This is a genomic window from Aeoliella sp., from assembly GCF_965227375.1.
Classification (GTDB): Bacteria; Planctomycetota; Planctomycetia; order Pirellulales; family Lacipirellulaceae; genus Aeoliella.
The window spans coordinates 1,264,189-1,379,531 of record NZ_CBDDFX010000002.1; the positions used below are offsets into that span (position 1 = coordinate 1,264,189).

Sequence of the window (115,343 nt, forward strand, 5' to 3'; positions counted from 1 at the left end):
TATTCCGTTGGTGTTGGTTAAGTCTTCTCGTCTCGCAGCGGAATTGCTTCCGCTTTACGGCAGGCTATTCTGGCAGGTCGATGCCACCGAAGGCCATGAAGGCCAGTGCCATCAGCCCAACGGTAATGAACGTGATGCCAAGGCCCCGCAGGCCGTGCGGTACATCACTGTATTTTAGCTTCTCGCGAATGCCGGCCAATGCAACAATGGCCAAAGCCCAGCCAAGGCCGGCTCCGAAGCCATACGCAAGACTCTCGGTGAAGTTGTAACTTCGTTCGACCATGAACAGCGAACCGCCCAAGATGGCGCAGTTCACGGTAATCAGCGGCAGGAAAATTCCCAGCGTGTTGTAAAGCGCCGGGAAGAAGCGGTCGAGCGTCATTTCCAGGATCTGAACCATCGCGGCAATCGTGCCGATGTAGCAGATGAGCCCTAGAAACTCGAGATTGATGTCGGACAGGTTCTCTCCGAACCACCTGCCGAGCGCACCCTTCTTCAAGAGTTGCGTGTAGATCAGGTTGTTCATCGGCACGGTGATCCCGAGGATCACAACTACTGCGATGCCTAATCCAAAAGCGTTCTTTACGCTCTTCGACACCGCCAAAAACGTGCACATGCCGAGGAAGAACGCCAAGGCCAAGTTCTCAATGAACATGGCGTTCAGGATGATGTTGACGTAATGCATCGAATTGTCCTGGTTCGAATTAACCCTGTGTGGGGAATGCAGTCTATAGCGTCGGATCGCTGTTGGTCTGTCCCGGTTTGAATGCCCTGAGCACCCAGATGAAGATGCCAATTAGGAAGAACGCACTGGGCGAGAGCAGCATCAGGCCGTTGGGGGTGTACCAACCTTCCGCTTGGCCCGATTCGGTCAACTCGAAGATGGGCAACACCTCGACGCCCCACAATTTGCCCGAGCCGAACAGTTCGCGGATGAATCCGATGACAATCAGGATGATGCTATAGCCCAGCCCGTTGCCGATACCGTCGAGGAACGACATCCAGGGATTTTCCTTCATGGCGTAGCCTTCGGCGCGGCCCATCACGATGCAGTTGGTGATGATCAGACCGACGAACACGCTCATCGTCTTACTGATCTCGAAGGCAAACGCCTTGAGCACCTGGTCGACGATGATCACCAGCGAGGCGATGATCGTCATCTGCACGATGATGCGAATGCTGCCGGGGATGAACTTGCGAATCGCGCTAACCGAAGCGCTCGCCAAGCCTGTCACCAACGTGACCGCAATGGACATGGTGACGGCCGTTTCCAACTTGGTGGTCACCGCCAGGGCACTACAGATGCCGAGCACCTGCAGCGCAATGGGGTTGTTGTTGAAAACCGGATTGAACAAAACGTCTTTGGGAGTTGGCTTCGCCATCGATTGGTTCCAAAGTCGGTTCGGTATGCGTAAGACGATACAGGTATGGATTTAGCTCTTGGACTGCTTCTCAAGGAACGGCATGAATCCGTCCGGGCCCAGCCAATACTGGACAAAGTCACTCACACCTTTGGTGGTGATCGTCGCGCCGGACAGGCCGTCGACGGTGTAAGCCTTGTCGTCGGGCGCGGCGGTGCCTTTGACCACGTTGATGATCACCTCGCCATCTTCGTCGTAGGCGAGTTTGCCATCCCATTTGGCTTGCCACTTGGCGTTTTCCACTTCACCGCCCAGGCCGGGCGTTTCACCGTGCTCGTAGAAGGTGATGCCGCGGATGGTCTCGCCATCGGCGTCGACGGCCAAAAAGCCATACAGAGTCGACCACAGACCTTTGCCGTAGACGGGCAGCACGTACTTCTCGATCTTATTGCTATCGCCCTTGGCCATGACCTCGTAGACGAATTGCATTTTGGGGCGGCGATCGAGTCCCGGCGTGGGGCCCTCGTCCTCGGGAATCGGCTCGCTATCGTCCGGGTTGTCGGCTGCTTCCTTGGGGTCGTAATTGTCGTAGTCGACCTTGTCCTCCGGCACGATGGAGCCATCATCCAGGTTCACCAGGACACGCTTGATCCGCTCGGAGTAGATCTCTTCGATCTGCTTGGCCGATGGAGCGATCACGGCGGTATCGGCTTCGGCTGCGCCTTCGTCCTCGAGTTCTTTGTCGCGGATCAGGCCGGCTGCTTTCAGGATGTTCTTCTTCTCGTAAAGCCGCTTGTTAGTTTCCTGATAGCCATGCAGGAACACTGCGGCGCCCGAGACGAGCACGGAGCACACCACACAGAGAACTAGCGCGACGATAACGGTTCCTAGAAACGAATCACGTCCCATAGCGGGCGAGCCTCCGTTTGATATTCGCTTGAATCACAAGGTAGTCGATGGTGGGGGCCATGACGTTGCCGAACAGAATGGCGAGCATGATGCCTTCGGGGAATGCCGGGTTGATCACGCGGATCAGCACGGTCATTGCACCGATCATGCCGCCGTACCACCATTTGCCGGTCTCTGTCATCGCGGCCGACACAGGGTCGGTGGCCATGAACACGGTGCCGAAGGCGAAGCCGCCGATCAAGAGTTGCCAACCCGGCGAGATGTAAGCTACCGGGTTGTCGCCGGCAAAGCCGTAGGTCAGGCTGCCCACGGCCAGCGCGCCGAGCACGCAGCCGAGCATAATTCGCCAGGAACCGATGCCGGTCGCGATCAGGATCGCCGCGCCGATCAGACAGGCCAGCGTCGAAGTCTCGCCCATCGAGCCCTGGATGAAACCGATAAACGGATCCCACCAGGTAAACGCGTGGCCCGTAATGCCCTCGGTGACGGCTGTCATTGCCTGTGCGGGGGAAGTCTCCGGATCGACGTTTACCATCTCGCCAAGCGTCGTGGCGCCGGTGAAGCCATCGACACCGGGTAGCTTCTGCACTGCCACCCACACGCCTTGGCCCAGTGGATTGGTCTCGCCCGACAGGTAGTTGGCGAACGCAAAGTACACGAACGCCCGGGCGGTGAGCGCGGGGTTCAGAAAGTTCTTTCCGGTGCCGCCGAACACTTCCTTGCCGATGAACACGCCGAACGCAATGCCGGCGGCCACCACCAACAGCGGTGTCGTGGGTGGAAGTGTAAGTGGGTAGAGCATGCCGGTGACGAGAAAGCCCTCGTTGATCTCGTGACCCCGCACCAGAGCGAAAATCAACTCGATCGTGCCGCCCACCGCCATGGTGACCGCATAGACGGGCAGGAACCACAATGCTCCGTACACGAAGCAGCCCAGCACGCTGGTGGGATCGTGGGCGAGGCCGAGCCATTCGGTGTAAACGACTTCGCGCCAGTCCTCGATGGCGCCGGCGGTGCCCTGGTCGATTTGCAGATTGGCCTGGTAGCCGGTGTTGTAGAGGGCCATCAGGATACAGGGCAGCAGAGCGACGATCACCGTGGACATCATCCGCTTCATGTCCAGGCTGTCGCGTACGTGCGGCCCGTTCTTGGTGACTTCACCCGGCGTGAACAAAAACGTATCGCCCGCTTCGTACAGCGGATACAGCCGCTCGAACTTGCCACCCTTGGTGAACAGCGGTTCTACTTTGTCCAGCAGGTTGCGTAGGAATTTCATAACTGCCAGTGGTCAAATAAAGATTGGGGGCAGGGAGTGGATGAGAGAACTTGCCATTCTCTCACGGGAGGCCCTGTTATCCTTCTCGTTCGATGGTCGTGAGGTTACGTCGCAAGTAGGGGCCAAAGTCGTGCTTGCCGGTGTCGACGAATGTGCAGAGCGCGAGGTCCTCTTCGTCGAGTTCCAAACAGCCCAACGCCTGGGCCGACTCGGTGTCTTCGACCACCAGCGATTTCAACAGCGGTGTGGCGATGATGTCCAGCGGCATGACCTTCTCGAAGGAGCCCAGCGGCACGATCGCGCGGTGGCTGCCTTCGGTGGAGGTGGTCATGGCAAACTTTTTGCCGGCCGAGAGTGCTGAGGCGAAGATTGGCTTGATCGAGAACTTGTTGAACCCAGGTCCCGACCAACCCATCAATTCCCGCTGCTTGCCCTCGGGCACCACCGAGACGCAGTTGTGATAGCGGCTCAGGTAGTTGACTGGCTCGGCCGACTTGCGGCCCGACAGTACCGATCCCGAAATGACGCGAACGCCGAACTCCATGTCGGCACATTCGCCAGCGGTGAGTTCGGTAAGGTTCGCGCCCAACTGAGTGCGAATCAGTCGAGGATTCTTCGCCGCGGGCCCGGCCAGCGACACGATTCGTTCGCTGTTGAGTTGGCCCGTGTTAAACAAGTGCCCGACCGCCAGGACGTCCTGGTAGTTGATGTACCACGCGTGGCGTTCGAGGCTCACCGGCGACAGGAAATGAATGTGCGTGCCTGGCAGTCCCGCGGGGTGCGGGCCGGAGAACGAAGCAACCTCCACGCAGTCGAGGTTCTCACCCGGCAAGCTCACGTCCGCTGCTTTGCACAGGTAGGTCTTGCCGTCGGTTAGCGTGCTGAGTGCTTGCAGGCCAGAAACGAAGTCGGCCTCGCGACGGTCGATGATCACCTTGGGATCGGCGGCCAAGGGATCGGTGTCGATGGCGGTAACGAACAACGCGTGTGGCACCGTTTCCGGATCGGGCACTTTGCTGAACGGTCGCACACGCAGCGCGGTCCACAGACCCGAGGCGAGTAATTGCTCGCGAACCTTGGCCGAAGGGAGTTGAGCAGGATTGCTGTCGGCAAACGACTCAAATTCCACCGAGTCGTCGCCCTCGAGTTCGATAATAAGCGAAAGGAACTTTCGCTTAGCGCCGCGGGCAACCGACTTCACCCGCCCGGGAGCCGGTGCGACGTAGTTCACCGTAGGCAGCTTCTTGTCGGTGAACAGCACCTGCCCGCGTTTCACCACGTCGCCTTCGGCGACCATCATGGTGGGCTTCATGCCAATGTAATCGTCTCCGACCAGGGCGACCGAGGTGATCGGCGGTGCCTCGCCAATCTCCTGGTAAGGTTCGCCGGCGATCGGCACATCGAGACCCCGTTTTATTTGGTGTTGCTGTGTCATGTTTGGCCAGTGCGCCCTGGGTGGGCGGCAAACAGGAAGGCGATGTGAGGGTGGGGAATTAGGGGGATCGGCATTCGGCCGCGGAGATTGTGAATTTTTTCACAAAATCGACGCTACGTCAATGCTGGTAAAGGTTTAGGGTCGTCTGATCCGCCATTAATCGGGGCTGAGGCTAGGCTGGCGTGGGTGATCAGGGCGTCGCGAAGGCCTCAGCGCTAAGGTGGTCGCTAACGCACACCGTGAGATATTGTTACTAGCTCGGCCCGGAATGGGAATGGGGCACCCACCGCAACTGGGGTTCACCGCCTCTGGTGGGCCGGCTCGATAGGCGGTGAGCCTGCTCCTAGCCGGCACGGCCGCGCCCGTTTTCTGGCACACTCGGTACAAACCGAGCGAACCTCTACCCCAATTCCGGCTGTCTTTTCCCACACCCCTAGGCCATGGGGCAGCCACTGTTTAAGATGCAAAGTCTCCCAAGGACAGGTAGCTCAGTTGGTAGAGCACGGCCCTGAAAAGGCCGGTGTCGCTGGTTCGATCCCAGTCCTGTCCACTTTCTTCTTCACCCCCCGCGAGCCGGCTGCTCAGGCTCGCGATAACTTGCTCCACTCGATAGCAAGTTCTTGCGCGATCTCGTCACCCCAGTCATCCTCCGTCGCGTCCTCGCGCGCCAAAGATGGCGGCAGGTCGCGCGCCGATCGCGAGTTCAATGGCAGTTCGGGGGTTGGCGTTGGTGCGATCACATCGGCATCAGACTGTGGGGTGGAATCATCTTGCTGCGCGGTATTCTCCGGCGACTGGTACATCGCGAACGCCGCATCGCTGATGGCAGCAGCCACCGGAATGGTCTCTTCATCACTGCTTCGAATGGTGCCGGCGTCCACCAGTAGGGCGACGCTGGCGCCCAGATTGTTTCGCCAAACGGTGAAGTCGGCGAGGTTAACCTGTCCATCGCCATTGCCATCGGCACCAGCGCCGGCAGTGAACAGCGATTGGCCGAATTGGCTACGCCAAACACCGTAGTCGTCGTGGTCGACCGTACCGCTGCCATCGTAGTCGCCTGCGATTAGTGGTGTTGCCAAACCAGCCGAACCTGGCGAACCGCCCACCGACGCACTCGCTCGCCAATTGCTCGCGTCCGATGGGCTGCCCAGTGGATCGATGATCTCCAGCGAAGGACCATCGCCATCGGTCTCGGCGGGCCAAGGAGCCGAGTCGTCGTAGGTGAAGCTTAGGAAGGGCGCTCCGGCGGCAGTAACCAGGCTGATGGTCTCGCCCCCGTTGCTCAACTTGGCGTCGCCGAAGCCGTCTGGCGCCAGGTTCATGCCGGTGCCATAAACCGACTGGAACACCTCGGGCGAGCGGGCGACGACAATGTACTCGCCGGGCGCCAACACTAAGCCGTCTGCGAATGTGTATCCCTCGGAAGCGAATTCGGCGATTTGGATGCCCGAAAGGTCAATCGATGCGTCACCAGTGTTCAGCAGTTCGATGAACTCCAGGTCGCTCTCGTCGATGGGCTCTGTGGCGGCGGGATGGTAGTGCAGCTCGGTGATCACCAGGCTGGGGGCCAGCGTCGGCGGCGTGGCGAGGAACTCGATCGGGTCCGACCAGTGACTCCAATTGCCCGAGGTGTCCTGCATTCGTACGCGGGCGCGGTACGTCTTGCCGGCCTCGGTGGCATTGGCTGGAATGCTTATTTGGCTGTCGAATGTCGACAACTGGCCCGATTCCCAAGTGCCTTCGATTTCGTAAATGTAGGGTGCGCCCTGCTCGAAATTGGCTACCGACGCGTTGTGAACTTCCGCGATTCGCCACTGGATATTGGCAAACGTTCCCGCTCCCTGCGGGTCGCTGAACGACGACGTTTGGAAGACGAGTTGATCGACGCTATATTCGGCGGCGCCAACGTAACTGATGCTAGGCGTGCCCGGTATGTTGGCGTCGGATCCCTGCGACTGCAGCAGGTTGTAGCCGTAGCCTCCTGAACTGACAAAGTCCTGCATGTAGTCGACTACTCCGTCGAACGTTTCGCTCTCAAGCAGACTCGAGTTGAAATTCTCGTACCAGATGCCCTTCTTTATCTTGCGAGGATGATAGTCCCACATCGCTTGGTTCGCCTCGACATTCGTCAAGTCGTCTCCACCCAATGTGAGCGCGTCGGCAAGTTCCTTGATCACCAGTGCAGCATCGCCACTGTTAAGCAGCAGGTCGGTGACCTCACGCAGCCGGTTGTTGTACGCCAGCTTGGCGGCTGGGTGATGTGCGAGCAACGTGCGGATGTTCTCACGCGTGGTAACCGAGGTGCCATGGTGCGGGGCGTCTTCGAACGTCAGGTCAAGATCCCAGGGGATGACGTACCACTGCCCCGTGACTTGGTTGCGATAGTAATTGACGTTCTCGTTGGGGCGAATGTCGGAGTTGTTCACCAGGTGGTTGATGATGTTCCAAGCGAAGTAGACGTCCCAATTAAGATTCTCCTCCCACCACTCAAGCGTTTCGTACCCGCCATCGATACCAGACAGGAACGCGGACAAATCGGACCGATTGGTCACCGACTCGGAGCCTTGGTGACGCTGCGTGGTCGATCCGAACACCGAACCATGCATGTTGTACATGTTGCCATCTTCGAGCCCTCGCTCGTCGAGGAAGCTACCATCGGGCTGCTCGATCGCAATGTACAGCCCCCAGTAGTCGCCCGCGTATTGATTGCCTCCGGTCTCCGAGGCGGCATCGATGACACGGAAGTTGAAATAATTCGTCTTCGGCGAGGGAGCACCCGCGAGTTCGTAGAGTTTGAACGCGGCCGATTCGAACAAGACGGTCCCTTCCGTGGAGACGTCGTCGCGCCACCAGGGGTTGGTGCCCGGCAGGATGTTGATTTCGTCCCAAAGTTCCTTGTAGGGGTTTCCGTAGTTGTCGTAAGCCTGGAAGTGGTGCCCTTGCAGGAACTCGATCTTCCATTTGTTCTTGCCCACGACATAGGTCGAGGCGACGCCGCGGTTTCGGAACTCGATGTGGTCGTACACCACCCCGTTGTAAACCAAGGTGCCGTTGAACAGCACCTCGTTGTACTGCTGGTTATATTGACTGTTCGTCACATCGTTTGCATTGGCTAGCAGGTGATACGTGGCGATATTGTCCAGCGTATTGCCGCTATATACTTCGGTCGGTTCGACGCCAGGGCGGAGCGACGCGGTGTAGTCGGGCACGCCGTCGTAAACAAAGTAGGCGAAGTTTGGCTGCGGGTCGTCGGCGTACGGTCCGCTAGCGGAAGCACCCAGAGTGTCGGTCACCGTAACGCGATATCGCACCAACCGGCGATGCGTTTGCAGCGAGCCCGGCAGTGTGGCGGAGTAGACATCGTCGCCTGCCACCTGATCGCCACCAAGTCCATCATCGGTCATGACGACGCTCGTCCAATTCGCGTCGTACGCAGCGTCGGAGAGGCGAATGTAGCTGCCAGGATCCACCAGCTGGTACTCGAGCACCACGTTCTGGACGCCATCGGGATCGGTTGCTTTGATTGAGATGACCACGTCCTCTCCCGACTGCGGCTGCTGCACCGACTGCTTCAGTTGGCGCATCTGCGGGGCTGCATTGGTCGCCCACACCAGGTTCTGGCCGCCGGGAGTTGGCTGGGAGATGGTGTCGTCGGGCACGGTCAGTTGCAAGTTGAACGACAAGTCGCTGCTCGACAGGGTTCCGTTGAGCACGTGCACCGCGATCGTATTTTCTCCTGTCACCAGGTGTTGCGACACATTGGTCAGCAGCACCGTTTCCCACTCCGCCTCGTGGTCTGAGCCCGAGAGGCTGTTGTAGTGTTTGGGGCCGGCAGAAACATGCAGCCTCGATACTTCCATGCCGTTCAGGTAGACGATGGCGCCGTCGTCGACGTAGACCCGCAATTCCAAGGAGTCGGGGATGTCGCCGTCTAACTCGAAGGTATGTCGTGCGTAGATCGACGAGTAGTTGTCCCGCATGTCGCTTAAGAAAGTAGCATCGTCCCCGTCGCCGTAACCGATAGTCGTGACCCCACTTTGCCATGCGACGGAGTCGTTCGACTCGACGAAGTCCGTCAGCCGCCAGTCATGCCCCGTAGTGCCGGAATCGATGGGTGGGTTCTCTACGAGTCCCTTGCGATAGCGCCAAGTGCTGCCTGTCGCAATGAGATCCCCACCGGCATTGGGGTTGGAAGAGAGACCAGACGAGCGCCAGCTGCCAGCCAGATCGTTGTCCAGATCAGGATGGATCAACTCCAGCGAGCTGCCGTACTCGCCGGTCGTCGGCCAAGGGAATCCCGGTTGGTAGCTCACCACGTCTATCAAGTTGTTAGGTGCATCCCGGAGCTCGATCGTCTCCCCGTCGTTATTTAGTCGGTCGCCGGTCTCCCACTCGCCAAACGGGGCGAAACCAAACTTAGATTGAAAGTCACCCGCGTTCTGGGTGACTACCAAATATTCACCAGCGGCGATGGAAGCTCCCTGGGGAAACGTATAGTCCACCGCCTCGTCGATGCGCCAATCCGAAAGGTCGACGGACGAATCGCCCGAGTTGAAGAACTCCAGGAACTCGACCTGCTCGGTGTTCAAGTCGGGATCGTAATGAATCTCGTTGATGACCACCGCCAGCAAGTGCCGCGGCTCGAGCGTTTCGATTCCGTTTCCAAGTCGGCGACGCGCTGCCACACGTTGCCTCGGGCGAGGTTTGCGATGCATCTTCTTCTGAACCGCCAGACAATATGAGTGAGATTGCTCGGAGAGCGGTCGATGCAACTCGCGGAGGGCTTGAAGAGGCCATCCAGCAGAAGTTGGTATCGAGCGCGCGCACCCGAGTTGTTGCTACTGCCGGTTACGCAACTGCGCAGCAAACCACTGGACTACTGGCAAGTTGGTGCAGGTGTCTCCAGATGGCAGTGGAGACCAGAGACCAACCCAAGTCGCAGTTGAGCGCTGCTACGGCAGGTGCTTTCGATTATGAAGAGCGGCCCAATTCAATGCAAGTAAACGGTGAAGATCGGCGCCCAAAACCAACGGCAAACCGAATGCAGGCGTCGTGCGAATCTATGGGGGGGTTGCAGGCCGCGGATGCTTCCTGCCTACCCCTCGGCGCGCAGGACAAATCCTGTCGTGTGGCTCTCTCCTGGCGGCAAGACTCTCAATCCTGTCGAGATGCCTTGCTCCTCCAGGCGGAAGGGATCGGGCACGCAGCTATAAGGCTCGATGCAGACCGCTTCGCGATGACCTGGCGTATAGACCACCGCATGTGGGAAATCCTTGGCCGCATAGGTCTGCACCACACGCCGACCGCTGGACGGATCCGCCACCACGGTGATCGCTTCGCCCTTGGTGGTCGACAACCGATATGGAGTATCGAACTCCAAGTCGCCCAACTTTTGCCCAGCGCCCAAGGTCAACTCAGTTGGCAGCTTCGCCAACTCTCCTGTTGGCAGCATGTCGTCCAGCTTCCACTCTCCGTCTACCGGAGCAGTCAGGATCGTGTCGCCAACGTTCGAGCTAGCGGTCAGCGGCACGCGGAAGTAGGCGTGCGTGCCGAAACCCCACGGCAGCGGCGCATCGCCCGTATTGCGGAACGTCGCGCTGAATCGCAGTTCGGGCCCCACCACCTCGTAAGTTGCCTCTACCGCAAAATCGCTCGGCCAACTTTCAAGGACCGATGAGTCGTCTACCGACGCCTGAAATGCAGCCGTCACTTTCGAGTCGCTTTGCTCGACCAGCCTCCATGGGCGATCGAAAATGAACCCATGCAGAGCGTGCGGCCGCGACGCATCGTGCGGGATGCGATAGGTTTTGCCATCGTACTGGAACTCCGCGTGCCCAATGCGTCCTGGAAACGGAAACAGCAGCGGGATGCCGCTACCGCTCGGCCGACGCTCTCCAGTCTCGAAGCCGTCTTCGGCCCACAACAGGTCGCGCGATCCATCGGCGAACTGGACAGACCATTCGTAGCAGTTGAACCCCAGTCCGAGCAGTACTTTGGCCGAGTTGCCGGAATCTGTGTCGTGAAGCGAGATCGTTTGCATGGCGGATGAAGTACTAGGAGGTGAAAGTTACAGCCGGGCGGCCAGAGACATCAGCAGCATAACACCAACCACCATGCCTGACACGAGGCCCGGCTTGGCGGGCGATGCTGGATTGAGTGCGAGCTTGGCAAAGGACATCAGGAGGTGAATGCCCATCAACACACCTAGTACAAGAAGTGCAGTCGCCAGAATCGAGCCGCCGGTGATCCTCTGCGTCTGGTCGGCCGGCAAACAACCGAGCACGGCCGCGCCGCTAACGAATTGCACCACGAGAGCCACAAGTCCAACCACGCCTGCAACTCGGTGCAAGCGAACGACTGGTGCGGCCATCAGTAGCCCACATGACGATACGAGCATGCACATTGCCCAAATATGCGAAGCTTTGGCCATGACCAATGGCGTGTGAAAAAGTTGGACCACGAGCGGCCGTGCGACCACTGATCCGGCAACCAAGTTCGGTTGCTCGACCAGCAAATTCTGTGAGATCATCAACAGTGGAAAGTGGTACAGCAGGTTGGTGGCCCCCAACAGTGCAAGCAGCCCATGACGCCACGGCTTCTGGCTCCAGCGATTCCATAACGCCAGCCAGCCGCCATAGCACGCGATACTGAACACCCACTCGATGGCCACCATCGCGTACGCCCGCGCGGGAAACCGCGCGAGCATTTCGAGGTAACCGCCCTGCCCTACCCCGGCCCGCCATGCCCCCGCCACCAATCCAGTCATAGCCGCCAGCACCACCGCCCCAACCGACCACACGGCCAACTGCCGCAGCCCCGCATCGCTGGCAGGCTCGGTTTCCATTCTCCTCCACCACAGCCTCAACCCAGCCACCAACAGCGGCCCCCCACCCGCCAGTCCCGCCACGAACAGATGGAAAGTCGCCAAAACTGCTTCAATAACCACGATCACCGCAACTCCAACACCACCAGACCACTGAGACTACGAGCGATTTAGAGCCACCCACGTTGACACACACCCCATAGAATGTCTAGCATCGACCGCTTGAGCGAACCCTCGGCACCGCCCAGCGGTCCTTCAGTTCGCACAAGGGCGATTAGCTCAGTTGGCTAGAGCGCCACGTTTACACCGTGGATGTCGGGGGTTCGAGTCCCTCATCGCCCACTATACGAGTGTTCAGTATCTGCAAGAGCTGCACTGTCTCTGCATTTCCTGAGCCGACCAGATTCTCGGCAAGTGCTTGCAACTGGTTAGCAGCACTTTGCGCAGCGCCTGGCGCAGCGCGCTCGGGGCTTCGGGCAGCTTCTTCGAAATGATCGTCGGTGACTTGCCGGTAGTGTTTGTTGGCCACCTGCTGCGTGTGCCCGAGCCAGGCTGCTGCGACGTGACCTGGATACTTGTCCGCCAGCTCGGTCGCCCTGCTAGCCCTGAGGGCATGGAACAGCTTAGGCCACGGTTTGAGACCTGATCGGGTGATGATCTTGGTCATCGTGGTTCGGAAGTTCGCAGTCGCGTCTAGTTGCTTCGTCACAACATACTCGGCCCCCTCCTCCGCTTCGTCCCACGCTTGATTGAGAACCGGAACTAGTTCGGGGAACAGCGGTACGACACGCATCTCGTGACCGACGTGATGCTCGGTTTTCGGGCTGCGAACGATCATTCGATTCTGATCCCAGAGGATGTCACCCCACCGTAGCGCCAGGACCTCGCTAGGGCACCGTAGGCCGCCCCAGCGACAAAGGGCGAAGATGACGCGCCAATCCGTATCAGGGCACGCCTTGAGCACCTTGGCGGCTCCCTGGGCCGTCACGAAGTACTCGCGACTTCGGTTCTCGATGATGGTGGAGGGCAATCCGGCAAACGGGTTCACCTCGATCAACTCATGATCAATTGCCGCGTTGAACATGGACTTGGCGACAGTCGTTCGTTTGCGGACCGTATTTTCGGCAAGCGGTTTGCCCGCAATAGTGCGATTCCCCACTTTCCGTTCCGGTGATCCGTTGGCACACCCGAAGCGCCATCGGCATTAACAGGTACGGAACCGTTGTGGGGAATCTCCAGAAGCATGGCGATGCTGCGGGAAGTGAAATACTTCCCATCGTCATTCCCGATCTTTTTGACGAACCGCGAGAAATGATCATTCCTCCCCTCCTTGACCCTTCTCACCATCGTATTGGCAATGCTCCGCTTTCGTTTACGGTAGATTCAGTTTCTTCCGCAGCCGGAGGAGAACTCTGGCCTCTTGAGCCCTCCGGCGGGAGAAACAGACACATTGAGCGACTCCATACCAGCGCAGCGGTTACCAACTCAAGAAGCTTGTCGAACGGAAGCGCTCACTGGTGGCCTTGGTGGCTGTCGCACTACCAGGGCTTCTCTTTACCTTCGGCGGATTGGCATGGGGATTGCGTCACACCAGCGTCGAACGGGACGAGCTGAAGCCGAGACTCAAAAAGCGATTCTCGCGGCTGAGAGGGCCAAAAAAGCAGAGGCTCGAGAGGCGAATGCACTTAGAGAAGATAAGGAGCAGCGGGAAAACGCTGAAGAGTATCTCGCGGAGTCAAACGAGCTGATTAACTTCTTGATCTATGCTGTGTTGGGCCAAGCCGACGTGCGCACACAAGCTCAACAGGGAATTCACCCGAAACCACAGCTTACGCTCCACGAGGCTCTGAATCGAGCAGTAGAGAGAGCTGATACCCAATTCGAAGAAAAACCACGACTTCGCTGGATGCTATTACACGGATTTGGATTGATCTACGGCGAAATGGGTGAATATGACTAGGCTCTGCCGTCGTTGAAACAAGCTGCACTGGCCAAGGAACGCTGGTGGGACCGCCTTCAGTGAACTTGTTTTGGGGTGCATCGACTTCGCTCAATCGACTGGCACGCTCCGGCGCGTCGGTCTTTGTCACCTCTGTCGATAGCCGGCGACTCAAACCCCACCAAAGCGGAGTGGAGCAGGCAGCACTACGACTTTGTTCAAGTGCGGTCGGTGCAGCTCACCTCAGCGGTTTAGAGAAGCCCACAAACTGCACAGATCAAATCGTTGAACGAGCACACCGCTCCTACCGCCACTCCAGCCCCACCACTTCGGTCGGCTCTCGATCCACCAGTACCCAATTGCCCTTGCGCAGATCGCGAATCCGCCGTGCGGTCATCCGCTCGATGCGGACAGTCTTACAGCTTTGTGGTCCCTTCCAGATGATGTAGTAGCTCAGCGAGGTATGGCCTCTGGTGGCTTCAGGAATAGACGGACACTGGTATCACCGCGCGCAGTATCACTCTATCAGTCTTGCCAGACTCTATTGCGTTTGGTTGCAACGTGCATCACGTAGGCGTATACTCCTTGGTGATTCCGCCTGTCTAACTCCAACGCGAGGGGTTTGAGATGTTGGGTGCATGCATGCTTCGCGTCCGCCTGCTCTTGGCGGGTTTCTTGGTCGCGGCCGTTGGGTTCGTCCCTCTCCCCGCGGGGGCGGTGACCATCAATGTATCACTTTCGCAGTTCACCGATCCTCCCGACGACGACATGACCGGCGCCAAGATGCTGGCCATCGTCAACGCAGCGGCCGACTATTGGGAAGACATCATCGAAGACCCTTTCGTGCTGGATGTAGAAATCGGCTATCAAGACAATTCCGGCGACTTGGCATTCTCCTGCTACGCAACGGGTTCCCTCGATTGCATCGACGGGGACGTGCAGTCCGCCACGCCGAGTTTCGGCCTGATTCGTTTCGATAACTCCAGACCTACAGGACAGGAAGGTACGAATCCTGATGGATCGGTGCGATGGTTCTTCGACAGTACTCCGCTGAACAATTCAGAATTCGACATGCAGCAAACGTTGGTCCGGTCGCTGAGTCCATTCAACGTCGATTTCTTCTACTCCGACACTCAGCCGCCTGGATTGATGGAGGCCGGAATGTTGGGCCATGCCAACGTTCCCGATGATCGTTTCGATGCATTCACCGTTGCACTTCACGAATTGGGGCACCTGCTGGGGACACTGAACGAAATTTCTATTCCGGAAACCATGAACGACAACGCGTATGACGTGAACCCGCTCTTCGTCTACGGGGAGTCGGTGGAGATCGCCATCGAGCCGACCGACGGTGAGCACCTAGCCAACAGCATGGCGCTGCTTCGGACGACGGTGTCGGTGGATCAACGGCTGTTGCCCAGTGCAACCGACGTGTTCGCAATCGCGGCAGGTGCGGAAGTCGACTGGGCGTTTCTGGATTTGCGTCGGCAGGATTTCTTCGGCGGTACGGTATGGGAAGTGCTTGGCAATTGGGAAGGGAATAGCTTACCGGATGAAGACGACGACGCGTTTGTTCGCAGCGGTAGCGACGTGCAAGTGTTCTCCAATCATGAGGTGGCCAACCTGCTGGTGGCGGAGGGGAGCAGCATTGAATTGAACAACGACAATACGCTAACAGTAGGAAACAAGATGACCATCGGTGGCCAGGGCGGCGGCACCGCAGTAGTTTCGGTGCTTGGCGATTCGGCGATCGTGGCCGGGGAAGTTCGTGTGGCGGACGACGGCCGGCTCTTACCTTCAGGCAGCATTTTCGATGTGGATGTCGATGCCAACGAAGTGGTCATCGAGGCGGGCGGTATCGTGATCGGAACAGGCCGAATTCGGGCTGACAGCATCTCGCTGTCGGGGACTTTGACGGCCCTCGCTCCGGTCGGCAGTTTGACGAACGTGCTCGCGCTGGATGCCAAACCGGGCGGCGCGATCGACCTGGATGGCAGCGGTGGCGGGCAAATCTTCGCCGTGCTCGCGAGTGTCAGCGTTTCGGGACCGACCACCGACAGCTTCGGGGGCGAAATCACCGTTGGCGCGGGACGCTCGATTTTCTTCGATGAACCTTGGGTGTTTGGGCAGTTTCAGATTGGAGGCCCCGGTTCGGGAGTACTTAACCTCAATGGCGGCGCCAGCGACACCCAGGAAGCCACACTCAACACGCAAGGCTGGACCGCCCAAGACGGTGAGATCAACGTGACCGGCCGGGGCGTGGTTTTGGGTGCGACAACGTTTGGTCCTGGCGTTGAAGTGAATGTTGAAACGGGTGGATTTCTCCGCCTGGAAGGCGAAACGGAGTACGCCGGCGGCAATTTTCTGGGTGGTGGTACCATCGTTCTCAACAACGACACGACGGTCACCGCACCGACCACGGTCAACGTCAGCCGATTCGACCTCGACGGCGATGACTTCGGCCAAACGATCACGCTCACCGCACCGCTAACATTGAACGTCGACTACATTGATACCGGCAACAACAACGTTAATTTCGACACGATCGACATCAACTTTGGCGGTCAACTGGCGGTGAACCTCAACAGTTCAAACGCCTGGACGATGGGCAGCACGCTGAACATCAATCTTGGTCTGTTTCCGCAGACCGTGCTGGATGGCGATGAAATCAACGTGACGGGCACCCTCAATGCCGATGGGTCGAGTGTCGTCGCCGCCCCGCTCGACGTGTCCGGCACGCTGCACTTCGTCGATACGCAGTCGCAATTAACACTGTCGGCGCCGCAGTTTGTGAGGCTCAATCAACACGTGATCCGTTCCGGTGCAACGATCAGCGGCGGCGGCACCTTGGTAATTGGCAACAATGCGCTACTCGTGTTGGAAGACGGAGTAACGATCAGCGGCAATCTAGAAAACGATGGTGAACTGCGACTCGGCAACTCACCCGGTGAAGCGAAGGTTGGTTTCTATGCACAATCCACCGATGCCGCTTGGAACGTCGAAATCGCTGGTACTCCCGTGTCGGGGGACTTCGATCAACTCGAAGTGGTTGGCCAGGCCCATCTGGCTGGTCTGCTGGACGTGTCATTGATCGACAACTTCGTACCAGACATTGGCGATGAGTTTACGATACTCACGGCTGGCAGGGTACTAGATACCTTCGACGACCTAATTGTTTCCGACGATGCAGGCATCTTCAGAGTCGATATGGTCGCCGTTTACACAGCCACGACCGTTGTGCTCCGAGTGGACGACGTAGGCGTGCTAGGCGATTTTAACGACGACGGCATCGTCAATATTGGCGACTATGTCGTGTGGCGGAATAACCTGGGCTCCCCCGACGAATCGGGCATCGCCGACAACGGGGACGGGGGTGGTGTAAACGCATCGGACTATCAATTGTGGCGAGACAATTTCGGCATGAGCCTCAGCGCGCTAGAGGTAGGAGGCATTTCGTCCGCGGTCCCGGAACCAAAAACTTGCATTCTTCTGACCTTGTCGCTCGCCATGGTGATTGGTCTCGGCAGGAATTGTTTTCCGCAATGAATGGTGAACATTCTCGGAACGTGCTTTCTCATTGCCCAGATTGTATTCGGGCGCAATATCAGAACCTGAGTCAAAAGCTGTTTAACTGGAATCGGGGCGAAGCGACCAATGGTCGTTTTGACGCAAGCACTTGGCTTGGCGTCGCGCCCCCTAGTGCCAATTGTGGGACACCGCTGCAATTCAGCGAAAGGGCTATCTCGCATGGACTGGTCCAACCGCCGCGCCAAGGTTGATGAGCCAAGTCGCTTCGGTGTACCCACCGATGCAGATTCACGAGATAACGCTGCCACACCCTTAGCATCTTACTGGGATAGCGAAGCTAGTCACCCTGCCGTGCACAGGATGATGCGTCCTTCAGTCACGCAGCGTCTCGGAATTAATCTCGAGCGCCAACGGTCCTACAGAATGGTTTTCGGTTCTGCAGGGCGCCGACTCGGCGCATCCCGCGATTGAGCGACTCGGGTCGATTCCGTCGCGCAAGTTGGTCATTAATACAGGGGAATCAGCCAAGATCAACGCCTCCTACGTTTCAAATGAGTCGTTGTTAGGAATATTTCTCGCTGGTGGGCGGTTGTCTTCCAATCCAAAGAGTGCGTTATGATTCTCAATTCGCTATAATAAGTGTCCCGCCAAGGCCTCCCCACCTCGCGTCTCGCGGCCGTCCCGACAGGCAGTTTCACACGCACCTTGGGCATGGATTAGTATGGACAATCTACCTAAGCATGTCTCATTTCTCTTCGCCCGTAACCAACCAGGCACAGCCAAGCTATTGGTTCTGCTCGTGGTTGGACTATTTACTACCTCGACAGCCATCGCGGACGAAACGGAGTCTCCAAGCTACGCCGGAGACGTTCTTCCGATATTCCAGGCCCATTGTGTGGGTTGCCATCAGCCCGCAAAAGCCAGCGGCGCTTACAATATGACGTCGTTCGCGAACCTGCTCGCAGGAGGCGATCGCGGACAGGCGGCAGTCGTGCCTGGCAAGCCCGATGAGAGTCTGTTGGTAACACTTATTACACCGGCAAACGGATCGGCCGAGATGCCCATGGATGGCGATCCGCTGAGCGCCGAAGAGATAGAGCGGATTCGGCAGTGGATTGCCTCCGGCGCGAAGGACGACTCGCCCACTTCGTCCGGGCCCGTGATCGATGCCGAGCACCCGCCCGTCTACACTCAGCCGCCGGTGGTCACCTCGATCGACTACTCGCCCGATGGTTCCTTGATCGCGATTGCCGGCGCGCACGAGGTGCTGTTGCACAACGCGGGCGGTTCCGGCCTGGTCGGACGGTTGATTGGTCTTTCCGAGCGCATCGAGCAGGTGCGATTCTCACCTGATGGGAAGTATCTGGCCGTGGCAGGAGGCGACCCAGGCCGAAGTGGTGAGGTACAGGTCTGGAACGTCGAAGATCGCGAACTCGGGCTTTCTGTACCGCTTGGTTTCGATACCCTCCGCGGCATCAGTTGGTCACCCGACGGCCGGCAAGTCGCTTTTGGTTGCACCGATAACACGGTGCGGGTCATCGACGCCGAGACGGGCGAGCAGTTGCTCTATCAGGGTTCTTCCAACGACTGGCCGCTCGATACCGTTTACTCGGTCGACGGCAGTCACCTGGTGTCGGTCGGTCGCGACATGACCGCTAAGCTGATTGAAGTGGAAACCGAACGTTTCGTCGATAACATCACCTCGATCACTCCCGGTGCACTGAAAGGCGGCATCAATAGTGTGGCCCGTCATCCGTTGCGAGACGAAATCGTGTTCGGCGGCGCTGACGGAGTACCACGCATTTATCGTATGCACCGGCAAACCAAGCGTGTGATTGGCGATGACGCCAACTTGCTGTTCGAGTTGCCGCCGCTCGAGGGACGCATCTTTAGCGTCGACTTCAGTACCGATGGCACCTTGATTGCCGCCGGTAGCAGCCTCGATGGTCATGGGGCGGTACACGTGTATCGCATGGCAGCCGAGCCGAAGTTGCCCAAGAACGTCGAGAAGTTGCTATTCAAGCCAACCCACACTCGGACGGCGAAGGAAACGGATTTGCTGAAGAAGCACTTCGCCGACGCTGTCGAGGTTGTCGCCCAGATTCCCGTTACCGACGCGGCCATCTATGCCGTTTCCGTCAGCCCCGACGGCAAGTCCGTGGCTGCCAGCGGAAGTGGGGGGCGGGTGTGGTTAATCGATACCACAAAAGGTGAAATGACCACCGTTTTCGACGTTGTGGATGACATCGCCTTACCAAGCGTCGTAAGCAGCGAATCGGTCGCGGAACAACAAGTCGTAGCGGCTAAGCTCGAGGAAGCACCAATTCCCGGCGATGTGAACATCAAGCGACTGTTGGTCGAGCCGGCTGAGTTGATGCTGGAAAGCCAGGCCGCGTACGCACAAATCGTGGTGACAGCAGAGATGGAGGACGGGCAGCGCTTCGACGTGACGCGTCTGGCCGAATTGAAGGTCGACTCGTCGATTGCGAACATCGATTCCTACGGCATGCTGGTTGCCAAGGCGCCCGGCTCGGCCTCTGTGTCGATTCGCCTGGATGAAGCTAAGGCGGAAGTGCCGCTATTGGTTTCGGGCGGAGGAACAGGGCATGCCGACTACATCCAGGACGTGAACCCGGTGCTCGCCCGCGCAGGTTGCAATGCCGGCACCTGTCATGGCGCCAAGGATGGCAAGAATGGCTTCAAGTTGTCGCTTCGCGGCTACGACCCGATTTACGACATTCGAGCGTTGACGGACGACCATTCGTCGCGTCGCGTCAACCTCGCTGCGCCCGATCGCAGTTTGATGCTGCTGAAGGCCGTCGCGCAGGTGCCACACGAAGGTGGCCAGGTGATCAAACCCGACAGCCGCTACTATCGCATCCTGAAGACATGGATCGAAGAAGGCGCGCGGCTGCACTCCGAATCGCCGCGGGTCACCTCGATCAGCGTGACACCCACCAATCCTGTCATCGAGCAGATCAATAGTTTGCAGCAACTGCGTGTTGTGGCCTACTATGCCGATGGCAATTCCCGAGATGTCACCGGTGAAGCGTTCATCGAAAGCGGTAATACCGATGTACTAGTCGTCGAGGACGAACATCCGGGCTTGATGCGGGCACTTCGCCGTGGCGAATCGGCCGCGTTGGTGCGGTACGAAGGGGCCTACGCGGCCACCACGCTGACAGTGATGGGCGACCGCGAAGGATTTCAGTGGGAATCACCGCCTGCGAACAATCGCATCGACGAATTGGTAGCCGCCAAGCTCGAGCGGACCAAGACGCTGACCTCGCCGTTGGCAGACGATTATGAATTCGTGCGACGCGTGCATCTCGATTTGACTGGCTTGCCGCCAACCCCCGAAGCTATTCAGAGATTTGTTTCCGACCCGCGCGAATCGCGCGTCAAACGCGATGAACTCGTTGAGCACTTGATCGGTTGCGAAGATTACGTTGAGTATTGGACCAACAAGTGGGCCGACTTGTTGCAAGTTAACGGCAAGTTTCTCGGCAGCGAGGGCGCCGCTGCGCTTCGTGCCTGGATTCGCGGCGAAGTGGAAGCCAACACGCCCTACGACGAGTTTGTCACCAAGCTACTTACCGCGACTGGTTCGAATCGTAAAAACCCACCGGCGTCCTATTTCAAGACGCTGCGAACGCCCGAAGACACGATGGAGAACACCACGCACCTGTTCCTCGCTACGCGATTCAACTGCAACAAGTGCCACGACCATCCCTTCGAAAAGTGGACCCAGGATCAATACTACGAGCTAGCCGCCTTCTTCGCCAAGGTACAATTAAAGGGCGATCCCGAGAGTGGCGACAAGACGATCGGCGCCACGGCCGTCGAGGCGGGCAAGCCCCTCTACGAAATAGTATCCGATGGGGGCGACAGCGAGATGCATCACGACAGGACGGGTGCAGTCACCCAGCCCGCGTTTCCCTTCGAATGTGAGCACAGCGAACCGCAGGATGCTACTCGGCGTGAACGACTCGCTAGCTGGGTGACATCGCCAGAGAATCCCTATTTCGCCCGCAGCTATGTCAACCGACTGTGGGGATATCTACTAGGCACGGGTATCATCGAACCTATCGATGATATTCGCGCCGGCAATCCACCCTCGAATCCAGAGCTATTGGATTACCTTACCGAGGAGTTCATAGCCCACGATTTCGACGCCAGACACGTTATGAGGTTGATTTGCCAGTCGCGAACCTACCAACTGTCTGTCGCCAGCAATCGGTGGAATGCGGACGACCGGATGAATTTCTCCCACGCGGCTGCGCGGCGGCTGCCAGCCGAGGTGCTGTACGACGCGGTGTACCAGGTCACCGGGTCGACTTCATCCTTCCCCGGCATACCGGCCGGCACCCGGGCAGCTGCCTTGCCTGATGCGGGCATCAAGCTTCCGGATGGATTCCTGGATACGCTGGGCCGCCCGGCACGAGAAAGCGCCTGCGAATGCGAGCGCGTGAATGAACTCCAGCTCGGGCCTGTCATGGCCTTGGTAAGCGGTCCAACTGTCGGCCAAGCGATCAGTGACTCGAAGAACGAAATCGCCAAGCTGGCAACATCGGACCTTACTGATACAGAAGTCGTCGAGCAGGTGTACCTGCGCGTAATCAATCGCCCGCCAACGCCTGACGAACTAGACATCGTAGCGGCAATAATTGATCAAGTGCAAGTCGACCATGACCTATTGGTTCGCAAGCGTGACCAGTACATCGAGGAACTGTCGCCAAGGTTGGCCGTCCGCGAAGTCGCACGTCAGCAGCAGGTCGTGCGACTGGAACGCGAGGTCGAAACCCGCCAGATGGCCATCGCACCCAATCGCAAGCGGCTCGAACGCGAGAGAGGCAAACGTATCGCTGCTGCCGAGGCAGAACTCAAAACTTACGAAGACAGGTTGGTGGCAAGTCTACCCGCATGGCGAGAAGAACTTCGAGCCAAATCCAACCTGTGGAGACCGATCGAGTTCACCAAGCTCGAAACAACTATCCCAGGCAAACTCGTGATGGAGAGCGATGGCGCCGTGTTCGCCGAGGTTGGCAACTCTAAAGGTGAGTACCGCATCGTTGGCTCATCCAGCTTGAATCGCATGACCGCCGTGCGTCTGGAAGCATTGCCGGATAAGCGACTCCCTGCCAATGGACCGGGCCGCAGTCCAAAGAACGGAAATTTCGTCTTAACCGAGTTCTCGGTGGCAAAGCTCTCGTCGGCCGAGGAGGCGAAGACGGAAGTCAAGCTGGCCACCGCCCGCGCCGACTACAGCCAGCCCTCGTACGACGTGGCCACGGCGATTGATGGGCAGATTGCTGAGAGCGGGAACGGCTGGGCAATCTCGCCCGAGGGCGGCAAGCGACACGTTGCCGTGTTCGAGTTCGATAAGCCCCTGGCGCTGGAGGAAGGAAGCCAGTTGGAATTCCTCTTTCAGCACATGTTCAAAGACGGCAATCATTCACTGGGTCGATTCCGAATATCCGTAACCGACAGCGTGCTCCCCGCCAGCTTTGGTCTACCGACCGATGTGGAGGCGATCCTGTTGACCGATCCCGCGAAACACACCGAAGAGCAAGCCGCCAGACTACTTGCCTATCGCAAGGAGCAAGATGAAAAGCTCGAGACTCTACAGCAAGCACTTGCCGAGGCGCAGCAGCCCGTGCCTGAGGATGCCACTCTGGCCGATCTGCAGAGTCAACTAGCGGCGGCAAAGCAGCCGATTCCAGTGGATGCCAAATTGCGACAGCTCGAGCACGATATATCGCTTAGCAGCGAGCAGCTTGAAAACCGCCGCCTGACCGCTGTGCAGGACCTGGTCTGGGCACTCATCAACAGCCCCGCCTTTTTGTACAACCACTAACCCGACAAGCGGACGCACAAAACCACGTCGTCGATCGAAAGGGAATACTATGTGGCGAATCGCTAGCAACTGCGCAGCCAAGGACCTGTGCGATAAACACCTTCAACCGACTCGCAGAGACGTCTTGCGGGTGGGTGCGTCTGGTTTGTTCGGCATGTCGCTTTCCTCATTGCTTGCCCTGAAATCTCATGCCTCGGAAAGCGGTAATCACGGCGGTCCCGGATGGGGCAAGGCCAAGAGTATCATCTTGTGCTATTTGCAGGGTGGGCCCAGCCATTTGGACCTCTGGGATCCGAAGGAAGATGTCCCCGACAATGTGAAAAGTGTCTTCAAGCCAATTTCGACCAAAATCCCAGGCGTGAAATTCACCGAAAATCTGCCCCGACTGGCGACGATCAACGATCGTTTCACGATGATCCGTTCGATGAGCTACTCGCCCAACGGACTGTTCAACCACACGGCTGCCATCTACCAGATGATGACCGGCTATACGACCGACAAGGTTAGTCCCTCCGGCCAACTCGAACCGCCGAGTCCCAAGGACTTTCCCAACTTCGGATCGAACATTGTACGCCTGCAGCCATCGTCCGAGGCGATGCTGCCGTTCGTCATGTTGCCCAGGCCACTGCAGGAAAGCAACGTCGTGGGCAAAGGAGGTACTGCCGGTTTTCTGGGCAAGGCGTACGATCCGTACACGCTGTACCCGCCTGGCGACGACCTGTTGATGAGCAAAATGGACAGCGTGCGAGTCGACGATCTACAACTTCAGCCCGACGTCTTCAGCTTGCGTCTCGAGCGTCGTGCGCGGCTCCGCGATCTAGTCGACAGCCATATGCCGGCCATTGAGAAAGCGGTGGCCGGTGACAAACTCGACGAGTACTACCAGCAAGCGATCGACTTGGTGGCCTCGGGACGAGCTCGCGAGGCGTTCGATCTTTCACAGGAAGACGATGCCGAGCGCGACCGCTACGGCCGTACCACCTTCGGGCAAAGCTGTCTCATGGCGCGACGTCTGGTCCAAGCAGGTACGCGGGTGGTGGAGGTCGTGTGGCCCAAGGTGGCCAACTCCGATAACCACTCGTGGGATCAACACAAAGACCTGTCGAAACGAATGAGAGACCAGTCTGCGCCGATGTTCGACGCGGGCTTGACGGCTTTGATTGAAGACTTGGACGAGCGCGGGATGCTCGAAGAGACTCTGGTGGTCGCGGTCGGCGAATTTGGGCGCAGCCCGCAACGCGGCGTCAGCACCTCGGGCAACAACAACAGCGACGATGGGCGCGACCACTGGCCCTATTGCTATACGGCGGTGATGGCGGGTGCAGGTAGCAAACGTGGCTACGTCCATGGCAAATCAGACGCCACCGGCTCCGCGCCGGTGGAGGACCCCGTGCACCCTACCGAACTGTTGGCCTCCATCTATCACTCCTTTGGCATCGATCCGGAAACTACCGTTCTAAACCACCTGAAACAGCCGCGCGAGTTAGTCAAAGCCAAAGCCGTAACAAGCCTCTTTTCTTAAGACAATCTCAGCTTACGATTGTACTTCTGTCAGTGCAGGTCGATGGTCCTTTCGTGTCCGAAGAGACTTTGCTGACTGATTGGAACGCAAATGTTCAGCGCCAGTCATGCCGTGGGGAAGTCGCCGCGGAGACAGAGTATGGATATGTCTCGTTGTTACCATTTTCGGCTTTTCTGAGATTGCCATGAGCTCTGGATTATTTCGCACTTTGTATGACGGGGATTGGCGGCAGAAATAGCCGAAGGCAGCCGTCAAGAATCGCTCACCAACTGGGACCTGCAGCAGAGGATGTAGAAGTATCTCGGTGAACGTTCAGGGTAGATAGTGGCCCTTCGGCGTTTGCGAAATAATGCCCATCGGCCTCACTGCCCTGCAAAATCATGTCGTCTCGAACTGATGGCGGTTGCATCGTGCGCGTTGAGTTGAGATTCGGTGTTCGGCGCAGCTGTCGTTTTCACCTACAGCAGTTGCTGCCGACTAAAAAGTGCAGTCAAGCTGATGACGACAATTGGCCCGGGACTGCCACACCCCACAGCATTGTCACATAGACTCTCAATGGCCAGCTGACAGCTCGTTGCAGGCGGGTTCTGTCTCACGAGTGCTCCGGAGGTTGTGGAACAACTTGGGCCAGGGATCGACGCCAGCCAGGGCTATAATCCTCAGCAACTGTGTTCGTAGGTTGATATTCGACTCGCGGTAACGCGTGATGACATTCACCCGGTCGGGCGAGTCCTCATCTACCAATTCCCAAACCGAATCCAGCTCCTGCTTCAACTCAGGGAACATTGGGAGCGAGCGAGATTCCTTGCCCTCGTGGTGGGCCGTCTTCGGACTTGTAACGCGAATGGTGCCCTTTTCCCAATTTACGTCGTCCCAAGTAGCGGGCACCGTTAGGCAGGTGCAGCTTGCCTACTCGTCGCTGGCAAGGGATGTCGCCCACGATCAGCGGGCAGGTGAGCCACTACCGCTGGCCGCGGCCAATGGCTACGGAGTAGCCGATGGACGACTCCCAGACACCATATCGGGTCCAGGTAAACGCGCCGGCCGCGCCAGGGAACATCCGCTCGCGAGAGTCGCCATTCGACTACGTGAGCGACTGTTCCACGGTCTGCTGCTTCTCGAACCGATACCAGCTACCGCTTCCCACGCCACCCATACGGCCTCCAAACTTCACGACGGGATATTGCCAACATCAATAGGACCCTCTCACCATTCTACCGCAGGTTGCCTGTATCCGGTTTCGCAGCGGTTCGCAGCCATTCGCAAATGCCACCGACGGTCTAGCTTCCCCACCCCAACAGTGAAATCTCGCTCGCCCGGCGCGTCACTTGATCAGTCGCATGTCGCAGAGCGCGACATAGATGCTCGGTATCACGATCAACACCAAAACAGTCGAGCTGAGCATGCCGAATACAATTGAAATGGCGACAGGTATCAAGACCTGGGCCTGGGTACTTTGTTCTAACGTCAACGGCAGCAGGCCAGCCATCGTCGTAGCGCTGGTGAGCACGATGGCGCGAAAGCGTAGTCGGCTCGCCTGACCAGCGGCTTCCAAACTCGACATGCCGTCGCTGCGAGACTGCTTGAGAAACAGGACAAGAAGAATCGAGTCGTTCACCACAATTCCCGCCAGGGACACAAATCCGATCAAACTGGGCATGCTAAGAGACATCCCCATCAACATGTGGCCGAAGATTACTCCGATCAGCGCCATCGGAATGGCGAACATCACGATCAATGGTTCCAGCCAGCTCTCGAACTGGAAACTGAGGATGGAATAAATACCGAACAGGCCCATCAGGAACAGATACATCATCGACGTTCCTGTTTCACTGGAAGCCTCCGACTGGCCGCCCAGCGAGACCTGCAGGTCCGGAAATGCGGCTTTGAGCTCGGGGATACACTCTCGCCGAAATACTCCCATCAACTGGGCCGTGTTGACAACTTGGTTGTCGGTGTTTCCTACCAAAGTAACAGTTCGCCAACCGTCGACTCGCGCGATTCGTGCCCAGCCGTACTGAAAACTTGCATCGGCGACTGCATCCAGCGGCAACTGCTGACCATCGGAGAGCATGAACTGGAAGTCGGTAAACTCCTGCAAGCTGTCGCGGTGCTGCTTTTCGTACTGAACGTTGATCTCGAACTGGTCGTTGCCAACTTGAATGTCGTTGATCCGCACGCCTTGAAATGCTGCGCCGAGCTGATTGGCCATCGCCTGGACATTGAGCCCCATGGCCACCGCATCGGGCTTTAGCCGCAAACGGATCTCCTGCTTGCCCCTACGCATGTCGTCGCTCAGGTCATACACACCTTCGTATTGGGCGAACCAGTCGCGGCCCATTTCAGCGGCCGCCTTGGCGACATCCAGATCATCCGACTTGAAAAGCACTTCTATGGCACGGCCGGCCGGCCCTCGCTGCGACTCGGCGATGGATACGGACAATGCGTTGGGGACAACTCCGACTTCCTCCCGCAGCGCAGCGACAAACTCGGCGATGCTGGTCGAGCGCGACTCGGGAGGCAGAATTTGGGCCGTGACAGTCGCGACGTGCGGCCCGGATTCAGAAGCATCGGTGTTTTCGTTGAACTTCGACAACACGCTGCGCACCAGAGGCTGCCCGCCTGGCTGGTCGGAAAACTGCGCATTGACTCGTTCGATCGCATCGTTGATCTGGCGGACAATGCCCTCGGTCTCGCTGAGCGGTGTGCCTTGGGGCAGCAGTATCTTTGCATCGATCGTATCGCCATCGAGATCGGGGAAGGCGGTGAATGATACGAACCCGCCAGCGATCGTCGCGATGGCCAATACAAAGGCGGCCACCGTTGCGCCGATCGTCAGATACCTCCATCTAATGGCCCAGTCGACGAGCGAGCCGAATACACTTTCGCGAGTCCACTCCACGCCCCGGTCGATGGCGCGTCGAAGGCGACTGCCCTGCTCCGGGTTGTAATGATGCAGCGAGTGGCCAAGGTGGTTGGGTAGGATCAGAAACGCTTCGACCAGGCTGATGGCTAGTGTGACGATAAGAATGGTGGGGATCACCTGCAGTACTTTTCCGAGTGTGCCTTCCAGGAAGAGCAGCGGCCCCAACACACAAGCGGTTGTAAGAAAAGAAGAAATCACACCACCGCCGACCTCGACTACGCCATCGTAAGCCGCTTGCATGGAGTTCTTTCCCATCGCAACGTGACGTGCGATGTTCTCGCCGATCACGATGCCGTCGTCCATGAGCACGCCGATCGCCATCAGCAAAGCGACCGACGACATCATGTTGATGGTCTGGCCGAACATGGGCATCAAGAAAAAGGCAGCCATGATCGACACGGGGAGACTCATGACCACCCAGAACGACAGCCGTAGATTGAAGAAGATCCACAGCGTGAAGAACACCAACACCATTCCCTGCAACGCATTCTTGACAAGCAGGCTGAGTCGATCCTCGATTAGTTGGGCGGTATCCGATGTGACGACCAGTTGCACATTCGGTTGGCGTTGACGTTCAGCCTCGATGAACTCCGTCAATTCCGCGGCTAACTTCAAGGTGTCTTGAGACTTTGTCTTACTGATTTGCAAGATTCCGGCGCGCTGGCCGTCGAGCCAAGCCATTTGTTCGGCATCGGCAAAGGTGTCGACCACCCGTCCGATGTCACGAATTCGAATCTCCGCGCGCCCTGCCACGCCCGAGATGACAATGTCTTCGATCTCCTGTGGGTGTCGCCGCTGTTCGACGAATCGCAGCAGTATGTCTTCATCCCGTGTTTCGATAGTGCCAACGGGAATGTCGAGGTTCTGGTTGCCGATGGTGGTGGCGATATCGGAGGCCGACAGCCCGAGCCGCCGCAGCGCGTCGCTATCGAGTTCGATTCGCAACTGACGGTCCGAGAATCCTTGAACTTCGACCAGCGGGCTCAGTGGCAGGTGGCGCAGACGTCGCTTGAGATCCTCGCAGTAGTCCTTAAGATCGGGTGTGCTCATTGGGCCGCTGACCGCCAAGGTCATCACGGCCACGCTCATATTGAGCTGCGAGATGATCGCGTCTTCGGCTCCAGCGGGGAAGTCGATGATCGCATCCACTTCGGTTTCGATGTCGTTGAGCGCCGTGGTAACGTCGGCCCCATCTTCGATTTCGATCGTCACCGACGCACTGCCTTCCTGTGCGACCGACGTGACCTTCTTGATATTCTGGACTCCGTCGATGGCGTCTTCAATCCGCAGGCAGATGCCTTGCTCGACGTCTTCGGCCGAAGCACCGCGGTAGATCATGCTGATCTGAACCTGGGAAGCGTCAAAGTCGGGAAAAGTCTCCTTCTTCAATCTTGGCAGCGCATAGAACCCAACGCCGATGAAGGCGAGCATCAGCAGGTTAGCCAGTGTTCGATGATTGATAAACCGCTTCAGCACTGAGACCGTCTCTCCCTACCGCGATGGGGAAGTGTTGCCGTCATTGGCATTCGCCACCGCGTTTCGAAGTTCGTCTGCTGTCTCTGCATCTTCAATGGGCTCGACCAGCATCCCGACGATGGCCGGAGAAGGGTCGGACACGATCACTCGCTCGCCAGCGGACAGGCCGGACGCCACGACGGTGTAGTTGTCCTGCGTAAACTCTGCAGCAATCTCCCGCTTCACCAGCCGATTGTTCTGATCCAATGCATAGACGGTCAAACCGTGCACCGCGCTTCGCGGCACCACGACATGCTCGCCGATCGAACGCCCCAGCAATTCGACTTTGCAGAAAGCTCCCTCCAGCACTGGCGGCTTTAATTCGCCGTTGTTGGATGAGATGGAGTTCGTCACCCCGATCACCAGACCGAGCATCCTCGTCTTCGAGTCGATGACCTCGCGCACCCGCAGGAACCGACCATCGTACACAGCATCCGTTCCCGCGCCAGAAACACTCACCTTGGCATCGACCTGGAAAACGGATCTCATATTTTCCATCGTCAGCTCTCCGGGGACCGGCAGTTGGTGCACTGGCTTTTTTAGCAACCGATGAAGATCAAGCATCGACAGTTGGACCTCGATTTCCAACTCCGAAAAGCTGTAGCCTTCGAAGAGCGTCTCGTTCGCGGTAATGAATTGGCCCGGTTCAAGGTCAACGTCGCCAATACGCATGGTGAACGGAGCGCGAATCTCCGCGCGGTCGATGTCGCGCTGTGCCTGCTCGCGTTGTGCTACGGACTGCCGAATCCCCGCCTCGAGCGCTTGGATCTGCGGCTCAATCAGTGACTTACTATTGCCGATGTCCTGGATAACCTGCTCCTGGGCCAGGACCGCGCGTTGCTTGGAGTCGATCGACGATTGCGAACCGGCTCGCTGCGCGAGTAGTGCCTCGGCTCGTTTCAGCTCCTGCGTAAGAACCTCCAGGACGTTCCGCTCCACCGCTAACGTCTTGTCGTAGTTTGCCTCGGTGCGTTTCAGTTGCTCGATCTCCGCCTGCTTCTGCTCGATCGACGCGGTGAGTTCTTCAACGGCGGAACGGTAGTCTGCGTCGTCGATCTTGACCATCACTTCGCCTTCGGTGATGACCGCACCGGGATGCAGTTCCTTGTGGATGTGCTGCAGGCGACCGGCCACTTGAGACACGGCTCTCCACTTCCTGGTGTACTCTGCGGTTCCATAGCCAATGACTCTCGGGCGCACTTCCAATAGGGGCGCTGCAATGACATGCAGGGCGCGCGCCGACTCGGTTTCGGGTCGCACTTCGAGCGGCGGCCGGTTCTTGGCAACGAATACAAACACGACGATCGCCAGCGCAATCGGAGGGATTACCAGCAACCGCTTGCCCCACCGCCCGAGCCAGACCATGTATTGCCTCATCCGTCGTACCTACCGCGTAACTCTGGAACAAATCTGGGGGGGGTGGATCACAACTGTACTACCGCTGCAGATGGCCTGAATCACGCGAACGCTAGCTGTCGTCCTCGACGTTCGCCAGCACGCGTTTCAAAACGCCCGCAGCCAACTTCTGGTCGTGTAGAGAAACGTCGCTGACTGCCGCGTTGGCGGACTGTATGTGTTCGACCAATGCCTCTCCGACTACTTCAACCCCACGCGCGGCCAGGTGGACGCGAACCGAGCGGCGATCGTTGGGATTCGGTACGCGCTCGACAAAGCCTGTCTTTTCGAGTTGGTCGATTCGGTGGGTAAGCGTACCGGAGGAGATCTTCAGCGCTTCCATCAATTCGGTGGGCGTCATCCCTTCCTCGCCGCCGCGCCAGCGAAGCGTTGCTAGCACCTCAAACTCCCACACTTCCAATCCGTGGGGTCGCAGCAGATCCCGCAAGCGCTGCTTCATCAATTCAGCAATTCGAATTGCACGCCCCACGACCGCGATGGGCCTCACGTCGAGATCCGGGCACTCGGCTTGCCACTTTTTAATCAGATTGTCGATGAAGTCCTGCTTCACAGCGGAGTCCCCTGGCATTTATCTCGAATTCAAGATACTCGAAATGGGGGTAAATGGCAAGCTGCGTCGACCTTGGCGGTGCTGAGGGTCGGAGCGGTTCTAACGTGCCGATTGCATCGGTTGCATGAATCTCGCCGAAGATAGGCGTGGTGTGGTTTATCGCGTCTGTGCCCAGTTGATGCGCACGCACCCTATGGTTTCGGACATCCGTAAGTAGACACATGGCACGGCAGAACAACTCACAACCGAAAGACTCACTTCCGTTGGGGTTCCGTGCTGCGGTGTTGGGCCTGGCTCTTTGCCTGCTGCCAGGGTGTGGAGTCCATAACTGGTGTCGAAACGGCTTCAAGGTCGGCCCCAACTACGTCAGGCCGACCAGCCTAGTAAGCAATGACTGGGCTACCGATACGGCGGACCTAGACAAGAGTGCCGACGACGTGGCGTTCAGCCGCGATCGCAATCGACAGTGTTGGTGGTGGAAGCAGTTCAACGATCCCGTCTTGGATGCCTTGGTTGGACAAGCCTTCGAAACCAACCTGGATGTAAAGTTGGCCGCGTATCGGGTGATGCAAGCTCGATGGAATCGAGCTGCCACCGCTGGCACGATCTTCCCGCAGACGCAAACACTCTCTGGCTCGTACACGCGCAGCCTGCGAAGCGTCAACGCCTCCGGAATCAATGGCATCCCTGGCATACCGCGCTACAACACGTCATGGGATACGGGCTTCGACCTGAATTGGGAGATCGACTTCTGGGGGCGCATTCGCCGCTCCATCATCCAGGCCGACGCGGATTGGGACGCCTCGGTGGAAGATCTCGACGACGTGCTCGTGACGCTCGTGGCCGACGTCGCATCGACGTACATGGAGATTCGGAGCATCGATCGCCGTCTCGCGTTCGCCCGTCAGAACGTGGAGATTCAACAGGGGACACTCGAGATCAATGAGACAAAGCTCGAACTCCAAGAGATCTCCGCAATCGACGTGGAGCAAGCTAAAACAAACCTCTACCAGACGGAATCGACCATTCCGCAACTTCTCGAATCACGACGTCAACTGCAGAATCGCCTTTCAGTGTTGCTGGGCATTCCGCCGGTTGACCTGAGTGAGATCCTCGGCGATGGCGACATTCCTGTTGTGCCAGAAACCGTTGTACTCGGTATTCCCGCCGACCTATTGCGGCGACGCCCTGACATTCGCGCTGCCGAACGGCGTGTTGCGGCCCAGTCGGAACAAATTGGCATCACCGCGGCCGATCTCTACCCAACATTCTCGCTGACTGGATCGCTCGGACTGAGCGCGGGGGCACTCGACGATCTGTTTGACCCAAGAAGCGCAACGGGCTCTGTAGTCCCCGGCTTTCGTTGGAACATCCTCAACTATGGCCAATTAACCAACCTCGTCCGTTTGCAGGAAGAGTTCTTGATGGAAGAGGTGGTGAACTACCAAAGTACCGTACTCACGGCGCAGCAAGAGGTCGAAGATGCGATGGCCCAGTTCCTCTACGCTAGAAGACAGTATGAAACTCTCCGCAAGGCAGTAGCCGCGGCCGAAGAAGCAGTGCGGCTCGGCGAGGTGCAATGGCGCGAGGGCGAAGTGGAGTACAACCAGATCTTCAACCTGCAAGCGACTCTCGTATCATTGCAGGACGAACTGGTTCAATCAGAACTTCGATTCGCCCAAGGGCTAGTCGAAGTCTATCGAGCCCTCGGCGGCGGCTGGGAGATCCGCAACTGCAAGTGCATTCCGCCCGCCGTCTACGGCTGCGATCCAACGGGCTACCGCTGCAAGGCACTACCCGTGTTCTGTCCGCCTGGCTGCACATGCCCAAGGTGCCGCGGCCTGTAGTGATGTGCTAAGTTCTGACGCCATCACGAACTATACGAGTGTTCGTTAGGTGTAGGGGCTGCAATTCCGTTGGCCGATGCTGCCTTCGTTGACAGGGTGCTGCTCTTCGGCGATGGAGATCTCCCAGAACTTGTTCGACTTGTCATCGGCTAGTTCGAACGCCGGGTGGAGCTGGTGGGCCTGCTCTTGTCTGAGGCGGCGCTTGGTTGGCTCTAATCTTCGAGCTCGAGTTTGGGCTCGCGGGGAGGTGCCTGTTCAGCTACGGTTGACTTGTCCAGTTGCTCTTCATTGTCAGCAGTGTCGAGACCTACTTCATCGGGCAAAACGTCACCGGACATTAAGGCGAGCAGTTGACTCACCTCCCTATCGGGATCCGCGTACCAATCCTTGGCAAACACCTGGGCAATTCTCCAGCCAAATGCCCTAAGCAGGCGGGGGCGCATCATGTCGCGTTCCAGCAGGTCGTTCTGCTCGTAGTATTTTTGGCCATCGATCAACACGCCGAGCCGATAGATGCTATCCCCCGGCCTGTAGACGGCCAGATCGCAGCGGAAGTGCGATTGGCCGACCGAGCAATCGACAGTGAAGCCGGCCTTCTGCAGGGCTTCAGCCAATTGCTCGGCCACGACTTCTCTCTTTTGCAGATTCGGTGTTTCGTCGTCCTGGTTCCATCGCGAAAGCCCGTGCGTGATTCGCTCGGCGACGGAGCTATCGCCCACGGATATCGCTTCAGCGTATCGCAGGTAGTTCTTCAGGCAGTTGGCGCCGTCGTTGTAGTCGTTGGTGATGTCCGTCGAGTCGATGGAGCTGACGATGGCCATGTGCCGCTTGGCACGCGAGAAGGCGACATTCAGCCGCTTCTCACCGCCGCTCTTGTTGATGGGGCCGAAGTTCATTCGCATCTTCCCGGTAGGCGGATGGCCATAACAGATGCTGAGGATGATGATATCGCGTTCGTCGCCCTGAATGTTCTCGAGATTTTTTACCAACAAGCCTACGAACTGACCATCGTCTTCACGCTCGAATTCCGCCTCGAGAGCTTCGCGGAACACTTTGTCATCCTGGCCCAATCGAGTAAGTGCTTGTTCGATTTCGTCTTGCTGTGCTTCGGAGAACGCAACGATACCCATAGTATTGCGGGCTTCATCAAGCAGCAGTTCACGAACCATCTCGGCGATGTACTCTGCCTCGGCTCGGTTGCGACGTTTGTCGTACACTCCGTGGCTGAGTCGATGGTAGCTGATGGGGCGTTCGAGCGTGGCGGCAGCTCCTGCAGGGCCGTCCTCTGCCCCGGCTGCGACGATCGCCTGACGCTCGATGCCGGCAAGTGCCTCCTCCGGCACCGTAAGTAGCCGGCCATCGTAGAAGGCCCAGTTGGAGAAGCTGATGAGCGACTCGCTGCGGCTGCGATAGTGCCAGCCGAGCATCGTGGACGGCAAGTTCTTCGCAGCGTGGCTAAGAAAGCTACCTGAGTCGAGGTCGTATTGCACCAACTCACCATCGGACTCGATCAATAGCTCTTCCTCTTCCTCTGACGCCTGTTTGGAGGAGAAGAAGTCGGTGGGCGGCAGCTGCATCTCATCGCCCACGATGATCGACTGAGACGCACGGAACAGCGCCGGCACTGCCTCTTCGAGTGTAATCTGGCTTGCCTCGTCGAAGATCACCACGTCGAACCGATCGGGCGACAACGGCAGAGTATCGGAAACACTTAGCGGGCTCATCAGCCAGATCGGCTTGAGATCGTTGATCACATCGCCCGACTCGTCGGAAACCAAGTCGCGGATAGCCTTGTACCGCATCTGCTTGCCAAACTCGTGTTCCAGTTCACGGCGTCCTCGGTTGTAGCGTTGTTTAAACTCCTTCTCGACATTTGACAGCTTGGTGGCTGACTGTTCGCTGATGCGGATGCTGGCTTGAAACCGATCGCGTACTCGCTTGCGCAGGTCCAGTGCATTGAGACCGAGCCAGCGATCGTACTGTTGTTCAAGCCGGCGAGCCAAGGTTCGATGGGTGCGTCCAGTGAACCGCTCGAGCTCTCTGTCTTGGCGATAGAGCTGGGCAAGCCCGTGATCGGCAACTGCCGCTTCGATAGCACTCAGAGAGTGAGGTAAGCTGCGCAGCGTGCTTGCGACGTCCTCAGGTGTTGTTCCGATTTCGCGGAGGCAGTCGAGAAACTCGGAAACCGAATCGAGATGCCCACTGATGTGCTCGAGCGACTGTTGGACCTCGTCCCAAGTCATGCCAGCAGCGCTGTCCGAGAGTATAGCGAGTTGCGCGGTCGCAGCATCGAGTGCCTCACGAGCTTCTGAGACACGCCCCACGATCTCCGCAGACTGTGGCGACTTGATCAGCGCGGCGTGAATATCACTGAGCCACTTGGGCTGTTCGGGCATCGACGTTTTGATCTCCACCAATGTATCGATCAGATGCTCGACGTCATCGGGTTCGACCTTCAAGTGTTCAGCGGTGTCCTGGAGTGTAGATTCACGGAGTTTTCGCTGGTTGTGTTCTTCTGCGAGTTGCTCAAGCACGCGGGACCAACTGGGGCGAATCTTGTGGGCACCGAAGTAGTAGCAGCGATTCAGCACGCCACGCAGCCGCCACCAAGACGGCTTGAGCCACGACAGCATAGATTTCTCGAAACCAACTGCTTGATCGAGTGCCGTGATAGTTTCGTCAGGCGAGAGTCTCTCGACCCAATGCTGGTTAGTCTGCACGGCATCGGCGATAGCTTTTTTGTTTCTGCCAAGCTCACCAAGCTGCGTGTCTAGCCACTTTGCGGGGTCGCTGTTGGTGTCGAACAAATTCATCAATTTGCTGTCGGAGAGTGGCTTCACGCGACAGGCATACTCGACCAGCGTCGTCGCCCTGGCAAGCGTTTCCCAGCGATCGCCGGGGATTCCACAGCGCTCGAGCGCCTGCCGCGCGCTCCCGAGTTGTGCAGTAGCTTCGCGACACGCTGTGGCTATTTGCTCAAGCGGATGGTCAACCGAAGCCAAGCGAGGCGAGAGCAACCGCATCGGATGCTTCGCAAGAATGCTACCGCCGCCGACATCGGCCAACGCCCGCTCGAAGCGGCGGATGGATGCCTTGCTTCGGAGCCAATCAGCGTAGTCGGGTAGCGACTCCTTGGCCAGAACGTCAAGGTTGGGTAGGGCCTCCCGGAGTTGGATACAACTGTCGAGCAGCTGGCGCGGCGTTACACCCAAGGAGTTGTGGGAAGTCTGCATCGACTCATCGAAGTGCTGCAAAGAGCGCAGAGCCTTGCTCAATTGCTGCACGGCTTTCTCACGGCTGGCGCCGTTTTTGCTCTTGGCAGGCTTGCCCAGCAGACCCTCATAGGTCTGCTTCAAGTCCATCACGAACTCTTTCTTGTCGGTTTGCGAGTCGTGAATCAAGCAGCATAAGTCCGCCAGACCGCATTGCCGCAGGCGCGCGTAGACCACATCGATAGCGGCTCGCTTCTCACACACGAACAGCACTCGCTTGCCGCGGGCAACGTAGTCAGCGATCAGGTTGGTGATGGTTTGCGACTTGCCAGTACCAGGCGGGCCTTGGATGATGAAGCTTTTGCCGACGCCCGCCTCGGCGATGGCTGCCGCTTGCGTTGGGTCGCACGGTACGACGTCGAACCTCTCTTCGAGAGGACGTGGGTTGGCTGGCTCGTCGTCCAACGGACGTGGCACAAGCGAGAAAGCCGCTTCGAAAGCCGGGTTGGTCATGCCGTCGTCCAGCAGCGCCTCATAGTCACGCACCAAAGACATGCGACGATACTTGAAGTTTGCCAGCGTTACACTACACAGGTCGAAGGTCCACTCGTAAGGGTTCGTTTCGCCGCCGGACTGTAGTGAGTAGAACTGTCGCTCCTGTTCAACGACCGGCTCTGATACAGGAGTATCCGGCTCAACGGCAAAGTTCCTGGGGCGCGGCTTGTCTTCGATGACGTCACGCAGGTGCGTCTCGGTAGGTCGCACTTTGGAACTGAATAGCTTAATGCCCAGTGGATGGAAGTTGGCAGGGTCGTAGCTGTAGTCGAAATCGAGGAACTTGCGAATGCCTCGCCCGGCGAGCCGCGCGCGTTTACGGTACTGGTCGAGTCTGCGGCGAGCCTTTTCATGTATCAGTGCGATGCGTGGGCGGTCGACCTTCGTGAGCGTGATGGCAGTCTCGGACGCGTTGATTTTCTCCCTGAGCAGCTCGAACAAGGCGTCGAGCGAGCCCTTCGATAGATCAATCGTTTCTGGTAGGTCGATGTCGTACAGTTGCTTGAACTGATGCCGCACGACCGGGTTGATTTCCGCATCGGTCGAGAGTGTGTCGAGATAGAACGTGTCGCGGATGCCCTTCTTCTTGCGCAGTTGAACCGGCAACAACACGAGGGGCGAATCGTACTGCTCGGCGGGCTTTTCCTTGAGGTTTGCCCAGTGCAAAAAACAAACCACCAGCCGCAGTTGCGCGAACCCATACTCCGCCTGGTCGCGCTTGGCCTCGGCGATGAGCTTTTCAAGCTGGCTCGGCAAGTACAGCACTTCGGTGAAGTTCAGATACTTGTTGAGTGAAATTGGTTTGCTGCTGGCCACTTCGCGCTGGAGATCATCGGTCCAGGTGAGGATTTGGTCAGGGCGTATGCTCTTGATGTCGAACGACAGCGGTACGCTGGACTGCGTAAGGTTCACGCTCTGCAGCGTCGGTTTGAAGTGCAACAGCTTGTTGCGCCGCGAAAGCTCGAACAGCCGTTCGCGAAGCTTCGTGAGAATCACGGTCTGCTTGTCGCGTGTCGAACTCGACTCGAATTCTGCTGAGTTAGTCAGATCGAAGAGCAAATCTACTTCCTGATCGCGATAAGTCTCGAGTGTCCGAACCAGCGAACTCAAGTCCTGAGCCCGACTGCGGCGCTCGACTTGCGTCATTCGGACGACTACGCGCGCCACGACCGGATGCAGGTCAGGCGCCAGCGTGAACAGGTTCTTGCGATGGGCCACGAACCGGTCCAGGTCGTCCGTATCGCGAAAGTCGAGACCGCAGGCGAGACTCGCCAGGATCATTCCCAGGCTGAAGATATCGGTGACCGGATCGTGGCAGTCCATGCGGTGTTCCCAGGACTGATAGCCCGGAAGGTACGCGGGGCGAGTGATGGGTTGATCGGTATCGATAATGGCCAGATCAACGCGGCGCTCTGAGCCGTCGTCTACCTCGGTAGTGACACGCAATTCGGAAACCACTTCAACGGCCGAACGCTGCTCGGCCTGGAGTTTGCGCACTTCGGCGTTCGCCCGACGTACCTCGCGCCGCTTCGCTTCTTCGAACCAGATCTGCACTCCTTCGACCTGCAGGTCGTCGATCCCCTCCAGCGGCGCCACCAAGCCCGCAGCATGGGCCTCGTTAACCTCTCGGGCGAGCGGCAGGAACGACGCCAACGCGTCCTCGGTCGATAAACCAGCGCCGTCGAACCTCGACTGCATGAAATCTGCCAGCTTGGTCATGCGTCGACCCCCAGCTTCTCGGCGGCCGTGATGAGCTTTTCGCGATCGTGGTCGAGTTTCTCCACCTGCTTCTTGCGGAGGCGCAATTCCTTGGCAGCCAACTCGAGAAGCCGATCCTTCAGGCCGATCGACTCAGACACGCCAATCGCGTGGGCGAGTGGGGCTTCCTCCAACTCGCGATCGGCGGTCGCAAAATCAATCATCACATAACAAAAGTAGTCGCGCAGCGCGTTGTCGCCACGGTCGATCTGGTCGCGAAGTTCCGAGGTCGCAGTTGCTTCGTCCGGTGGTTGGTATTCGTCGAAGAAGAGTCTTGCGTGCGCTAGCATCAGGTCGCTTCGCATCCAATTTGGCGCAAGGAGCCGATTGATTAGCTGGCGTGTCCAACCCATGACGCGCACTTGAGCAGTTAGATCGAGTTCGTCGAGAGACGGCGGTCCTTCGATCAACTCGGTGATCTCGGGATTCGCATTGTCTCGCCTATCGTGCCATAGCTTCAATACGTGAGCTCGGATGTACGCTTCGGGATGCGAGTAGCCTTCTGTCTTGGTGGGGCCTTTGGCGAGAATCTCTTCAGCCTGATTCAAGTAGCTTTCGGGATTCACTTCCTCCAGGTCCGTGGCGATCTTGACCAGCATTGAGATTACCTCAAGTGGCGACTCGCTCACCTCCAGGGCGACGCGATCACAGAACACTTCGGTGTAGAGGTAGAACAAACGAGCACTGGCGAAGTGGGACACATCGGCCTGGCGGTCGTGCGTCAATGCAGACAAGACTTGAGAGGCGATCAGCAACTCGCCATCCCACTGGTTGTACAGCAGCATATGCCCCAATTCGTGAGCCAACAAGGCTCGCATTTCCGCCTCCGACAATCTGCTTTTCAGCGGACCGTGAAGCACAATGTGGGCTTCTTCTGGCAAGTAGGCCAGCGAGGCGTTGAGCCCTTCTGGGTTCTGGGCTTGATAAATCGTAACAGGCACGTCGATTCCCAGCTGCTCTACTACACCCGACGCCAGGTTGTAGATCGCTGGATCAGCTTCGCGATCTATGCGATAGGTCGACTTCAGCAGATCGACTCGCAGAGCGTCGACATGCTCGCTGCGCACCCGATTCGAAGCGTACCACTCCCAAATCTGAGGTTCTTCTTGCTTCAGATAGTCTCGGATTGCAAGGTGGTACGGAAGCGGCTCCCTCGCAGCAGTATTTTCCCCCTCGGGCATGAATCAATACTCCAATCCGTGTGGCGAATGCACCTATCATCATACCGAGATTGTCAGCCGGAGTGCGACTCCTTTTGTGCGGCTGGACGCCCAAATCAATAAAGTAGCCCGTCCGCAGCGGCGTCGACCTCTGCTTGATATGTATCACATCTTTCGTGTGTAACACCAGGAAGCAAGTCGCCAAATGCGTTGGATTCGAGAACGTAGTGATCACGAAATCCAGGGGTGAAGAGCACATCCAAGCCGAAGTAGAGCGATTCGGAAAAGACATCCGCGCATGTTCTGCAACTATTGAGCATGCTTGCTAGTTGAACTTCCGATATCTGAGAGAGGAAATTCTCCAGGTCTCCGCGCTTATTGCCGAGGTGCAGATTGGTGAGTGGCGTGCGGCTAGTTCGAACAACCATGTGCCTGGGTTGATTGCCTACTACTAGCACGCGAAGATCGAATACTCGCCTTTCGAGGCTTGCCTTCGGCAGCCATCGTTCGACATGCAGGCGATGCCGCGCGAGTTCGTTGATGAGGTCGCACACCTGAGATCGCTCTGTATAGCATCGGGTCTTCAGCGAGTTGTATAAACGAAGTTTGCGTCCGTTGCGAACCATTTCCACCGACGTTATCGCTTGCACTCGTCCGCCGATCTTCTCAATCGCCACGACACCGCTAGCCGAGGAACTGTTGGCGAGTTTGGCGAATACGCGTTGAGTACTCGCTTGTTCCATTCGCTGTAGGAGATCGTCCCAGTCATCAACGATTCCAATGGACTCCGGTGCCGGCACACCTGCTGCGGCGAGCGAGCGACTGCAAAGGGTCTTGTCGAACTGAGTTCTCAAGTCATCGTAGCTGGTCGTGCATTGCACGCCGGGTTGGGCGGCAATGGCTTCAAACCATCTTCGGCACGATGCCATGTAGCCCAAGTGGTATTGTCGCGGGTGCAGTATCCGTCCGGTGTCTTCATCGAGCCGAGAAGCCGTCTCGGCAGACAGTACTGGCGAGCCTTCCTGTTCGGCTGCGTCGGCGCCGGCAGCCAGCAACTGACGCTCGACAGAAAAGTTCTCACCCGGTGAGTCGAACCTAACGATGGATCTCGCCGGCAAATCGTCCAGGCTCTCGCGCCCCGATAGCAGCCCTTCGTAGCTTCGCACTTCGGCGGGCGGTAAACGCCGGCTCGCGAGGGCGCTTTGGAACATCGAAACGCGACGGTTCTCCGGATTGCAAACAATCACCCAAGGGCGCGGAGACTTCATTCGCCGACCGCGACATATCGATGCGGTTCTCCATCCCAATCATCCGCCTCTTGAGGATCGTCTGCATTCAATTCCGGTACTGCCGCTCGGAGCTTTGAGACGACGTCCTCGGAGATATAGTGAAAGTGTACATCGAGCGTTTTGAGTTGGGCCAGCACACCGCTGGCCAACAGCGTCTCGGCGCCTTCGTCTCCCAATGCTCCGAGGGACAGGTCCAGGCACTCTACAGTGGATGGCAAACCGTTGCTGGCGAGCACCTTTGCTGTCTCGTCGGCACTGCAGTCGTCCCGCAGGCCGAGATAAGTCAATTTGTTGCAAGGTCCATTCTTGAGCAGTGCCTCCACGTCGTCAGTTGTGACCGTGTTGCCGTACCCGTCATCTCCCAGCCACAACTCGAGGTGGGTAAGCGCTGGAAGTTCCGCTGCGGTGACTTCGCGCACGATCTCGGCCGACATTCCGCCCGTCTCGATAACGAGCTTCCGCAGCTTCAGGTGGTTTGGTTTGCCAAGTTGTAGCCCCCCACCTCCTCTAATGTACAGTTCTTCGAGATTGGGAAACGCCTGGAACAGTGGAGACACGTCACTTTGAGTGATCCACGAAATCTCGGACTCTTCCATGACCATTTCGCCCAGGAACAATGCACGAAGCTTTGGCAACTTGTCGCGAGCGCTGACCAGGGCTTCGACGACCGGACCCGAGTCGTTTCCTTCGCCAGTTCCACCCCAGTCGCCCACCAGCAAAGCTTGCACTTCCGATGCATTTGGATCGCCAAGGAAGGCGGCAAACAGTTCCAGAATCGTCTTACCACTATCGTAAGAGTCCCAATCGAGCCCCAATCGAAAGGCTTTTGATTCGGGTTGACTTAGGGGGCTATCCTCGGAATACGAAACTACTGGTAATCCTGCAAACTCTGTGAGATGAGAGTTTATCGTCATCTTTCTGATCCTTTTGAATTAGAAGGTTGGCCGGCCGCCTGAAGCCAGTGTACAATCCGCAGTGTGTTTGGGCGACTACCGCTGCCGAAAACGTTAACCAATGGAGAGGCGAAATGTGGCGTCATGGGGATGTGTTTGTCGATCAGTGTTCGAAGATTCCGGATGCGGCCACCAAGCTTCCCCACTGCATTCTGGCCAAGGGAGAGATTACCGGGCACGCCCATCGAGTCAAGGAACGAGGGGTAGCGGAACTTTTCCGGTCCGGCGACGCGATGTTCTTGCGAGTGACTGGCGACACCGCCACTCTGATTCACGAGGAGCACGCTCCCATCGTCTTTGGGCGTGGATCCTACCGAGTCTGGATTCAACGAGAATATTCTCCACAAGAGATTCGTCGCGTCATTGATTAGGTTGGTCGATGTTTGAGATGTTTCGCAGTGTACTGCGTCGGTTTGGGGCCGTTTCGACGCAGCACACTCATTCGCCAGGTAATGCCATGAAAGCCGCTCCCCCTCTGGAGCCTAACAGCGAGCACGTTACGCTCGACCTCGCAGGCACAGACATCGAAGAATTGCCTGAGGGCATTACTGTGCAGTTCGGCTTGAACCTGCGTGGGTGTTTGCGATTACGTAAATTGCCAAAGGGACTTCGGGCGGGATCACTCGACGTCAGCGACTGTCCCCTTTTGGAGGGTCTACCGGAGGGACTGTCTTGCTCGTTTGTCGACATCAGCGACTGCAGCCACATGCATCGTTGGCCCAGTCAGGCATCCATCAGCGTGGGGCGTCTCCGCGCGCGCAACTGCTTGGGGCTCCCGGGGTTGCCATCGTGGCTGGGGCCGCTGTCGCAGCTCGATCTGGTCGGTTGTGCTCAGATCGATTCGCTGCCAGATGGATTGGAGGTATCCTCTTGGATTGATGTGGCCGACACTGGGATTAAGGAGTTACCGACGGCGCTAAAGGGGGTAGGACTGCGCTGGCGTGGTGTGGCAATCGACCAACGCATCGCCTTCCAGCCCGAGACCATCACCTCGCAAGAAGTACTAGAGGAGCCCAACGCAGAGCTGCGGCGAGTGAAGATGGAGCGAATGGGATTCGCAAGGTTTCTGGAAGAGGCCGATCCTGCGATCCTCGACACGGACACCGACCCGGGTGGGGAGCGTAAGCTGTATCGAGTGGAGTTGGAGGATGACGAACCGCTGGTGTGCGTAGCGGTCAATTGTCCGTCGACGGGCCGGCAATATCTGCTGCGAGTTCCTCCCGAGACCTCTACGTGCCGGCAAGCCGTTGCCTGGACCGCGGGATTCGACAACCCCGACGACTATGCACCGCTAGTGGAGACCTAACGGCGACTAGCCGCGCCGGGCGATGATTTCTCCATGGTAGACGCGAACCAAATAGTGGGCCGTCACGACATGTTGTTCATGACGCTCGATACGCTCCGCTACGATGTTGCCGTGCAGACGCTGGAGCGCAGCGAGTTGCCGAACTTCGCGTCGGTCCTCCCCGACGAAGGATGGCAGCTTCGGCATAGTCCGGGCAGTTTCACCTTTGCAGCCCACCAGGCGTTCTTCGCCGGTTTCCTGCCCACGCCCGCCGGCCCAGGTCCTCATCCTCGGCTGTTTGCAGCCAAATTCCAGGGCAGCGAGTCTACCACGCGCGAAAGCTATGTGTATGACAGTCCCACGTGGGTGCAAGGTCTAAGCGAAGCAGGCTACCGCACGGTGTGCATCGGCGGTGTCGGTTTTTTCAACAAGCAAACGGCCCTTGGGCGAGTTCTACCAGATTTGTTTGACGAAAGTCACTGGTCACCGAACATGGGAGTGACAAGCAGCACTTCGGCCGCCGAGCAGTTTTCGCTTGCCGCCAGAATAGTCAACGACACCACACCGGATCGTCGCATTCTGATGTTCATAAACGTCTCGGCACTACACCAGCCAAATTGCATGTATGCGGACGCCGACGAAGATTCGCCACAGACGCAGGCCGCGGCGTTGACGTATGTTGACTCTTGCTTGCCAATACTCTTCGAAGCCCTGCGTTCTCGTGGCCCGACGTTTTGTATCGTCTGTTCCGATCATGGTACAGCCTACGGCGAAAGTGGTTATCATGGCCACCGTCTGGGGCATCCAGTCGTTTGGGATGTGCCTTATGCAGAGTTCTTCCTAAAGTAACCTCAGGCTATCAGTCGTGAACTCCGCTACCGAACATCTGCTGGACGTCGAGTCACCCTACGTAGGGTACGCGTATTCGTACCCACACAAGTCGGCGTATCGGACGCTTGAGGAGCCCGTGCCTCTGCAGGCGTTGTGGGCGCAAGAGCGGCGAGACGCGATATTCTTGTATCTTCACGTCCCGTTTTGCGAATACCGTTGTGGATTCTGTAACCTGTTTACACTGGCCAATGCCGAACCTGATTGGGCGCAGCAGTACATGGATCAGCTGCAACGGGAAGCCAATGCGGTGAAAGGTTGCCTGGGCCAAGCAAAGTTCTCCCGCTTCGCCATAGGCGGAGGTACGCCGACGTTTCTTGACGAACAGCGACTTGAGCAACTGCTGGATATCGCAAGCGACTTGCTAGGTGGCGATGGTCGCGATATTCCAACCTCATGCGAGGCTTCGCCCGCGACTCTCACTCCACACAAGGCCCAGCTTTTGCGAGCATGGGGCATCGACCGCCTGAGTCTCGGTGTGCAGTCTTTCAACGACGAGGAAGCCGGCCTGCTGGGGCGTCCGCAGAAAGTTCGAGATGTCGAGCAGGCCATTGCAGTTGTCCGCGATTGTGACTTTCCCGTACTGAATCTCGATCTGATTTACGGGGCGGAGGGACAATCGAGCGGAGCATGGATGGACAACGTCAGGCGGGCGATCTCGTATCGGCCGGAAGAGATTTATCTGTATCCACTCTATGTACGCGAACTGACAGGTCTGGGACGCACTTCGGCCACTGCAAGCGACGACCGGCTAGACCGATACCGCGAGGCGCGGGATGCGTTGCTCGACTCCGGGTACGAGCAGGTGTCCATGAGGATGTTCCGCCTGCCATCGCAATCCATCGACGCTGCTCCCGTCTATTGCTGTCAGTCAGACGGCATGGTGGGCCTTGGGTGTGGAGCGCGTTCTTATACTCGCGACCTGCACTATTCTACGGAGTTCGCGGTAGGCAAGAGCGGAGTCCGAGCGATTCTGCAGGACTACCTCTCGCGGGAATGTGAATCGTTTCGTTTCGCCTCGCATGGTTATGTCCTTGGCGAGTTAGAACAACGCCGACGGTACGTCATTCAGGGGCTCTTGCAGGTAGAGGGCGTGCATCTGGACAACTATCGCGAGCGGTTTGGCGAGTCGATCTGGGAGCACCTCCCTCAGTTGGAGGAACTCGTTGAACGGAATTGGGCAACCGAGTCGGACAGAATTTTACGCCTGACTCCGGCTGGTATGGAGCGTTCCGATGTCATCGGGCCATGGCTCTATTCGGATCGGGTCCGCGGACTTATGGAGGAGTTCGAATGTCTGTAGAACTCTCAATCCTCTACCGTGGCACACTTTCGAGCTGCAATTACGATTGTCCGTATTGCCCGTTTGCAAAGCATTGGGAGTCGCCCGATGAACTTGATTCAGATCGAAAAGGTCTGGAAAGATTCATCGATTGGGCAACATGCCATTCGGAACGGCCTCTTTCGGTCTTTTTCACTCCGTGGGGCGAGGCTCTAGTAAGGAGTTGGTATCGCGATGCGGTTGTCAGTTTGACGCATCTCTCTCACGTCCGAAAAGTCGCCGTGCAAACAAATCTCTCCTGCAACCTGGATTGGGTGGGTTTGGCTGAAGCAGGCAAGCTTGGACTCTGGTGCACCTACCATCCTGGACAGACAAGCCTCGGCAGTTTCCTTAAGCAATGCGAGCGGTTGTCGACTAGCGGCGTCAGCTATAGTGTTGGGTGCGTGGGCTTGCGCGAGCACTTTTCAGAGATCGACGAGCTGCGACGTCGGCTGCCCCCGACAGTCTATCTATGGATCAATGCCTTCAAGTCACAAGAGGAGTATTATGACTTGTCGGCCATTGAGCAGCTCACGCAAATCGATCCTCAGTTTCCTGTAAACAACCAGCGCCACCCGAGTCGGGGTAAGCATTGCTTGACAGGCGAGACTGTGGTCACGGTCGACAGTCAGGGAAACGTGCGGCGATGTCACTTTGTAGATGAAGTGATTGGCAATCTATACGATGCGAACTTCGAACACTCCTTGCGCCGACGTTTGTGTCCCAATGATACCTGCGGATGCCACATCGGATACGTGCATCTGGAGCACCTTGATCTCCAGTCCGTGTATGGCGCGGGGATACTCGAACGAGTTCCGCAGCACGTGAAGTCCCTACCGAGCAATAGGTCGCTTGCGTAGAACAGTGCGAGTGGAAAGCCCCTGTCCCAATTGCTTCAGCCAAGGGCGTTCGTTGCTGCAACTCGAACGGCTCGACATCGCGGACGAATTGGACTCGGTCGTACGACAAGTAGGATGCCACCACGTAGAGCAGCGCAGCCTTGATCACCTGCGGTACGTTGTTCGAGGTGTTCTCTATGCGCCTTGAAGGCGTCCCTTGGCCGCGGCAGGTTGTGTTTTGCCGATGCCGCAGCGATTTCACTCCGAGTCTGGTTCCTCCAGTCGCACTAGCAGCCAGTTTTCGACTCGGTCGGGGCCGTAGTGCACCATGATGGGCGCTTCTGGTTGGGTGAGGTTGTAGAGGCCAGTCTCAACGACGATGTCTTCGCTCTCTCCGACTCGCAAGGCGACGCGTTGCGTTTCCTTGTCAACGCGACCCAGCAGGGTCTGTGTGATATCAGTCGACTCGTCGTATAGCGTGCCGCTGACAATGCCTTCTTTGTTCACGGCCAGTTGCACAAACCGAGTTGGTTCCGTCTCTTTCTGGCTGGAAGACACGGCGAACGTGCCGAGTGGCATCCAATCCGCCTCCTCCGCCTGCTGTTCTGTTGCAGGTGGTTCGACGGTCGCCAGGACTGCTGCGCTGGCGGCGAAGTCTTGCGGGGTGCCGACTTCCTGGCCGTCGATGTAGACCGCATTGTTTTCGTAGTAAACGTTGCCGCCGGGACCATAGTCGTAGTAGATCGGCTCTTGCCACACGGGGGTGGGCGCCGGCCAGCTGAACCAATCGGTTAAGCCGACAAACGTGGGAATTGTCCACCAGTAACTCGACGGGTACCGGTCGAAGCAGTAACCGTAGTGCCAGCCGCCGATTCCATGGTAGTGGCCTCCCCACCAGTTGGGCGTGAAGTAGTCGTTGTAGACGTTGAAGTTGTTGTAGTTAAATCGAACGTTGTTGCCCCAATTGTTCCAGCGATCGTAGCGTCCAGGGTGACGGTCGATCCAATTGCCCATGCCGTAACCCGGACGCCCTGGTCGGGGCCAGCGATCGTGGACGTTGTTCCAACCAGGGCGATTAGCCCAACCCGGGCGATTGTGGATGCCACCGTTGTCCCACCAGTTGCCTCCACCGGGGCGGTTGGGCCTGTTGGGCCGATTCGGCCTGCCAGGTCGATCGCCACCGCCGCCAATCCAATCAGGGCGGTCGGGGCGGTTACCACCACCTGGTCGGCCGGGTCGGTTACCTCCGCCGCCCGGGCGATCGGGACGATTGCCGATACCTGGACGATCCCCAACACCACTGCCGGGACGCTCAGGGCGATTGCCAATGCCTGGGCGATTGCCTCCACCGGGTCGATCGGGTCGATTGCCAATGCCGGGACGATTGCCACCGATTCCGGGCCGGTCGCCACCCGTGCCGGGTCGACCGGGACGATTGCCGATCTCGCCGGGCAAGGTTGTCGGCCTCCCAGGTCGATTGGCCAGTCCGGGACGGTCGCCACCGCTTCCAGGTCGCACCGGGCGGTCAAGTCCCAGGAAATCGCCAAGTCCTCCAGGGCTAGGTCGTGTAGATGGACGAGTGTTTGCTCCGGGCCGGTTTCCGCCAGGTCGGCTGGCGATGTCGGGCCGGTTTCCTCCTGGGCGACTGCCAATATTTGGGCGGTTCGTACCCGGTCGTGTCGAGGGTCGTGTGCCAATGTTCGGGCGCTGAGCGTTTGGGCGTTGAGCCACCGAAGGTCGACTTGGTCGGCTATTCGGTCGTGATCCAAAATTCGGCAGGCTGGTGTTCGGTCTTTGGGCGTATCCTGGCCGAGTTGTGGGCCGAGAGGCGCCCGGCCGAGTTGTCCCAGGTCGCGTTGACGGCCGAGAGCTTAAGTTCGGGCGCGATCCCGAGTTGGGCCGAGAATTTGGTCGAGTATTGGGTCGGCTGTTGGGCTTGAGTCCGCCACTGGGGCGGTTGATATTCGGTCGTTGTGTTGGACGATTGGCGGTTGGTCGAGACGACGGACGACTAACACTTGGCCTGCTCGCCGAAGGTCGATTCGGTTTGGACCTGGAGCCACCCATTTTGGGCATACTGGTCTTTGGTCGCGGTGCAGCGCGTTTTGCGCCTCCTCCTCCGCGTGACGCAGCCGGCCGGCCACCTCCCCCTTTCTTGCCGCCTCCGCGTCCTACCGCACGACTGTCATCGGCGACCATCAACGCCAGTGCAACGGCAATCGCAATCTTGGAGACGCTTATCGAAGTGATCTTGAATGTCATCGCGACGCTCCTTCTACAGCAGCAGTCTCTTCCGCGGGAGCCTCTTCAATCTCTGCAATTCGAACAACAGTAATTGGGTCCGAAGACGGAACTGGTTCTCCATCGAGCGATTCACCGATCTTATGAATCTGCAGGGTGTTGTTGTCGATCTTCGTGATCACGGTCGTCCCTGAAGCCAACGTCCCATCGCTGTGCACTTGATTCATCTTCACCATCCACTCATCACCGTTCTTCGACACGGTGCCGTCGCCGAAGGATCCATCGGAGTTGAACGTCCAGGTGCGGATCTGCTTGGCAAGTGGATCCCAACCGAAGATCTGTGTGCCCGAGGTGCCATCGCCATCTTCATACTCAGCCTGGTAGGAGCGAATCAGGAATGCCTGACTCGGCGACCAGCGGATGGTCGAGGTAACCTTGGCTCCGTCGATCTCGTCTTGCCAACTTCCGATCGCCCAAACCAACTCCCTAAGCGCTTCGTGGGATGTGGTTGGAGTGGGGACATCGCGTTCGTGCGAACTGGCAATTAGCCAATGATCGTCCTGCTTCTTGAGCACTGCGGTGAAGGTGGATTGAGTCGGCTCGTCGAGACCGGTCGCCAGAGTAATCGTTCCTTCAATAACTGCGACGTCGGCGCCGACCATTTGCACATGCTCCGTACTGCCGGAGAGCTGAGCTTGCGGGTAGTCAGCGAAGAACTGTTTGAATTCCTTTTGCAGAGCTTCACGGCCTTCGGTCCTCTCGCCGGTTCCCTCCTGAACCGAGACTGCATCCGCGGTCCAGTACATTACCACGGCTTCAGCGTCGTGTTTGTTAAACGTCTCTACATAAGACCCTAATCTCTCTCGAATCGTCTCCGTGGCGTCACCATTCGGTTCTTGTGCATTGGCGATTGCTGCCAGGGTCACAGCGGCGAATAAGGCTGGAACGAAATGTCGCTTCATCGATATGCTCCCATGTAATTAGGGGATGCCAACGTGTAGAACCACCTCGCTGCGGAGTTGGGCGTCGATTGTCGAAGAAAAAAGTGAGAATTGTTGGTCGAATCCAAGTCCGACCGATGCGTTTCGCAACTGAAATTCTCGCTACCGGGACTCGACGGATCCCTGCGGGGTCGCGGTAGAAGTGGACAGCGATTATCCGGCTATAACCAAGATTTGTCAACCATCCGCTTATTCAATCTCGCATCGTGTGTTGAAGCGATGTTGGTGTCGACGGGTAACTCGGTTAACGTTATATGCAAATCCGCGGGCGATCGGTCGAGAGCTAGACTTCTTTTTAATGGTTGAGAAGGTGCCGTGAATTGGGCTGTGGTGCGTCTGGTGGCCGTGGTGTCGATGGTCGTGGACCATGCGGCAATTGTGTACGACGGCGGTTCGGGATGGAGGGCGTTGGGGCGCGCGGCGATACCAGGTTTCTTTTTGTTGCTGCTCGCCGGACTACAGCGAACCAGCAGCCGCGAGATGTACGCGGCGCGGCTCTTTATGGTCGGGGTGGTGTCGCAGGGTATCTACACGGCGTTCTGGTGGAGCGACTCGCTCAACATTCTGTTCACGCTGGGCCTGGTGGTCGTACTGGCCGAGCGGCGTATCGCGGAGGTCGCCGTGGTGGTCACAGCCCTGGCGGCGGTGGAATCCTGGCGGGGCGAAGTAGTCGTCGAAGGCGGCGCCATTGCGGTAGGACTGCTAGTCGTCGGGCATCATGCGGGATCACGATGGTGGCTGCCCAGCGTGTCGGCCGCATCGATGGCGGTGTACTTGTGGCCGCATGCTACGTGGTGGGGTTTGACCTACGGCGCCGAATCAGTCGCATGGGCCATCGTGCTTTGGTGGGGGACGCGAATTGCATGGGATGCACCCCATTGGATACGCACCGGCTGGTGGTGGTACTGGTTCTACCCTGTGCATTTGGCCCTGCTGCTTCTGCTCGACTAGTGCCAAGCAGCATGTGGGCACGGGTAACATGTTAGAGTACACTGCTAACTCCGTCTTGAGATTCGAAAAGTGCTAGTGGGTTCCTGAGTTCAGCGCACGCTACATGCTTCGACACCCTCCTTTCACAACCCGCCGTAAACCACACTTTATGCAAATGTCCTTCGCCCGAGCGCCATTGGCTTCGCTGTTGTCCTTAGTCTTCATGCTGACCGCACCGGCGTTGGCATCGCCGCCGAGAGACTTGAAGGAACGGATCGAAGATACTCCAGACTTGCCGCAGGTGCATGAGAGCCTGCCTGGGCGGGGTGGACAATACTGCGGTCCGGTGGCGGCGAGCAATGCGCTGGTCTGGCTGGCCGGACGTGGGTATCCCGAATTGGTGCCCGGCTCGCAGCTTGAGTTGGCCGAAACACTCGGCTCGCCAGGGCTAATGAACACCGCGAAGACGCGCGGAACGGGCCCTCATGCGTTGATTCGCGGGCTTACCGGCTACGTTGAGGATCGTGGCTACCAAGTCGACCAAGTCGCATACCACGGTTGGCGTAAGGTGAAGCGCGACTTGGTTCGCACCGTGCCAGGACATCCCAATGCGGTGGAAGTTGCCCGACGGCTCGACGCAGATACCATCGGCCTACTAAACGTTGGCTGGTACAAAAAAGAAGGAGGCGACTATCGCCGGTTGGGGGGCCATTGGGTAACGCTGCTCGGAGCCGACCCAGATGATTCCGCGATTCTCATCATTCACGATCCAGCGCGACGTAGCCCTGAGGGTCAGCATGAACGCATGGCCGTCACGAGGATTGAGTCAGGCACGCTCATCAATCCAAATCGCAACACCAAACGCGATGCCGCTGGCGCTTGGCAACTGGGTGGCGAGCTAAAAATCAACACCCAAAAAGGTGCGACGACTTCGGTGCTCGACAATGTAGTGCTGTTGCGACTGAAGTAGCTTAGTCACGGAGCACGGCCCCCGTGCCTGGCGAGTCGGCCAGATTCACTTTGCCAAGCTCGACCTTCACGCCGGTGGCCGGATCGTTGCCGAGTAGGATCGCGCCATCCAGATCAGCAAAATTCAGCAAAGGCAACAGTTGAGAAGCGGCTGAGATGCCGATGGACGTTTCGACCATGCATCCGACCATCGTCTTGAGGCCCATTTGGCGGGCTTGCTTCAACATCTGCACTGCGGGAGTCAGTCCACCGCACTTGCAGAGCTTGACGTTGATGCCGTGAAAGACCTCGCCGCACGGCTCGACGTGTGCCGGAATCTGGCAACTCTCGTCGGCGATCACCGGCAGCGCGCTGCCCTCGTAGACTTTCTTGAAGTCGTCGCGCGGTGCGTCCGGTGGGAGCGGTTGTTCAATGAACTCGACGCCCAAATCGGCCAGTTGCTTCGACTTCTCGATAGTCTCATCGGCAGTCCATGCACAATTGGCATCGATTCGCAGTTTGGCGTCCGTAGCACCGCGGAGGGCCGAAACGATTTCGATGTCGCGCGTCGTGCCGAGTTTCACCTTGTAGTTGTTCCAACCTGGGTTTTCCTTCAGGTCGGCCACCATGGCGGGTGTGTCGTTGATGCCGATCGTTAGGCTCGACTCTGGCAAGCCGGTCCACTCGAGTCCCCAGTTCTCGAAGCAAGTCTTCCCAGCGCGTCTTGCGGCTAGGTCCTGGCAGGCGATGTCGAGTGCCGAGAGGGCGAACATGTCGCCCGCGAGCTGCGCGGCCACGGAGTTGTACACTTCGTCGCCTTGTACGATGTCGAGTTGTTCGATCTGCGGTTGGACGCTTTCGATCGACTGGCGAATCGACTCGAGCGTATGCCCGTAGTAGTCGTTGGCCGTGGTTTCGCCGTAGCCCACATTGCCGTCCTGCTCCATCTTGACGATGAGCACGGGCTGTTCCGTCAATGTTCCGCGGGAGATTGTAAAGGGCTTTTTCAGCGGTGCGGTGCGCTCGTGCAACGAGACCTTCATCCAAGTACCTCGGTTCTCAGTTTTTCCACTGCATCGGCCAGCACACCGGCGCCATGTCGATAGACATCGCAGGCTGGCAGTCCGAGTTCATCCTGCACCCTACGGACCTCTTCGTCCAGGGCCGCATCGTCCAGATTTTTGCCGTTCACCGCGACGGCGATCACGCGGCTGGGATAACGTAAGCCCGCAATCGTCTCGTAGACCCGCACATATTCGCTGAGAGATTTTAGCGGAACGTGCGGCAGCCCTTTCACCGCGGTGCGGCCCGCCTCGTAGCAGAGGATCATGCCCTGCGGAGCACAGCCATGCAGCAGGCCCATCGTCACACCCGAAAAGCTGGGGTGCGAGATGCTCCCCTGCCCTTCGACAAGCATGATCTCGGCATCGGTGTTCCGCAGCAACATTTGCTCGACCGCGCCGCTAATAAAGTCGGCCACGACGCAGTCGACCGGCACGCCATCGCCAGCAATCATGATGCCGGTTTGACCAGTAGCCAGGAAACGGGTGTTCGCACCCCGACGTTGGAGTTCTCGTTCCACTTCCAACGTGACGACCATCTTTCCTACACTGCAGTCATGCCCTACCGCATGGATGCGAAGGTTGTTGGCTGGGAAGCTGGCGTGGTCGGCGACGGTCTTCTCATGGTTGCGACGAACGTCGATCAGCTTGGCGTCATGCTTCCGGGCTGCCGCGACCAATTGAGGATCGTTCACTAGGAAGTCGTGCAGTCCCGATACAACGTCGACTCCACGCTGGAGTGCCTCCAGCAGGATCGGCTTCCAGGCTTCGGGCAAGTTGCCTCCGGCGGGGGCAATGCCAATAAACAGTGCGTCGGCGGTTGGCACTTCGCCCAGTGACCCAACAACAGGTATCTCGCTACCAAAGCCGAACAGCTGCTGAGCGGTAGACCCGACTTCATCGCGATCCAGTATGGCCGCCACATCCTGCTGACGGTAGCGCACCACGCCGGTTGCCGTCTTCGCCGAACCGGAACGCGACGCGCCGTCGGTAAGCAGCACGATGTTCTTGTAGCTGAGGAGATCGGCACGTTCGTGCATTGCCTGAACAGGCGCCGCAATCCGGGCAGTCCGTCGTTCTCGGTGAATTTCCACCACAGTATTTGTCTTCCTCGAATGAACTGAATGCAATTGCCAGGCGCGGAAGGCGATTTAGTCAAGTCGCGACGCGCTCAACTACTATGCTACGCGACGCTGCATCCCGCCGTAGACTCGCTGCGACGCAATAAGCAGTTAATATTGCGCAGCGTGCCGCCTAAAGAAAGTTGCTCAAGCGAATGACCTGAATTCGCGAATCGCTTCGCCGTACGAGCGCGCACAAAACCTTAAGTGCGCGCGAGCCCGGGAAGCTCGCCACCCTAGATGTCCACCCGATGCGTGCTAGTTCAATCTGGCTGGCACAGAAGGAAGGCGAGGTACAACCGCTGGTTGCTGCGATTCGCGGCCAACGCGTAGCTCACTTGGGGTGATGCCGTATTGCTTTCGGAATGCGTGGGCTAAGTAAGGGCCGCTAGAAAATCCGCATGACAGCGCGATGGCCGCTACGCTCATCGAAGTGGTGACCATCATTTGCCGCGCTTGCTCCAACTTCACACGGCGAATCTCCTCGGCTGGCGTCCGGCCCAGCACCTCGCGGAATCTCTGCTCCATCTTTCGCCTCGACATGGCAGCAGCGCGAACGAGGTCGGATACTTGAACGCCGTCGGCCGCGTGTTCCCAGATCAGCCGCACCACGTTCTTCAAATCGGGATCGCCAATCGCCAGGTAGTCCGTCGAGCGACGCGAGCAGACACGCAGCGGATCGATCTGCACGGGCTCTGCAGGCACTTGGCCGGTACGGATGATGTTGTCCAGCATCCGCGCAGCCTCGAATCCAATGCGATGGCTCGCCAACTCGATGCTCGATATTTGAGGCGACATAACTCCACACAGCAGTTCATCCTCGTCGCCCGACAGGATGGCAATTTCTCCTGGAACGTCGATGCCGCGGTGCATGCAGACTTCGGCCAACTGGCGCGCCGGGTAGGGGTCGGAAGCGAAAATGCCTACCGGACGTGGCAGCTCTTGCAGCCACTGCGCCAAACTCTCGCGATCGACGATCGACGTACCCGCCTGTTCTGCCTCGAATGCATGGCATTCGTATCCTGCCTCGCGGACCATATTCCGGAATTGCTCGGATCGACGCTTGGGGTATCGCCCAATCACGGGGGCGTAGCATGCGAAGTGTTGCAATTGCCGCGTGCGGAAGTGATCGAGCGCCATTTTGGCGCGAGCACTATCGTTCGTCATCACGCGGCCCATCCACGAGGTTTCGGGATACATCGAACCGAGATCGACCGCCGGGATCTGCAAATCGCGGATGTGGTTGATCAAGGACTCGTCGCGGATCATCACAACCGCGCCGTCTCCTTCCCATCCCTCGGGAACGCGCAGGCGGCGTTCTGCGTCTCGCGGGGCGAGCAGCAACTGCCATCCGGCGTCATGCGAATAGCGCGCGATCGCCTCTACCACGTTGCGCCCCCAAGTGTCATCGAACTCCACCAGCACAGCGACGCGTCGAGATGGCTGTTCGGCAATCGCCGGATCGGCGTAGGAGGGGTGAATTGGGGGCATCGTATCGCCTGCGGAGGTAGGATTGGGCATGGTGTGGGTGCAGATTGGCCCACGGTGCTGAATATACACAGAACGAACGCCATGGTTGCGAAATTGCAGGTGCCGTGCGCAAAAACGTTCGCAATTCGCGCACGCCCGCGGGCGAAGCCCCTTAGCTTGCGGAAAAGTGTCTCTTTGCCCACGCCACCAAGATCGAAATTCAACCCGGTTTTGCGCACGGCAGTCTGTGAAGGCTCCTTGGCCTCACGCTAGTTTGGTAGGCCTGGCGCGCAATTTCGCGGGCGATGCACTGTCGCGCGTCGACCCATCCCGTTCAATAACTCTTGGAGTCTCACGATGGCCAGCCGATTGTTAATCTCCGTACTTCCATGCCGCCGAACAACGCTTTGGTGCTGCTTTGCGCTGATGGGCCTGGTGGCCATCGACGCGAGATCGAAGGAGGTTGTTTCTATTACCAGTTTGCTGGAAGAGATGACCGACCGCAGTCAGCTATGCCAGTTTCCCCAGCCGGAGTACACGTGCAAGCAGTTTTCGAGCTATGACCGCAGGGCGACGTCGGCGGAGGATCAGGAAAGTTGGTACGCCAACTGGGACCGCAGCCAGTTTGTACGCATCGAGGAAAGAGACGGCGGCAAAGAATTTGTATTGATGGATGCCGAAGGGCCCGGCGCGATTGTGCGTTTCTGGGGAACGTGGCATGGACCGAAAGGAAAACCGTTCTCGAACGGCACCTTGCGAGTTTACCTGGACGGAAGCGACACGCCCGCCATCGAAGGCCCGGTCGCCGACGTGATCGATGGCGGCCTGTTGACCGAGGGACCGCTGTCGCAAGGTGTCTCGCCCAAGACAGAGTACCGCCGGCGCGGACATAATCTGTACCTTCCCATCCCCTACGCCAAGGGCTGCAAGATCACCTATCAAACCGACGTGTTCCTGGATGAAGGCGGTAAGACGGGCGAGGCGCTCTATTACCAGATCAATTACCGCACTTACGAACCTGGAACCCAAGTTGAGACGTTCTCCATGGAACGACTTAGAGCAGCACAGGCTGCGTTGGAGTCGACGCAAGCCGAGTTAACCGCGGGCGGTCGCCCTTCGGGCGCCGATTGGAAGCAGGTGACGTGGCATGGCAACATCGCACCAAAGCAATCGGTGACGCTGGCCGCCAAAGAATCCAGCGGTGCAGTGCGGCGGATTCGCTTGAAGGTCGATCCGAACGCTTCGCTACAAGCGCTACGTTCGACCGTCATCAAGATGCAGTTCGACGGCGAGGAATGTGTGTGGGTTCCGCTGGGCGACTTCTTCGGCGTGGGATACAAGCCCCAGCCGTATCAAAGCTGGTACACGGCTTATTCCGACGACGGGGTGATGTCCTGCGAGTGGGTGATGCCGTTTGCGAAAGGTTGCGACATCTCGTTGGAGAATCTCTCAGGCGAGGCGGTGGCCGTTGAACTGGGCGAAGTATCGTTCAGCGACTGGAAGTGGGACGATCGTTCGTTGCACTTTCACTCCACTTGGCGTCAGTACACCGAGGAGGTGACCGGCGGCAGCGACAGCATGGATGTACCCGACGGAGCCAGCGATAAGAATTACGTGACGGTCGAAGGCCAAGGCGTGTACGCTGGCGACACGCTTACGCTGTTCAACGGAGCCGCCGAGTGGTGGGGAGAGGGAGACGAGAAGATCTACGTCGATGGCGAGACTTTCCCCTCGCACTTCGGCACCGGCACCGAGGACTACTACGGCTACGCTTGGTGTCGTCCCGAGTCGTTCGCCGCCCCGTTCCATGCTCAGCCCGAAGGCGGTGGAAACTTGAAGGGCGGCTTCTCGGTCAACAGTCGCTACCGCGCCCTCGACGCAATTCCGTTTGAGAAGTCGATCAAGTTCGACATGGAATTGTGGCACTGGGCGGCCACCAAGGTGAATTATGCCCCCACCACATTCTTCTACGCTCGTCCCGGCGCTGTGGTCAACGTGGCTCCGGATGCCGAAAGCGCGAAGCTGAAAGTGGTGTTGGACTTGGAGGAGTTCGCCTCCAAGTAACGTCGACCGGCACGCTAATCGCCGCCCGACCGCTAGTCGGTGGCGACGCGCGGCGCCGTGAACAGTTCGTCGAAGGCGAAGGTCGTCCACTCGCGATATGGCGCGTCCCACGGTTCGGACTTCATCGAAGCGACCACCACGTCGACTTCCCGCTGGTTGGGCCGCGTGACGATCGAGTATTCGGTCGTACCGTGGGCAACGGTCTGCAGCAACTGCTGCATTTCGTCCGTGCCGATCGGCCGGCCGATGCGATACCAGGCATCCAACTTGTGCATGCCGGCCTCGTACCGCCATAGCGATGAGAAACTGGGTGTCTTGTCGAACACCTTGCCAGGGCGAGTGGGGGACACTCCATACCCCAAGTGGTGATTGCTAGCAGCGATCGCCTGTGGTACGTAGGGTGCAACGTCTTCGGCGCGGCGGATGTGGTCGCCAAAGCGGTCGCCTTCCAGGATGAACGCGGGAGTTTTTTGCCCCGTGTAAGGCACCGCAAACAGAGTGATGCAGCCCGGACCACAGCAGCCGCCGGCCGAGTTGTCGAAGCTGTCGACCAACGTCTGCACCGAGTCGGGCGTGGCGTCCGCGCCCAGTTTCGCAAGTGACTCGCGCATGGTCCATGAGAAAGGAACCAGACCATTCACCACAGGGCCTGGGCCGGTGAGCCCGGCGTTCTCCATCGTGTAGAAACCGTCTTCGTTGATGCCGGATATGGTTGCCACGAAGCCCGGCCACATCATCGAGACGTATCGCTTCTGGCCCGGCCCGGCAGGATCAACCGCCATCAACAGGAAGTGACTCACCGTGACTCGACGCAGGTCGATCTCGCCATCCATATTGCGGCCGGTGATCATGCCGCCATCGACGTCCGTGTCGGCGGTTCGCTCGCCCCAGGCGGCGAATTGTGTGCAACTGGATCGCATAGCCCGTGTTTCAATGTACCCGTTAATGGCGTACAAGTCGGTCAGCGAGAACTCGCGATTCAGTTCCGGCACCATCAGGTCGGCGCCCGAAGCCTTCATCCCCTCGATGACTGCTTCGCACTCCGTAACGAACTCCGCCGGGTAGTTGAAGTGGCTGTGCAGGAACTTTGCGAAGCCTGCTTCGTACTCCTGGGCCGACTTCATCTTGTCTTCGAGAATGTAGAACCGGAAGAAGTCGACGATTTGATCGGCCAGCAGCTTTCCGTGCGCGAAGCCCCGCAGCTGGGCGTCGCCCGAAAGTTGCAGCACGGTGTAACCTTTGATCTGCGTGATCCGCCCGCCTTCAGTGGCTTGCGACTCGGTCGGCATGGTGTGCGGGGCGGTGAGACGAAAGCTGAGCTGCTTGCTCTTTGGCGAGCTGGCAGCGATGGCATAGCTTCCCGCCGGTTCGGTCGCGTACCAGCCGAACGGCTCCGGCGTTGCTGGGTCCCAGGAGCCGTTGTCGTTGAGGTCCGCGTAAGCGAACACGCAATACGGCCGATCTCCCTTAACCTCAAGTGAGAACTTCCGTGTTGTCACCCGCGCGGTGGCCTGTTGGTTGGCCGCCGCGGCGAGGATTTCGGGCTTCGATGGCGGGATGAGGTGCCCAGTGTCGGTGGTCACCACCGGCATGGCCCACACTCGCAGCGGAGCATCGCCCTGCCCTGCGAGTTCGATTTTTCCTTGCAGCACCTGAGTTGTGGCCATGGCATAGGGAGGTACTGTGAGCGCAATCAGACTTAACAACATCGATCGAACCAGTAACATGAAACTCACTCCTTCGTGACGACGGGTAGCTGGATGTGCGAAGGATGCTCTGTGGAGAAATACACTCGCTGCTCGGCAGCTTGGTAGTCGTCCTCGGTGGCCTGGGGAATGTCGACAAACGTCTGCGGGTTGCGGTCGATCAGCGGAAACCAACTGCTCTGCACCTGCACCATGATGCGATGTCCTTTGCGGAACAAGTGGTTGCGGGTGCGAAGGTTGATCTCGAACTCGGTGACTTTCCCAGGCTCGAGCGGCTCCGGCTTGCTGAAGCTGCTACGGAACTTGCCGCGGATCACGTCGTCGGCGATCATCAGTTGATAGCCGCCCATCTCCGGCTTTTCCTCGTATGTTTCGGGATAGACATCGATCAGCTTGACCACCCAGTCGGAGTCGGTTCCCGAGGTCGAGGCAAACAGCCGGGCGACGATATGCCCGGCGACTTCAACGTCACCGTCAAGCGGCTCGGTCACGAACGTAAGCACGTCGGGTCGGCCATCAACAAAGCGTTGATCCTCGACCTTCCACAGCTTGCCGGCGCGACCAAATCGCGGATCGTCACTACCCTGCATGCCGTGCCAGAATCCCATGATGGGCCGGGCCGAGTAGGGCACGGGGTTCTTAGGATCGGAAGTGTAGCTCGCAAACTCCTCAGTCTGGTCATCACCGGGCGCTGTGAACGACAGCCCGCCATTTGGCTGGAAGTAGAGCTTCTGGGGTTTGCTCTCGGCCGGCGGCCAACTTGCATAGTTTTGCCACTTGTTCGAACCGGTTTGAAACAGCGTGGCTTCCGCCAATTTGGGGTCGGGCGCGCCTTTCAAGTGGTGGGCGAAGAACGGCGCTTCGATGGTCTTCTGATAGTGAGCCATAGTGTCCGAGCCGAACTCGTAGGCTCCCAGAGCTTCGCTCGGGCCGCGATACCATTGCCCGTGCGCCCATGGCCCGACGACCAGCCGGTTGAGGTTCTGCTTGTCGAGCGGTTCCATCGTGTCGTAGATGTCGAGCGCCCCGCCCAGGTTTTCCGCGTCCCACCACCCGACGACATTCAGCGTCGGCACGGTGACCTCTGTCAAATGGGGCAGCGTTCCCCCTTCCACCCAATACTTGTCGTACGTGGCGTGCTCCATGAAGTTGTCCCAGGTCGGAGACACATGGTGCAGGTATTTGGCGTTCATGTTCGACAACGGCCCGAGGTCCAGAAAGAACTCGTAAGTATCAACCTGGTCGTACGGAAACCGGGCGTTCTCTTTCGCGTCGAAGTCGAACAAATACGGAAGCTCGGCGCTGGGCTGCAAGCGGAACGCGCCGAAGTGGTAGAAGTCGTCGCCGATGAAATAGTCCGAAGGCGACGCCTGTGGGCTGGCCGCTTTGAGCGCCGGGTGAGGGTCGACCAGGGCCATCGTCACGTACCAACCCGGATAGGAAACGCCGAGCATGCCGACACGGCCGTTGTCGTTGGCCATGCTGCTGGTGAGCCACTCGATGGAGTCGTACGCGTCGGTGCTGGCGTCGATGGCCTGTGGATCGCGGCGGTGGCGCACTGGCCGGTTCCACTCGAACTTGCCCTCGGAGTTGTGGCGTCCCCGCGCATCCTGCACTGCGATGATGTAGCCCTCCTTGGCCATTTCGCGGAACGCGGTATCAAAATACCGCGTGAATTTGCCGTCCGGCTCCGCCACGCGATACGGCGTGCGCAAAAACAGGATAGGCAATTTCCCGCGCTGGTTTCGCGGAGTATAGATCTCGGTATAGAGCCGCACGCCATCGCGCATCGGGATCATGACATCGGTCTTGCTGTAAGCATTCTGGATGTCGATCTCGGCGCGAGTCGTTCGGCAGCATGAAACCAGCAACAGCAACGCCAGCAGCACCAGCTTCTGTGGCTGGAGGGAGGGAGTGAAGTACACGATTGGGAGCACCTTGAGCAAACGGATCTAACGAAAGCAAAAGCCGATTCCGCCATGGATTGCTTCACAGTATTGTAGATGCTTGGTTGGCTCGTCACCAAGCGTGACGCAAACCCCCGACGTTTTCGCGCACCAGGAAAGTTGAACGCGCCATACGGACCTTGTAGGATTGGTGCCAGCGAATTGTAGACGTATTTCACTCGAAAGGCATTACTCCCATGAGTCTGGTTCTCCGCTGCGCTGTGTTACTCTGTTGGATTAGCGCGTTGGCGCCGGCGGCGGCGTTGCGGGCGGAGGATGCCCCAGCGAAGCCCAACATCGTGGTTATCTTCACCGACGATCAAGGCTACGGCGATCTTGGTTGCTACGGAGCGACCGACTACAAGACGCCACGGATAGATGAACTGGCCGAACAAGGAACGCGATTCACCAGTTTCTACGCACAGATCGTCTGCGGGCCGAGTCGCTCCGCCCTGCTCACTGGTCGCTATCCAATTCACAGCCTCGGCTGGTCGATGCCAGCCAGCGAAGTGACGATCGCAGAGTTGTTGCAGAAGGCCGGGTACCGCACTGTGTGCTTCGGCAAATGGGATGTCTCGAACCGTGCCGCGATTCTCGACCGAATGCCGGTGGCTCAGGGATTCGACGACTACTTCGGACCTTTAGGCGCCAACGACAATGGCAGGGTCAAGTTCCACGAGAACAATGAACCGGCTGGCGGCACGGGCGACATGGGCAGCCTCACCGGGCTGTACACGGACAAGGCCATCGAGTTTGTCGAGCAGAATGCCGAGGAGCCGTTCTTCTTGTTCCTGGCTCACACGATGGTGCATTCGGTGATCGGGGCATCGGACGAGTTTCGCGGCAAGTCGGATGGCGAGTTGTATGGCGATACGATGCAGGAACTCGATTTCAACGTCGGCCGACTGCTCGACACGCTGGATCGGCTGAAGTTGTCGGACCGCACGCTGGTGATCTTTACCAGCGACAACGGACCGTGGAGCAACATTGAGAAGCGACTGCGACAAGTCCATGATGGCCAACTGGCCTCAGGGTCGCCGGGACCGCTGCGCGGCGCGAAGGGCTCGACCTACGAGGGAGGACTGCGGGTGCCGTGCATCGTGCGCTGGCCAGGGCACGTGCCAGCTGGGCGTGAGAGCGACGCGGTGTTCGCCACCATCGACTTTCTGCCCACGTTCTGCAAGCTGACTGGCGCTGAGCTGCCTTCGGATCGCCACTTGGACGGAGTCGATCAAACGGCGCTCTTGATGGGCGAGTCGGAAGAGGGAGCGCGGGACGAGTACTTCTACTTCTGCCGCGGCGAAATGCACGCCTATCGGCACGGCAAGTGGAAGCTGATCCTGCCGGACCGCAAGGAGTTCTACGGCTACGTTAAGGATCGCGGCAGCAGTGACGTCGAGCTGTATGACCTCGAGTCCGACATCGGCGAGTCGAACAACGTGGCCGACCAGCATCCCGACGTGGTGCAGAAGTTGCTCGAAGCGGCGCGGGCATACGAGATGCCCAAAGTGCCGTACGACCCGCGCATCAGAACCTAACGCGTCGGTTGTTGCTTCAGTCGACCCGGCGGGCGCACGCCTGACCCTTTCTTCTGCTGTAGGGCATCGCCAAGGTCCTCGCGGGCCTTTTCGGCGGCCGCCTGCAGTCGGGCGACGACTTCTGGGTGGTCGTCAAACACGTTCGTGGTCTCGCCGGGGTCGTTCTGCAGGTCGAACAACTCAAGGCCAATCTTGCTTGGAGAATACCTCACCGGCATTCCATCCTGGCCGCCTTCGCGGCCCTCCAAGGAGGGGAAGGAATGGGGGAAGTGGAGTTTCCACTGCGGATCGCGAATCGCCTGTAGTTCGCGTTGCCAGTAGCAGTAGTAATAGTCGTGCGGGCTCTCGGCGTCGGGCGCGCCGGAGAGGAGCGGCCAGATGTCTTTGCCGTCGATCTGGCGGTCTGTGGGCACCTCCGCGCCTATCAACCCAGCGATAGTGGGCAACAGATCGATCGTGCCTGCCAGTTCGTCGCACTTGGTGCCGGGCTTGATCTTGCCGGGCCAGCGGGCCACGCATGGCACGCGGTAGCCGCCTTCGAACATCGTGGCCTTGCCCTCTCTCAGCGGGCCTGCGGAGCCGGCGTGACTTCCGTACGACAGCCAAGGGCCATTGTCGCTGGTGAACATCACCAGGGTGTTCTCGTCGAGTCCTTCCTGCTTGAGAGCTTCCAGAATCTGCCCCACCGACCAGTCGACTTCCATCACCACATCGCCGTAAAGACCGGCGCCGCTCTTGTCTTTGAATTTGTCCGATACGAACAGCGGTACGTGCACCATGCTGTGGGGGACATACAGGAAGAACGGCTGCTCGCGGTTGCGGCGGATAAAGTCCACCGCGTGCTCGGTGTACTGAGTGGTGAGCTGCTCCTGGTCTTCGGCGGTCACTTCCTCGTCTACCACCTTGGTGCCCTCGTACAATGGCAGCGGCGGGTATCCCCGCTTGCGACGTTCTGCATTGGGCGGCAAGCGAACCAGATCAGGATGCAGCGGCCACATGTCGTTCGAGTAGGGAAGCCCAAACCACTCGTCAAAGCCCTGATTGGTTGGCAAGAAGGGTTCCTCGTCGCCCAGGTGCCATTTGCCAAACACAGCGGTCGCGTAGCCTTTGGACTTGCAGAGTTCCGCGATGGTGATTTCATCCGGATTGAGGCCTACTTTGGAGTTGGGGCCGAGTGCGCCAAGGATGCTCACCCGTGTGGAATAACATCCAGTGAGTAGCGAAGCACGCGATGCGCTGCAAACCGCAGTGGAGGAGTGAAAGTCCGTGAGCACCATTCCTTCGGCTGCCATGCGGTCGAGATTCGGCGTGGTGTAGTCTTCCGCTCCAAAGGGGCCAATGTCCGCGTATCCCATGTCGTCGATGAAGATCACCACTATGTTTGGAGTTTCTGCGTAGGCCGTGGCGCCAGCGACGAGAAGAGACAGTGCTAATAGGCAACGGATCATGGTGGATAGCCTGATACGAGGATCGAGTTGGGGAGCTGCCCGATTATACCCCGATTGTCCTGTAGGACGGCCATTTTTGAACCATGCCTGCCAGGCGAGGGTACATGGGAGCCGAATACCCGGTTCGTTTTTGCGCACAGGCAATGCCAGGGCAGCCGTTACCTAGTTTACAGGGCAACTGCCATTTAAGTGGAAAGCCACCCCCGGATACTTTAGAATAGTGCTCATGCGACACCCCACCTGCATCCCTTCCCCATGGGGATGCGCAAGATGCCGTAAGGGCGGGCGATGCACCCGTAGGCTGCCACCAGCAGCTTTCAATCACGCGGTGCTTCGAGTCCTACTGGGCATGCCGATATTGATACTCTCAAGTTCGGAGTTTGCGAACCTTGGGAGAGTCTGGCGGTTATGGATCGCTGCCCCGCTTGTAAAATGAGCTGGATTGCTCGCCCTCTTGCTGGAGAACTGATTCCCCAATGAGACAACTACTTCGAGTTGTGGTGTTTACGTGGCTTGGACTGGCGGCCACTAGTTTCGTCGTTGGCCAGGAACCCGAGGTTCCCGCAATCGACTTCGCGCATCAGATCGTTCCCCTGCTCAAACAGCACTGCGCCGAGTGTCATGCAGGCGAGCGTGCCGAAGGGGGATTCTCCATCAACAATCGTGGGGTGTTGCTCGACGCGGGGGTAGTGACCGAGGGCGATAATAGCGACTCCTACCTGATGGAGTTGATTACCACGAAGGACAAAGACATCCAAATGCCGCCGGCTGGCAAGCCCCGGGTGCCGGCCAAAGAGGTCGCCCTGGTCGGCCGCTGGATCGACCAGCGGCTGCCGTGGGAGCCGGGATTCACGTTTGCCGAGAACTCTTACGAGCCACCGCTGGCGCCGCGACGTCCAGAGCTACCTCCTGTGGTCGATGGGAGGGTGAACCCTATCGACCGCATCATCGACGCGCATGTGGCCAGCACGGGTACAACGCCCACTGCGGAATTGGACGACGCGGCGTTTTACCGCCGGGTTTCGCTCGACCTGGTTGGCCTGTTGCCAGGTCCGACCGACGTTCAACAGTTCGTGGCAGATCCATCGCCCGACAAGCGCACTCAACTGATCGAGCAACTGTTGGCCAACCGCACTGCGTACGCGCAGCATTGGATGACTTTCTGGAACGATTTGCTCCGGAACGACTACCAAGGCACCGGCTACGTGGACGGCGGTCGCAAGGAGATCGGTGCGTGGCTGTATCGCTCGCTGCTGGAGAACAAGCCCTACGATCAATTCGCGCGGGAACTGGTTGCGCCGAGCAACGAATCGCAAGGCTTCATCAACGGCATCAAATGGCGCGGCACCGTGAACGCCAGCCAGACGCGAGAGATTCAGTTTGCGCAGAACGTTCCCCAGGTGTTTCTCGGCATTAACCTGAAGTGCGCCTCGTGCCACGATAGTTTTATCGATCGCTGGACCTTGGAAGAAACCTACAACCTGGCGGCCGTGTTCTCCGATCACGAATTGGAAATCCATCGCTGCGACAAGCCAACCGGCAAGTTCGCCGAGCCCGGGTGGTTGTTCCCCGAACTGGGAGAATTGGACGGCTCGCAGGGGCGCGAGCAGCGACTCAAGCAGCTTTCCAAGTTGCTCACCGATCCCGAAAACGGTCGGTTTACGCGGACCATTGTCAATCGGCTGTGGTGCCAGCTAATGGGGCGCGGCATCGTGCATCCCACCGATTCGATGCATACCGAGCCTTGGAACGAGGACCTGCTCGACTACCTGGCGGTGCATCTTTCCGACAATGGGTACGACGTGCAGGCGACCCTGCGGCTCATCGCCAACAGCCATGCGTACCAGTCGCAATCCGCGAGCATCGACGAACAACCGGTCTCCAGTGAGTTTGAGTACCAGGGCCCCGTCGCCAAACGAATGACCGCCGAGCAGTTCGTCGATGCGGTATGGCAGATCACCGAGACAGGTCCCAAGGATCCTCACAAAAAGGCAGCAGCTTTTCTAGGCAAGGCCGAAGGAGATCAGCGAGCTCCCAACCAGCGTTATCGCTCGGCGCTTGTGGCGAGCGATCTATTGATGCGATCGCTGGGCCGGCCCAATCGCGAGCAAGTCGTCTCGTCGCGGCCGCCGCTGCTTACCACCTTGCAGGCGTTGGATTTGTCGAACAGTCCGACGCTGGTCAAGACGCTCGACCAGGGAGCGACCAACCTGCTCGCGCGATTCGAAGGCAAGTCGGCCCCTGAGATTGTCGACGAAGTGTACCTGGCCGCTCTTTGCCGACCACCCACCGAGCGCGAGCAAGAGGTTGCTGTGCAGATACTCGGTGATCCGTCCGACAAGCAAGGCCTCGAAGACCTGTTGTGGTCGGTATTTATGTTGCCCGAATTCCAGATCGTCCGTTAGGCGGGAGCGATTTTCATGACCATTTCCCTTTCCAGCAAAGCCGTGGCCGAGCCCCGTTCGCGTCGCGAGTTCCTGCAAGCTTTGGCCGCGGCCGGCACGGCCACTTGGATGCTTGGTGAGCCACAGCTTGCCAGGGCGGAAGAGGCAATCGCCCAGCCACCGGCCAAAGCCGACTGCTGCATCCTGTTATGGATGGCGGGCGGCATGGCGGCGGCCGAGACGTTTGACCCCAAGCGGTACGAGCCGTTCCAAGTCGGCCTGCCGGTCGAGAAGATTATCAGCACCTTTCCGGCGATCGATACGGTGGTCGACGGGCTGAAGATCAGCGAGGGGCTGGAGAACATGGCCCAGATTATGGACCGTGGTACCCTGCTCCGCTCGGTGGTGCTGCCCGACTTGGGCGACATCCTGCACTCCCGTCACCAGTATCACTGGCACACCGGTTACGTGCCTCCGCAAACGGTGGCCGCTCCACACTTGGGGGCGTGGATCGCGCGGTTGCTCGGTCCTTTGAATCCGGTGATGCCGCCGTTTATCAACATTGGTCAGCGGCTCGAGGGAGTGGGCGAGTCCGAAGAGGTCAAGGCGTTCACCACCGCCGGTTTCTTTGGCTCGGAGTTTGGCCCGTTCAATCTGCCTTACCCCGAAGACGCGACGCTTGCGGTGAGGCCGCCCGAGGGAATGACCGGCGGGCGGTTCGAGAACCGCTACAAGCGATACAAGGACCTGGTAGCCGCCAGCCCGCATGCCGAGTACGCCAGCGACTACCAGCAAGAGTCGATGGTCAAAGCGGTCGATTCGGCCTATCGCCTGCTGAGTTCCGAGGACAAGAAGGCGTTCGACCTGTCGTTGGAGCCGAAGGAGGACTTCGAGAAGTACAATACCGGCCGCTTCGGCCGCGGGTGCCTGCTCGCCCGCAGGTTAGCGGAGTCAGGCGCACGTTTCATCGAAGTGACCACCGAGTACGTCCCATTCCTGCACTGGGACACGCACGAAAACGGTCACACCACCGCGAAGCGAATGAAGCAGGAGATCGATCGCCCTATCGCCCAGTTGATCACCGACTTGGAGGATCGCGGCATGCTCGATCGCACGCTGGTGATCGTCGCCAGCGAGTTCAGCCGCGACATGATCATCGAAGGCAAGCCCGGCAGCACCGCACGCGATCAATCGCGGGCCAAGGCCGACGTGTTGGGCGAGATGCGGCATTACGGGCTGCACCGCCACTTTACCGGCGCCAGTTCGGTGCTGATGTTTGGAGGCGGCGTGAAGCAAGGGTTCGTGTACGGCGAGACGGCCGACGAGCGGCCCTGTGTGGTAACCAAGAATCCGGTTTCGCTCACCGATCTGCACGCGACAATCATGACCGCGATGGGAATTAGCCCCAAAACGAAGTTCGAAATCGAACGTCGCCCGTTCTACGTCACCGAAGATGGCAAAGGGCAGCCAGTGACCGATCTGTTCGCTTGAAATAGCTGATTTCGGGGCTTTCGCAGCGGACGCTTGTCCCGCACAATGGACCCGTACGTCCACGCGGCTTCGACTGCCCCCTGATCCTATTCTCCCTGGGAAGAGCTATGTCCATCCAGTCCCATGCGAAAGATGGCATCCTGACGATTCAGTTCACCGACTCACGTATTCTGGACGAAGCCCAGTTGGAGAAGGTCACGCAGGAGGTGCTGGCGCAACTCGACAAGTCGACCGAAGAGAAAGTGATTCTCGACTTTGAGCCCGTGCTGTTCATGTCGTCGTCGATGCTGGGCAAGCTGGTGATGATCCACAAGAAGTGCAAAGAGTTTAAAGTCAAGCTGAAACTCAGCGGCATCTCGCCCGACATTCGCGAGGTGTTCAAGATCTCGCGGCTCGACAAACTGTTCGATATCGCCAAGGACGAAGCGACCGCGCGCAAGGCGTTCCTGAAGCGAGGGCTGTTTGGATAGCGAAACGGCAGGTTTATCAGCCATGACCGCCGTAAGTCGGCGATTCGTCCATCGCTAATCGTTGGAGATGGCCAGGTTGCACCGCTCGAGAAGAACTCGCGGGCGGACAGGCTTCCCGTACAGGAAACCTTGAGCGTGGGTGAAACCCATCTCACTGCAGACCAGATGGTCAGCTTCGTCCTCAATGCCCTCGGCGAGAGGCGAGATGTCCAAGTCTCGCGTCATCTGAACTAGTCGCTCCAGCATTTTGCGACGCTCGGAACACGCAGTTGAAATGCCTTGAATCAGTTGCATGTCGAACTTCAGGTAGTCGGGCGGCACGTCTACCAGTTCGACCAATCTCGCCTGGCCGGCGCCAAAGTCGTCGTAGGCCAACTGCATGTCGAGGTCGTTTAGAGCCGCGCGTAATTCGCGCATCACTTCGGTCTGTGTCGCTATGGCTTCGTGAATCTCTAGCACAATCGAGCGGCACGGCGCGGCTTCGCGCAATTCTCGCAGCGAGTGATGTAGCAATTCGATGTTGGCGACTTCAGATGGATGCGTGTTGACGAAGAGCAGGTGGTCGTCTGGCAGAGGCTGTCCGCTGCGGATACCTTCGGCGCGGAATAGGCGACTCAGTTCTGACTCGAGGTTCAGCTCGGCAGCTGCCATGAACATGGATTGAGGACTGGAAAGCCCATACAACCTGCTGCGCCCCAAGACTTCGTAGCCGATCGTAGTTCTACCGTCCATGGTGACAATGGGCTGAAAGTGCGGCTCCACGGCCCGATCGGTCATCAACCGATCGAACTGGATCAGCGCAAGCGCTCGATCCGAGGAGTCGTTCAGCATGGTTGCCTGCGGGGACGACGCTTCGCAGCGCTCTGCACGGAACACGATCTGGGCAAATTGCACTAAGTCGCCACTGTCCACGACGCACCGGTCGGTTACCCGAGCGCCGTTGACGAACGTGCCGTTGGTGCTGCCACAGTCGCGGACTACCAGTTGTGCGCCCTTGAACAGCAGCTCGGCATGGTGCGCCGAAACAGTCGGGCTGGGTATGGTGAGCGACATGTCCGCGTGACGCCCAATCGTGAATGGGCTCTTGTCGACTTCAAACTCGCGCATGTGGTCGTCGCTGAGGAACTGACCGCTCAGTTTCCAGGACGTAGCCGCAGGTGGAGAGTTCAGGTCCATCGTCTGGGATTAGCGAACTTGCCGAGACTTGCCGGGCATGAGGAGAATCCGCCCAGTCTTCCACCTAAGCTTAGGTCATCGAACGACCAGCGTGTTCAGTTTGCCGCAGCCGTGCAGGCTGCATGCGAGTCCGTGCTCGCGGGCACATATCACCCCTACAACTGATACAGTCGCTAGGATCCTCCAGGCAATGCGTCGGCTAGGCTACCTCTTGCCCGTTGTCACGCCCGGCCAATCGTCGGTTCGCAGCGGGGTGAGCGGCAGCCCGCTGACGGAATAGACGTTGCAGACTGGGTTGTCGGCCCACGCGTAGCGCACGGCTACCGGCTCGGGCACGTCGGGGCTGGAGACGATAATCTGCCGCCGGTTCTTGTCGTTGATTTTGGCATCGGCCCACACCCACTTCTTGTCCTCACCGGCTATCGCGAAGCCGCGCAGTTCGCCCGTGTCGAAAGTGGTCAGCGCGCGGCAGTTGCCAATGGTCAGAATGATCGTTCCATCTTTCACCTCGAACGATTCGAGTGTGGGGCTGTTGTGGGCGATCTCGAAGCCATACTCGTTCGCCAACGCGTGGCGCGCCAGCCGGTCGCCAACCGATTGCTTGTCTTTCGGGTGGATGTCCTTGCCTTCGCCGACGTCAATGATCACCGCCTGGCCTGAGTGTGGCAGACGGTCCAGCGACATGGTTTGCGCTTCGCGAAGCTCGGCCCAATCGCTTTCGCCCGGATCCGCCTTTTCGTCTTTGAAATCGGCAAGCTGAACCCAGTAGAACGGGAAGTCGCCCTGTCCCCACGCTTCGCGCCACGTTTCGATCATCAGGGGGAACATGTCGCGGTACTGTTCGGCGCGGCCAGCGTTCGACTCGCCCTGGTACCAGATCGTGCCGCGAATCGCCAGCGGCATCAGCGGCGCGACGCGCGCGTTGTACAGATTGGCGGGCCGTTGTTGTGCGAGCAATTGATGGGAGGGGCGGGGCCAGTTGGGGATGGGCTCTCCGGCGGCCACGGCTGCCTCCATCTTCTCCTTCCACCCAGCGTGGACCTTTGCGAACTCCGCCCGCAAGGCCTCTTCGTCGTTCTCTTCGACAACTTTCGCCCATCGATCGAGCAGCGGCTGGTACAACTCCTTGCCGGCGAGCTTTTCGTTAGGAATCCAAGCTTCGCAAGCCGAGCCGCCCCAAGCGTTGTCGATCAAACCGATCGGCACGCCGGTCGCTTGCTCCAGCCGCTTGCCGAAGTAGTAGCCCACCGCCGAAAAGTCTCTCAGCGAACCTGGCTTGCACTCTTCCCAAGCACCGTCGAAGTCGTCGGCTGGCGTTTGCACTCCCTCACCCGTCACAGTGAGCAAGCGAATGTTGGGATTTCCTTCGCCAAGTACCTCGAGTTCGCGGTTGCGGCTCCTGCTGATGGACCACTCCATGTTCGACTGGCCCGAGCAGATCCAAACATCGCCGACCAGCACATCGGTCACTTCCAACCGATCGTCCTTGCTCTCCACCACCAGCGAGCGAGGTTCGCCCACCGACAACGGATCGAGCGCAACTTGCCACTTTCCCTGATCGTCGGCCGTGGTGGTCTTGGTTTGGTCGCCGAACACCACGGCTACTTCCGCACCCGGCTCGGCCCAGCCCCACACCGGTGCTGCCATGTCTCGTTGCAGCACCATGTGGTTGCTGAACACCGAAGGCAGCCGCAAGTCGGCCGAGGTGGGAGATGTAAGTGCTGCCAGAATTGCACCAACGTAGAAAGCGGTCTTCAGGTTCGTCATCGTATGTGTCTCCGCCCAAAAGTTAAGATCTTGTGTCAGGAAATCCTCGGAGCCCAGAATATAAACGCTCAGGTGAGCGGCTTCAACTTTCGGCCGAGCCACGCCGCCCAGTGCCCCAAGGGTATCCCCGCCGTGGGAGTCATTTTACCTGCCAGACCTGCAGGCGGTGATTCGAGTACTCGGGCGTGTAGAGCTTGTGATCGTACACGTGGAACCCGTGGAGTTGTTGGATTTGCCCGGGGCCAGTGCCCGCCTCGCCGAAGGCCCCAGCGTACTCGAGGGTGGACTTGTCGAACACCTGGATGCAAGTGTTGGCGACGCCGCCCAGGTAGATGTGCTGCTCGGTAACGGCGATACCATGAGGGCGGTTGAACGGTTCGCCTTGTTGCTTCGAGTAGTTGTCGACCTTGGCGACAAACTTGCGAGTCTCTTTATCGAACACCTGGAAGCGGTTGTTGCCCCACTCGGCGACGTAAATATGGTGCTCGTCGACGGCGATGCCAGTTGGCTTGAAAAAACGTCCGTCTTCGTTTCCTGGTTCGCCGAATTGGGCAACGTTCTTCCGTGTCTTTTTATCGAAGATCTGCACGCGATGGTTTTCGTGGTCGGTGATGTAGATTCGATCTTCGTCGAGAAACATGCCAACGGGCTCGTCAAACTGTCCAGCACCACGGCCCGGTTGGCCGAACTGCTCAAGGAAGGCGAAGGTGGACTTGTCGAATACCTGCACGCGGTGGTTCTTGCGGTCGGTCACGTAGAGATGCTGCTCGTCGACCGCCACTTCGTTCATGCGATTGAACTGGCCCGGGCCAGCGCCCCGTGATCCGAACGCCGCCCGAAACTCGTGAGTCCGCTTGTCGAAGACCTGCACGCGATCGTTTCCACGATCGGCGATGTAGATCGAATCGGCGTCGACACTAATGCCGACCGGGCCCTGCATCTGACCTTTGCCGTTGCCCTGGCTGCCGAACACGGCGATCGACTTGCCCAGCGGTTCGTCGGGTGACGGATTGCCCCCCACCGCCCAGGTTGCTGCGATCCAGCAGCACATGGCGGTAGAAACGAGAAGTCGTCGCATAGCTCGATTATTGGTGGCGAGATAATGCATGTCGTTCGGCGCGGCCCGATGCTTGGGATGCCAGCAGCAACCTGGCGAACGCTGATTCGCAAGCCAACCTCGATCGCAGCACAAGCTATAGCGACTTCGGTGTCACGACGATGGCGGCGAACAGCTAGAACACGGTAAGCGTATAAGTATAATGACTTATCCAGTAGGATGGTCACCAGTTTCCGAGGTTGCCATGATTCGTAAACTTATGTGGGGACTTATTGTCATGACAGCTTCCGCGGCTTCCTGCGCCGAGCAACCTGAATGGCTCGAGGCAACCCAGAGCGTGATTGAGTCGCTCCGCACACAGGCGGAGAACCTATCGCCCGAACGGCGCGAGCTGATGGACGAGGCGGCCAAGCATGTGGTGCAGCAGCTTGAGCAGGGCGAGCACGCCGATCTGGTGTTTATCTGCACGCACAACTCTCGCCGCAGCCAATTCGGGCAAGTGTGGGCCAAAGTGGCGGCCGACTATCACGGCTTGCAGAACGTTCGCACTTATTCCGGCGGAACGGAAACCACCGCATGCAACCTGCGCACCGTGCAATCGCTGCGTCGGGCGGGTCTCGAGGTCGTGGCGACCTCCACCGGCGACAACCCAGTGTACCTGGCGCAGTACGCCGAGAACCGCCCTGCGATCCAGTTGAGTTCCAAGATCTATTCCGACCAACCCGATGAGCTACGCCCGTTTGCAGCCATGATGTGCTGCTCGGATGCCGATGAGAAGTGTCCCGTCGTAGAAGGAGCAGCGGTCCGCGTGGCGCTCCACTACGTGGACCCCAAGGAATCGGACGGCACCGCTCGCGAGTCCGCAACTTACGACGAGCGATGCCGCCAGATCGGTGGTGAGATGTTCTACTTGATGGCGACCGTCAAGCAGATGCTGGATGACTAAAGGTCATTCAAAGCCCTCTTTTCGCATGGACGAGGTGGCTTCGAGCGTGGACCCACCCATGAACCAGGGCGACGGCACCCACGAAATGTCCGCGTAGGGCACGGTAACGGACACCGTGATCACATCGCCAGCCGAGGCGGACGCGGGATCTGGTGAGACGCTCACTGCCACACCGGATACCGAACAGCCATCGGCATAGTCCTCCGCGGCGCTTTTGGCCGACGTTGTACTGCTGTGAAGGCTTATCGCTTCCCGCGCGCCGACGCGCGACGCGTTGGTCAACACCTGTTGAACCATCAATCCGCGACCGAGTTCGACGAATCCGATTACGAGCAGGAAGAATACGGGCGCGACAATCGCGAATTCTACCGCCGCCACGCCGCGGCGATTTCCTGCCCGTAGCCGCCTGCCCGCGGCTCTTTGTATCTTCGTTCTGCGGTGCATCGATGCATTCTCCTTTGGGGGTGCAATCCCGTGCTTACTCGATGAGGATCACAGGCGAGAACACGTAGCTGCTGCCGCCGACCGTGGTCGCGGGGATTACCCCACGCCCGACCGCTGGCGCCATCTGGATGGTGACGTGTTTCTTGCTCATGGGTCCAGTTAGTTTTACGTCCACGATGCGAATGCCTTGCCAGGCGACGATCGTGTAAATCGCATTGTTGCCAGGGCCGTTCACCTCTTCGAAGATCGGGATGATGCGAGGATCGCCGATAATCGAAGCCAATTCGTCCTTCACGCCGGCGCTGATGCCCGTGTCGCCGTTCAGGTAGAGCTTGCCAGAGGAGTCGAACTCCAGCTTGCCGCCGTGGTGGGCCAGGTCATCTGGCGAGATGCCATGGAGGATTTGTCGGGCGATGTCGTTCGTGCTGTTGTTGCTGCTGCCAATGTCGACCATGCCACGGTTGCCAGGCGAGCCGTTGCCGATGGGATACAGGTTCACTTCCAGCTTGCCATCGCCGCCACCGGAGACCACACCACTCTCCTTGTTGTAGGTGTAGCTGTCGGTGCCATAAGTGCCGGCCTTCCAGTCAACCCACGTGTCATAATCCAGGGCAATCGGCAGGATGTCCAGCCAACTGCCATCCGAGGGGATCTCGAATCCATTCACGTCGCGAGCCAGTGCTGCGGTGGCTTCGGCGAAGACGGATTGCTTGTTGACACCGAACACGCGAGCAAAGAACAACGGCAGGCTGCCGTTTAGCGTCTCGTCGCGACGTACCTTCACCTTCACGGCGTTGAAGCGATTAAAGCTGGTGGTATCGAACGGTGCGTTGGGGTTCGAGAAGTCGTTGATGTAGCCAAACACCATGTCGCCATTGGCGGAGTTGGAGTTGTTGGTGTCGAGCGTCAACCCAAGGTTGCCCACCTGGTTGCTGTTGGCGTAGGTGCATCCCTCGTTGCGGGCATAGCACTGGGCGTCGGCGGAGCTGTAGCCGTCGTTGATGCGATCAGCGAATTCCCACGCCGCAGCCAGAGCGGCGGCATCTGCGGTTCTTTGGATTTCTTCCTTCGACGACAGCACGTAGCCGATGTCCACCGCAAAGGCGACCATGCCCAACAGCACCATGCACAAGACGGCGGACAGGATGGTGATCGCACCTCGGCGATTGAGGCGGTTCTTAGGATGTTTGGCGAGCAGTTGCATGGCGGTTTTCCCTAGTGAGGGGCCGGTTGGCTTGTGGAGAGGGGGTTGTGCACTGTCGATTCGGTGCGTCGATAGAGCACTCGGGGATCACGGATCGATGTCGGTATCGATGTCGATCGGAGCCACCAATTCGCTGGTCGTTCCATCGGCCGTCTTCCAGACGAGCTTGGTGAGCACCAGCGACGAGACACGATTTCCAGCGAACGTGATGCCCGACTCGCCGATCGAGACGCTCGGCTGGTAGTTGTTCAGCCGACTCATGGTGTAATTGGTCCACATGATCAAGCCGTCGCCGTTGCCGAAGTTGCCCCACGACTGCGACACGCCATCGTCGACGTCGAACACCACGCGACCGTCGTCGATGCGCAGCTTTTGGACCCAGCTAATCGTTTCGTTGTCGTAGGAGAGGATGCCAGACTTCGTAGAGTTGGCCGTGTACATCAGCGAATCGCCATACCAGCACTGCATCTGCAGTCCGCCCGGGTCGAAGCCGGGGAACGTGGTGTGATTCAACAAGAACACAAAGTGCAGGCCTTCCATATCGCCGGTGGGGGACATGACCAGGGAGACTTGCGGTGCGCAGCGGTCGATCTCCGGTCCGCCGACGGAAAGTTCCCAATGCTCTTCGATGTAGACCACATCGTCAGACTGGGCGGAGACACGCGATGCAGTTGCCAATACGAGTGAGACGACTACCAGGCAGCCTAGCGGCCACCGAAGATGTTTTGCGGTCATGGATCCGGCCTCCTGACGAGCTGGATTCAGCGCGGCATCGACTTAAGGTCAACGCGACACAAGAAGAGATGAGAGGGGGACGACAAGCGGTGTACCGTTAGTACAACCGAGGCGTGTCAGCAAGCTGGGAACTTACTGCCTGCCCAATTTGAAACCTAGTCCGCGCTTCTGGAGGTCGTCGGAGAAAAATCGGAAAGCTGCGGCTTTCCATTACTTTAGCATCCCGTGTTGCTGCCAAAATGCAACAAGGTGCGCGGGGTGCGCACCTTGTTGGAGGTTGTTTCGATGGATATCAGCAGCGCAGGCTTTATAGCGAGTTGTTGCCGGCAAGGACTGGCTGTTGGTCCTCGTGCTCAGCAGATGTAATCGTGTCATCCATGGCGCGATGCGCGTGCTGTGTGTCGTCAGGTAGCGGAGAGCCCAAGCGTTCGGCCTCGATGCGTGCAACGACCTCGTTAAAGGTCTCCGCCAGTTCGTGCCACTGGTCGTCGTCGCGGAAGTGCAGCGGAACCAGTTTGCCTGTGTCGGCGGCCTCGCGCAAGTGTCGTTTGAAGCGGACCATGGGACCCACAAAGCGATGCGAGATGCGAACCATACTCCACAGCATCACGGGTAGCGCTAGCGTCGAAGCAACCATACCCACTAGCACCATCGGCAGGATCTTGCTCATGAAGGAGTCAGGACCCACGAAGCCGTTGATGCCAGGCGTGATGAAGATCCAACCCGCGACGGTCAAGCCGCCGGCACTCAGCAGGCTTACTGCCCAGCAGTTGACCAATTGTCCTAGCAACTTGCCTTGGACCTGGCGATCAACAAAATAGTGGCGACGATCGTGCTTGCTCATGGATATCCTCGGGGCACAGCAGGGGGCAAGGTGAAGGTAGACTCGCTCTACCAAGACAAATCTAGCTTATGAACCACCAGGGCGCCGTCGCGATAACCCGCAGGTGGCAGGTGTGCAGGTAGTAACGATCGCACCGATGCGCCGGGTTCGCCCTACCACCAACCCAGCAGCTTCCACCACATCAGCCCAAGCACGAGCCATACGCTCAGGTGCATCAGAGATACCAGAAAGCCGATCCAGAACCAGCGTTTGATCGGCACATAACCCAGCCCGTAGTAGATGACCACGGGGCCGGTGGAGTAGTTGGTGGTGCAGCCGCAGAGGTTGCTGAAATAGGCGATCAAAGCAACCATCAACAGTGGCGGCGCTTCGACCGCAATGGCTGCCGAAAAGAAAACTCCAGCGAAAGCCAGGATGTGGCCCGTCAGCATACTGAACGCATACATCGAGTAGAAGTACACGAGCGCCAGGATAATCGCTGCGAGGACGCCCGTCGTATCCCCGATGCTCGACTTCACCTGATTGGCGAACCAATCGACAAAGTGGGTGCTCTTCAGAGCGTCGGCCATGGCGATCAGGCCGCCTAACCAAAGCAGCGTGTCCCAGGCGGCCGAATTGCCGGTCAGCTTGTCGTAAGGCAGCACCTTGCATATCACCAGGGCGACCACACCGCAAATGGCAACCCACGTGGTGTGCAGCTTCGCGCCCAGCAGCCACTCCTGAACAGCCCCAGTGGCCCACAGCACCAGCATCACCAATAGGATGCCCGCCATCGTGACTTGCTCGTAGGTCCAGTCGCCCATGTCTTTGAGTTCGCCGCGAATCGCGTCTTGAGCCTCGTGGGCGTCGGTGAGTTCCGGCTTGGTGATGCGGTACAGCGCCCACGGGATGAGTGCCAAGCTTGCCAGCCCGGGAACGATACTGCCCTTGATCCACATTCCCCAGTCGAAGTTGACGTTCAGGATGTCGTCCGCAGCTTTGCTGACCAGGGGGTTGGCCGCCATGCCGGTGAGAAACATGGCCGCGGTCACCAGGTTCAAATGAGCGCCGCACAACACCAGGTATTCTCCCGCTCGGCGTGGCGACTCCCTGGCGTCGGAGCCGAGCACGCCGTTGATGGCGTTGACGATCGGCATCATCAAGCCGCCCCCGCGTGCGGTGTTCGAAGGGATGAACGGCGCGAGCAACAGTTCCGCAGCAGCAATCGCGTACCCCAGGCCCAGCGTGGTCTTGCCCAGCTTGGCGACCATCATCAGCGCGACGCGCCGCCCCAGCCCCGACTCGAGCATGCCGCCTGAAATAAAGAACGCGGCAACCACCAGCCACACGGTCGTGTCGCCAAAGCCGCGGAGCATTGCACTAAGCGACTGCTGCACCTTCTCCTTGAAGGTCTTGTCGGTGATCGTCTCGCGAATCTTGATCGTCTCGTTGTACGAAGGCGAGTACTCGACCAAAGTCTCGGGTTGGGCTTCGGAACGGCTTAGATAGCTCAGGCTTTCCTCATTCAGCCCTCGATCCTCGAGCCAATCGTCCAATGCCGAGGTCGCCGTGGTGCCGGTGCCGGACAGTACCAACAGACCAATCAGCACACACAAGCCCATGGGGAGCGGGCGAAGCAAGAAGCTCACGATCGTGGCGGCGAAAACCGCGAATACGTGCCAGGCTTCCAGCGAGAGGCCCGATGGTGTGGGCCAGTACCACAACGCCAAGCCGACGACCACGCACGCTGCCAAGCGGACCCACTTCAATGGATCTTCTTTGACGACGGTGCTGGTTTCTTCCGCCATGCGATGAGACTTGTGGAGGAGGAACTTGGCTGGCGACGGAAGGGTTCCGCGGCCCATCCGGCAAAGGTAACCTGCTGAAGTACCTTGTCAACCGGCGCGACAACGTTCACCAGCGTGGCTTGCACTTACGGTACTCTATCCGCACTGGCCCAAAGCCCCAATGCCGGTTTGGGGATGTAGTAGACCTCTTCGCCGTCCACGTCGTTTGGACCAGGTTGCAGTTTCTGGGGATCGTACTTCTTGAGCATCTCCTCCAGCGAGCCGTACTCGTAGCCCACGGCCTCGATCTCCTCCTTGGTCAGCCCACCGGGACAGTAGGTCACGCGGAACCGGTTTTCGGGCGAGCCATGGATCAAGTGGGCCGCCGCGCCCAGGTTCTTCCGTAGGTCGGCGTTCTGCTCCACCGCTTTCATGATCTCGGGCGTGGTGCGGTAGCCGTACTTGTAGATCAATCGGTCGATCTCGCGGTCCTCGCCAAACATCTTCACGCCGGAAGCCAGGACGACCAGCTCTCCCTCGTCGGCGATCGCCATCCGCGTGCGGTAGATGGCCTTGTTGCCCAGCCAGGTGCTGTGGAACTTCTTCTCGTCGAGCCACACCACGAACTTCTTGGGAGGCGTCTGGAGTTTGGTGAAGTTCACTTTGACCGACAATTCGGCCGCTCGATGGAAACACTCGACGTCGTCGCCAATGAACAGACCCCGCAGCGCCAGTTGTCCTCGATCGTTCTCGCCCACCACGGTTTGCACGTAAACGAGCGGCCAGTCGGCGCAGAACGTGTCTTGCGCGTAGTTCAGAATCTTCCGCAGCGGCGTGTCGGCCACGCCCATCATCCGCTCCATGCCGTAGGCCGCGCCGATGAAGTGGCTTTCGTTAATGCCCTGCTTGCCGCCGGTGCCGACGAAGATGTTCTTGTTGTAATTGGCCATGCCAATCACTTCGTGTGGAACCACCTGCCCGATCGAAAGGATCAAATCGTGCTGGCGGGCGGAGAGCATCTTGTTCACTTCCACCGGCCACTCGCGGTCGTAGATGCCTTCGGTCACCTCGGCCACAAACTCGCCGGGCACGCGGCCGATCTCGTCCACTTCGGTCCGCCAGCGGTGGGGGCGGATCAGACTCTTCGGCAGCGACGGGAACATGCTCTCGAGTTGCTCGTCGGACATCGGGTCGTGCGTGCCGAGCGCCGGCAGCACGTCGACGAGTCGCTCGCCGTACAACTCATGCACCAGGCACGTGAGCATTCCCGCCTGGCTGTCGAGTCGCGTGTAGTCGGGCGGGATGGCCAGCACCCGCTGTCGATCGCCGAGTTGCTGCATCAGGTCGGCAAGCGCCGCACGGCAGTCGTCGGGCGTCAGTTCGGTGTCGGGGCTACCCGCTGCGTAGTACAGTGTCATCGGTCGAGTCGAAACGGTTCGAGGCTAAAGCGGGGCGATGCCCCAGTAATCAGATCGGCCAGCGCCATGGCCGTGCCGCTGGCCATCTGCAGCCCGGAGCGAAAGTGCCCCGTGGCCACAAACGCATTATGTACTCCAGGCACACGGCCGATATAGGGTAAACCGTCTGCAGAAGCTGGACGCAAACCGGCCCAATGATCGGCAATCGGGTACTGCTGGAGTTTGGGCATCACTTGATGGGCGAACTCTGCAAGTGAGTTGGCGGCGTCAGGAGTTGTCGATTTATCGAATCCAACGTCTTCGACGGTCGATCCGACCAGCAGGCGACCTCTTTTCGGCACGATGTACTGGTCGCCACGATGTATGATGCCCCATGTGAGTGGCTTTTCGAATGGCCCAAAGGACAGCATCTGACCCCGCATGGGACGAACCGAAAGCCGTAGATCGAGCGGCTCGGCTATGGCCGGACTCCAGGCCCCTGCCGCAAGCACTATTTTGCGAACCTCGATCGTTCCGGCCGTAGTGTGCACCTGTTGGACGCGGTCTCCACTGCGGTTCAATTGCCGTACTTCCACTGGGTGGCAAATCCGCACCCCAAATGCCTTGCATGCGGCAGCGAGCCCGCGGCAGTGCCAGCGATTGTCTAACTTTGCCTCGCCAGGCACGTGGTAGGCGGCCAAGACTCCTTCTATATGCAGATTCGGTTCGATTCGGCGGATTTGGTCCAGATCAATCTGCTTAACCGCGATGTCGAGCCTTTGCCAATGATCAAATTTCGCTTCCAATCGCTCCTGTTGACCGGGCGTTGCAGCCAGATGCACCGCACCGATGTGGGTCAGTTGATTGTCAAAGCCAGTGGAGTCGGCCAGTCGGGAGGACCACTCGTGGTTTAGACGTAACGAGATCGCCGCCAGCTGCTCCAGCGCCGGATGATCGTCGTACCACGATCCCGGCGGCAGGATGCCGGCGCCGGCCCACGAGGCTTCCTGCGCGGGAGTCTGCCGGTCGACGACTACTATATCTATGTCGCTCTGGCGGCTGGCGAGTTCATAAGCCACCGAAAGACCAACGACACCACCGCCAATCACCAAGAGGTCGCAGGATTTGGGGAGCGTCGTGGTCACAGCGGGCAGTATTGGTTGTTGGGGTACATGAACGGTCGGTCGCAGGCTGGACTATCGATTAGCTTCTTGCAGTAGTCGATCAAGCAACACCGGATCGATCCTGCCGCGGAAGCGAACCTTGCCATCCACCACGACTACCGGCACGCACGTGTTGTATTTGGTGAGAAGATCAGGCCGTGTATCGATGTCGGTTAACGTTGGCTCGACCCCGCGCGATCGGAGCAACTGGTGTGCATCGTCGCAAAGGTGACATCCGTCACGAGTGTACAGCTCGAACTTCATGGAAAACTCAGCGGATGGAGTGCCCCTCTGTGGAGGGGTGTCTGGCCGGCGCCGACGGGACGACCGGCAAGTTGTCCAGCTCGTAAGCTACGGCCAGATGCAGACTTGGGAAATCCATTTGCCGGGGTTCAGGCAGCCAGCCTACGATGGAAATGGAGGGCCAACCAGCCCCCCAACCCCCCTCGGCCGGCGGACCGCCGGTTACCCAGCTCGCCCTCCTCTGACCTCGTGGTCGAGAACGCTCGAAAGGAATTCGCGGGAACAAGTCAGCGAGCACTGTCGGACTTGAATAACTTGCACCCGGGAGTTCTCTATGTCGCGCCGTCGCTCGCAAGTCGCAAAGACGCAAGTTCGCTTCGTCAAACGACATAACACTGCTTGCGCGACGCGGGACGCCAAGCGAAACCGCCCCCAATCCAGGCGTACCAATGTGGGGCACTCGTCGCTTCGCGAACCGTTCTCGCCGCCGGAAAACTGGTACGAACCTCATGGCGAAGGAGGCGATTACAAGGTCGTCGTGCAGAGCCCTGGCGATGGATATCGCCACGTGGTCACGCCGCAGGAGGTTCGCGACCGCCTGGCTGCACTGCCGCCAGCGTTTATTCAGGACCTGGAGGTCGTTCAACTCAGCCGCATCACCCGCAAGAAGCAGAGCTTCCCCTGCTACGGTATGCAATGGGGCTCGACGTTGTACCTCTATCCTTTGGAAGAATCCCTGGTCGAGAGCTTCGGCAGTCCCCCGCCACCGACGTTCGTGAACGAAGCGAAGATGTATGGCGGGCAGTGGCGCCAGGAAGGTGCAAGCTGGACGCTGCACTGGACCGCGGACTCCATTCGCGACTACTACCTCAACAACATCCTGATCCACGAACTGGGGCACCTGCTCGACGAGCGGAACTCCACTTACATCGACCGGGAAAGGTACGCCGAGTGGTTTGCCACGCATTATGGCTACCTGGCGACGGGCGGACAGGACTCGCGGCGGCCAAATCGCAAGGTTCGCCGCCGGCACCACTGCAAATAGGCGGTTTCGCCGCGATATTTGCCCGACGTTGTGCGGAATCGCAGAACCTGTCGCTACAATGGCGGTAGAATAGTGGAGCTGCTTGACCACATGGCGGATGGCCGCTCCCCAAGTCCCAGTCCAGAGCAGAGGCAGAAGTCGCATGATTCGCACGACGAGCGCCGTCGCCGTGTTCTCTCTATGTTTATGCATGGTCTCTACCTCGCTTGGGGCCGGGCCTACCGAGCAGCGCCGCGAGCTTTCGCGGGCGGCCTCGCAGATCAAGGCCGCCGAGCGATTCGCCAAGGCGGGCCGGGGAGACGATGCCAAGAAATCGATCGCCGCGGCCCAAGAGGCCCTGAACAACATCGCCGATGGGCTCGACAAGCGTTTCGAGGGCCGATTCAAGCGTGCCCAGGACGCACTGGCGAAGACCCACGCCGAGTTGACGTCCGCGGGCATCGAATTGCCACCGCTGGCCAACGTCCAGCCCACAGGCCGCCAGCCGAATCGGCCATCCGCCCCAGCTGGGTCGGGCCCGCCGGCGGGAGGGCAAGTGAGTTTCGTGGACCACGTCCGGCCGATCCTCACCCGGCACTGCGGCAACTGCCACGTGAGCGGCAGCCGCGGCGGGGTGAGCTTCGCCAACTACGCGTCCATCACCGATGGCAACCGCTTTGTGGAGCGCGGTTCGGGCTCGGAGAGTCTGTTGGTCGACGTGATCGCCAGCGGGCAGATGCCACCCAGCGGAAACGGCCCCACTCCGCAAGAGGCTCGCGTGCTGGTGATGTGGATTAACCAAGGAGCGAAGTTCGACGGCGACGACCCATCCAAGCCGCTCGGCCAATTGGCGAAGTCCGCTACTCCCGCCACGCCAGCGAAGCCGGCCGAGCCCAAGCCCGACGCCAAGCCGATTCCCATGGCCACCGGCGACGAGACGGTGAGCTTTGCGGTCGACATTGCCCCGCTGCTCACCGAGAGTTGTAACGACTGCCACGGGACCCGCCGCCCCAGTGCGGGCTTCAGCGTGACGAACTTCCAGCGGCTGTGGGCTGGCGGCAACAGCGGCTCGGCCGTTGTGCCGGGCGATTCGAAGAACAGCCTCCTGGTGAAGAAGCTGCACGGCACCGCCGACGGCGCGCGGATGCCGCAGAACCGTCCCGCGTGGAATCGCGAGCAAATCAACCTGGTGGAGCGTTGGATCGACGAAGGAGCCAAGTTCGATGGCCCCAGCGCCACTGAGTCGCTCGAGCGCGTCTCGGCAGTGGTGCGCTCGCAACGCCTGACGCCCGAGCAACTGTCGGCCGATCGACAACAGAAGGCCGAACAGCAGTGGCGGCTGGCGATTCCCGACGAGAAGTCTACCACGGCAACGAGTAAGAACTTCCTGGCGATCGGCAATTTGCCGCCGCAGCGACTCGAGCAATTGCTCACCGCCGCCGAGGGCCAGGCCGCGGAAGTCGCCAAGTACTTCCAGAAAGCGGACGAGCCGTTCAGCAAAGCTCGGGTGACGATCTTCGCGTTCGATCACCGCGTCGACTACAGCGAGTTTGGCACCATGGTCGAGCGTCGCAGCTTGCCGACGGAGATGCGGGGGCATTCGAAGTTCGATCTTGTTTATCCCTATGTTGCGTTGGTGGTCGATCCCAGCGACGACGATGTCAACCAGTTGCTCGTCGCCCAGCAACTCGCTTCCCTGTGGGTCGCCGATCAGGCGGACGGTCGTTTGCCTGCATGGTTCGCCGAGGGCGCCGGAATGGCCATCGCCGCCCGGGTGCATAAGAGCGACCCGACCGTCGACGAATGGCGCGGCGAACTGCCCGCAGCGGTGGCTTCGCTCAGGGAGCCCGATGCGTTCATCAACGGCAAGCTGCCCCCTGCGGCGACCGCGACGCTGAGCTTCGGCTTTGCCGATGCTTTGCTGCAAAAGCGGTCGAACCTCGAGCGGCTGATGACCGCGACTGCCAAGTCGGGCGACTTCGACGCTGCCTGCCAGCAGGTCTTTAAGCGCTCGCCGAAGGAACTGGCCGAACTGTGGGTGGCCACCGAGCGTCGCCGGCGCTAAACTGCTGGCTGTTGCTGGTTTTCTTTTGACTCTGCGAAGTCTCCTTCCGTTGGCGTAGGTTTGTCGTCCGTTGAAGAGCACCGTTCCGCCAATCCCACTGGAGAATCTGGCTCTGGCCTTGCTGCCGGTGCTGGTGGTGATCATCATCGTTCATCGCTGGGGCCTCGGCGTGTGGACCCCGCTGTACGCCACGGCCCGCATGCTTGTGCAACTGGTTGCCGTGGGCTATGTGCTCAAGTATCTGTTCCTTACTGACAGCCCGTGGGTGGTGCTTGCTACGCTCACGATCATGTTGGTTGTGGCCAGTTGGATTTCGCTCCGACCGGTCAAACACAAGTCGGCGAAGCAATACCTGTGGGCGCTGCTGGCCATTGCGTGCGGTGGCGGCGGGGTAGTGTTTCTCATGACTCAAGGCGTGCTCGAACTCGATAAGTGGTACGACCCGCAGCGCGTGATCCCGCTAGCCGGCATGAGCCTCACCGCGGCGATGAACTGCGTGAGCTTGGCCGCCGAGCGGTTCGAAGCCGAGTTGGGCCGCGACGCCGACCACCACGAAGCACGCCGCCAGGCGATGCACGCGTCGCTCATCACCGTGACCAACTCGCTGCTGGCCGTGGGCCTGGTTTCGCTTCCCGGGCTGATGACCGGGCAAATCCTGGCCGGCATCTCGCCGCTGATCGCATCTCGCTACCAAATCATGATCATGTGCATGGTCTTCAGCGCCGGCGGCATCGCCGCGGCGGTCTATTTGTGGCTCGTCGGGGATAAATCGGTCGAGAGTTAAGTCGCGGTTTTGTCCCAAAACGATTGGCTGCGACAAAACCCCGCGGTGACTTAGCGTTTCCGGCATCGGCGTAACTTGTTGTTGTAAAGCACCTTGCGTCGATGCTCGTGGTCGCACTCGACCAATGGTATCGCGAGTTTTGTCGCAGTAGTGCGACAAAACCCTCGCGGTCGAGAATCGCCAGACAAGCCATAAGGCCCTCTGTGGCCGGTCCTCACTTGGCCGCTGCGTCTAGAGCGATCCCCGGAGATCAATCTACCATGGCAAGTGTAAAAATTGGCCCAGGCTGGGTGAGAACGGCCAAGTTTGGTCGTCCGTTATCGAACCACCAACACAGCAGATTCAGCGAACTTTCAGCAATGCGTTAATTCTTTAACGAATTCGCTTGCGGTGCTTCGCGGGTGCTGATAGGATTCCGTTAATTCATTAACGAATCAGAGGAGTCCTGCTCTATGGCCCGCCCAAAAGCGTCGTCGCTCACCGAACGAGAGTCTGAGATCATGGCAGTGCTGTGGGAACTCCAGTCGGCTTCGGCAGAGGAGATACGCAGCCATCTTACTGGAGATCCCCACGACTCGACGGTCCGCACACTTCTGCGCGTGCTGATCTCCAAGGGGCACGTGGTCGCCGACAAAGACACGCGCCCAGCCACCTACCGCCCGGCGGTGAAGAAGCACGCCATGCAGAAGCAGGTTGCCAGTGATTTGCTGAAGCGGTTCTTTTCCGGTTCGGCGGAAGACCTGGTGCTGCAATTGCTGGACGACGAGCGATTGTCTCCACAGCAGTTGAAGAAAATCGAAGCGGCCTATCGCCGCAAGTCAAAAAAGGAGAACGAGAAATGAGCGCATTCGCCACCGAAAGCAGCTTGTGGGCGTGGTATCTGCTCGACGTCGCCTGCAAATCATCAATCCTCATTCTCTTGGTTGTGGTCATCGACCGCTTGCTACTGCGCCGGCGCCCACTCGCGGCGGATGCGGTGTGGTCGGCCACGGTGCTGTTGCTGGGGCTGCTGCCGCTGTTCTGTCTGGCAACGCCGCGGATCTTCATCCCATGGCCAACTGCGGCGTATGCACCGGAGCCCAACAAACCACCCGTCGCGACTGTCCACAATTTGTCCGCGGAAGCAACTAGCCACACCGTGCAGCCCAGTGGGGCGTTGCCAGTGTCGAACACCATTGTGGAGCCCAATCCAGTTGCTATCGCCGCTCCTGCTGACACGCCGACAGTAGCGAAACCCACTGTAGCTGCTCGCGAATGGCCCAACCTGCTGTGGTTGGTCGTGGCGGTCTACCTGGCGGGTGTGGTCCTCGCCGGACTACGGCTGGCGACAGCCTATCGGGCGGCTCGACGACTGCGCTCGAACGCGTCGCTCATCACTTCCGGCCCGTGGGCCGACGCATTGCGCGAATGCAAGGGCCGGGTTGGATTGGCAGGCGACGTGCAGCTCTACGAGTCTCCGGACGTTGCCGCCCCGCTAACGCTGGGGTGGCGTCGCCCGGCCATTGTGCTGGCCACCTCCAGCGTGGAGGGTATCGATGCCGCCGGGATGCAGGTTGTGTTGCTTCATGAACTCACCCACATCGCTCGGCGCGACTTCGCCTGGAACTTGCTTGCCAAGTGCGTTCATTGCTTGTACTGGCTTAACCCGTTGATGCTGATTGTGTCGCGACGCCTTGCGCAGTGTCGCGAAATAGTATGCGATGGCATCTGTGTCTCATCGCTCGGCAGTTCGGACAAGTACGTACATCTGTTGCTGGGCTTCGCGGAGAGTGCTATCCGCCGTAGGCAGTTGACACTAGGGCTGACAATGGTTGGCAAGACGCAACTCGAACACCGCCTCGAGAACTTGACACCGCTCGGCCGCGCGATGGCGAGTAACGCATGCCGAGGGGGAGTTGCTGCGGCTGCATTGGTGATGTCGGTGCTGCTCAGCACTTCCACGCTGGGGCAACCCGCCAGCGATAACGTTGATCGCGACTCGCAGACCAGCATCGATGAGGTGATAGAGGGTCTGAGGAAGGCGGAGGCCGCCATTGAGACGCTCGCGGTTCAAAGCGAAGTCGAGTACGAGTTCAATGTCACCGAACCCGGAAAGCCGCTGGAGGACGAACGTCTGATCGAAGACGGTGCGGTCACGATGCACCGCATTGGCGATGCAGCCTGGGAGATGGACAAGGACGGCAAGGGGCGTGCGGAGACCAACTATTTGAAGACGAACACTCGCTTCGATGGTTCGCAGCGCACGAAGCGAGAAGGGATTGTCTCTGTCTTTGACGGAGAACAGGGAGGATTCGAGACCACCATCTACAGCGACGAAGGCACGGTGCTACAAAAGTGGCGGCAGCAACCTGATGTCTTCATGAAAACGAGTAGTTCGCCATTCGATTATTCCATTCTCCATAACGGCAAAGCAGTTAGCGATCTGCTAGCTGAGCACGAAGGCACCGTAGTTGGCGAAAAGGAGTGGAACGAGCGATCGCTGTTGGTGGTGGATGTCGAACCGGTGAGAGTAAGGGACGACTACATCTACAAACAACAGTTTTGGATCGATCCGGAGAGGAGCTACCTGCCCGTACGCCGGTTCAGCTACGTGCAGCGCGGCGATGAAATGCCGTGGGGGTTGCATTTGCAAGTCGATCTGTCGTCGGTCAAGGAAGTCTCGCCCGGCATTTGGCTGCCGTGCCAAATTGACAATTGGAATTACCATGTGACCGATGCTGGCCAGGGACACTTGGTGAGCCGGGAGCACATCGTGGTGTCCGAGTGGAAGGTGAACGCGGCGCTGGACCCGGATCGCCTGACGTTGGCTCCCCAGTCGGTTGACAGCATTGGCGAACCGATCACCGAGAAGAAGCCAGCCGCGACGCCGGACACGAAAGAACGGACGGATGCCGAGGATTCGCCCGAAGGATTTCGCCCGATGATCGTCCGCACGGTCGATAGCGACGGAAAGCCGGTCGCTGGGACAAACATTTTTGTAAATGTGTGGCCGGCCGGAAAATTCAAAACGCTCAAGCAAGACTACACCACTGGCGAGGACGGAAGCGTGAGCGTGCTGGTGCCCGATCCGCCTCGACTATTCCGCGTTTGGACAAAGAAGCAGGGATACGTGCCGCTGTTCGCGCAGTGGTGGCCGGAGCACCAGGCAGACGGAGACCAGATTCCCGACGAGTTCACCTTCAAGCTGCCCACAGGCACGCAAGTCGGAGGGACGATTCAAAACGACAAAGGAGAACCAATCGAAGGCGTGACCGTCGAGGTAATGCTTGCTAACCAAGTGGATGAAATGGGCCGCCGCCCTGTTCCATCGATCTGGCTGGCCGAGGTCCCCGGTCCTGGCAACAACCCGTGCACTACCAACGCGGAGGGAAAGTGGTCCATCGACAACGTTCCTGAGGGAGACGACATCCGCGTGCGACTCAAACTCACGCATCCCGACTACATCAGCGACTACCAGTGGGGAGAGTTGCAGAGTGAACAGGGAGTGGGCATGGAGTCACTGCGAGACAAGTCGGCGGTGTTGGTAATGCAGCGAGGAGTCACGGTAACGGGAACCGTTCGTGATGCGCAGCAGAATCCCGTCTCCAACGCCGTGGTGATTTGGGGCGACGATCCTTACCTGCAAACAGGTAGCCAAGAGGTACACACGGACAACGACGGCGTCTATCGGTTCGCTCCCCTGCCACCAGGCCCAGTTCGTCTAACTGTGGTAGCGCCGGGATGGGCTCCGCAAACGCGGTTGGTTGATGTGAATTCGGAGGGCGGTCCCGAGGACTTTGATCTCACCAAGGGACAAGTGTTGCGCATCGAGTTCGTCGACCACAGCGGCAAGCCCGTTCCGAACGCTTACGTCCGCATCGACCGGTGGCGGAATTCGCAGTCGCTCTACAATCACCGGCACCCGAACGTGTTGAACACGCACATTCCGATCAGGGCGAACGACGAAGGAATATTCGAGTGGGATTGGGCCCCAGCCGACGCGGTGGAGTATGTATTTTCCGCTGGAGGGCATCGATCGAAGGATCAATCGGTGACTGCAGACGGTACGACGCAGACGATCGTTCTTGATTGAGCCCCTGCCCCGCCGCAGCCCGCGGCGGGGAGGTGCATCACGCCATACATCGGCGTCGCCTGACGAGGGCTCCGGCGACCGCCAGTCCTGTTAGTAGCAGCGACGCTGGCTCAGGAATGGTGGTGTTCGCGAGGGCTCCACTTTCGTCGGTAAGGCCGAAGTTGCTCTTCCACGTGTCGTACTGTGCTGAGCCGATAGTGCCGCCGTCCACATCGTTGGTCAGCGTCCCCGAGGGCGCACCTAGGTTGTTGCGCCATACAACGTAGTCGGCCGCGTTGACGGTGCCGTCGTCGTTGTAGTCGCCCGCCAGGGCAATGAGCGTCACGTTGAGCATCGCGCTTAAGTCGACGAAATCGTCGCCGGGATTGGCGAGCGTGTTCAGGTCGATCTCAAACGGAGTGCCATCGAGCAGCGTCGCCGAAAGGGTAACGCCCCCGCGAGAGAAAATGGTCGTCGGTACGCCCGGCACAAGGCCGGGCACGGGCGCTCCATCGATTTCGAAGTCGCTGCCGAACACATTCACTTGAGCGTTAGCAAATGCCTCGAAGCTTCCCTCGAACTCTCCGCCACGGATGCTCACCACGCCATCGGTTTCGAAGTCGTCGCCAATGCTGCCGCCTGAGATGTTTACCACGCTTGCGACATCGCCAGTGAACCCGTCGCCGATGCTCCCGCCACTGATGTCGAACAAGCTGAAGCTGCGGGCTGTGGCACCGATTCCCAACTCCCCGCCCGTGATGGTTACGGAGGAACTGTCCATGGCGTCGAGACCGTTGCCCACCGAGCCAGCGGACAGTTTCAACACGCCGCCTGTCTCGACGGTTGCAATCGAGTCCACCATCCCGCCAGTGACATTTACGGTGCCGTTGATTTCCAGGAACTGCCCTATCTGACCACCGGAGAGTTCCACTTCGCTATCGGCGAAGACCCGAAAGTGATTGAACACGGCCCCGCCGGAAATGTTCACGCTGCTGCCCGCGAAGGCAATCAACCCAGTGCCAACGGTCCCTCCCGAAATGTTCAACTCGCTACCCGTCTCCACGCGCGACCCGCCGGTCACCTGGCCGCCTGAGATGTTCATCACACTACCATCTTCGGCGTTGAAGTGGCTTACGACCGCCGTGCCGCTGATGTTCACCATTCCGCCCAAACGGGCGTCGAGACCAGGGCCGATCGTACCGCCCGAGATGTGCGCCACGCTGCCGGAGGCAACCGCGAAATTGTTCGACACGTCGGCCGTACCGGAGATGGTTACTGTGGTGTTGTTCTGAGCCAGGAACTGGCTGCCCACTTCGCCACCGGTGACATTCACCACTGCGCCGTTGGCGATGAAAGCCTCGCCGATGCTCCCGCCGGAGACGTTCACCACCGCACCACCCGACGCGGTGAAGTCGCGTGCCACGCCCCCGCCACTCACGTTCACCTCACTGCCGCTGAGCGCCTGAAAGTCTTCGCCAATGTTTCCGCCGGATAGATTCACCTCGGCGGCGATCTCGGCAATGAAGCCGTCATCTACCCGGCCGCCGGAGATGTCAACGCGATTGAACTCCGCGCGGAAGTCGAGTCCGATATCGCCATCGATCAGGTTCACCTCGCTGCCGCCGAGCGCTCTGAAGTTGTTACCAACGGCGCCGCCATCGATGTTCACCTCGGCTCCAGAGGCGGCGGTGAAGTTGTTGGTCGCCATGCCATTCGTGTTGATGTTGAGTTGCGCCGTCTGGCCCGCGACGCCGCCCACACCACCGGAGACCGAGATTCCTACCGGCGGGGGGCTTGGCACGTCAAGCACGGTATCAAATAGGCCGGGTATCGAGGGGCCCGGAGCGAATACCTGGGCCGCGGCAGGTGCTGCGAGCAACGCGTACGTGCCGAGCCAAGCGATGGCCAGGCGATACCCCGATCGCACGCCTCGCTGGTGGAGAAGAGAGTTCATGGTGCCGATCTTGCATATTCTTGGAGATGACGGATTGCTATGCGGCACATTGTACCCACTGGTCGCAACCGCCTCAAAGAATTGACTTTTTGCTGCGATCGGACGCGGATCAGCACGTGGCGGCGAGGGAGCCAATCCCCTCAAGGCATTGCACTATCCACCAAAGAACTGCACGTTCGTCGTTTGGATGCCGGCCAGCAGGCGTTTGAATTCGTCTTTGTTGGGGGCAGCCTCGACGGCGGTCCTTTCGTCGATCATTCCCTTCTTGCACAAGTCGACCAGGCATTCGGCGTAACCCAGCATGCCATCGTCGCCGCTACGGATTACGTCGCCCAGTTCATCTTCCTCGCCTTCGGAGATCAGCTTGCGAACGATGGGCGTCGAAATGAGTATCTCCACAGCGGGCACCCGTTCGATGTCCTCGGCACACGACGGCAGCAACATTTGCGAGATCACCGCTTGCAGGCTTAGCACCAGTGATTGGCGGATCATCGGTTGTTCGTCCAGCGGGAACATGTTGATTAGTCGCGAGATCGATTGTGCGGCGTTGGATGCATGCACGGTGGTGAACACCAGGTGCCCCGTGTCGGCCGCCTGCAAAGCCGCGCGGAACGTCTCGGCGTCACGCATCTCGCCAATCAGCACGACGTCGGGGTCTTCTCTCAACAGCGCCCGCAACGCCAGTTCGAAACTCGGTACGTTAATGCCAACCTCTCGCTGGTCGACCAGCGAGTCCTTGCACTCGTACAGAAACTCGATGGGGTCTTCGATGGTAACAATGTGGTCGTGCCGGGTGCGATTGATACGCTCCAACAGCGCGGCGATGGTGCTACTTTTGCCGCTTCCGGTGGTGCCAGCTACAAGCACCAGGCCCCGCGTCATTTCCGCCGCCTGCGCGATGCTCGGCGGCAGGTGTAGTTGCTCGAAGGTGGGGATCTCGCGGGGCACCATCCGCGCCGCAAGCGACAAGCCTGTCTCCTGTTGGTACACGTTGACGCGAAACCTCGCCTCGCCGCCAAGGTCGTAGGCGATGTCGACCGATCCTTCGCGCAGCAGCGTTTGTCGCTCCTCATCGCTCAACATGCTGAGCACGCGGGATTCGAATTCCTCATTCGGTGTTGCTTCGCGATCGACTTTGCGTAACCGGCCGCCAATGCGGAGTCGCGGCGACTGCCCCGCCTTGAGATGGATGTCGGAAGCGCCCGTCTTCACCACGGCGCGGAGAAACGCATCGATCTCGTCCGACCCTCGGCGGGGACGCGTCTGCTCGAAGGTCTGGTCGACACCGGCTGGTTTGGCCATGGGAGGGGTAGCGGTCTCATCGGTTGACATCATCAACTCGCGGACAGAGGATTAGGAACGAAGAGGGTGCTCTTGCGATTCTAGCCTAGATCGCACTGTAGGTCCGAGTGGCACGAACTCACTTTATGCAGGATCACGTAACCGGAACAAGCAAACGGGTTGCTTGCGAGGCATCCTGTGGCTCTTGGACGATGATTGTAGCGACAGCGCAGGACCAACTCAAGCAATACGAATGCTACGCATCTAAGGGGTAGATTGGCATCGTGTGTGGTAGGGCGCGCCGTTACCTGGCGACTTGGTCAATGCTACTTCCATCGTCGATCTCGATCCCGAGTTCGGGCGCCAGTTCTATCAAGTGTTTTAAGGCTGCCGCGCGCGTGTCGCTGCTCATGTTTACGGTCGTGGGGTCGCCGTGACGTGGTACGAAGGTGACGATGGCAATCCTTCGCCGTTTGCGCCGCTTTCGCGAGCCGCCGGAGCGACGTACTTGGTGAATGTCAACTTCTTTCACGTCTTTCAGGTCGACAGACATCTTAGAAGTGCCGAACAGACCACCCTGAATGTAGAGCGACTCGCGATCCAAGGCCACGTAGGAGTAGGGAGCCGTGAGCAGCGGGCCAATACTGAACACTAGACCGATCAGGGTGAACAACAACCCGGCTACCCGTGTCTTCCCTTTCGATTTCAGGCGTCCAGTGAGCATTGGCACCCCCAGCGACAGAACTGCGAGTCCAATCACTACAAAGATAGCACAGAGCGACCAGTGTTGAGTGAAGATGAGCCGTTCGCCCTCTTGTTGTGTTTGCACGAATCGATCGCCATTGCAACCAACGAGGGGGAGAACGAGCAACGGCAGGGCGATTGGGTGGAGTCGAAGCATCTATTCCTGGCAGGATAAGGTGTATAATCGGGGGGTGACGTTGGAACTACATTTCGTCACCTCGGTGCAGATATTGCCGCAAAAGTCTCCATCACGCGAACGCTGCAGAATAGGGACCCGACCATGCACATTACAAGAGCAGGTTCACAGCCGTCCAAATCAGGTCCCGCCGATTGGTTCACCGGCCGGGTGCGAATCGATCCGTTGTTCCAGGCCCCCGATCCGGCCCGCGCTGTGGGGGTGAGCGTGACCTTCGAGCCCGGCGCACGCACCGCTTGGCACACGCATCCGCTCGGGCAGACGCTGATCGTGACTTCGGGCGTTGGATGGGCGCAATGCGAAGGCGAAGCGGTCGAGGAGATCCACCCCGGCGACGTCGTCTGGTTCCCACCCGGCGTGAAGCACTGGCACGGCGCGAGTCCCACTGTGGCCATGACGCACGTCGCCGTGCACGAAGCGCTCGATGGGAAGGCCGTGGACTGGTTAGAGCACGTCGCCGATGAGCAGTACCAGCGATGAGGTGAGTACTCTTGGAAACGGTGCCACCGGTGCCTAACCAGCCTTCTCTCCCAGAACAAACAGCGCAAACCGGCGCGCTAGGGGGTCCATGACCTTGCGGACCGTCGAAGGACGAACGAACGCCAAGTTGCCGATGAGCATCGCCAGGCCGAACGTGATCATGCCCATGCACGAGGCGATAAACAGGTGCATGCCTACGGCCGTGGCCAGCATCCACGGTCGGGTGAAACGTGGCCAAATTAGGAACGGGTAAGTCAGTTCGAAGAACACCGTAGTGTGCGCCAGGAAATGCAGCACCCAGGGAAAGTGTCCCAGCCAGGTGACGTCAAGCGACTGGTAGCCCGTGTTGGCAATCGACAGCCAGATCGCCTCGCCGGTCCACCACGTTTGCCCTTCCAGCTTGCCCAGGCCAGCATAGAAGTAGAGGGCGCACATGTGCAGTTGGATCAGTCGAATGGCGATGTTCGCCATCACGCTCTTGGGTACCTCGCCCGAGTCGCCCTTGCGCATCCGCCATAGTCGATCGACCGAGTACCGCGCGCCGCACGGACCAAGCATCATGTAAAGCGCCAGCAGGCAGTTGATCTTATCGAGACCAAAGTACGCGCCGGGCGTGACTCGCGTGGCGTACATGATGGCGAAGAAGGCGCTGAGCACCGCTACCCAGCGGCTGAACAGGCCAATCATCAACAGGAAGAAACAGACCAGCGCAAAGATGTGAATCAACCATATCAGCAGCGGCGACTGTAAATGTTGGAACAGGCTCCAAGCGAAGCTCGGCCAGCCTGGGTCGCGGTAGCCTCGCTCGATGGAGTAGAAGTCCATCGGCAGCCACCCGTTGGGGCCGAAGAACGAATAGAGGTCAAACGACCATACCAAATGCGTGTAAAACAGCATGGCGCCGGCAAACACCCGAATGGCAGACAGCGTGGCCGGAGCGGTGGGGGCAAACCAGAACCGATTCCACGCGTCCCACGCGTCGCCCCAGTACTCTGCAAGTCCATCTCGCACCGTGCTCATTGCGGTATTCCTATGGGCTCGGGTTGAGACAACGGTCGCTCGGGTGTTGGTGCTTCTTCCGCGTCGCCCAGTAGTCGTGCATCTGCCGCATCGACGTCCGCTCTTGTTTGAGTGATTCGCATGATTTCACGATCGAGTGTAACGTCGGTCAGCGACCTGCCTTTGATGTTCTCGTCGGGATTGCCCAGCCACTGTTCACGCGGAACCAGCTCGCGAAACTTCTCCGTTACCGTGGCCCGTTCGCCATCGTATTGGCGAACTAATTGCTGCGCGTAACGCTGCAAGATAAAGGGTCGGCGCTCCTCGATCAGTGGATTCGGGGTTTCCACCTGGTCGGCGAGCATTTTGTACCGATGGTAGAGAAGGCGCGGCCAGTGCTCTTTGAGATCAGGCAGAGAGCCTTCCTTGATGACCTTTCCGTCTGCATCCTCAACCGTGTACTCGACGGTGAAGCTTGGCCCGGGATCGGGACCGAAGAATCCATGCCCGTGGTGCAGGTACAGTGGCTCCGCGTACCATCGCAAGCCTCCCCAGTTGGCGATGCGAAGCATTGTGTCGGAAGTGCGGCTGTTGGCTAGCGGATACAGAAACAGCACGAACACATGAAACGCCAGTACGATGCTAGCAACGATGCGCACCATGCGGCTGGGCCCCTGGGCGGGGGCAGATTTTGCCTTGGGCGGCTGGCCCTCCGACTTCTTTCCACCTGTACTCATGCTGCCTCTCCTGCGAGCCTTCGCCCAACTACCTTGTTGGGACCCTCAAGCTACCAAAAATGCCCAAACCGCCCGATAGCAATATGCTTGGGGCTGGGGTCTTGGATTGAAAGGGATGTGTGGCGGACAAACGGAGCCCAGTGAGATGGCTGTGCCCTAGTCCCAATCCCAAACAAAAAAGCCGTCCCTCGCTTGCACGAAGGACGGCTTTGGTTTCTAGGTCATCTTTCGACAACTACCAGCCGGATGATCAGTCACGCAGGGCGACTTGAGAACCGAACTGGAAGTCGAGCGAAGTTTCCTCACCACCAATCAAGGTGATGGTCTTCTCTTGACGCTCGCCAGCGTGCTCGACCACTACCTGATAGTTCGCCCACTCTTGGCCAGCGGGCAACTTGGTGGTGATGTACTGACGCTCGGTGCCGGTGCGCTCGGTGCCGCTGCCAGCCAGGGTTACCTTGGCGTCAGTCGGGACCTTCAGGTTGAGCGTGGTGGCAACCGCTTCGGACTTAGCCGGAGTGGCGAAGGCCAACAGCTCGTCGCTGCCAACGGTCAACGTGACCTGACGCTCTTCGGTCTTGGTCTCACCATCGACGGTGTACTCGACACGCACGTCGTACGAGTAGTTGCGACCCGATTCCAGGCCATGCGAGACGTACTGACGCTCGGTGCCGGTGCTGGTGGTCTTCGTGCCATTGACGTAAACCACTGCGTCGGCGGGAACGCTTACACGCAGCAGACCACTACCGGTGCTGCGCTTGAGGGTCGAGGCACTGTAGTGCTCGTCGTAGACAACGGGAGTGCTGTAGCTGCCAGCCGAGCCGTAGCTGCCGCTGGAGCCATAGCTGCCACTCGAACCATAGCTGCCGCTGCTGCCGTAGCTTCCGCTTGAACCGTAGCTGCCATAGCTACCGCTGGAACCATAGCTGCCACGGGAGCCGTAGCTGCCGTAACTGCCACGCGCTGCGCGACGAGCGACTTTACGAGCATGGATGCGGGCGATCAGGCCACCCCGCGAACCATGGCTGCCGTAAGACCCATACGATCCGCTGGATCCGTAACTGCCACTGGAGCCATAGCTCCCGCTGGATCCGTAGCTGCCACTGGAACCGTAACTCCCATAGCTGCCGCTGGAACCGTAGCTGCCGTACGAGCCACGGCTTCCCCAAAACGCTTGCGTATCGCAAGCCAGTGCTACTAGCGCCACCAGCGCGAGCGAGGTAGTCAACATTTGCTTCATAACTTTGTCACACTCCCTAAGAAACACCTGAAAAGCGAGTTGTGGTTAGGCGCATCGCCCCCCACCAAGTCCTAACCAGCTTAACACCCGCTAGCTTCAAATCAAGCAAGGAGCGCAAAAAACGGCGGTTTTGACGCCTTGGGTGACCACGTAGAGGGGGATGAATAGGGGATATATCGGTCGCCATTTCAGCGATCCCCCTCATGAGCCTCGAATCAAGCCTTCTCAGGGCTTCGTAGCTGCGACATTCAAGCCGTCCACATCCAGCTCGCCTGTGGCCCCAAGTAGGCCAATCCGGATAATCGCTTCGCGGCTTTGCACCGGCACCTCGATCACTCGATCGTAAGTGGTCCAGTCGAACGTCCCGCGGAACGGACCCACTACCTCGGTTCCCAGCATGCCGCGGCGTTTGTCGTAGAACGTGATCGCCACGTACGGCCATTGCGTGCGATCTTGTCCCGGTCGGATCGTTTTGCCTCGAATGCGAAAACTCACGCGCAGGTGCGACACGGCGCGACCATCGATGGCGAAGCCTTGTAGAGCGCGGCAGCCGCGGCCGGGGTCCTCGTTGGCGAAGTGCATGTAACGCTGGCCTTGCGCGGCTTCGCTCTGATTCTCGATCACTTCTGCCTGCCGCAGATAATGCCAGCCTTCGGGCAGTTCGTTCTCGCCGACGACAGACTCGAAGTCGCCATTGACCAGTTCGGGGTTCTTGGGGTCGGGCTGGCGCTGGCGGCGATCTTCGGCTTTGCCGGTCATCGGTACGAATAGAGTCGCCCGCAGTGCTTCGGACTCGAGTTCGCCGTCGCGTTTGCGAAACAGATAGAAATTCTGCTGGTAGCGTTCGCCCACTGGGATGATCATCAGCCCGTCATCGGCCAATTGATCGATCAGCGGTTGCGGCACTTTTTCCGGCGAACAGGTGACGATTATCTTGTCGAACGGCGCCGCGTCGGGCCAGCCCAGAAAGCCGTCGCCGATCTTGGTATGCACGTTCTTGTACTTCAACCGGCGCAGTGTTTTCTCCGCTTGGCGACCGAGTTGCGGCACGATCTCAATGGAGTACACGTCGCGCACCAACCCACTCAACACGGCCGCCTGGTAGCCAGAACCGGTACCGATTTCCAGCACACGGTCGGAGGGCTGTGGATCAATCTGCTCGGTCATGTAGGCCACGATGAACGGTGGCGAGATGGTCTGCTGCGAGCCGATCGGCAAGGCCATGTCGTAGTACGCGCGACTCCGCTCGCTCCGCGGTACGAACTCGTGGCGCGGCGTGCTGCGGATCGCTTCGATCACCCTCTCGTTCTCCACCCCGGCGCCCACTACCTCGTCGTCGACCATGCGGTTGCGCTGCTCTTCCCAGTTGCCCAATGACTGTCCGAGCGCGGTGTTGGCTAGCCACAGCAAGGCGATGCAGCAGAGAATAGGGCGAAGGGTGTTGGGGCTCATCGTCGATCCCGAGTTATGGCCAAGCGAGCGGGCCGTGGCGGCTTCTCGCCTAGGGTGTGCGAAACGCTTACAATCACAACATACCATCATACATTCCCTGTCTAGACGGGTCGCATGACAATCACTTCAGTCGATACAACACGAACTATTGCCGACCTGCGGGAGGAAATGTCCCGCAGCGCGCAGATGGCGTATTTCGACCACGCCGCCCTTTCTCCAATGCCCCGCGTGACGGCCGAGCGAATTGTCCAATTCGCCAACCAGTCGGCCGAAGTGGGCAACATTCACTGGCTCGAGTGGCTCGCCGAGGCCGAGCAATGCCGCGCGGCCGCCGCAGCCATGATGGGGGCCACGAGCGAGGAAATTACCTTCACCCCTAGCACGACATTTGGGATCAACATCGTGGCCGAGGGGCTCGATTGGCGCGAGGGGGATAACGTCGTGACCCTGGCCGACGAGTTTCCCACCAATCTCTATCCCTGGTTGCACCTCGAGTCCCGCGGCGTCGAGACCCGGCAGATTCCCACCGACAACGGAGCGGTCGACTACGACCAGCTGGCGGCGGCGTGCGACGCGCGCACGCGGGTGTTGTCGGTCAGTTGGGTTGGCTACCAGACCGGTTACCGAGTCGACCTCGAGCGAATCGCCGAGATCTGCCAGGCGCGCGGCATCTTGTTCAACCTCGACGCCATTCAAGGGCTCGGCGTGTTTCCGATCGATGTCTCACAGTTGCCAGTCGACTTTCTGGCCACCGGCGGGCAGAAGTGGCTACTCGGGCCCGAAGGCATTGGCTTCGCGTACATCCGCCGCGAGCATTTGGAGAAGCTCCGCCCGATGAACGTGGGCTGGAACAGCGTCGATCACCCGTTCGACTACACGAACATCGATCTAATGTTCAAACCTTCCGCGGCGCGATTCGCCGGCGGCGGTTGGAATATGTGCGGCACGCTGGCGATGGGACAGAGCTTGAAGCTGCTGAACTCGGTGGGCGCGGAGGCCTTGGCCAAACAAGTGCTCGACTATACCGATTTGGCCTGTGAGCGACTCGCCTCGGCCGGCGCGGTGGTGACCACCAATCGCGACCCACAGCACCGTGGCGGTGCACAGCGTTCGGGTATCGTGTTCTTCGACCTGCCCGGCCGCGACCCGGTGGAGTTCCGCAAACAGTGCCTCCGTCGGAACATCGTGCTAAGTTGCCGCGCCGGCCGGTTGCGAATCAGTCCCCACGCGTATAACACCGAGGAAGACCTGGATCGGTTGCTGGAACTCATCAACGAGAACTAGATTTTTGGCCTGGAAAAGTCAGCCACCGCTTGGCACCGTGAAAGGACAGCGCGGCCTAGCAACAACCATAGGTGATTGAACAGGAGACAACGGAGGAATCAGAGAATACTAAGCCGCGACCGTTGGTGGCGCTGAAGAAACATAGCCACGGATAGGCATGATATGCACTCGTCTGTTTTGCTATGGCATTACTAGACTGAACCGCGTTCCAGTTGGGTGAACCAATAAACGGACCGGCCATCCGTGTTCAATCCGTGCCGATCCGTGGCTCAAATCTAACCTATCGATTTACCGAGGAATCGACCATGTCAAGGCGAGCAGTCTACACCGGTTCGTTCGATCCTGTCACGTTGGGCCACTTGAACATCATCCAGCGGAGCTGTCGCTTGGTGGATGAACTGGTGGTGGGGGTCGGTATCAACATCGAGAAGCAGTCGTTGTTCACCGCCGACGAGCGCGTGGCATTGATCGAACGTACCACCTCCGAGCTAAAGAACGTGGTAGTCAAAGAGTTCACCGGCCTTGCGGTGCAGTTCGTCCGCGAATGCGAAGCTCGTGTGATCGTGCGAGGTGTCCGCTCGCTCAGCGACATCGAAGCTGAGTTCACCATGACGCTCGCCAACCGTAAACTCGATCCGGACATCGAAACCGTCTTCCTCATGTCCGACGAAGAGTTCACCCACGTTTCCAGCTCGCTGATCAAGCAGATCACTCCCCTGGCAGGCGACGCGGAACTCGCCCGGTTTGTGCCCGAGTCGATCATCGCCGATATCCGCGCGAAGCTATCGGGTGGGTGAACGCTAACCCACCACGCGGAGCACTTGCATCAAGATGGCCAGCAGGCCAACGATGGCCAGGCCGTTGCGAATGTTATCGAACAGACTGTTACCAAGAAACAGTTCATCCGTCGAGGGAGCCGGCTCGCCACTTGCAGTCGGTTGATCCGTCTCGCGTGGAGGCCAAGCCGCGTCGGGCGGAGCCGTAGAGTCGCCTGGCGCGGAGGACGACCAGTTGAGCGCGGGCTTCTCGGCCGTGTTGGGATCGGGCCAGTCGTTGCCGCTGGCATTGTTTGCTGCGGCGTGCTCCGCTACCGAATCGCAACCAAAGCAAACGTCGCCCAGGTCGCCACGCGGTCGGCACACGCCACCTTCGCAGATCACCCCGGGTTGGCAGTTGGGGCACGTCGGGCAAGTGGGGCATGTTCCGCCCATGGATTGCGTGGGCTTCAGCGCGACTTGCGGTGCGGAGTCCTGCTGCCCGATGTCCGGCGCGAGCGACGCCAGGAAGGTCTTCACGCGTCCTTCGAAGCTGCCGAGCGTGGTGCCCTGGCCTGCCCCAAATAGCACGCCAGCCATCTCGCCGCGGTCGTTGAAGATCGGTCCGCCTGAATCGCCTTGCCGTGCTTGGACATCGAGTTCTACCAGTTCCTGCGGCAGATCGAGTCGCGGAGCGTAAAACTGAGTGCAACGGCCCGTGGCCGCGCGGTAGTTACCGCTGCCATAGCCGCAGATGGTAAGCCGATCGCCGGGCCTTGGCGGTCGAGTGGCCAGACGGACTGGCTGGCACGACGGTTTCCAGATTACCAGCGCTGCCAGGTCCCATTCGCTATCCATCTTCAGCGACCGTGCCTGCGACACGAAGCCGGAGGGGAATTTCACTTCGATAGGCCCTACCGCGCCATGCACCACGTGCCAGTTGGTAAGCACCAGTCCGTAGTCTTCGCGCACGTCGACCAGGGTGCCGCTGCCATACGCAACGCCATCGGCTTCGGGCACCTTGATTCGCGCTACTGCCGGATGGGGAGTCGAGGGCGCAGCCGCGCCCGGCCACTGCGCGCGGGTCGCAGTGGAGCAGCAAACTAGCGCGATGAGCAACAGGCATCGCATCATCGGAGAGAAAGTACGCGGTGGGAGGGTAGGCAGGAAATCGGCAGGTGTGATCGCACAGCACGTCGCCCTCGCAGTTGGCAACGTGGATTGCGCGTTGGAGATAGCTCGTCGTCGGTGCTCAGTTCACCAGACGGAATCGGGCGACCTTGCGGCGCTGTTCGTTCTCGACGATCAACTCGAGCAGCCGCTGTCGTAACGACTGCACTTCGTCGTGTTCCACCTGGTGAAGCTCAATTCGCCGGAGCGGTTCTACCTCCGGTGATTTCGGTGTGGCGAACGCTTTGCGGCGTTCGGCAATGGGAAGGATGTGACGATTCCGCTGGACCGATCGCATGGCTTTGACCTTTCATGCGGCAATGGGACGGCCTCCTTTCAAATCCTCTTTCCGCTCGGGAAAATCCTGCCCGCCGTTATAAAGCTGCTTGAGTCGTTCTAACTCGCGACGAAACGCCTGCTCGGCCAACTTGGTGAGCGTCATGTGGGCTGGATGCCCAGCCAGGTGGTAGGCGGCGTCGCGGGCTTCGTTCAAGAGCTCCGGGGGCAGGTACAGCGTCGCACGTACCTTGCGCGACGGAAAACGTATCGATTCACTCATGGCAGGCTTGGTGGTGCGTTGCGCCATGGGGCCGACCATGCACTACTCGTACGGGCCAGCTCCACGGCTGTTACAGCTTGCTATCTAGAAAATCGGCAAATGTACGTAACGACTGCAAACGTATGACGTTGTGCCGCAAGCCTTCGCCGAGCCGTAGGACAGATAACGGCGGCAAGGTTTGCCTGAATGAAAGAAAGCGACGAGAGGCCGAATACTAGAGTCGAGCAGCCAGAATCGCATCGACCACGCCGTCGATGGTGTACTCGTCAGCGACAGCGGCGGTGGAGTGGCCGAGTTCGTCTAGCACGCCCGCCGTGAGAGGACTGATGGCCGCGAGTTTCGACTTACGCAGCGCGTCACCGAAAATTCCCACTAGCGATCGAGCGATGGCCGAGCTGGTCACCGTGATCCAATCGATCTTGCCATCGGCAAGCAGCGACGCGGTGTGCGAATCGCTTTGCGTAACGTCGGCACTGTTGTACACAACCACTTGATCGACGACTCCGCCGGCTTCGCGCAGCGTTTCGGCCAGTACCTCCCGACCGCGACTGGCGCGGAGCAGCAAGAAGCGTTGGCCGCGCGCGTTGGGAGCGAGTTCCGCCGCCAGAGCCTCGGCGCGGTACTCGGTGGGTTTGAGATCAACCTGCAGATCGCGTTCCGCGAGCGCTTCGGCCGTGGCGGGGCCAATGGCGCCTAGCTTCACCCCGCCCAGGGCGCGCCAATCGAGGCCTTGCTCGCGAATGCGATCGAGAAAGTGCGTTACCCCGTTGCGACTGGAGAATACCAGCCAGTCGTACTCGTCCAACTCATCGATCGCGGTATCCACCGGCGCCCAATCGTCGGGCGGGGTGATTTCGATGGCCGGCTGGCGAAGCACCGCGGCGCCGAGATCTTCAAGGCGGTTAGCCATCGTGTCGGCTTGATGCTCGGCGCGCGTTACCAGCACGGTCTTGCCAAACAGTGGGCGACTGGTGAACCACCGCGCGAGCTTCTCGTGGGCCACCACCGGGCCGACGATCACCACAACCGGCGGCCGTACTTTGGCGGGCGCGAGCAATTCGGCCACTTCGTCCAAGCGGCAAGTCCATTGTTCTTGCGTCGGCAGCGAGCAGCACCGAACCATGGCCACCGGCGTATCGCCCTGCTTGCCCCCGTCGATCAGGGCCTGGCTCCAGTGCGGGGCGGTCGTCACTCCCATGTAGAACACCAGCGTACCGGGAAACTTAGCCAGCGCCGCGTAGTCCAATCCATCCGCCGCGTCCTTGCCGGCCTGCTCGCGGCCAGTGACAAACGCTACGCACGAGGCGTGATCGCGGTCGGTCAGCGTAACGCCCGCGTAGCTTCCAGCGGCGATGGCCGTGGTGATACCGGGCACGATTTCGAACGGAATTCCGGCCGAATTGAGTTCGGTGGCTTCTTCGGCCACGCGTCCAAAAATGCCAGGATCACCTCCCTTGAGCCGTACCACCAGCTTGCCAGCGGCCGCGTGCTCGACCATCAGCCGGCTGACTTCTTCCTGCGACATCAGTCGCCCACCGTGCCGTCCCAGGCAGACGAGTTCGGCGTGGGGAGCCGTATGTCGCAGCAATAGCGGGCTGGCCAAGTAGTCGTACAGCACCACATCGGCCCGGGCGAGGCATTCGGCCCCGCGCACGGTGAGCAGCCCCGGATCGCCAGGGCCTGCTCCCACCAGAAATACTTTGCCACCATGATTCGTCATGATGACCATTCTACGCAGGAGCCGCGGGAGACGTCAGCGGCCGCTTCGGCTGTTTCCGCCAGCACGCACAGCACGCCGACCACAACGATGGCGGCGTCGGACCCTCAGGCACTGCCGACCGCCGAGCAATAGCGCCGTTCCGAGCACCAACTTGGCTCCGCCGGGCTCGGGAACCATCGTCACCAGCGACTGAAATGCGGCGGGGCCATGGATGGCGGTGTAGATGCTGCGAAACTGGACGAAGTCCAGCGCGTCGATGTCCCTGTCGCCATCGAGGTCGCCCGCCAGATAGGCCTCGATGGGTGTCGAACTGGAATGGTCGGCGCCGAAGTTGGCGAGGAAGATGGCCCAATCGTCCGGGTCGATCTCGCCATCGGCGTTGAAGTCGCCCAGTTCCAGGGTATTGCCGCCGTTGCCGAAGTAACGCACCGGGATGCTGGCGACCAGACCGTTGGACAGCAGAACGGCCGCCGATAGGTCTGTCTCGCTGGGCGACGCCATCCAACCGCCGGAGACTGAGAGCGGAAGCGCCGAGCGAGCGAGTAGCGCGCCCCCATCGCCCGATGTGAACACTTCTTCGACGATGTACTCGCTCGACTGCAACAGGTTCCACGGCGCATCGGCATCGACCAGTCCGATGAATGCTCCGCTATCGGCGGCGTTGGGACCATCCGAGTCGTAGTTATCGGCCACCGACTTCCAGGATCCGGGAGCAAGTCCGCCGAGTGGCGAACTAACATGATAGCCTAGCACTTCAAAGTCGGACTGACCGCTGTTTCGCAGCAACACTTCGCCCGAATTGCGATCGACGTCCAACGTAATGCTCGGCGCCTCGGCCGGCGAAGTGAGCAGCGCCAAGTAGTCTTCCAGGTCGGTGTAGCCATTGGAATCGCCATCCGAATTGCGATCCTCCGCGTTCGTCGGGTCGAGATAGGCAATGCTCGACTCGTACAAGTCGGGCATGCCGTCTTGGTCGGTGTCGACCGGCGTCAGTCCCATCGGCAAAGCCGGCCAGCCGCCGACTTCGTCTTGCGAATCGATGAGCGCGCCGGCCGTTCCATGCGAGGCGACGTAACTGAGGATCCGTTGATCGACGTCGTCGCGGTACTTCGATGCGCCCACGGCTGTCATTACCGAGGCGTACGCATCTGCCGCGCTTTGGGTAACCGTTGGTTCGATGGCAAAACGAGTTTCCGACTGGGTGAACGTTCCAGAAATACCGCCCCAACCGAGATCCACTCCGTTGAGAGTTCCGTCTCGGTTTAAGTCCATCAGGTTGCCGCTCTGGTGGATCAGCGTTTCGACGTCGGCGGCAAAGAACAGGTCCTGGTTGCCACTGTTGGTGTCCGGTCCCGAGATGCCGTAGTTGTTGACGAAATTCAGTTCCATGAAGTCGTCGCCACCGTAACCGTACCGACCACCCGGGTTGTAGATCACGTTGTTGACGAAGTCGACGCGCGTAAGTGGCAAGTTGGGATCGATACCTTGCGGTCGCGGATTGCGACTTCGGTTCGAGGCGTAGAGGTTATGGTGAAACGTGATGTCGCCGCCGCTGATGATCGAGCCATAGCCGTGATTGCCTTTCTCGTGGTTCGAGTTGTGCAGTGCTTCGGTGATCATCGACCATTGCACGGTCACGTTGTCGGACAGCGTGGTCGACAAAACCTCGTCGGTCGACCAACTGGCGCTCACGTGGTCCACCATCACGTCTCGACTGCGGACTACGGTCAGAGAGTCGGGCTCGTAGACGCCTGGGGCTGTGTTAATGTCGCCGGGGCGGAATCGCAGGTAGCGAATGACGATGTCGTGGGTATAAACCACGTTATCCAGCGCGTCGACGGTGCCGGCCACTTGCAGGTGGCCCCCCTTCAGGGTGACTCCGCCGCCGGGAGCGGTTTGGCCAGCGATGGTAAGATAGGAGTTCTCCACATAGATGCCCGACTCGAGTTCGATGTTACCTCCCACGTCGAAAACGATAGTGCGAGGACCGGTTTGCGTCTCGACACCATGCCGCAGGCTGCCAGGCCCAGAGTCATCGAGGTTCGTTACGTGATATACATCCCCACCGCGGCCGCCGATAGCAAACTTGCCCGCTCCCTCCGCGCCCGGAAAAGCGGGCAACTGTGCCCTGGCGTCAAGGCCCACGCCTAGGCCCACGACCAAAAAGACTGCAAGCCATGGGCGCATAAGACTTGCAGTTGGTGTCGACATCAGCATGTTCCTACTTCCTTAACCTAAGCGCATACGCTTGGCGCATTACCCCTTCCACCAAAGTAGACCACGGCATCCGCTACTTTTTTGCGAGAATTGGTGCCCCATTCGGAAGTCCACCTGTGGTTCGCGATACCTGGATATATAAAGTATCAGGAAAGCACTGATACAACTTCTCGGGGGCTAGTTCTGGGCTGGTGCGATTATCCGCATGTTGGTTCGAGCCTCCTGCGTTGTGCTTGGGTGTTGGGGAGCGCCCTGTTACGAGATTCTTCGCATCGAATAGCGAAAAGATGAGTTCCCGGTCCTGATATCGGACTTTTCCAGAAAAAGCTCGCAAAACGGCTTTCCGGTGGGCGGTTAACAAGAGTTCCAAAGGCAGCCACGGCTTCCGCCAGTACTTTCGCGCAAGCGGTCGCGAGGTGGAGTTCGGCCGCCACTGCTCGGAAGCCCTCGTCATAACCTTGAGCAAACCACAGAGGCTCATAAATCGTGGATGACCAGGACAGCAAAGACTGCTCGCAAGACGAGTTTGTTTCGGAGTTTTCGAAGCACTCTCGCCGCATTTACTCGTTCATTATCACACTCGTCGTCTTCCAGCAGGATGCCGACGACGTGTTTCAAAACACAAGTTTGGCGCTTTGGAAGAAGTCGAGCGACTTTACCCCAGGCACCAGCTTTTGGGCCTGGGCTTGCCAGGTGGCTTACTACGAAGTGTTGCGGTTTCGCAAGCAGACGCGAAAGCGGGTGGTGTTCTCCGACGAGGTGCTTGAGCAGATGGCAACCAGCATGCTTTCCAGGGAGCAAGAGGTTTCCATCCTCGAACAGTCGCTCCGCGATTGCTTGGGGAAACTCGATGAGCAGGATCGAACGATGGTTGAGCTTCGTTACTACCACGAAAAGGCGCCCAAGCAGATTGCCGAGCTGCAGTCTCGCTCAGTGCACTCCATCTACCGCGCATTGAGTCGCATTCACGACCTTCTACACCGCTGTGTTCATCGGCTTTCCAGAGGGGATGCCAAGTGATGACGGAACAAGTTAAACGCGAACGCCGGTTGCGAGAGATTCTAGTGGCTGCCAGCGCAGGCGAGGCAAGCGACAGTGAACTCGAAGAACTTAACGGCATGCTCGCCAGCAGCAGCGAACTTCGCGACTACGCCACGTTGTTTATGCAACAGGTGGGGCAGATTCGTTGGAGTTCTCAGTCTACCATCGCCTCGTCGCTGTCCGGTATCACCCGCACGTGCGGCACCGACGCCCAACCAGCGACTTCGGCGGACAGCGCCGCGAGTGGTGTCCAGTGGGTTCGCGATAGATTGCCTTCCTCGCGAGCGCATCTATCGCAAATGGCCTGGGCCGCGGCTGCCGCCTGCATGGTGGTTGTCGCCTCGTGGGCATGGTTTGCCGCCGAGGAGCCAATCGTGCCAGTGGTGGAAGTGGGGCCGGTCAACGTCGACCAGGGCACGATTCGCATGAAGCTGGTGAATGTTGGCTATCTGATTGCGGATGGTCCCGCGGAATTTGAGCTGGAAGACCCAATGCGTCTGCGGGTCGACAGTGGCCGAGTCAATATCGACGTCACCCAGCCTTCAGGGCATGGGTTCGTGGTTGCCACGCCCGACGGCGAGGTGACCGACCTGGGCACGCGGTTTGGTGTCGATGTGCAATCCGGGCAGGATACCGGCTTGGTGGTATTCGAAGGCGAGGTCGACCTTCGCGTCCCCGGCAGAGATCGCCAGTCGGTCGAACGCCTTATCGGTGGCGAAGGAGTGTTGTTTGGCAAGAGTGGGCAGTTCAACCGCATCATGTCCATTGGAACGGGGCGGACGGCTACCTTCCAGCGATCCGGCGACATTGGTCGGCATAGCGACTTGCCGCTAATCGTGAACGTGTCCGACACGCTGCTGACCGCCGATACCAAACGCTTCTACGAGATCGTCTACGGCGGCTTCAAGGAGGATGCGCTGGCGTATGTCGATCGTCCCTACGAATGGAACGGGATGCGGGGGAAGCTTCCCGAATACCTGCTGGGTGCCGAATACATCAAGACGTTCAACGACTACAAGCAGCGGGAATTCGAAATCACCGTGCAGCTTTCCGCGGCTGCCGATGTCTACCTCTTGTGGGACAAGCGTATCCCTGCCCCACAGTGGCTCGCCGAAGCATTTGAAGAAACCGGCGACGTCGTCGGGCTGGACACCGGCGGATTGCCCAATATCGCCTCGCGACGACGCATAGAGAAGGGGGCGGGACGGAGTATCGACTTCCACTACAACGTCTGGCATTGCAGGGTCGATGGGGCGGGCGTCATTACCCTTGGTTCTCTTCAACAGGGGGATACAGAGACTTCGATTTCGATGTACGGCATTCTAGCGGTGCCAGTAGCTCTCGAGGAATCGGCAGTCCACGCCGTGCAGAAGAGCGACTAGCACTCAACAGTTCTTTTCTTCTTTCTCACCTTTGGAGGTATGTCTAATGAAGTTCTCTTGGCAGGGTGGCGTTGCGAAAGCAATGGCTCGGTCAGTGATGCTGGCCATCGTCGTTGGCGCGATGGGAACGGCGAACTCGGCAACAATAGTCACGGTAAATGCACCGGCGTCACAAGACGCCACGTTGCAGGAAAACTACGGGCGCCTTTCCCCAACACCGGTTGTGGATCCCGTTATTGATCGCGAAACAACGAACGACAACGGCAACAGTCTGCTGATTCGCAATCGCAGCAACTCCGCCAATACCGAGTCTTCACCGCGTCATGAAGCGGCGATCATCGAGTTTCCGCTGGCCCCGATCGCTGCCCAGCTCGCTGGCGGCGGCGTGTTGCAGGACATTGGCTTGAGCATGACGCCTACTTCCACGAGAGGAAACAACTACCTGCGGGCGTACGGTATTCGCGCCGCGGATGACGGTGACTGGGACCAAACGACGGTTACCTATGCCAATGCACCCGCGATGTACCCCGATACGGTGAACGTGTTGGATGGGAACAATGTAGTGGTCGACGTGCTGAACGACGTGAGCGACGAGTACAGTGGTTCGCCAAGTGTTCATCAGCAACTCGACATGGTTCCGCTGGATGCAACCGACAACACTGATTTGATCGGCACCTTGTTTGGTGTCGTACGCGTGAACAACGGCGGTACGGTCGATGCGGACGTTCCGCTGGTCTATTGGTCGGAGAATCCTGGTAGCGGCTTTTCTGGACCCATGTCAGGACTGAAAGACTTCGTCGAAACCGCGATCGCCGAAGGCGACGACTCGATCACTCTGATCATTCATGCCAACCGGGCGTCGAGTCAGAGTTTGAGATACTACTCGACCGAAGGCGCGCCGATGGATGGGTTCGAGCCGCATTTGATCGCTCAGATTGAAGTTCCTGAGCCTTCCACGGTTGCCATCGGCGGGCTTGGGCTAGCGTGCCTCATCGCGGCGCGGCGTCGCTCGAGGCGTTAAATCATGGGGACTTCTCCTGCGGGCCTCGGCTCGCAGGGGAAGTTTTTTTTCCAAGAGTGGAACGAAGTGATAACCAACAGAGAGGTTTCTAAGATGCATCGATGCACGCGTCGGACGAAGAGCGTAGCCACCAGGAGGCATGGCGGCTTCTGTGGTCCCCAAGGCGGCTTCACGCTCGTTGAACTGCTCGTAGTGATTGCCATCATCGGTATTCTGGTGGCCTTGCTGCTACCTGCGGTTCAGGCAGCTCGCGAAGCCGCCCGGCGGACGCAATGCATCAATCAGGAGAAGCAACAAGCGCTCGCTGTGCATGGGTTCCACGACACAACCAAGCACTTGCCACCCTGCCGGACGGAGAACCATCACGCAACCTGGCTGTTTCTGATCTTGCCCTACATGGAGCAGCAGGCGGTGTACGACTTATGGCCCATCGAAGTGGACTACTACGACATGCCGACGTCGTTTCACAAGCAAACTGTGCCAGGCATCATGTGCCCATCGCAAGGCCACGAATCGCCGGTGGTGCGCCGCTTGCCCGACAATGTGCATGGCCATCCCAGGGATGAGTACTATGGTGCATTATCCGACTACATGCCACCTGTCACGTCGACGTGTAACGGAACGGCCTTCGATGGCAAGAATGGCAATCCGACTCTTGCCGACCTGGATGGGGCGATGGTGTATGGGGATTATCCGGGGTTTGGAGATGGAAGCACGCCAAACTTCCCCCGCGACTTGCCGCGTTGGTGGTCGCGTACCAGCATGGCCAAGATCACCGATGGTACGAGCCGGACACTGCTGATCTCTGAGAACACAGCGTATACGTCGAAGAATCGACATGCCTTCTGCGGCGACCACGCCGCTGGGTTTCCGCTGGGGGAAGACTCGCCATTTGTGCTCGATGGCGAGGAAGCGTACGGCTTCGGTAGCTTGCACCCGGGAGTGGTCGTGAGTTGCATGGTCGATGGCAGTGTTCAGTCGCTGTTCAAGGACATCGATGCTCGCGTGTTGGACCGCATGGTCACCCGCGCTGGCGGTGAGCTCTACGACGAGAACGGTTCCGCCAGTTCTTGCATCCTCCTGAACGGCGGGGGCGGTGGAGGTGGACAGCGTTGAGTAACCACCACTTTGTAGCGTCGCTGCTCGCCCTGCTACTGCTCTGCGCCGTGGGATGCGGAGACCCGGTTGGGAATGTCTCCGGCACACTTACCACCGCTGACGGCAAGCCGCTTGTCGGCGCCCGAGTCGTGTTGTCGAGCCTCGACTCGGATGACGCGAAACAATCGGCGCGAGCCATCACCGATGACCGAGGTTTCTTTGACATTGGAAGGCAGGAAAAAGGAGACGGAGCGCCGCCTGGCAACTATGCGGTCGCGATTGTCGAGAACCGCGGTTCGCTGGACAGCGTCAAGCCCAGGACGATTGCCGCCAAGTACCAACGGCCAGCCACTTCGGAACTGAAGGTCGAGGTGGTGAACGGTAGCCGGACCAAACTCGATTTGACCTTAGAGTCTCCATAGTGATTCGGTTGAAAGATCTCAGTATACCCCCACTATCACGCACTTTGACGATTCCATCCTAGGCGGGCCATGTCTCGGCCGGAGTGAAGGTACTTCTTCGGAGAATTGAACAATGGGTAAGAGTCTGCGGTGTCTATCTGTCGGTCGTGTGAGTCGAAGAAACGCTTTCGTACTGCAATGGACTTGCATTGCGGTGGCCATTGGATGTCTCGTGTTGAGTAGTCAGGCCTTTGCCGATACGTTCAGCCTGACTCCTGTGCAAGACAGTTACACGTCCGAGTCCAGCCCCACCGCTGTCCCTGGTGCGGGTAACTCATTGGCCTATCGAACTGCGCCTAGTGGAAGTAGTGCTCGAAACGACATCGCGGCCATCCAGTTCGACATTTCATCGGTATCCGGAGTCATTACGGATGCCTCCCTCACCCTCACTCAAAACAGAGACCGCGATGTCGCTCACAGCTTGAACCTGATCGGCGTGCTCGACAGCGTTTCGGGGGGATGGGATGAGAACACGTTGGCCTACTCGAATGCTCCCTGGCTATTCACCGATTCAGATATCGAAGAAGCAGGGGAGTACCTCTATGATCAATGGGATCTGGTGGCAGATGGAGACACGTCGCCCAACTTTCGGCCTGGCGTGGTCGAGGTTCAAGGGACAGACTCCGCGGTGGGCATATCGTTGGGGAACTCAAGCGTTGGCCAGGTCTTTTCGTTCGATGGTACCGGGATAGGTACGTTTCTTCAGCAGGCGGTCAACAACGGCGATAGCACAGTGACTATGCTGGTTGCGTCGCATAGCAACTTCCTTATGTCGGTCTATAGCAAGGAGGGGGCACCTTCTGCGGCAGAACTACCTACTCTTGCCATCGAGACAACCGAGGCTCCTCCCACACAGTTCGAGGTCAATCGCAATACAGGCGCCATCAGTCTACGGAACCTCGGCTCCAGCACCCTGCTGTTCGACGGTTATGAACTGGAGTCCAACAGTCTGGGCGCACTCGATCAATCCAACTGGAAGTCGATTGCGGACAACTATGATTCGGACGGCCCCAATACGGCCGACAGCGGAGCAATGATCGGATCGGTAGATTCCGACGACGAGTGGACCAAGCTCACTCAGCCTACTTCGGACTCCGATCTGAGTGAATTCGAGTTCGGTGGTAACGGCGGCATGCTGGCTGCCGGCCAGGCCGTTGTGCTGAGCCAAGGCGGGGCCTGGATTCAAACTCCAAACGAAACCGACCTGTCCGCTACCATCGCCCTGCCCGACTCGACAATCCTCGAAGTACCTGTGGTCTACACCGGCAATGGCGATGCCGCCTTGCTGAGAAGCGACTTGGACGCGGACGGCGATATCGATGCGGATGACTTCGAGGCCCTTCGCGCTAATAACCCAGCCGATTTGTCATCGCTAAGCACCGCCCAGTCCTACAAACTTGGCGATATCGACGGCGACGGGGACAACGATGGTGCGGACTTCGTGCTGTTCCGATCGGACTTTATCGCGGCCAACAGCTTACAGGCGTTCTCGGCGATGATTGCGGGTACCTCGGTTCCAGAGCCACCCGGAGTAGCACTCGTGTTGATTGTGGGCTGTTGTGCCGTAGCGACTCGACTGCGCCGCTCCCGCGGAAGAAGCCTTGTGGGGTCTGGTCGTTGGCTCGCAATCGTGTGTGCGGCGCTCACGCTCCTGGCCGCAAAGCCGAGTCAAGCGGTCAATCTGCCGGTGGCTGCCGACACCTATTTTGCCGAAGGGAACGATTCACCGGAGAGTCCGACGACTGCGGACATGCGAATTCGGTACAGCACACTTGAAGAGACAACACGTAATCAAATCATCGCGCTGAAGTTTGATGTCAGTTCGTTGAGCAACACCGTGGTTTCAGCCGGACTGAACCTCACCTCGCAAAGAAATCACAGCCCCAATTACGAGATGAACCTGTTCGGTGCATTCGGGTCGGTTGCTGGCGATTGGACGCAGGCCGATTCGACCTCGACTTGGCATCAGTTCCCGCTCATGCAGGCCGACAACGACAGTCTATTCACCGAGGCGAGCGACTTCATCTACGACCAGTGGGATCTGGTGCCCAACGGCGACACGGACGACAGTAATCTATTGGTGCAGGAACTGGTCGGCGACGAAAGTGGTGGGATTCAGTTCGGCGGCGGTAACATCGACGAGGACGACACCATCACCTTCGACGATCCCAACATCGCTGCGTTCCTGGATTCTGCCCGCTTGGCAAGCGAGTCGACTGTGACCTTCCTGCTCGCAACACGGACCCAGTCGACCGGTGAGTTCCGATTATACGATGAGGAATCGGCTCCGAGTGCGGCATTCACGCCGAACCTTGATGTCCTGACAATCGACGAGGTGCCCAGGATCACCGTCAACACGAATAACGGTGAGATACGGTTTGTGAATCCCACCGCATCCGACATCGACTTCGCCCAGTATCAAATTGACAGCCCGCTGGGCCTGCTCGAAACCGGCGACTCAGAATGGGAAAGTTTGGCCGATAGAGGTATGGATGGAGTCGACGGTGCGGATCCCGGCTCCACCATTGGCGATACACTTGGCGAGCTATGGGCCGAATCGGAGAACGTTGGCCCGAACACGCTTGCCGAGTTGTTTTTGCTCGGAAACAGCACGGTGCCTGCTGGTGGATTCATCAGTCTGGGAAGTGCCTATGATCAAGACGCGCTTGTGGACGATGAAAACATGACCTTCGAGTACTTCGACATCAATGAAAATGCCATTGTGTCGGCGTTCGTCGAATTGATTGCTCCCGAAGGCCTCCCGGGCGACTTCAACGACGATGGAGTTGTCAACCTGGCCGACTACACGGTCTGGCGGAATAACCTCGGTGGCTCAGAGGCGGCTCTTAACGGCAATGGCGACGACACCGGTGGCAGCAGTGGTGTGGTCGACTCCGCTGACTACGCTTTGTGGAAGAGCGAGTTTGGCAACTCGTCCGGGGCCGGCAGCCTGGCGGCCGGCTCGCAGACGAACGTGCCGGAACCCGGAACGTGGGCCCTTCTGTCGATCGCGTTCGTGGCAGGAGTTTGCTATCGCAGAACTCGAACGTCGGTCGCGGCAGTGCGGGCAGCCTTTGCGATGTTAGTCGCGATACTCGCATCGCAAAGCGCACTCGCCGCTACCGACGATCGTTTCTACAGCTTTGGTGAGGACGGAGCAGAAGCGGCCCAAGTGAACACCACACTGGGCAGCAATGGCATCCTCGGCTTTACTCTCGACTCGGAAGGGCCGCAGTTTGGGTTCATCGATCTCTCCGTCAACGGCACACCGACCTACCGAGACGTTTCCGATCGTCCCGGCGCGGGCTCCACGCTCGGCGCTGAGTTCGACGGACCGGGCAGTGGCGACTTCCTGAGCGCCATCATCTCCACCAGCAGCCCCGACTTCATGTGGGACAACACCGACACCTTCTTTACCGACCCTCAGAAGCCGTTCCCGCGCAACTACAGCGGGCTATTCGGCTACGGGATGCAGGCGTGGGTGAAGCCGAATTCTGCGACGCAGAACGTTCGTCAAGACATCGTAAACAACACCGAAGAAAGCGCCATTTACATCACCCCGTCCAACACTTGGGGGTTGAGATTCGATGGCGGCGACCGAGATAGTGGCCAAGCCGTGGCCTTCAACACGTGGACCCATGTGCAAGGTCTGGCCGGCGCGTTCGACACCGTCGGCGGTTCATCTCGCCAGGGTGGTGTGCTCTTGGTAAATGGTGAGGCGGTAGCCGGCAGCACGGGCAGCTACGAAGACTCGGACAACGGCATCACCATCGGAGGCAATCTAAACGGCGACGGCGCTTTCTACCACGGCATCATCGACGAATTCCATCTGTCGGTGTGGGGCGACACATCCGACGAAACGGGTCCCCCGGTAGGCGAAGACTTCGGCGCGTTTAATCCTGCCGAAGACAACGAGTGGATTATGCGAGAGCTCGCCAGCCTGGGTGTCACCGATGCGGCCGATGCCAACATGGATGGCAGTGTCACGCCGGCTGACGTCAACACACTGGCAGCGAACTGGAAGAACGTTCGAGTGGTTGGCGGCGTGCAGATTGGCGACTGGATGAGCCGACAGCAAGGCGATTTGAACTGGGACGGCGAAGTGGACATCCGCGACGCGGTGATCCTCGACCAGGCCCTGAGCGGGAATGGGTTTGGCGGTGTCGACTTTGGTGCCCTGCTGGGTGGTGGAACCACCGTACCAGAGCCCTCGACCATTGCTCTGGCCGCCCTGGCGGTGGTGGTTTTGAGGGTGAATCGCGGCCGACATTTGGGATAAATGAGGGGCAATCCTCCATAAAGACTGCACTCTGTTACAGGAATTGGTGTTCGATCAGATTTCTTCGTAAGATTTCTGCGTCGGCGCGTTATATAGGTTGCGGCGTCGATGTTGGCGGCAGCCATGTTGAGATGTGTCTCAACTACTGCCACAAGAGTTTCCCGCTCCAAAACTAAACTGGTCAGGCGATCTGCGGAATTGACGAATTGATGATCTCAGGTAACAAGCGAGCTTCCAAAGGCCCGGGCGTGGTGGGTGCTACTGCGCGAGTGTCGCTGCTGGCTTTGATTGGATGGTTGGCTGGCCCGGTCTCAGCAACTCGGGCGGACGACAAGCTCGATTTCAATCGCGACATCCGCCCCATTCTCTCCGACGCATGTTTCCACTGCCACGGTAATGACCAGTCGACTCGCGAAGCCGAACTTCGGCTCGACTTGTGGGAATCGGCCACCGCGGAACTGCCTTCCGGTGCGCGCGCGATTGTCCCTGGCGACTTGGAAGCAAGCGAACTGGTAGCCCGCATCACCACCGACGACGGATCGAGGATGCCGCCCGAAGATAGCGGCAAGCATCTGAGCGCGGAGCAGATTGAACTGCTGAAGCGATGGATCGCCGAAGGCGCCG

At 59.1% G+C, this 115,343-nt stretch carries 81 protein-coding genes and 2 tRNA genes (1 of these 83 running past the window's edge); 35 read left to right on the top strand and 48 right to left on the bottom strand.

Annotation, left to right across the window (positions count from 1 at the left end):
- Positions 1-64: 64 nt before the first annotated feature.
- From nqrE to ACQK2L_RS18230, 5 genes are all read right to left on the bottom strand, one after another.
- Positions 65-685 carry an NADH:ubiquinone reductase (Na(+)-transporting) subunit E gene (gene nqrE / locus ACQK2L_RS18210; RefSeq protein ID WP_425398464.1) on the bottom strand — a complete coding sequence of 207 codons (621 nt, stop codon included), beginning with the start codon at positions 683-685 and terminating at the stop codon, positions 65-67.
- Positions 686-728: 43 nt separating this feature from the next.
- The gene (locus ACQK2L_RS18215; protein WP_425398465.1) at positions 729-1,382 is read right to left on the bottom strand and encodes an NADH:ubiquinone reductase (Na(+)-transporting) subunit D; all 654 of its coding nucleotides are present in this window, start codon (positions 1,380-1,382) and stop codon (positions 729-731) included.
- Between the two features lie 51 nt (positions 1,383-1,433).
- Positions 1,434-2,270 (bottom strand): Na(+)-translocating NADH-quinone reductase subunit C, encoded by an 837-nt coding sequence (locus ACQK2L_RS18220; protein WP_425398466.1) that lies wholly within the window; start codon positions 2,268-2,270, stop codon positions 1,434-1,436.
- On the bottom strand, positions 2,260-3,546 hold the full coding sequence (locus ACQK2L_RS18225; protein WP_425398467.1) for an NADH:ubiquinone reductase (Na(+)-transporting) subunit B: 1,287 nt from the start codon (positions 3,544-3,546) through the stop codon (positions 2,260-2,262). Before ACQK2L_RS18225 ends, ACQK2L_RS18220 begins: the two co-directional genes overlap by 11 nt.
- Before the next feature lie 76 nt (positions 3,547-3,622).
- The gene (locus tag ACQK2L_RS18230; RefSeq protein WP_425398468.1) at positions 3,623-4,981 is read right to left on the bottom strand and encodes a Na(+)-translocating NADH-quinone reductase subunit A; all 1,359 of its coding nucleotides are present in this window, start codon (positions 4,979-4,981) and stop codon (positions 3,623-3,625) included.
- 477 nt (positions 4,982-5,458) lie between these two features.
- Here ACQK2L_RS18230 and ACQK2L_RS18235 point away from each other — a divergent pair.
- Positions 5,459-5,531, top strand: a tRNA-Phe gene (locus ACQK2L_RS18235).
- A 31-nt stretch (positions 5,532-5,562) separates the two neighbouring features.
- On the opposite strand, the gene ACQK2L_RS18240 is transcribed toward ACQK2L_RS18235, so the two are convergent.
- The 3 genes from ACQK2L_RS18240 to ACQK2L_RS18250 form a co-directional block, all read right to left on the bottom strand.
- Positions 5,563-9,666, bottom strand: coding sequence for a lamin tail domain-containing protein (locus ACQK2L_RS18240; protein WP_425398469.1), 4,104 nt, complete (start codon positions 9,664-9,666; stop codon positions 5,563-5,565).
- Between the two features lie 410 nt (positions 9,667-10,076).
- Entirely contained in the window at positions 10,077-11,021 is a 945-nt protein-coding gene (locus ACQK2L_RS18245; RefSeq protein ID WP_425398470.1) for an aldose 1-epimerase, read from the bottom strand.
- A 27-nt stretch (positions 11,022-11,048) separates the two neighbouring features.
- Positions 11,049-11,927 (bottom strand): hypothetical protein, encoded by an 879-nt coding sequence (locus ACQK2L_RS18250; RefSeq protein ID WP_425398471.1) that lies wholly within the window; start codon positions 11,925-11,927, stop codon positions 11,049-11,051.
- A 145-nt stretch (positions 11,928-12,072) separates the two neighbouring features.
- Between ACQK2L_RS18250 and ACQK2L_RS18255 the strand changes: the two genes are divergently transcribed.
- Positions 12,073-12,146, top strand: a tRNA-Val gene (locus ACQK2L_RS18255).
- On the opposite strand, the gene ACQK2L_RS18260 is transcribed toward ACQK2L_RS18255, so the two are convergent.
- Positions 12,106-12,888 (bottom strand): tyrosine-type recombinase/integrase, encoded by a 783-nt coding sequence (locus ACQK2L_RS18260; RefSeq protein WP_425401104.1) that lies wholly within the window; start codon positions 12,886-12,888, stop codon positions 12,106-12,108. The two genes, ACQK2L_RS18255 and ACQK2L_RS18260, sit on opposite strands and share 41 nt — an antisense overlap.
- A 489-nt stretch (positions 12,889-13,377) precedes the next feature.
- Between ACQK2L_RS18260 and ACQK2L_RS18265 the strand changes: the two genes are divergently transcribed.
- The 4 genes from ACQK2L_RS18265 (at position 13,378) to ACQK2L_RS18280 (ending at position 24,650) form a co-directional block, all read left to right on the top strand.
- Positions 13,378-13,764, top strand: coding sequence for a hypothetical protein (locus ACQK2L_RS18265; RefSeq protein WP_425398472.1), 387 nt, complete (start codon positions 13,378-13,380; stop codon positions 13,762-13,764).
- 606 nt (positions 13,765-14,370) lie between these two features.
- Entirely contained in the window at positions 14,371-17,289 is a 2,919-nt protein-coding gene (locus ACQK2L_RS18270) for a hypothetical protein (protein WP_425398473.1), read from the top strand.
- A 703-nt stretch (positions 17,290-17,992) separates the two neighbouring features.
- The gene (locus ACQK2L_RS18275) at positions 17,993-23,128 is read left to right on the top strand and encodes a DUF1549 domain-containing protein (RefSeq protein ID WP_425398474.1); all 5,136 of its coding nucleotides are present in this window, start codon (positions 17,993-17,995) and stop codon (positions 23,126-23,128) included.
- Between the two features lie 49 nt (positions 23,129-23,177).
- Entirely contained in the window at positions 23,178-24,650 is a 1,473-nt protein-coding gene (locus ACQK2L_RS18280) for a DUF1501 domain-containing protein (protein ID WP_425398475.1), read from the top strand.
- 552 nt (positions 24,651-25,202) lie between these two features.
- Here the strand turns inward: ACQK2L_RS18280 and ACQK2L_RS18285 are convergent.
- The 4 genes from ACQK2L_RS18285 to ACQK2L_RS18300 form a co-directional block, all read right to left on the bottom strand.
- Entirely contained in the window at positions 25,203-25,538 is a 336-nt protein-coding gene (locus ACQK2L_RS18285) for a hypothetical protein (protein ID WP_425398476.1), read from the bottom strand.
- 436 nt (positions 25,539-25,974) lie between these two features.
- Complete coding sequence (locus ACQK2L_RS18290; RefSeq protein WP_425398477.1) at positions 25,975-29,052, bottom strand: efflux RND transporter permease subunit; 3,078 nt, start codon at positions 29,050-29,052, stop codon at positions 25,975-25,977.
- A 15-nt stretch (positions 29,053-29,067) separates the two neighbouring features.
- Positions 29,068-30,468 carry an efflux RND transporter periplasmic adaptor subunit gene (locus ACQK2L_RS18295; RefSeq protein ID WP_425398478.1) on the bottom strand — a complete coding sequence of 467 codons (1,401 nt, stop codon included), beginning with the start codon at positions 30,466-30,468 and terminating at the stop codon, positions 29,068-29,070.
- A 91-nt stretch (positions 30,469-30,559) separates the two neighbouring features.
- Positions 30,560-31,075: a MarR family winged helix-turn-helix transcriptional regulator gene (locus ACQK2L_RS18300; protein WP_425398479.1), complete on the bottom strand. Its 516-nt coding sequence runs from the start codon at positions 31,073-31,075 to the stop codon at positions 30,560-30,562.
- A gap of 203 nt (positions 31,076-31,278) precedes the next feature.
- Here ACQK2L_RS18300 and ACQK2L_RS18305 point away from each other — a divergent pair, with 203 nt between their 5' ends.
- Positions 31,279-32,904: an efflux transporter outer membrane subunit gene (locus tag ACQK2L_RS18305; protein ID WP_425398480.1), complete on the top strand. Its 1,626-nt coding sequence runs from the start codon at positions 31,279-31,281 to the stop codon at positions 32,902-32,904.
- A gap of 212 nt (positions 32,905-33,116) precedes the next feature.
- Here the strand turns inward: ACQK2L_RS18305 and ACQK2L_RS18310 are convergent, their stop codons facing one another.
- From ACQK2L_RS18310 to ACQK2L_RS18325, 4 genes are all read right to left on the bottom strand, one after another.
- Positions 33,117-38,390: an AAA domain-containing protein gene (locus ACQK2L_RS18310; RefSeq protein ID WP_425398481.1), complete on the bottom strand. Its 5,274-nt coding sequence runs from the start codon at positions 38,388-38,390 to the stop codon at positions 33,117-33,119.
- Complete coding sequence (locus ACQK2L_RS18315) at positions 38,387-39,610, bottom strand: M48 family metalloprotease (protein WP_425398482.1); 1,224 nt, start codon at positions 39,608-39,610, stop codon at positions 38,387-38,389. Before ACQK2L_RS18315 ends, ACQK2L_RS18310 begins: the two co-directional genes overlap by 4 nt.
- A 95-nt stretch (positions 39,611-39,705) precedes the next feature.
- The gene (locus ACQK2L_RS18320; RefSeq protein WP_425398483.1) at positions 39,706-40,857 is read right to left on the bottom strand and encodes an STM4014 family protein; all 1,152 of its coding nucleotides are present in this window, start codon (positions 40,855-40,857) and stop codon (positions 39,706-39,708) included.
- Complete coding sequence (locus ACQK2L_RS18325; RefSeq protein ID WP_425398484.1) at positions 40,854-41,693, bottom strand: STM4015 family protein; 840 nt, start codon at positions 41,691-41,693, stop codon at positions 40,854-40,856. Before ACQK2L_RS18325 ends, ACQK2L_RS18320 begins: the two co-directional genes overlap by 4 nt.
- Positions 41,694-41,905: 212 nt before the next feature.
- On the opposite strand from ACQK2L_RS18325, the gene ACQK2L_RS18330 reads away from it, so the two are divergent.
- The 5 genes from ACQK2L_RS18330 to ACQK2L_RS18350 all read left to right on the top strand — a co-directional run bounded on the left by ACQK2L_RS18330 (position 41,906) and on the right by ACQK2L_RS18350 (position 46,185).
- Positions 41,906-42,202, top strand: coding sequence for a hypothetical protein (locus ACQK2L_RS18330; RefSeq protein ID WP_425398485.1), 297 nt, complete (start codon positions 41,906-41,908; stop codon positions 42,200-42,202).
- An 86-nt stretch (positions 42,203-42,288) separates the two neighbouring features.
- Positions 42,289-43,137 carry a DUF6745 domain-containing protein gene (locus tag ACQK2L_RS18335; protein ID WP_425398486.1) on the top strand — a complete coding sequence of 283 codons (849 nt, stop codon included), beginning with the start codon at positions 42,289-42,291 and terminating at the stop codon, positions 43,135-43,137.
- A gap of 33 nt (positions 43,138-43,170) precedes the next feature.
- A complete protein-coding gene (locus tag ACQK2L_RS18340; RefSeq protein WP_425398487.1) occupies positions 43,171-43,965 on the top strand; it encodes an STM4013/SEN3800 family hydrolase in 795 nt (264 codons plus the stop codon).
- Between the two features lie 16 nt (positions 43,966-43,981).
- The gene (locus ACQK2L_RS18345) at positions 43,982-45,307 is read left to right on the top strand and encodes an STM4012 family radical SAM protein (protein ID WP_425398488.1); all 1,326 of its coding nucleotides are present in this window, start codon (positions 43,982-43,984) and stop codon (positions 45,305-45,307) included.
- Positions 45,298-46,185, top strand: a complete 888-nt coding sequence (locus ACQK2L_RS18350; RefSeq protein WP_425398489.1) for an STM4011 family radical SAM protein — start codon at positions 45,298-45,300, stop codon at positions 46,183-46,185. Before ACQK2L_RS18345 ends, ACQK2L_RS18350 begins: the two co-directional genes overlap by 10 nt.
- 237 nt (positions 46,186-46,422) lie before the next feature.
- Here the strand turns inward: ACQK2L_RS18350 and ACQK2L_RS18355 are convergent, their stop codons facing one another.
- A complete protein-coding gene (locus tag ACQK2L_RS18355) occupies positions 46,423-47,619 on the bottom strand; it encodes a hypothetical protein (RefSeq protein ID WP_425398490.1) in 1,197 nt (398 codons plus the stop codon).
- A gap of 803 nt (positions 47,620-48,422) precedes the next feature.
- The gene (locus tag ACQK2L_RS18360) at positions 48,423-49,367 is read right to left on the bottom strand and encodes a YybH family protein (RefSeq protein WP_425398491.1); all 945 of its coding nucleotides are present in this window, start codon (positions 49,365-49,367) and stop codon (positions 48,423-48,425) included.
- 354 nt (positions 49,368-49,721) lie between these two features.
- Here ACQK2L_RS18360 and ACQK2L_RS18365 point away from each other — a divergent pair, with 354 nt between their 5' ends.
- Both ACQK2L_RS18365 and ACQK2L_RS18370 read left to right on the top strand, forming a co-directional pair.
- Positions 49,722-50,357 (top strand): TraX family protein, encoded by a 636-nt coding sequence (locus tag ACQK2L_RS18365; RefSeq protein ID WP_425398492.1) that lies wholly within the window; start codon positions 49,722-49,724, stop codon positions 50,355-50,357.
- 154 nt (positions 50,358-50,511) lie between these two features.
- Positions 50,512-51,306 carry a hypothetical protein gene (locus ACQK2L_RS18370; RefSeq protein WP_425398493.1) on the top strand — a complete coding sequence of 265 codons (795 nt, stop codon included), beginning with the start codon at positions 50,512-50,514 and terminating at the stop codon, positions 51,304-51,306.
- 1 nt (position 51,307) lies between these two features.
- Here the strand turns inward: ACQK2L_RS18370 and ACQK2L_RS18375 are convergent, their stop codons facing one another.
- The 3 genes from ACQK2L_RS18375 to ACQK2L_RS18385 form a co-directional block, all read right to left on the bottom strand.
- Entirely contained in the window at positions 51,308-52,327 is a 1,020-nt protein-coding gene (locus tag ACQK2L_RS18375; protein WP_425398494.1) for a dipeptide epimerase, read from the bottom strand.
- Positions 52,324-53,385 (bottom strand): DUF1611 domain-containing protein, encoded by a 1,062-nt coding sequence (locus ACQK2L_RS18380; protein ID WP_425398495.1) that lies wholly within the window; start codon positions 53,383-53,385, stop codon positions 52,324-52,326. The genes ACQK2L_RS18375 and ACQK2L_RS18380 overlap by 4 nt, the downstream gene beginning before the upstream one ends.
- Before the next feature lie 339 nt (positions 53,386-53,724).
- A complete protein-coding gene (locus tag ACQK2L_RS18385) occupies positions 53,725-54,987 on the bottom strand; it encodes a substrate-binding domain-containing protein (RefSeq protein WP_425398496.1) in 1,263 nt (420 codons plus the stop codon).
- A gap of 306 nt (positions 54,988-55,293) precedes the next feature.
- Here ACQK2L_RS18385 and ACQK2L_RS18390 point away from each other — a divergent pair, with 306 nt between their 5' ends.
- Complete coding sequence (locus tag ACQK2L_RS18390; protein WP_425398497.1) at positions 55,294-57,000, top strand: glycoside hydrolase family 172 protein; 1,707 nt, start codon at positions 55,294-55,296, stop codon at positions 56,998-57,000.
- Positions 57,001-57,032: 32 nt separating this feature from the next.
- Here ACQK2L_RS18390 and ACQK2L_RS18395 read toward each other — a convergent pair whose 3' ends face one another.
- Both ACQK2L_RS18395 and ACQK2L_RS18400 read right to left on the bottom strand, forming a co-directional pair.
- The gene (locus tag ACQK2L_RS18395; RefSeq protein ID WP_425398498.1) at positions 57,033-58,727 is read right to left on the bottom strand and encodes a hypothetical protein; all 1,695 of its coding nucleotides are present in this window, start codon (positions 58,725-58,727) and stop codon (positions 57,033-57,035) included.
- Positions 58,728-58,732: 5 nt separating this feature from the next.
- Complete coding sequence (locus ACQK2L_RS18400; RefSeq protein ID WP_425398499.1) at positions 58,733-60,643, bottom strand: CocE/NonD family hydrolase; 1,911 nt, start codon at positions 60,641-60,643, stop codon at positions 58,733-58,735.
- Between the two features lie 206 nt (positions 60,644-60,849).
- On the opposite strand from ACQK2L_RS18400, the gene ACQK2L_RS18405 reads away from it, so the two are divergent.
- Positions 60,850-62,190, top strand: coding sequence for a sulfatase family protein (locus ACQK2L_RS18405; protein WP_425398500.1), 1,341 nt, complete (start codon positions 60,850-60,852; stop codon positions 62,188-62,190).
- Here ACQK2L_RS18405 and ACQK2L_RS18410 read toward each other — a convergent pair.
- On the bottom strand, positions 62,187-63,638 hold the full coding sequence (locus ACQK2L_RS18410; protein WP_425398501.1) for a sulfatase family protein: 1,452 nt from the start codon (positions 63,636-63,638) through the stop codon (positions 62,187-62,189). The genes ACQK2L_RS18405 and ACQK2L_RS18410 overlap by 4 nt on opposite strands.
- Before the next feature lie 476 nt (positions 63,639-64,114).
- On the opposite strand from ACQK2L_RS18410, the gene ACQK2L_RS18415 reads away from it, so the two are divergent.
- From ACQK2L_RS18415 to ACQK2L_RS18425, 3 genes are all read left to right on the top strand, one after another.
- Entirely contained in the window at positions 64,115-66,043 is a 1,929-nt protein-coding gene (locus ACQK2L_RS18415; protein WP_425398502.1) for a DUF1549 domain-containing protein, read from the top strand.
- A gap of 15 nt (positions 66,044-66,058) precedes the next feature.
- Positions 66,059-67,513 carry a DUF1501 domain-containing protein gene (locus ACQK2L_RS18420; RefSeq protein ID WP_425398503.1) on the top strand — a complete coding sequence of 485 codons (1,455 nt, stop codon included), beginning with the start codon at positions 66,059-66,061 and terminating at the stop codon, positions 67,511-67,513.
- 107 nt (positions 67,514-67,620) lie between these two features.
- On the top strand, positions 67,621-67,983 hold the full coding sequence (locus ACQK2L_RS18425) for an STAS domain-containing protein (protein ID WP_425398504.1): 363 nt from the start codon (positions 67,621-67,623) through the stop codon (positions 67,981-67,983).
- 54 nt (positions 67,984-68,037) lie between these two features.
- Here the strand turns inward: ACQK2L_RS18425 and ACQK2L_RS18430 are convergent, their stop codons facing one another.
- The 3 genes from ACQK2L_RS18430 to ACQK2L_RS18440 all read right to left on the bottom strand — a co-directional run bounded on the left by ACQK2L_RS18430 (position 68,038) and on the right by ACQK2L_RS18440 (position 72,004).
- Positions 68,038-69,159, bottom strand: a complete 1,122-nt coding sequence (locus ACQK2L_RS18430; protein WP_425398505.1) for an EAL domain-containing protein — start codon at positions 69,157-69,159, stop codon at positions 68,038-68,040.
- 204 nt (positions 69,160-69,363) lie between these two features.
- Entirely contained in the window at positions 69,364-70,926 is a 1,563-nt protein-coding gene (locus ACQK2L_RS18435; RefSeq protein WP_425398506.1) for a sialate O-acetylesterase, read from the bottom strand.
- A 139-nt stretch (positions 70,927-71,065) separates the two neighbouring features.
- The gene (locus ACQK2L_RS18440) at positions 71,066-72,004 is read right to left on the bottom strand and encodes an NHL repeat-containing protein (protein ID WP_425398507.1); all 939 of its coding nucleotides are present in this window, start codon (positions 72,002-72,004) and stop codon (positions 71,066-71,068) included.
- Positions 72,005-72,227: 223 nt separating this feature from the next.
- Here ACQK2L_RS18440 and ACQK2L_RS18445 point away from each other — a divergent pair, with 223 nt between their 5' ends.
- The gene (locus tag ACQK2L_RS18445) at positions 72,228-72,929 is read left to right on the top strand and encodes a protein-tyrosine-phosphatase (RefSeq protein ID WP_425398508.1); all 702 of its coding nucleotides are present in this window, start codon (positions 72,228-72,230) and stop codon (positions 72,927-72,929) included.
- Between the two features lie 3 nt (positions 72,930-72,932).
- Here ACQK2L_RS18445 and ACQK2L_RS18450 read toward each other — a convergent pair whose 3' ends face one another.
- The 8 genes from ACQK2L_RS18450 to ACQK2L_RS18485 form a co-directional block, all read right to left on the bottom strand.
- Positions 72,933-73,373: a TadE/TadG family type IV pilus assembly protein gene (locus ACQK2L_RS18450; RefSeq protein WP_425398509.1), complete on the bottom strand. Its 441-nt coding sequence runs from the start codon at positions 73,371-73,373 to the stop codon at positions 72,933-72,935.
- Positions 73,374-73,407: 34 nt separating this feature from the next.
- Entirely contained in the window at positions 73,408-74,577 is a 1,170-nt protein-coding gene (locus ACQK2L_RS18455) for a pilus assembly protein TadG-related protein (protein WP_425398510.1), read from the bottom strand.
- Positions 74,578-74,664: 87 nt separating this feature from the next.
- Positions 74,665-75,312, bottom strand: coding sequence for a hypothetical protein (locus ACQK2L_RS18460; protein ID WP_425398511.1), 648 nt, complete (start codon positions 75,310-75,312; stop codon positions 74,665-74,667).
- Between the two features lie 307 nt (positions 75,313-75,619).
- The gene (locus ACQK2L_RS18465; protein ID WP_425398512.1) at positions 75,620-76,156 is read right to left on the bottom strand and encodes a hypothetical protein; all 537 of its coding nucleotides are present in this window, start codon (positions 76,154-76,156) and stop codon (positions 75,620-75,622) included.
- A gap of 152 nt (positions 76,157-76,308) precedes the next feature.
- Positions 76,309-77,943 carry a DASS family sodium-coupled anion symporter gene (locus tag ACQK2L_RS18470; RefSeq protein ID WP_425398513.1) on the bottom strand — a complete coding sequence of 545 codons (1,635 nt, stop codon included), beginning with the start codon at positions 77,941-77,943 and terminating at the stop codon, positions 76,309-76,311.
- A gap of 125 nt (positions 77,944-78,068) precedes the next feature.
- On the bottom strand, positions 78,069-79,340 hold the full coding sequence (locus ACQK2L_RS18475; protein WP_425398514.1) for a lactate racemase domain-containing protein: 1,272 nt from the start codon (positions 79,338-79,340) through the stop codon (positions 78,069-78,071).
- Positions 79,337-80,464 carry a glycine oxidase ThiO gene (gene thiO / locus ACQK2L_RS18480; protein ID WP_425398515.1) on the bottom strand — a complete coding sequence of 376 codons (1,128 nt, stop codon included), beginning with the start codon at positions 80,462-80,464 and terminating at the stop codon, positions 79,337-79,339. The genes ACQK2L_RS18475 and thiO overlap by 4 nt, the downstream gene beginning before the upstream one ends.
- Positions 80,465-80,515: 51 nt before the next feature.
- Positions 80,516-80,746 (bottom strand): glutaredoxin family protein, encoded by a 231-nt coding sequence (locus tag ACQK2L_RS18485; protein WP_425398516.1) that lies wholly within the window; start codon positions 80,744-80,746, stop codon positions 80,516-80,518.
- A gap of 313 nt (positions 80,747-81,059) precedes the next feature.
- Between ACQK2L_RS18485 and ACQK2L_RS18490 the strand changes: the two genes are divergently transcribed.
- The 5 genes from ACQK2L_RS18490 (at position 81,060) to ACQK2L_RS18510 (ending at position 88,670) form a co-directional block, all read left to right on the top strand.
- On the top strand, positions 81,060-81,770 hold the full coding sequence (locus ACQK2L_RS18490; protein ID WP_425398517.1) for a hypothetical protein: 711 nt from the start codon (positions 81,060-81,062) through the stop codon (positions 81,768-81,770).
- Between the two features lie 142 nt (positions 81,771-81,912).
- Complete coding sequence (locus ACQK2L_RS18495; protein ID WP_425398518.1) at positions 81,913-83,814, top strand: c-type cytochrome domain-containing protein; 1,902 nt, start codon at positions 81,913-81,915, stop codon at positions 83,812-83,814.
- A 70-nt stretch (positions 83,815-83,884) separates the two neighbouring features.
- The gene (locus ACQK2L_RS18500) at positions 83,885-84,598 is read left to right on the top strand and encodes an ABC transporter permease (protein ID WP_425398519.1); all 714 of its coding nucleotides are present in this window, start codon (positions 83,885-83,887) and stop codon (positions 84,596-84,598) included.
- Between the two features lie 452 nt (positions 84,599-85,050).
- Positions 85,051-85,440, top strand: a complete 390-nt coding sequence (locus ACQK2L_RS18505) for a BlaI/MecI/CopY family transcriptional regulator (RefSeq protein WP_425398520.1) — start codon at positions 85,051-85,053, stop codon at positions 85,438-85,440.
- Positions 85,437-88,670, top strand: a complete 3,234-nt coding sequence (locus ACQK2L_RS18510) for a M56 family metallopeptidase (protein WP_425398521.1) — start codon at positions 85,437-85,439, stop codon at positions 88,668-88,670. Before ACQK2L_RS18505 ends, ACQK2L_RS18510 begins: the two co-directional genes overlap by 4 nt.
- A gap of 37 nt (positions 88,671-88,707) precedes the next feature.
- Here ACQK2L_RS18510 and ACQK2L_RS18515 read toward each other — a convergent pair whose 3' ends face one another.
- The 3 genes from ACQK2L_RS18515 to ACQK2L_RS18525 form a co-directional block, all read right to left on the bottom strand.
- Positions 88,708-90,603, bottom strand: coding sequence for a PEP-CTERM sorting domain-containing protein (locus ACQK2L_RS18515; protein WP_425398522.1), 1,896 nt, complete (start codon positions 90,601-90,603; stop codon positions 88,708-88,710).
- A 153-nt stretch (positions 90,604-90,756) separates the two neighbouring features.
- A complete protein-coding gene (locus tag ACQK2L_RS18520; RefSeq protein WP_425398523.1) occupies positions 90,757-91,905 on the bottom strand; it encodes a type IV pilus twitching motility protein PilT in 1,149 nt (382 codons plus the stop codon).
- A 283-nt stretch (positions 91,906-92,188) separates the two neighbouring features.
- Positions 92,189-92,713 carry a hypothetical protein gene (locus ACQK2L_RS18525; protein ID WP_425398524.1) on the bottom strand — a complete coding sequence of 175 codons (525 nt, stop codon included), beginning with the start codon at positions 92,711-92,713 and terminating at the stop codon, positions 92,189-92,191.
- Between the two features lie 195 nt (positions 92,714-92,908).
- Here ACQK2L_RS18525 and ACQK2L_RS18530 point away from each other — a divergent pair, with 195 nt between their 5' ends.
- On the top strand, positions 92,909-93,304 hold the full coding sequence (locus tag ACQK2L_RS18530) for a (R)-mandelonitrile lyase (protein WP_425398525.1): 396 nt from the start codon (positions 92,909-92,911) through the stop codon (positions 93,302-93,304).
- 33 nt (positions 93,305-93,337) lie between these two features.
- Here the strand turns inward: ACQK2L_RS18530 and ACQK2L_RS18535 are convergent, their stop codons facing one another.
- The 4 genes from ACQK2L_RS18535 to ACQK2L_RS18550 all read right to left on the bottom strand — a co-directional run bounded on the left by ACQK2L_RS18535 (position 93,338) and on the right by ACQK2L_RS18550 (position 97,732).
- Positions 93,338-94,324 carry an HTTM domain-containing protein gene (locus ACQK2L_RS18535; RefSeq protein WP_425398526.1) on the bottom strand — a complete coding sequence of 329 codons (987 nt, stop codon included), beginning with the start codon at positions 94,322-94,324 and terminating at the stop codon, positions 93,338-93,340.
- A complete protein-coding gene (locus ACQK2L_RS18540; protein WP_425398527.1) occupies positions 94,321-95,040 on the bottom strand; it encodes a hypothetical protein in 720 nt (239 codons plus the stop codon). The genes ACQK2L_RS18535 and ACQK2L_RS18540 overlap by 4 nt, the downstream gene beginning before the upstream one ends.
- Before the next feature lie 250 nt (positions 95,041-95,290).
- Entirely contained in the window at positions 95,291-96,271 is a 981-nt protein-coding gene (locus ACQK2L_RS18545) for a TIGR03000 domain-containing protein (RefSeq protein ID WP_425398528.1), read from the bottom strand.
- Between the two features lie 234 nt (positions 96,272-96,505).
- Positions 96,506-97,732: a protein-L-isoaspartate(D-aspartate) O-methyltransferase gene (locus ACQK2L_RS18550; protein ID WP_425398529.1), complete on the bottom strand. Its 1,227-nt coding sequence runs from the start codon at positions 97,730-97,732 to the stop codon at positions 96,506-96,508.
- 114 nt (positions 97,733-97,846) lie between these two features.
- Between ACQK2L_RS18550 and ACQK2L_RS18555 the strand changes: the two genes are divergently transcribed.
- Together ACQK2L_RS18555 and coaD are read left to right on the top strand one after the other, a co-directional pair.
- Positions 97,847-99,016 carry an aminotransferase class V-fold PLP-dependent enzyme gene (locus ACQK2L_RS18555; RefSeq protein WP_425398530.1) on the top strand — a complete coding sequence of 390 codons (1,170 nt, stop codon included), beginning with the start codon at positions 97,847-97,849 and terminating at the stop codon, positions 99,014-99,016.
- A gap of 305 nt (positions 99,017-99,321) precedes the next feature.
- Positions 99,322-99,813 (top strand): pantetheine-phosphate adenylyltransferase, encoded by a 492-nt coding sequence (coaD, locus tag ACQK2L_RS18560; RefSeq protein ID WP_425398531.1) that lies wholly within the window; start codon positions 99,322-99,324, stop codon positions 99,811-99,813.
- Positions 99,814-99,816: 3 nt separating this feature from the next.
- Here the strand turns inward: coaD and ACQK2L_RS18565 are convergent, their stop codons facing one another.
- The 5 genes from ACQK2L_RS18565 to ACQK2L_RS18585 all read right to left on the bottom strand — a co-directional run bounded on the left by ACQK2L_RS18565 (position 99,817) and on the right by ACQK2L_RS18585 (position 105,341).
- Positions 99,817-100,905 carry a S1 family peptidase gene (locus tag ACQK2L_RS18565; protein WP_425398532.1) on the bottom strand — a complete coding sequence of 363 codons (1,089 nt, stop codon included), beginning with the start codon at positions 100,903-100,905 and terminating at the stop codon, positions 99,817-99,819.
- Between the two features lie 118 nt (positions 100,906-101,023).
- Positions 101,024-101,239: a hypothetical protein gene (locus ACQK2L_RS18570; protein ID WP_425398533.1), complete on the bottom strand. Its 216-nt coding sequence runs from the start codon at positions 101,237-101,239 to the stop codon at positions 101,024-101,026.
- Positions 101,240-101,251: 12 nt separating this feature from the next.
- Complete coding sequence (locus tag ACQK2L_RS18575) at positions 101,252-101,527, bottom strand: hypothetical protein (protein WP_425398534.1); 276 nt, start codon at positions 101,525-101,527, stop codon at positions 101,252-101,254.
- 187 nt (positions 101,528-101,714) lie between these two features.
- Positions 101,715-103,220 (bottom strand): uroporphyrinogen-III C-methyltransferase, encoded by a 1,506-nt coding sequence (gene cobA / locus ACQK2L_RS18580; protein ID WP_425398535.1) that lies wholly within the window; start codon positions 103,218-103,220, stop codon positions 101,715-101,717.
- Between the two features lie 33 nt (positions 103,221-103,253).
- Entirely contained in the window at positions 103,254-105,341 is a 2,088-nt protein-coding gene (locus ACQK2L_RS18585; protein WP_425398536.1) for a hypothetical protein, read from the bottom strand.
- 582 nt (positions 105,342-105,923) lie between these two features.
- Between ACQK2L_RS18585 and ACQK2L_RS18590 the strand changes: the two genes are divergently transcribed.
- From ACQK2L_RS18590 to ACQK2L_RS18620, 7 genes are all read left to right on the top strand, one after another.
- Entirely contained in the window at positions 105,924-106,457 is a 534-nt protein-coding gene (locus ACQK2L_RS18590; RefSeq protein WP_425398537.1) for a sigma-70 family RNA polymerase sigma factor, read from the top strand.
- Positions 106,457-107,860, top strand: coding sequence for a FecR domain-containing protein (locus tag ACQK2L_RS18595; RefSeq protein ID WP_425398538.1), 1,404 nt, complete (start codon positions 106,457-106,459; stop codon positions 107,858-107,860). The genes ACQK2L_RS18590 and ACQK2L_RS18595 overlap by 1 nt, the downstream gene beginning before the upstream one ends.
- Positions 107,861-107,906: 46 nt before the next feature.
- Positions 107,907-108,881, top strand: a complete 975-nt coding sequence (locus tag ACQK2L_RS18600; protein ID WP_425398539.1) for a PEP-CTERM sorting domain-containing protein — start codon at positions 107,907-107,909, stop codon at positions 108,879-108,881.
- 93 nt (positions 108,882-108,974) lie between these two features.
- On the top strand, positions 108,975-109,997 hold the full coding sequence (locus tag ACQK2L_RS18605) for a DUF1559 domain-containing protein (protein WP_425398540.1): 1,023 nt from the start codon (positions 108,975-108,977) through the stop codon (positions 109,995-109,997).
- Complete coding sequence (locus ACQK2L_RS18610) at positions 109,994-110,401, top strand: carboxypeptidase-like regulatory domain-containing protein (RefSeq protein ID WP_425398541.1); 408 nt, start codon at positions 109,994-109,996, stop codon at positions 110,399-110,401. The genes ACQK2L_RS18605 and ACQK2L_RS18610 overlap by 4 nt, the downstream gene beginning before the upstream one ends.
- A gap of 211 nt (positions 110,402-110,612) precedes the next feature.
- Positions 110,613-114,719 carry a DNRLRE domain-containing protein gene (locus ACQK2L_RS18615; protein ID WP_425398542.1) on the top strand — a complete coding sequence of 1,369 codons (4,107 nt, stop codon included), beginning with the start codon at positions 110,613-110,615 and terminating at the stop codon, positions 114,717-114,719.
- Between the two features lie 209 nt (positions 114,720-114,928).
- A protein-coding gene (locus tag ACQK2L_RS18620) for a DUF1553 domain-containing protein (RefSeq protein ID WP_425398543.1) crosses the window boundary here: on the top strand, positions 114,929-115,343 show its beginning. It continues 2,834 nt past the right edge of the window; only the first 415 of its 3,249 coding nucleotides appear in the window; it begins with the start codon at positions 114,929-114,931; its stop codon lies off the right edge, out of view.

Bases quoted from the DNA above. Each gene is read 5' to 3' on its own strand.
- ACQK2L_RS18320 (WP_425398483.1), bottom strand. From the start codon at position 40,857: ATGAAGTCTCCGCGCCCTTGGGTGATTGTTTGCAATCCGGAGAACCGT.
- nqrE (WP_425398464.1), bottom strand. From the start codon at position 685: ATGCATTACGTCAACATCATCCTGAACGCCATGTTCATTGAGAACTTG.
- ACQK2L_RS18335 (WP_425398486.1), top strand. From the start codon at position 42,289: ATGAAAGCCGCTCCCCCTCTGGAGCCTAACAGCGAGCACGTTACGCTC.
- ACQK2L_RS18225 (WP_425398467.1), bottom strand. From the start codon at position 3,546: ATGAAATTCCTACGCAACCTGCTGGACAAAGTAGAACCGCTGTTCACC.
- ACQK2L_RS18405 (WP_425398500.1), top strand. From the start codon at position 60,850: ATGAGTCTGGTTCTCCGCTGCGCTGTGTTACTCTGTTGGATTAGCGCG.
- ACQK2L_RS18430 (WP_425398505.1), bottom strand. From the start codon at position 69,159: ATGGACCTGAACTCTCCACCTGCGGCTACGTCCTGGAAACTGAGCGGT.
- ACQK2L_RS18490 (WP_425398517.1), top strand. From the start codon at position 81,060: ATGTCGCGCCGTCGCTCGCAAGTCGCAAAGACGCAAGTTCGCTTCGTC.
- ACQK2L_RS18245 (WP_425398470.1), bottom strand. From the start codon at position 11,021: ATGCAAACGATCTCGCTTCACGACACAGATTCCGGCAACTCGGCCAAA.
- ACQK2L_RS18230 (WP_425398468.1), bottom strand. From the start codon at position 4,981: ATGACACAGCAACACCAAATAAAACGGGGTCTCGATGTGCCGATCGCC.
- ACQK2L_RS18300 (WP_425398479.1), bottom strand. From the start codon at position 31,075: ATGCCAGGGGACTCCGCTGTGAAGCAGGACTTCATCGACAATCTGATT.
- ACQK2L_RS18360 (WP_425398491.1), bottom strand. From the start codon at position 49,367: ATGAAGCGACATTTCGTTCCAGCCTTATTCGCCGCTGTGACCCTGGCA.
- ACQK2L_RS18410 (WP_425398501.1), bottom strand. From the start codon at position 63,638: ATGATCCGTTGCCTATTAGCACTGTCTCTTCTCGTCGCTGGCGCCACG.
- ACQK2L_RS18605 (WP_425398540.1), top strand. From the start codon at position 108,975: ATGCATCGATGCACGCGTCGGACGAAGAGCGTAGCCACCAGGAGGCAT.
- ACQK2L_RS18220 (WP_425398466.1), bottom strand. From the start codon at position 2,270: ATGGGACGTGATTCGTTTCTAGGAACCGTTATCGTCGCGCTAGTTCTC.
- coaD (WP_425398531.1), top strand. From the start codon at position 99,322: ATGTCAAGGCGAGCAGTCTACACCGGTTCGTTCGATCCTGTCACGTTG.
- ACQK2L_RS18475 (WP_425398514.1), bottom strand. From the start codon at position 79,340: ATGACACTGTACTACGCAGCGGGTAGCCCCGACACCGAACTGACGCCC.
- ACQK2L_RS18515 (WP_425398522.1), bottom strand. From the start codon at position 90,603: ATGAACTCTCTTCTCCACCAGCGAGGCGTGCGATCGGGGTATCGCCTG.
- cobA (WP_425398535.1), bottom strand. From the start codon at position 103,220: ATGACGAATCATGGTGGCAAAGTATTTCTGGTGGGAGCAGGCCCTGGC.
- ACQK2L_RS18575 (WP_425398534.1), bottom strand. From the start codon at position 101,527: ATGGCGCAACGCACCACCAAGCCTGCCATGAGTGAATCGATACGTTTT.
- ACQK2L_RS18425 (WP_425398504.1), top strand. From the start codon at position 67,621: ATGTCCATCCAGTCCCATGCGAAAGATGGCATCCTGACGATTCAGTTC.
- ACQK2L_RS18370 (WP_425398493.1), top strand. From the start codon at position 50,512: ATGTCCTTCGCCCGAGCGCCATTGGCTTCGCTGTTGTCCTTAGTCTTC.
- ACQK2L_RS18555 (WP_425398530.1), top strand. From the start codon at position 97,847: ATGACAATCACTTCAGTCGATACAACACGAACTATTGCCGACCTGCGG.
- ACQK2L_RS18465 (WP_425398512.1), bottom strand. From the start codon at position 76,156: ATGAGCAAGCACGATCGTCGCCACTATTTTGTTGATCGCCAGGTCCAA.
- ACQK2L_RS18310 (WP_425398481.1), bottom strand. From the start codon at position 38,390: ATGACCAAGCTGGCAGATTTCATGCAGTCGAGGTTCGACGGCGCTGGT.
- ACQK2L_RS18375 (WP_425398494.1), bottom strand. From the start codon at position 52,327: ATGAAGGTCTCGTTGCACGAGCGCACCGCACCGCTGAAAAAGCCCTTT.
- ACQK2L_RS18440 (WP_425398507.1), bottom strand. From the start codon at position 72,004: ATGCGACGACTTCTCGTTTCTACCGCCATGTGCTGCTGGATCGCAGCA.
- ACQK2L_RS18600 (WP_425398539.1), top strand. From the start codon at position 107,907: ATGAAGTTCTCTTGGCAGGGTGGCGTTGCGAAAGCAATGGCTCGGTCA.
- ACQK2L_RS18315 (WP_425398482.1), bottom strand. From the start codon at position 39,610: ATGCCCGAGGGGGAAAATACTGCTGCGAGGGAGCCGCTTCCGTACCAC.
- ACQK2L_RS18520 (WP_425398523.1), bottom strand. From the start codon at position 91,905: ATGGCCAAACCAGCCGGTGTCGACCAGACCTTCGAGCAGACGCGTCCC.
- ACQK2L_RS18390 (WP_425398497.1), top strand. From the start codon at position 55,294: ATGGCCAGCCGATTGTTAATCTCCGTACTTCCATGCCGCCGAACAACG.
- ACQK2L_RS18460 (WP_425398511.1), bottom strand. From the start codon at position 75,312: ATGACCGCAAAACATCTTCGGTGGCCGCTAGGCTGCCTGGTAGTCGTC.
- ACQK2L_RS18550 (WP_425398529.1), bottom strand. From the start codon at position 97,732: ATGAGCCCCAACACCCTTCGCCCTATTCTCTGCTGCATCGCCTTGCTG.
- ACQK2L_RS18380 (WP_425398495.1), bottom strand. From the start codon at position 53,385: ATGCACGAACGTGCCGATCTCCTCAGCTACAAGAACATCGTGCTGCTT.
- ACQK2L_RS18540 (WP_425398527.1), bottom strand. From the start codon at position 95,040: ATGAGTACAGGTGGAAAGAAGTCGGAGGGCCAGCCGCCCAAGGCAAAA.
- ACQK2L_RS18565 (WP_425398532.1), bottom strand. From the start codon at position 100,905: ATGATGCGATGCCTGTTGCTCATCGCGCTAGTTTGCTGCTCCACTGCG.
- ACQK2L_RS18215 (WP_425398465.1), bottom strand. From the start codon at position 1,382: ATGGCGAAGCCAACTCCCAAAGACGTTTTGTTCAATCCGGTTTTCAAC.
- ACQK2L_RS18485 (WP_425398516.1), bottom strand. From the start codon at position 80,746: ATGAAGTTCGAGCTGTACACTCGTGACGGATGTCACCTTTGCGACGAT.
- ACQK2L_RS18505 (WP_425398520.1), top strand. From the start codon at position 85,051: ATGGCCCGCCCAAAAGCGTCGTCGCTCACCGAACGAGAGTCTGAGATC.
- ACQK2L_RS18260 (WP_425401104.1), bottom strand. From the start codon at position 12,888: ATGTTCAACGCGGCAATTGATCATGAGTTGATCGAGGTGAACCCGTTT.
- ACQK2L_RS18415 (WP_425398502.1), top strand. From the start codon at position 64,115: ATGAGACAACTACTTCGAGTTGTGGTGTTTACGTGGCTTGGACTGGCG.
- ACQK2L_RS18265 (WP_425398472.1), top strand. From the start codon at position 13,378: ATGGGGATTGCGTCACACCAGCGTCGAACGGGACGAGCTGAAGCCGAG.
- ACQK2L_RS18455 (WP_425398510.1), bottom strand. From the start codon at position 74,577: ATGCAACTGCTCGCCAAACATCCTAAGAACCGCCTCAATCGCCGAGGT.
- ACQK2L_RS18530 (WP_425398525.1), top strand. From the start codon at position 92,909: ATGCACATTACAAGAGCAGGTTCACAGCCGTCCAAATCAGGTCCCGCC.
- ACQK2L_RS18350 (WP_425398489.1), top strand. From the start codon at position 45,298: ATGTCTGTAGAACTCTCAATCCTCTACCGTGGCACACTTTCGAGCTGC.
- ACQK2L_RS18445 (WP_425398508.1), top strand. From the start codon at position 72,228: ATGATTCGTAAACTTATGTGGGGACTTATTGTCATGACAGCTTCCGCG.
- ACQK2L_RS18570 (WP_425398533.1), bottom strand. From the start codon at position 101,239: ATGCGATCGGTCCAGCGGAATCGTCACATCCTTCCCATTGCCGAACGC.
- ACQK2L_RS18595 (WP_425398538.1), top strand. From the start codon at position 106,457: ATGACGGAACAAGTTAAACGCGAACGCCGGTTGCGAGAGATTCTAGTG.
- ACQK2L_RS18510 (WP_425398521.1), top strand. From the start codon at position 85,437: ATGAGCGCATTCGCCACCGAAAGCAGCTTGTGGGCGTGGTATCTGCTC.
- ACQK2L_RS18395 (WP_425398498.1), bottom strand. From the start codon at position 58,727: ATGTTACTGGTTCGATCGATGTTGTTAAGTCTGATTGCGCTCACAGTA.
- ACQK2L_RS18275 (WP_425398474.1), top strand. From the start codon at position 17,993: ATGGACAATCTACCTAAGCATGTCTCATTTCTCTTCGCCCGTAACCAA.
- ACQK2L_RS18545 (WP_425398528.1), bottom strand. From the start codon at position 96,271: ATGTTGACTACCTCGCTCGCGCTGGTGGCGCTAGTAGCACTGGCTTGC.
- ACQK2L_RS18385 (WP_425398496.1), bottom strand. From the start codon at position 54,987: ATGCCCAATCCTACCTCCGCAGGCGATACGATGCCCCCAATTCACCCC.
- ACQK2L_RS18435 (WP_425398506.1), bottom strand. From the start codon at position 70,926: ATGACGAACCTGAAGACCGCTTTCTACGTTGGTGCAATTCTGGCAGCA.
- ACQK2L_RS18340 (WP_425398487.1), top strand. From the start codon at position 43,171: ATGGTAGACGCGAACCAAATAGTGGGCCGTCACGACATGTTGTTCATG.
- ACQK2L_RS18450 (WP_425398509.1), bottom strand. From the start codon at position 73,373: ATGCACCGCAGAACGAAGATACAAAGAGCCGCGGGCAGGCGGCTACGG.
- ACQK2L_RS18280 (WP_425398475.1), top strand. From the start codon at position 23,178: ATGTGGCGAATCGCTAGCAACTGCGCAGCCAAGGACCTGTGCGATAAA.
- ACQK2L_RS18470 (WP_425398513.1), bottom strand. From the start codon at position 77,943: ATGGCGGAAGAAACCAGCACCGTCGTCAAAGAAGATCCATTGAAGTGG.
- ACQK2L_RS18495 (WP_425398518.1), top strand. From the start codon at position 81,913: ATGATTCGCACGACGAGCGCCGTCGCCGTGTTCTCTCTATGTTTATGC.
- ACQK2L_RS18295 (WP_425398478.1), bottom strand. From the start codon at position 30,468: ATGAGGCAATACATGGTCTGGCTCGGGCGGTGGGGCAAGCGGTTGCTG.
- ACQK2L_RS18535 (WP_425398526.1), bottom strand. From the start codon at position 94,324: ATGAGCACGGTGCGAGATGGACTTGCAGAGTACTGGGGCGACGCGTGG.
- ACQK2L_RS18420 (WP_425398503.1), top strand. From the start codon at position 66,059: ATGACCATTTCCCTTTCCAGCAAAGCCGTGGCCGAGCCCCGTTCGCGT.
- ACQK2L_RS18270 (WP_425398473.1), top strand. From the start codon at position 14,371: ATGTTGGGTGCATGCATGCTTCGCGTCCGCCTGCTCTTGGCGGGTTTC.
- ACQK2L_RS18330 (WP_425398485.1), top strand. From the start codon at position 41,906: ATGTGGCGTCATGGGGATGTGTTTGTCGATCAGTGTTCGAAGATTCCG.
- ACQK2L_RS18305 (WP_425398480.1), top strand. From the start codon at position 31,279: ATGGCACGGCAGAACAACTCACAACCGAAAGACTCACTTCCGTTGGGG.